The organism is Thiorhodovibrio winogradskyi, assembly GCF_036208045.1.
Classification (GTDB): Bacteria; Pseudomonadota; Gammaproteobacteria; order Chromatiales; family Chromatiaceae; genus Thiorhodovibrio; species Thiorhodovibrio winogradskyi.
The window spans coordinates 3,668,617-3,780,563 of the sequence record NZ_CP121472.1 but is presented as its reverse complement, the minus strand read 5'-3'; the positions used below and the strand labels follow the sequence as shown (position 1 = coordinate 3,780,563).

109 protein-coding genes and 5 pseudogenes (2 of these 114 only partly in view) are annotated in these 111,947 nt (G+C 63.1%); 45 read left to right on the top strand and 69 right to left on the bottom strand.

Features of this window, described 5'->3' with window-relative positions; all coding sequences use genetic code 11:
* Positions 1–693 carry the 5' portion of a sodium:calcium antiporter gene (locus Thiowin_RS17330; protein ID WP_328984222.1) on the bottom strand. Its footprint begins 336 nt before the window's first position, so 693 of the gene's 1,029 nt are visible here — the first part of the coding sequence; it begins with the start codon at positions 691–693; its stop codon lies off the left edge, out of view.
* Between the two features lie 317 nt (positions 694–1,010).
* Between Thiowin_RS17330 and Thiowin_RS17325 the strand changes: the two genes are divergently transcribed.
* Positions 1,011–3,029 carry a hybrid sensor histidine kinase/response regulator gene (locus Thiowin_RS17325; RefSeq protein ID WP_328984221.1) on the top strand — a complete coding sequence of 673 codons (2,019 nt, stop codon included), beginning with the start codon at positions 1,011–1,013 and terminating at the stop codon, positions 3,027–3,029.
* Between the two features lie 47 nt (positions 3,030–3,076).
* Here Thiowin_RS17325 and Thiowin_RS17320 read toward each other — a convergent pair whose 3' ends face one another.
* From Thiowin_RS17320 to Thiowin_RS17310, 3 genes are all read right to left on the bottom strand, one after another.
* Positions 3,077–3,511, bottom strand: a complete 435-nt coding sequence (locus Thiowin_RS17320) for a type I restriction-modification system subunit M N-terminal domain-containing protein (protein ID WP_328984220.1) — start codon at positions 3,509–3,511, stop codon at positions 3,077–3,079.
* A 489-nt stretch (positions 3,512–4,000) separates the two neighbouring features.
* Positions 4,001–4,405, bottom strand: coding sequence for a PIN domain-containing protein (locus Thiowin_RS17315; RefSeq protein WP_328984219.1), 405 nt, complete (start codon positions 4,403–4,405; stop codon positions 4,001–4,003).
* Positions 4,406–4,417: 12 nt separating this feature from the next.
* Positions 4,418–4,648 carry a type II toxin-antitoxin system Phd/YefM family antitoxin gene (locus Thiowin_RS17310; protein WP_328984218.1) on the bottom strand — a complete coding sequence of 77 codons (231 nt, stop codon included), beginning with the start codon at positions 4,646–4,648 and terminating at the stop codon, positions 4,418–4,420.
* A 472-nt stretch (positions 4,649–5,120) separates the two neighbouring features.
* On the opposite strand from Thiowin_RS17310, the pseudogene Thiowin_RS17305 reads away from it, so the two are divergent.
* Positions 5,121–6,898: pseudogene (locus Thiowin_RS17305) on the top strand (UPF0182 family protein).
* 33 nt (positions 6,899–6,931) lie between these two features.
* Here Thiowin_RS17305 and Thiowin_RS17300 read toward each other — a convergent pair.
* The 4 genes from Thiowin_RS17300 to Thiowin_RS17285 are packed head-to-tail and all read right to left on the bottom strand — an operon-like array spanning position 6,932 to position 8,948.
* Positions 6,932–7,126, bottom strand: coding sequence for a hypothetical protein (locus Thiowin_RS17300; RefSeq protein WP_328984217.1), 195 nt, complete (start codon positions 7,124–7,126; stop codon positions 6,932–6,934).
* The gene (locus Thiowin_RS17295; protein ID WP_328984216.1) at positions 7,123–7,710 is read right to left on the bottom strand and encodes an AAA family ATPase; all 588 of its coding nucleotides are present in this window, start codon (positions 7,708–7,710) and stop codon (positions 7,123–7,125) included. Before Thiowin_RS17295 ends, Thiowin_RS17300 begins: the two co-directional genes overlap by 4 nt.
* The gene (locus tag Thiowin_RS17290; protein ID WP_328984215.1) at positions 7,707–7,877 is read right to left on the bottom strand and encodes a hypothetical protein; all 171 of its coding nucleotides are present in this window, start codon (positions 7,875–7,877) and stop codon (positions 7,707–7,709) included. The genes Thiowin_RS17295 and Thiowin_RS17290 overlap by 4 nt, the downstream gene beginning before the upstream one ends.
* A gap of 60 nt (positions 7,878–7,937) precedes the next feature.
* A complete protein-coding gene (locus Thiowin_RS17285; protein WP_328984214.1) occupies positions 7,938–8,948 on the bottom strand; it encodes a Fic family protein in 1,011 nt (336 codons plus the stop codon).
* Between the two features lie 741 nt (positions 8,949–9,689).
* Between Thiowin_RS17285 and Thiowin_RS17280 the strand changes: the two genes are divergently transcribed.
* Together Thiowin_RS17280 and gndA are read left to right on the top strand one after the other, a co-directional pair.
* On the top strand, positions 9,690–12,422 hold the full coding sequence (locus Thiowin_RS17280; protein WP_328984213.1) for a UPF0182 family protein: 2,733 nt from the start codon (positions 9,690–9,692) through the stop codon (positions 12,420–12,422).
* 70 nt (positions 12,423–12,492) lie between these two features.
* The gene (gndA, locus tag Thiowin_RS17275; protein WP_328984212.1) at positions 12,493–14,019 is read left to right on the top strand and encodes an NADP-dependent phosphogluconate dehydrogenase; all 1,527 of its coding nucleotides are present in this window, start codon (positions 12,493–12,495) and stop codon (positions 14,017–14,019) included.
* A 150-nt stretch (positions 14,020–14,169) separates the two neighbouring features.
* On the opposite strand, the gene Thiowin_RS17270 is transcribed toward gndA, so the two are convergent.
* Positions 14,170–14,787, bottom strand: coding sequence for a hypothetical protein (locus Thiowin_RS17270; RefSeq protein WP_328984211.1), 618 nt, complete (start codon positions 14,785–14,787; stop codon positions 14,170–14,172).
* 288 nt (positions 14,788–15,075) lie between these two features.
* Here Thiowin_RS17270 and Thiowin_RS17265 point away from each other — a divergent pair, with 288 nt between their 5' ends.
* The 4 genes from Thiowin_RS17265 (at position 15,076) to Thiowin_RS17250 (ending at position 19,437) form a co-directional block, all read left to right on the top strand.
* Entirely contained in the window at positions 15,076–15,213 is a 138-nt protein-coding gene (locus tag Thiowin_RS17265) for a hypothetical protein (RefSeq protein WP_328984210.1), read from the top strand.
* A gap of 96 nt (positions 15,214–15,309) precedes the next feature.
* A complete protein-coding gene (locus Thiowin_RS17260) occupies positions 15,310–16,464 on the top strand; it encodes an APC family permease (RefSeq protein ID WP_408034100.1) in 1,155 nt (384 codons plus the stop codon).
* Between the two features lie 317 nt (positions 16,465–16,781).
* Positions 16,782–18,122 carry a hemolysin family protein gene (locus Thiowin_RS17255; protein ID WP_328984208.1) on the top strand — a complete coding sequence of 447 codons (1,341 nt, stop codon included), beginning with the start codon at positions 16,782–16,784 and terminating at the stop codon, positions 18,120–18,122.
* A complete protein-coding gene (locus Thiowin_RS17250) occupies positions 18,115–19,437 on the top strand; it encodes a hemolysin family protein (RefSeq protein WP_328984207.1) in 1,323 nt (440 codons plus the stop codon). Before Thiowin_RS17255 ends, Thiowin_RS17250 begins: the two co-directional genes overlap by 8 nt.
* A gap of 41 nt (positions 19,438–19,478) precedes the next feature.
* Here Thiowin_RS17250 and Thiowin_RS17245 read toward each other — a convergent pair whose 3' ends face one another.
* The 3 genes from Thiowin_RS17245 to Thiowin_RS17235 all read right to left on the bottom strand — a co-directional run bounded on the left by Thiowin_RS17245 (position 19,479) and on the right by Thiowin_RS17235 (position 23,400).
* Positions 19,479–19,748: a hypothetical protein gene (locus tag Thiowin_RS17245; protein ID WP_328984206.1), complete on the bottom strand. Its 270-nt coding sequence runs from the start codon at positions 19,746–19,748 to the stop codon at positions 19,479–19,481.
* 181 nt (positions 19,749–19,929) lie between these two features.
* A complete protein-coding gene (locus tag Thiowin_RS17240) occupies positions 19,930–20,124 on the bottom strand; it encodes a CsbD family protein (RefSeq protein ID WP_328984205.1) in 195 nt (64 codons plus the stop codon).
* A 459-nt stretch (positions 20,125–20,583) separates the two neighbouring features.
* Complete coding sequence (locus tag Thiowin_RS17235; protein ID WP_328984204.1) at positions 20,584–23,400, bottom strand: cation-translocating P-type ATPase; 2,817 nt, start codon at positions 23,398–23,400, stop codon at positions 20,584–20,586.
* A gap of 530 nt (positions 23,401–23,930) precedes the next feature.
* Here Thiowin_RS17235 and Thiowin_RS17230 point away from each other — a divergent pair.
* A complete protein-coding gene (locus Thiowin_RS17230; protein WP_328984203.1) occupies positions 23,931–25,691 on the top strand; it encodes a SulP family inorganic anion transporter in 1,761 nt (586 codons plus the stop codon).
* A 464-nt stretch (positions 25,692–26,155) separates the two neighbouring features.
* Here Thiowin_RS17230 and Thiowin_RS17225 read toward each other — a convergent pair whose 3' ends face one another.
* From Thiowin_RS17225 to Thiowin_RS17205, 5 genes are all read right to left on the bottom strand, one after another.
* On the bottom strand, positions 26,156–26,383 hold the full coding sequence (locus Thiowin_RS17225; RefSeq protein WP_328984202.1) for a heavy-metal-associated domain-containing protein: 228 nt from the start codon (positions 26,381–26,383) through the stop codon (positions 26,156–26,158).
* A gap of 53 nt (positions 26,384–26,436) precedes the next feature.
* On the bottom strand, positions 26,437–26,823 hold the full coding sequence (locus tag Thiowin_RS17220; protein ID WP_328984201.1) for a cupin domain-containing protein: 387 nt from the start codon (positions 26,821–26,823) through the stop codon (positions 26,437–26,439).
* 360 nt (positions 26,824–27,183) lie between these two features.
* On the bottom strand, positions 27,184–27,996 hold the full coding sequence (locus Thiowin_RS17215; RefSeq protein ID WP_328984200.1) for a slipin family protein: 813 nt from the start codon (positions 27,994–27,996) through the stop codon (positions 27,184–27,186).
* 12 nt (positions 27,997–28,008) lie between these two features.
* Positions 28,009–29,460, bottom strand: a complete 1,452-nt coding sequence (locus tag Thiowin_RS17210) for an NfeD family protein (protein ID WP_328984199.1) — start codon at positions 29,458–29,460, stop codon at positions 28,009–28,011.
* Positions 29,461–29,854: 394 nt separating this feature from the next.
* Complete coding sequence (locus Thiowin_RS17205) at positions 29,855–30,109, bottom strand: TrkA C-terminal domain-containing protein (protein ID WP_328984198.1); 255 nt, start codon at positions 30,107–30,109, stop codon at positions 29,855–29,857.
* Between the two features lie 357 nt (positions 30,110–30,466).
* On the opposite strand from Thiowin_RS17205, the gene Thiowin_RS17200 reads away from it, so the two are divergent.
* Positions 30,467–30,724 (top strand): hypothetical protein, encoded by a 258-nt coding sequence (locus tag Thiowin_RS17200; protein ID WP_328984197.1) that lies wholly within the window; start codon positions 30,467–30,469, stop codon positions 30,722–30,724.
* Here the strand turns inward: Thiowin_RS17200 and Thiowin_RS17195 are convergent.
* The 9 genes and pseudogenes from Thiowin_RS17195 to Thiowin_RS17160 form a co-directional block, all read right to left on the bottom strand.
* A complete protein-coding gene (locus tag Thiowin_RS17195; protein ID WP_328984196.1) occupies positions 30,699–30,983 on the bottom strand; it encodes a hypothetical protein in 285 nt (94 codons plus the stop codon). The genes Thiowin_RS17200 and Thiowin_RS17195 overlap by 26 nt on opposite strands.
* Before the next feature lie 79 nt (positions 30,984–31,062).
* Positions 31,063–32,412: an alpha-amylase family glycosyl hydrolase gene (locus Thiowin_RS17190; protein ID WP_328984195.1), complete on the bottom strand. Its 1,350-nt coding sequence runs from the start codon at positions 32,410–32,412 to the stop codon at positions 31,063–31,065.
* 69 nt (positions 32,413–32,481) lie between these two features.
* Positions 32,482–32,613, bottom strand: a complete 132-nt coding sequence (locus Thiowin_RS25415; RefSeq protein WP_408034099.1) for a hypothetical protein — start codon at positions 32,611–32,613, stop codon at positions 32,482–32,484.
* A 178-nt stretch (positions 32,614–32,791) separates the two neighbouring features.
* Positions 32,792–33,457, bottom strand: coding sequence for an FAD-binding oxidoreductase (locus Thiowin_RS17180; RefSeq protein ID WP_328984193.1), 666 nt, complete (start codon positions 33,455–33,457; stop codon positions 32,792–32,794).
* A gap of 431 nt (positions 33,458–33,888) precedes the next feature.
* A complete protein-coding gene (locus tag Thiowin_RS17175; RefSeq protein WP_328984192.1) occupies positions 33,889–34,200 on the bottom strand; it encodes a sodium:solute symporter family transporter in 312 nt (103 codons plus the stop codon).
* Positions 34,201–34,279: 79 nt separating this feature from the next.
* A pseudogene (locus Thiowin_RS25410) lies at positions 34,280–34,420 on the bottom strand (sodium:solute symporter family transporter); the annotation flags it as partial.
* A 33-nt stretch (positions 34,421–34,453) separates the two neighbouring features.
* Positions 34,454–34,600, bottom strand: a complete 147-nt coding sequence (locus Thiowin_RS17170) for a hypothetical protein (RefSeq protein ID WP_328984191.1) — start codon at positions 34,598–34,600, stop codon at positions 34,454–34,456.
* Positions 34,601–34,857: 257 nt separating this feature from the next.
* Complete coding sequence (locus Thiowin_RS17165) at positions 34,858–37,389, bottom strand: TIM-barrel domain-containing protein (protein WP_328984190.1); 2,532 nt, start codon at positions 37,387–37,389, stop codon at positions 34,858–34,860.
* A gap of 79 nt (positions 37,390–37,468) precedes the next feature.
* A complete protein-coding gene (locus Thiowin_RS17160) occupies positions 37,469–37,801 on the bottom strand; it encodes a hypothetical protein (protein WP_328984189.1) in 333 nt (110 codons plus the stop codon).
* Here Thiowin_RS17160 and otsB point away from each other — a divergent pair.
* Together otsB and Thiowin_RS17150 are read left to right on the top strand one after the other, a co-directional pair.
* Entirely contained in the window at positions 37,751–38,659 is a 909-nt protein-coding gene (gene otsB / locus Thiowin_RS17155) for a trehalose-phosphatase (protein ID WP_328988111.1), read from the top strand. The two genes, Thiowin_RS17160 and otsB, sit on opposite strands and share 51 nt — an antisense overlap.
* Positions 38,578–39,222, top strand: a pseudogene (locus Thiowin_RS17150) (glycosyl hydrolase family 65 protein); the annotation flags it as partial. The gene otsB and the pseudogene Thiowin_RS17150, both read left to right, overlap by 82 nt.
* Before the next feature lie 125 nt (positions 39,223–39,347).
* Here Thiowin_RS17150 and ppsA read toward each other — a convergent pair.
* The 4 genes from ppsA to Thiowin_RS17130 form a co-directional block, all read right to left on the bottom strand.
* A complete protein-coding gene (ppsA, locus tag Thiowin_RS17145) occupies positions 39,348–41,753 on the bottom strand; it encodes a phosphoenolpyruvate synthase (RefSeq protein ID WP_328984188.1) in 2,406 nt (801 codons plus the stop codon).
* Between the two features lie 165 nt (positions 41,754–41,918).
* The gene (locus Thiowin_RS17140) at positions 41,919–42,995 is read right to left on the bottom strand and encodes a phospholipase A (protein ID WP_328984187.1); all 1,077 of its coding nucleotides are present in this window, start codon (positions 42,993–42,995) and stop codon (positions 41,919–41,921) included.
* A 151-nt stretch (positions 42,996–43,146) separates the two neighbouring features.
* Positions 43,147–43,488, bottom strand: coding sequence for a BON domain-containing protein (locus Thiowin_RS17135; protein WP_328984186.1), 342 nt, complete (start codon positions 43,486–43,488; stop codon positions 43,147–43,149).
* Between the two features lie 105 nt (positions 43,489–43,593).
* On the bottom strand, positions 43,594–43,887 hold the full coding sequence (locus Thiowin_RS17130) for a hypothetical protein (RefSeq protein WP_328984185.1): 294 nt from the start codon (positions 43,885–43,887) through the stop codon (positions 43,594–43,596).
* Positions 43,888–43,906: 19 nt separating this feature from the next.
* Here Thiowin_RS17130 and Thiowin_RS17125 point away from each other — a divergent pair, with 19 nt between their 5' ends.
* Together Thiowin_RS17125 and Thiowin_RS17120 are read left to right on the top strand one after the other, a co-directional pair.
* Positions 43,907–44,857, top strand: a complete 951-nt coding sequence (locus tag Thiowin_RS17125; RefSeq protein ID WP_328984184.1) for a GTPase family protein — start codon at positions 43,907–43,909, stop codon at positions 44,855–44,857.
* Positions 44,858–44,894: 37 nt separating this feature from the next.
* The gene (locus Thiowin_RS17120) at positions 44,895–45,455 is read left to right on the top strand and encodes a hypothetical protein (protein ID WP_328984183.1); all 561 of its coding nucleotides are present in this window, start codon (positions 44,895–44,897) and stop codon (positions 45,453–45,455) included.
* Positions 45,456–45,677: 222 nt separating this feature from the next.
* On the opposite strand, the gene Thiowin_RS17115 is transcribed toward Thiowin_RS17120, so the two are convergent.
* On the bottom strand, positions 45,678–46,217 hold the full coding sequence (locus tag Thiowin_RS17115; protein WP_408034098.1) for an RloB family protein: 540 nt from the start codon (positions 46,215–46,217) through the stop codon (positions 45,678–45,680).
* 85 nt (positions 46,218–46,302) lie between these two features.
* On the bottom strand, positions 46,303–47,595 hold the full coding sequence (locus Thiowin_RS17110; RefSeq protein WP_328984181.1) for an AAA family ATPase: 1,293 nt from the start codon (positions 47,593–47,595) through the stop codon (positions 46,303–46,305).
* A 269-nt stretch (positions 47,596–47,864) separates the two neighbouring features.
* Between Thiowin_RS17110 and Thiowin_RS17105 the strand changes: the two are divergent.
* Together Thiowin_RS17105 and Thiowin_RS17095 are read left to right on the top strand one after the other, a co-directional pair.
* Positions 47,865–49,270 (top strand): annotated as a pseudogene (locus tag Thiowin_RS17105) (GH1 family beta-glucosidase).
* A gap of 75 nt (positions 49,271–49,345) precedes the next feature.
* Entirely contained in the window at positions 49,346–50,248 is a 903-nt protein-coding gene (locus tag Thiowin_RS17095; RefSeq protein WP_328984178.1) for a glycosyltransferase, read from the top strand.
* 39 nt (positions 50,249–50,287) lie between these two features.
* Here the strand turns inward: Thiowin_RS17095 and Thiowin_RS17090 are convergent, their stop codons facing one another.
* Genes Thiowin_RS17090 through Thiowin_RS17075 form a run of 4 tightly spaced genes read right to left on the bottom strand, consistent with a single transcriptional unit; the run spans position 50,288 to position 54,093 of the window.
* Positions 50,288–52,240, bottom strand: coding sequence for a UPF0182 family protein (locus Thiowin_RS17090; RefSeq protein WP_328984177.1), 1,953 nt, complete (start codon positions 52,238–52,240; stop codon positions 50,288–50,290).
* Complete coding sequence (locus Thiowin_RS17085) at positions 52,176–52,919, bottom strand: UPF0182 family protein (protein WP_328984176.1); 744 nt, start codon at positions 52,917–52,919, stop codon at positions 52,176–52,178. The genes Thiowin_RS17090 and Thiowin_RS17085 overlap by 65 nt, the downstream gene beginning before the upstream one ends.
* Positions 52,844–53,224, bottom strand: coding sequence for a hypothetical protein (locus tag Thiowin_RS17080; protein WP_328984175.1), 381 nt, complete (start codon positions 53,222–53,224; stop codon positions 52,844–52,846). The genes Thiowin_RS17085 and Thiowin_RS17080 overlap by 76 nt, the downstream gene beginning before the upstream one ends.
* A 14-nt stretch (positions 53,225–53,238) precedes the next feature.
* Entirely contained in the window at positions 53,239–54,093 is an 855-nt protein-coding gene (locus tag Thiowin_RS17075) for an SDR family NAD(P)-dependent oxidoreductase (protein WP_328984174.1), read from the bottom strand.
* Between the two features lie 731 nt (positions 54,094–54,824).
* On the opposite strand from Thiowin_RS17075, the gene Thiowin_RS17070 reads away from it, so the two are divergent.
* Together Thiowin_RS17070 and Thiowin_RS17065 are read left to right on the top strand one after the other, a co-directional pair.
* Positions 54,825–55,562, top strand: a complete 738-nt coding sequence (locus tag Thiowin_RS17070; protein ID WP_328984173.1) for a lipid-binding SYLF domain-containing protein — start codon at positions 54,825–54,827, stop codon at positions 55,560–55,562.
* Positions 55,563–55,718: 156 nt separating this feature from the next.
* Positions 55,719–56,207, top strand: a complete 489-nt coding sequence (locus Thiowin_RS17065) for a hypothetical protein (protein WP_328984172.1) — start codon at positions 55,719–55,721, stop codon at positions 56,205–56,207.
* 294 nt (positions 56,208–56,501) lie between these two features.
* Here the strand turns inward: Thiowin_RS17065 and Thiowin_RS17060 are convergent, their stop codons facing one another.
* The 3 genes from Thiowin_RS17060 to treZ form a co-directional block, all read right to left on the bottom strand.
* Positions 56,502–57,113 (bottom strand): alkaline phosphatase family protein, encoded by a 612-nt coding sequence (locus Thiowin_RS17060; RefSeq protein ID WP_408034228.1) that lies wholly within the window; start codon positions 57,111–57,113, stop codon positions 56,502–56,504.
* 73 nt (positions 57,114–57,186) lie between these two features.
* On the bottom strand, positions 57,187–62,811 hold the full coding sequence (treY, locus tag Thiowin_RS17055; protein WP_328984171.1) for a malto-oligosyltrehalose synthase: 5,625 nt from the start codon (positions 62,809–62,811) through the stop codon (positions 57,187–57,189).
* Complete coding sequence (treZ, locus tag Thiowin_RS17050; protein ID WP_328984170.1) at positions 62,808–64,763, bottom strand: malto-oligosyltrehalose trehalohydrolase; 1,956 nt, start codon at positions 64,761–64,763, stop codon at positions 62,808–62,810. The genes treY and treZ overlap by 4 nt, the downstream gene beginning before the upstream one ends.
* Before the next feature lie 454 nt (positions 64,764–65,217).
* On the opposite strand from treZ, the gene treS reads away from it, so the two are divergent.
* From treS to Thiowin_RS17035, 3 genes are all read left to right on the top strand, one after another.
* Positions 65,218–68,733 (top strand): maltose alpha-D-glucosyltransferase, encoded by a 3,516-nt coding sequence (gene treS, locus Thiowin_RS17045; RefSeq protein WP_328984169.1) that lies wholly within the window; start codon positions 65,218–65,220, stop codon positions 68,731–68,733.
* 216 nt (positions 68,734–68,949) lie between these two features.
* On the top strand, positions 68,950–69,225 hold the full coding sequence (locus Thiowin_RS17040) for a ribbon-helix-helix domain-containing protein (RefSeq protein WP_328984168.1): 276 nt from the start codon (positions 68,950–68,952) through the stop codon (positions 69,223–69,225).
* 643 nt (positions 69,226–69,868) lie between these two features.
* On the top strand, positions 69,869–70,264 hold the full coding sequence (locus tag Thiowin_RS17035) for a ZIP family metal transporter (protein WP_328984167.1): 396 nt from the start codon (positions 69,869–69,871) through the stop codon (positions 70,262–70,264).
* Here Thiowin_RS17035 and Thiowin_RS17030 read toward each other — a convergent pair.
* Positions 70,245–70,430 carry a hypothetical protein gene (locus Thiowin_RS17030; protein ID WP_328984166.1) on the bottom strand — a complete coding sequence of 62 codons (186 nt, stop codon included), beginning with the start codon at positions 70,428–70,430 and terminating at the stop codon, positions 70,245–70,247. The genes Thiowin_RS17035 and Thiowin_RS17030 overlap by 20 nt on opposite strands.
* Before the next feature lie 234 nt (positions 70,431–70,664).
* On the opposite strand from Thiowin_RS17030, the gene Thiowin_RS17025 reads away from it, so the two are divergent.
* Entirely contained in the window at positions 70,665–70,865 is a 201-nt protein-coding gene (locus Thiowin_RS17025; protein WP_328984165.1) for a TusE/DsrC/DsvC family sulfur relay protein, read from the top strand.
* Positions 70,866–71,048: 183 nt separating this feature from the next.
* On the opposite strand, the gene Thiowin_RS17020 is transcribed toward Thiowin_RS17025, so the two are convergent.
* On the bottom strand, positions 71,049–71,522 hold the full coding sequence (locus Thiowin_RS17020) for an EF-hand domain-containing protein (protein ID WP_328984164.1): 474 nt from the start codon (positions 71,520–71,522) through the stop codon (positions 71,049–71,051).
* A 679-nt stretch (positions 71,523–72,201) separates the two neighbouring features.
* On the opposite strand from Thiowin_RS17020, the gene Thiowin_RS17015 reads away from it, so the two are divergent.
* Positions 72,202–72,852, top strand: coding sequence for a hypothetical protein (locus Thiowin_RS17015; RefSeq protein WP_328984163.1), 651 nt, complete (start codon positions 72,202–72,204; stop codon positions 72,850–72,852).
* A 167-nt stretch (positions 72,853–73,019) separates the two neighbouring features.
* Positions 73,020–73,487 carry a host attachment protein gene (locus Thiowin_RS17010; protein ID WP_328984162.1) on the top strand — a complete coding sequence of 156 codons (468 nt, stop codon included), beginning with the start codon at positions 73,020–73,022 and terminating at the stop codon, positions 73,485–73,487.
* 285 nt (positions 73,488–73,772) lie between these two features.
* On the opposite strand, the gene Thiowin_RS17005 is transcribed toward Thiowin_RS17010, so the two are convergent.
* A complete protein-coding gene (locus Thiowin_RS17005) occupies positions 73,773–73,916 on the bottom strand; it encodes a DUF3096 domain-containing protein (RefSeq protein ID WP_328984161.1) in 144 nt (47 codons plus the stop codon).
* 393 nt (positions 73,917–74,309) lie between these two features.
* On the opposite strand from Thiowin_RS17005, the gene Thiowin_RS17000 reads away from it, so the two are divergent.
* The 3 genes from Thiowin_RS17000 to Thiowin_RS16990 all read left to right on the top strand — a co-directional run bounded on the left by Thiowin_RS17000 (position 74,310) and on the right by Thiowin_RS16990 (position 78,705).
* Complete coding sequence (locus Thiowin_RS17000) at positions 74,310–77,348, top strand: transketolase (RefSeq protein ID WP_328984160.1); 3,039 nt, start codon at positions 74,310–74,312, stop codon at positions 77,346–77,348.
* Between the two features lie 81 nt (positions 77,349–77,429).
* Positions 77,430–78,401, top strand: coding sequence for a CHAD domain-containing protein (locus Thiowin_RS16995; RefSeq protein ID WP_328984159.1), 972 nt, complete (start codon positions 77,430–77,432; stop codon positions 78,399–78,401).
* Between the two features lie 61 nt (positions 78,402–78,462).
* Positions 78,463–78,705 carry an acetyltransferase gene (locus tag Thiowin_RS16990; RefSeq protein WP_328984158.1) on the top strand — a complete coding sequence of 81 codons (243 nt, stop codon included), beginning with the start codon at positions 78,463–78,465 and terminating at the stop codon, positions 78,703–78,705.
* Between the two features lie 237 nt (positions 78,706–78,942).
* On the opposite strand, the gene Thiowin_RS16985 is transcribed toward Thiowin_RS16990, so the two are convergent.
* The 3 genes from Thiowin_RS16985 to Thiowin_RS16975 all read right to left on the bottom strand — a co-directional run bounded on the left by Thiowin_RS16985 (position 78,943) and on the right by Thiowin_RS16975 (position 80,760).
* Positions 78,943–79,362 carry a type II toxin-antitoxin system VapC family toxin gene (locus Thiowin_RS16985; RefSeq protein WP_328984157.1) on the bottom strand — a complete coding sequence of 140 codons (420 nt, stop codon included), beginning with the start codon at positions 79,360–79,362 and terminating at the stop codon, positions 78,943–78,945.
* Positions 79,363–79,365: 3 nt separating this feature from the next.
* Complete coding sequence (locus tag Thiowin_RS16980) at positions 79,366–79,608, bottom strand: FitA-like ribbon-helix-helix domain-containing protein (protein WP_328984156.1); 243 nt, start codon at positions 79,606–79,608, stop codon at positions 79,366–79,368.
* Between the two features lie 297 nt (positions 79,609–79,905).
* Complete coding sequence (locus tag Thiowin_RS16975; RefSeq protein ID WP_328984155.1) at positions 79,906–80,760, bottom strand: BON domain-containing protein; 855 nt, start codon at positions 80,758–80,760, stop codon at positions 79,906–79,908.
* Between the two features lie 773 nt (positions 80,761–81,533).
* Here Thiowin_RS16975 and Thiowin_RS16970 point away from each other — a divergent pair.
* The 3 genes from Thiowin_RS16970 (at position 81,534) to Thiowin_RS16960 (ending at position 84,294) form a co-directional block, all read left to right on the top strand.
* Positions 81,534–81,806 carry a DUF3330 domain-containing protein gene (locus Thiowin_RS16970; RefSeq protein WP_328984154.1) on the top strand — a complete coding sequence of 91 codons (273 nt, stop codon included), beginning with the start codon at positions 81,534–81,536 and terminating at the stop codon, positions 81,804–81,806.
* Positions 81,807–81,818: 12 nt separating this feature from the next.
* On the top strand, positions 81,819–82,565 hold the full coding sequence (locus Thiowin_RS16965; protein WP_328984153.1) for a hypothetical protein: 747 nt from the start codon (positions 81,819–81,821) through the stop codon (positions 82,563–82,565).
* Between the two features lie 151 nt (positions 82,566–82,716).
* Positions 82,717–84,294, top strand: a complete 1,578-nt coding sequence (locus Thiowin_RS16960; protein WP_328984152.1) for an ATP-binding protein — start codon at positions 82,717–82,719, stop codon at positions 84,292–84,294.
* A 167-nt stretch (positions 84,295–84,461) separates the two neighbouring features.
* On the opposite strand, the gene Thiowin_RS16955 is transcribed toward Thiowin_RS16960, so the two are convergent.
* Entirely contained in the window at positions 84,462–85,268 is an 807-nt protein-coding gene (locus Thiowin_RS16955) for a family 1 encapsulin nanocompartment shell protein (RefSeq protein ID WP_328984151.1), read from the bottom strand.
* 2 nt (positions 85,269–85,270) lie between these two features.
* Positions 85,271–85,684, bottom strand: a complete 414-nt coding sequence (locus Thiowin_RS16950) for an encapsulin-associated ferritin-like protein (protein WP_328984150.1) — start codon at positions 85,682–85,684, stop codon at positions 85,271–85,273.
* Positions 85,685–85,698: 14 nt separating this feature from the next.
* On the opposite strand from Thiowin_RS16950, the gene Thiowin_RS16945 reads away from it, so the two are divergent.
* From Thiowin_RS16945 to Thiowin_RS16935, 3 genes are all read left to right on the top strand, one after another.
* Positions 85,699–85,947: a hypothetical protein gene (locus Thiowin_RS16945; RefSeq protein ID WP_328984149.1), complete on the top strand. Its 249-nt coding sequence runs from the start codon at positions 85,699–85,701 to the stop codon at positions 85,945–85,947.
* Between the two features lie 206 nt (positions 85,948–86,153).
* Complete coding sequence (locus Thiowin_RS16940) at positions 86,154–86,699, top strand: superoxide dismutase family protein (RefSeq protein ID WP_328984148.1); 546 nt, start codon at positions 86,154–86,156, stop codon at positions 86,697–86,699.
* 68 nt (positions 86,700–86,767) lie between these two features.
* Complete coding sequence (locus Thiowin_RS16935; RefSeq protein WP_328984147.1) at positions 86,768–87,121, top strand: 4a-hydroxytetrahydrobiopterin dehydratase; 354 nt, start codon at positions 86,768–86,770, stop codon at positions 87,119–87,121.
* 29 nt (positions 87,122–87,150) lie between these two features.
* Here the strand turns inward: Thiowin_RS16935 and Thiowin_RS16930 are convergent.
* The 19 genes and pseudogenes from Thiowin_RS16930 to Thiowin_RS16840 all read right to left on the bottom strand — a co-directional run.
* Positions 87,151–87,522, bottom strand: a pseudogene (locus Thiowin_RS16930) (AAA family ATPase); the annotation flags it as partial.
* A 44-nt stretch (positions 87,523–87,566) separates the two neighbouring features.
* Positions 87,567–87,890, bottom strand: coding sequence for a M48 metallopeptidase family protein (locus tag Thiowin_RS16925; protein ID WP_328984146.1), 324 nt, complete (start codon positions 87,888–87,890; stop codon positions 87,567–87,569).
* Positions 87,891–87,894: 4 nt separating this feature from the next.
* The gene (locus tag Thiowin_RS16920; RefSeq protein ID WP_328984145.1) at positions 87,895–90,816 is read right to left on the bottom strand and encodes a type I restriction endonuclease subunit R; all 2,922 of its coding nucleotides are present in this window, start codon (positions 90,814–90,816) and stop codon (positions 87,895–87,897) included.
* A 5-nt stretch (positions 90,817–90,821) separates the two neighbouring features.
* Positions 90,822–91,340 (bottom strand): DNA-binding protein, encoded by a 519-nt coding sequence (locus tag Thiowin_RS16915; RefSeq protein ID WP_328984144.1) that lies wholly within the window; start codon positions 91,338–91,340, stop codon positions 90,822–90,824.
* Positions 91,327–91,527 (bottom strand): CopG family transcriptional regulator, encoded by a 201-nt coding sequence (locus tag Thiowin_RS16910; protein WP_328984143.1) that lies wholly within the window; start codon positions 91,525–91,527, stop codon positions 91,327–91,329. The genes Thiowin_RS16915 and Thiowin_RS16910 overlap by 14 nt, the downstream gene beginning before the upstream one ends.
* Positions 91,502–91,834: a hypothetical protein gene (locus Thiowin_RS16905; RefSeq protein ID WP_328984142.1), complete on the bottom strand. Its 333-nt coding sequence runs from the start codon at positions 91,832–91,834 to the stop codon at positions 91,502–91,504. Before Thiowin_RS16905 ends, Thiowin_RS16910 begins: the two co-directional genes overlap by 26 nt.
* Before the next feature lie 78 nt (positions 91,835–91,912).
* Positions 91,913–94,165 (bottom strand): AAA family ATPase, encoded by a 2,253-nt coding sequence (locus Thiowin_RS16900; protein ID WP_328984141.1) that lies wholly within the window; start codon positions 94,163–94,165, stop codon positions 91,913–91,915.
* Positions 94,158–95,561 carry a restriction endonuclease subunit S gene (locus Thiowin_RS16895; RefSeq protein ID WP_328984140.1) on the bottom strand — a complete coding sequence of 468 codons (1,404 nt, stop codon included), beginning with the start codon at positions 95,559–95,561 and terminating at the stop codon, positions 94,158–94,160. The genes Thiowin_RS16900 and Thiowin_RS16895 overlap by 8 nt, the downstream gene beginning before the upstream one ends.
* A 100-nt stretch (positions 95,562–95,661) precedes the next feature.
* On the bottom strand, positions 95,662–95,937 hold the full coding sequence (locus Thiowin_RS16890) for a KilA-N domain-containing protein (protein ID WP_328984139.1): 276 nt from the start codon (positions 95,935–95,937) through the stop codon (positions 95,662–95,664).
* 24 nt (positions 95,938–95,961) lie between these two features.
* Positions 95,962–96,264: a DUF1016 N-terminal domain-containing protein gene (locus tag Thiowin_RS16885; RefSeq protein WP_328984138.1), complete on the bottom strand. Its 303-nt coding sequence runs from the start codon at positions 96,262–96,264 to the stop codon at positions 95,962–95,964.
* Positions 96,261–97,814, bottom strand: a complete 1,554-nt coding sequence (locus Thiowin_RS16880) for a type I restriction-modification system subunit M (RefSeq protein ID WP_328984137.1) — start codon at positions 97,812–97,814, stop codon at positions 96,261–96,263. Before Thiowin_RS16880 ends, Thiowin_RS16885 begins: the two co-directional genes overlap by 4 nt.
* Positions 97,801–98,088 (bottom strand): hypothetical protein, encoded by a 288-nt coding sequence (locus Thiowin_RS16875; RefSeq protein WP_328984136.1) that lies wholly within the window; start codon positions 98,086–98,088, stop codon positions 97,801–97,803. The genes Thiowin_RS16880 and Thiowin_RS16875 overlap by 14 nt, the downstream gene beginning before the upstream one ends.
* A gap of 135 nt (positions 98,089–98,223) precedes the next feature.
* Positions 98,224–98,724 (bottom strand): Fic family protein, encoded by a 501-nt coding sequence (locus tag Thiowin_RS16870; RefSeq protein WP_328984135.1) that lies wholly within the window; start codon positions 98,722–98,724, stop codon positions 98,224–98,226.
* A 236-nt stretch (positions 98,725–98,960) separates the two neighbouring features.
* Positions 98,961–99,824: an ATP-binding protein gene (locus Thiowin_RS16865; protein ID WP_328984134.1), complete on the bottom strand. Its 864-nt coding sequence runs from the start codon at positions 99,822–99,824 to the stop codon at positions 98,961–98,963.
* 64 nt (positions 99,825–99,888) lie between these two features.
* On the bottom strand, positions 99,889–100,893 hold the full coding sequence (locus Thiowin_RS16860) for an aldo/keto reductase (protein WP_328984133.1): 1,005 nt from the start codon (positions 100,891–100,893) through the stop codon (positions 99,889–99,891).
* Between the two features lie 132 nt (positions 100,894–101,025).
* Positions 101,026–101,232 (bottom strand): ChaB family protein, encoded by a 207-nt coding sequence (locus tag Thiowin_RS16855; RefSeq protein WP_328984132.1) that lies wholly within the window; start codon positions 101,230–101,232, stop codon positions 101,026–101,028.
* Between the two features lie 59 nt (positions 101,233–101,291).
* Positions 101,292–101,447: a hypothetical protein gene (locus Thiowin_RS16850; protein WP_328984131.1), complete on the bottom strand. Its 156-nt coding sequence runs from the start codon at positions 101,445–101,447 to the stop codon at positions 101,292–101,294.
* Positions 101,448–101,484: 37 nt separating this feature from the next.
* Positions 101,485–101,742 carry a hypothetical protein gene (locus Thiowin_RS16845; RefSeq protein ID WP_328984130.1) on the bottom strand — a complete coding sequence of 86 codons (258 nt, stop codon included), beginning with the start codon at positions 101,740–101,742 and terminating at the stop codon, positions 101,485–101,487.
* Between the two features lie 44 nt (positions 101,743–101,786).
* Positions 101,787–102,635 (bottom strand): PRC-barrel domain-containing protein, encoded by an 849-nt coding sequence (locus tag Thiowin_RS16840; RefSeq protein ID WP_328984129.1) that lies wholly within the window; start codon positions 102,633–102,635, stop codon positions 101,787–101,789.
* 476 nt (positions 102,636–103,111) lie between these two features.
* Here Thiowin_RS16840 and Thiowin_RS16835 point away from each other — a divergent pair, with 476 nt between their 5' ends.
* The 5 genes from Thiowin_RS16835 to Thiowin_RS16820 all read left to right on the top strand — a co-directional run bounded on the left by Thiowin_RS16835 (position 103,112) and on the right by Thiowin_RS16820 (position 104,819).
* A complete protein-coding gene (locus Thiowin_RS16835; RefSeq protein ID WP_328984128.1) occupies positions 103,112–103,693 on the top strand; it encodes a hypothetical protein in 582 nt (193 codons plus the stop codon).
* Entirely contained in the window at positions 103,680–103,781 is a 102-nt protein-coding gene (locus tag Thiowin_RS25580) for a DUF7680 family protein (RefSeq protein WP_456243439.1), read from the top strand. Before Thiowin_RS16835 ends, Thiowin_RS25580 begins: the two co-directional genes overlap by 14 nt.
* Before the next feature lie 130 nt (positions 103,782–103,911).
* On the top strand, positions 103,912–104,097 hold the full coding sequence (locus tag Thiowin_RS16830; protein ID WP_328984127.1) for a hypothetical protein: 186 nt from the start codon (positions 103,912–103,914) through the stop codon (positions 104,095–104,097).
* Positions 104,024–104,449: a nucleotidyltransferase family protein gene (locus tag Thiowin_RS16825; protein WP_328984126.1), complete on the top strand. Its 426-nt coding sequence runs from the start codon at positions 104,024–104,026 to the stop codon at positions 104,447–104,449. Before Thiowin_RS16830 ends, Thiowin_RS16825 begins: the two co-directional genes overlap by 74 nt.
* Positions 104,424–104,819, top strand: a complete 396-nt coding sequence (locus Thiowin_RS16820; protein WP_328984125.1) for a HepT-like ribonuclease domain-containing protein — start codon at positions 104,424–104,426, stop codon at positions 104,817–104,819. The genes Thiowin_RS16825 and Thiowin_RS16820 overlap by 26 nt, the downstream gene beginning before the upstream one ends.
* A gap of 191 nt (positions 104,820–105,010) precedes the next feature.
* Here Thiowin_RS16820 and Thiowin_RS16815 read toward each other — a convergent pair whose 3' ends face one another.
* From Thiowin_RS16815 to Thiowin_RS16805, 3 genes are read right to left on the bottom strand one after another with little or no spacing between them, the layout of a single operon-like run.
* Positions 105,011–105,655, bottom strand: coding sequence for an Eco29kI family restriction endonuclease (locus tag Thiowin_RS16815; RefSeq protein ID WP_328984124.1), 645 nt, complete (start codon positions 105,653–105,655; stop codon positions 105,011–105,013).
* Complete coding sequence (locus Thiowin_RS16810) at positions 105,652–106,869, bottom strand: DNA cytosine methyltransferase (RefSeq protein WP_328984123.1); 1,218 nt, start codon at positions 106,867–106,869, stop codon at positions 105,652–105,654. Before Thiowin_RS16810 ends, Thiowin_RS16815 begins: the two co-directional genes overlap by 4 nt.
* Positions 106,856–107,314: a very short patch repair endonuclease gene (locus Thiowin_RS16805; RefSeq protein ID WP_328984122.1), complete on the bottom strand. Its 459-nt coding sequence runs from the start codon at positions 107,312–107,314 to the stop codon at positions 106,856–106,858. Before Thiowin_RS16805 ends, Thiowin_RS16810 begins: the two co-directional genes overlap by 14 nt.
* Positions 107,315–107,458: 144 nt before the next feature.
* On the opposite strand from Thiowin_RS16805, the gene Thiowin_RS16800 reads away from it, so the two are divergent.
* The 7 genes from Thiowin_RS16800 to Thiowin_RS16775 form a co-directional block, all read left to right on the top strand.
* A complete protein-coding gene (locus Thiowin_RS16800) occupies positions 107,459–108,235 on the top strand; it encodes a hypothetical protein (RefSeq protein ID WP_328984121.1) in 777 nt (258 codons plus the stop codon).
* 74 nt (positions 108,236–108,309) lie between these two features.
* Complete coding sequence (locus Thiowin_RS16795; protein WP_328984120.1) at positions 108,310–108,585, top strand: UPF0175 family protein; 276 nt, start codon at positions 108,310–108,312, stop codon at positions 108,583–108,585.
* 66 nt (positions 108,586–108,651) lie between these two features.
* Positions 108,652–108,846 carry a DUF3368 domain-containing protein gene (locus Thiowin_RS25405; protein ID WP_408034097.1) on the top strand — a complete coding sequence of 65 codons (195 nt, stop codon included), beginning with the start codon at positions 108,652–108,654 and terminating at the stop codon, positions 108,844–108,846.
* A gap of 158 nt (positions 108,847–109,004) precedes the next feature.
* Complete coding sequence (locus tag Thiowin_RS16790) at positions 109,005–109,409, top strand: UPF0175 family protein (protein WP_328984119.1); 405 nt, start codon at positions 109,005–109,007, stop codon at positions 109,407–109,409.
* Positions 109,402–109,887, top strand: coding sequence for a DUF3368 domain-containing protein (locus tag Thiowin_RS16785; RefSeq protein ID WP_328984118.1), 486 nt, complete (start codon positions 109,402–109,404; stop codon positions 109,885–109,887). Before Thiowin_RS16790 ends, Thiowin_RS16785 begins: the two co-directional genes overlap by 8 nt.
* Positions 109,888–109,956: 69 nt before the next feature.
* Entirely contained in the window at positions 109,957–110,535 is a 579-nt protein-coding gene (locus Thiowin_RS16780) for a Uma2 family endonuclease (protein WP_328984117.1), read from the top strand.
* Positions 110,536–110,549: 14 nt separating this feature from the next.
* Positions 110,550–111,947 carry the 5' portion of a helicase-related protein gene (locus Thiowin_RS16775; protein ID WP_328984116.1) on the top strand. 2,424 nt of this gene lie beyond the right edge of the window, so 1,398 of the gene's 3,822 nt are visible here — the first part of the coding sequence; the start codon lies at positions 110,550–110,552; its stop codon lies off the right edge, out of view.

Genomic DNA, 111,947 nt, shown 5'->3' with positions numbered 1-111,947 from the left:
ACTGCCGACCAGGGTCTCGGACAGGCCGGTCAGGCGCACCAGCGCGATGCCGGCTTCACCCACCATCCAGCCGGCGATCGCCACCACGGCGGCGGTGAGCGCAAAGCCGAGCCACAGACGACCAACCCCGCCGCGATCGGCGCCTTTCCGCGCGGGCACATCCTCGCGCGTCTCGCCGGTGCGCACCGGTTGCCAGGCTGGCGCATCACGGGCTTGCGTGGCCAGGCGCAGGCCGACCAGATACATCGCCAGCATCACGCCCGAGGCGGGATGCACACCCCAGAGCGCCATCTCCGGGGCCAAAGCCGCCATCAAGGGCAGGGCGAGCAGGGCGCACAGCAGAGCGCCATTGGACAGATTGGGCACCGAGGCGGCCGCGTGCTCCAGATTGGCGCGGCGATAGACCAGATCCGCCACCACCAGAAAAACGGTTTGGGCGGCAATGCCGCCCACGGCATTGCTAACCGCCAGCTCCGGATGGCCGGCCAGGGCGGCGGTGAGTGAGGCGACACTGCCCGGAAGGGAGGTGGTGGCGCCGAGCAGCACGGCGCCAAACACTGCCTCGCCCAGACCGGTCTCATCGGCCAGGCGGTCGGCCAGCCGCGTCAGCTTGGCGCCGAGAAGCGCGATGGCGAGGGCGCCAAAGCCAAACCACAGCAGGGCGTCGGGGAGGGATTGGGGAGGGATCGTCATCGGAGACTGATCACCGGAACCGGCGTCGCGGCCGATGCGCGGTGGAGAGAACATAGGTGCTCATAAGACGCCTCCCGATCTTTGGGATGTTACTGAATCTGTTTCTGACCTGGAGCGAAGTCCCCGCAAAGGCCGCGCCAACAAGCACGCGATGGCGCTGCGCCGCTTGCGCGGCAGCGGATGCCCGCCGATAATTTCCACCGGGCTGGTGCAAAGGCCCCGCGACCGGTGGAAAAACACCCTTGCTGGTTCTGTTCTTCAAATGGGCCGCCACTAGGCGCACCGGGCATGGGTAGACACAAGCAGGAACAAGTGCCATGACGACGCAAGCAGATCCCGGGTCTCGGTCCTTGGCGGCGGATCACCAAGGCCTGAATCAACCAAATCAGACGCTGGAGGCCAGAGTCCGCGCACTCGAGGCCGAGAACAACGACCTCAACCACCTGCTATTGAGCAGCGAGGTCGCCAGCCTGTTGCTTGATGCTGAACTGCGCCTGCGCCGCTTCACCCCCGCGAGCGAGGCGCTGCTAGTGCTTGGCCCCGAGGCCATCGGCCAGCCCGTCGCGGCCCTGGAGACCCGCTTCGATGCCCGCGGCTTTGCCGAGGACGCCCAATCCGTGCTGGCCGGCGCGCAACCCCCGGCGCGCGAACTGGCCGCCGATCACGGGCGCTGGTTCCTCCAGCACATGCGCCCCTACCGAACATCCAACGCCCCCAGCGCCGCCATCGCCGGCGTGGCGGTCACCTTCACTGACTGCACCGCCGCGCGTGAAGCCGAGCAGCGCTATCGCGCCACCCTGGGGCGGCTCAAGCGCCATCTCGACAGCAGCCCGGTGGCCTCCATGGAGTGGGATGTCAAAGGGCGCCTGCTCGGCTGGTCGCCCGCCGCCGCGCGCATCTTTGGTTGGACTGAACAAGTCGTGCTTGGGCGCACCTTCGATGACATCGGCCTGATTGACCCAGCCGACCGTGAGCACATGCGCCAGGTCAGCGCTGCGCTCTTTCGCGGAGAGTTCGAGCACCATCGCACGCCGGTGCGCAATCGCCGCGCCGACGGCAGTCTGGTCTGGTGCGAGTGGTACAACTCCGCCCTGCACGACCCCGACGGCCATCTGGTCTCGGTGCTCTCCCTGGTGGTCGATGTCAGCGAGCGCCAGGCCTTGGAAGAGAACCTGCGCCAAACCACCGCGCGGCTGGCCGAGGCGGATCGGCGCAAGAACGCCTTTCTCGCTCTGCTCGGGCACGAACTGCGCAACCCCCTGGTGCCGGTGCGCAGCACCCTGGAGTGCCTGGCACTCGACCCCCCCGACACCGCCACCTATGCGCGCGCCTGCCAGCGCATTGACCGCCAAATCGGGCATCTCGAGCGCATCATCCACGACCTGCTCGACATCGCCCGCATCAGTCGCGGCGCCATCGTGCTGCGCCCGGCCGCTCAAGATGCCGTCGCCCTGGTGCATGAAGCCCTAGAGACCGTCGCCGCGCCCCTAGCCGAGCGCCAGCATGAACTGGACACCGCGCTGCCGGCCGCGCCGGTTCCGCTGTGGGGCGATGCCACCCGCCTGGTGCAGGTGTTCACCAACCTGCTCGATAACGCCATCAAATACACCGAGCCCGGCGGGCAGATTCGCCTGGCCCTGACCGTCGGCGGCCAGGAACTCTGTCTGAGTGTCGCCGACAACGGCCAGGGCATCGCCCCCGAGGATCAGCCCTGGCTGTTCGACGCTTTCAGTCGCGGCGCCGAGTCGCGCGTCGGACGCGACAACGGCCTGGGCATCGGCCTGGCGCTGGTGCGACAACTGGTGGAACTGCATCAGGGCCGCATCGAGGCCGAGAGCGCCGGGGTGGGGCAGGGCGCCACCTTTCGCCTCTGGTTGCCGTTGGCGGATGGCGTCAATCTGGCCAATCCGGCCGAGGCACCCGACGTACCCGCTGTGCCCACCACGCCAGCGCCCCACCATTGCCCGCCGGCACCCCCCGCCCGGCGCGTGCTACTGGTCGATGATGATGCCGAAATCCTCGACGCCACCTCGGCCTTGCTGCGCGCGCTCGGCCATCAGGTCGAGACGGTCGCGACCGGCGCCGCGGCACTGGAGCGCATTCGCACCAGCTGCCCCGAGTGCGTCCTGCTCGATTTGGGACTGCCCGACATGGATGGACTGGACCTGGCCCGCGAACTGGCCGACTGGCCTCGGCGCCCGGAACTCACCCTGGTGGCGCTGTCGGGCTACAGCCTGGCTGAACAGCCCGACGCTGCCGCGCTCTTCGATCATCTGCTGCTCAAGCCCGCCCGGCGCGCGGATTTCGAGCGCGTGCTGGCGGGGATGGGCGGCTAGCTCGCTGAGAGGCTTTCACGCGACATCGCCGCGCTTGACTGGATAGCCTAATGTGGCGTGTGCGGAAAACGCCTTGGTGCGGGGGGCAATTCGTGTTTACGGGGCAAACTTCGCGAGAAGTTAATGTGGTGCGTCCCCATTTTGCTTAGCAGGGTGTGGTCTTCCTCATGGATCTTGCGCAGCGTCCAGGTGGTGGAATTGGAGAAGCCGGGGGACTGCTTGGGGTTCAGTTCCAGGGCCTTGACCAGTTTGTCCAGCTCCACATCGGAGCTGGTCTCCCGCTTCGAGCGGATTTCTTCCGCCTTCTGCTCGCGCCACTTGATTAGCACGCATTCGAGGCGCCGGATGGTGATGATGGGCAGAATAACGACTTGATATTCGTGTGCCTTGAATTTGCCGCGCAAGCGCTCCGCCGATTTCCAGATCTCCTCGGCGAGATTGGACAGACGGACTTTGTCGAGATGGGAACTGGGCTGGGTCATTTGTGGATGATGGAAAGGGTTTGTTTTTCGTAAGTGACGAGTTCCCGAGTGGCGGGACTGTCGACTGTGGCGCCAGTCAAACATGGCGCCTGAGTCGAATTGTTTATAAGCTGATCGAGCCGCACGGGGGGATTAACGTGTCGCGCCAGGATTTATGCGGCCTTATATGGTCGGATTGTTTCTGTCATGTTGGCAAAACAATTGGAGCCAGGCGCCTTTAATTGCCTTCAATTACTCGAGCACGATCACCAACCCGCAGTAGCCAGTCTCGACATTGACCAGCAGCGATTGCTGCTTGCTGGCGATGGCCAGTGAACACAGGTACCAGGAAAACTAAGGCGCTGCTGGTAGGGCATGGGCGTCTGATCGAGGGCGAACTGGCCGAGGATGTCCGGGTGGAGGATGAACTGGTGTTTGAGCATTGGTGAGCGGATTGGGTCCTGGTCATTCGGCGGTATTGATGCGTCTTGCACCATCGTCGGCTCGTCGCTACGAGCGACTTAACCAGTTTTCCGTGCGCAACCCGGGGACGCGGTTGAACTCGCCCTGATTGTCCGTCACGACAATCACATCGAGCGCCGAGCCTTGCGCGGCAATCCAAAGATCATTCGCGCCAATCGGTGTTCCACAGCGCTCGAGATGCGCGCGGATCTCACCATAGCGCCGGCTGACGCGCGCATCAATGGGCGCCAACGCCAAGGTCTTTACCAACGCAGCAAGACGTGCCGCGTTCTGTTCGCGGTAAGCGCTCTTCTCGACGCCGAACTCAAGCTCGCCCAAGACCACGGGTGAGAGCAGGATATCGGCCAACAGTCTTTGCTCCAGTTGGCGTTTGACCGAGGCGACCTCCTTCATCGCTGCGATCATGATGTTGGTATCAAGTAGGTAGCGCACCAGCGGTGTCCTCTAAAGCGCCGCGACTGGCTCAGGTGTCTCCGCATCCGGTGCAACCAGATCGATCTCCTCAAGGTTGTCCCAGAACGGGCGAAAGGCCTCTGCCGCGCTGGTTGCCGCATCGGGCACCAGTCGGGCGATCACACGCCCCCGGCGCGTGATGGCGACAGACTCACCTGCTTCCACGGCGGCCAGCAACCCGGAAAACGCGGCCTTTGCTTCAGTCACCTGCACTTGTCGCATGATAAGGATCTCCAGAAATGACCATGTGGTCAGAATATCCCCTGCCCCGGTTGGATACAAGTCGCAGTCAGGCATCGCCCCTCGTTCACTCCGCCCACGGCCGCCCATTCAGTAGCGCGCGATGGCGGTGACCGCGAGCTGGGCAGGGTCGATACGGGCGACCTGAACCTCGTCATCGGGGCATATCCACCAATATCGGTTCAATGCACCCGCAAGCATCAAGCAGCCGTCAAGAAAACGCGGCTACTGGACCGGCCGGCGTCGTCCGCTAGGCCCGCCGAGATTGCTGGGTCCGCTGAGATGAAAGGGTTGCAACAGCTCGGCCAATCACTGCGCTTGGCCGGTGGCCAGCCTGGTCATTCGACCTTGGCACGATGACTGCAGCGACTGAGTGAAACCTCAGGGCGTCCCGCCGCTTGGCTGCTTTCTCCCGCTTTGGCCTTTTTCAGGGCCTGCTGCCCGAGTTCCGGCGATGGGACCTGGCAACCCACATCTCCCCGCATCCCCGCATCCCCCCCCAAATCTCCAAGGTGTCTGTATGCGATTCCGAACAAGCATTTCCCGACCCGCCATTGGTCGCCTGGTGGCCGTCCTACTGGGCCTCATCATCGCGTTGCTGGTGCTCGGCGTGGTGGTCAGGGACTTCCTGATCGAGCTTTGGTGGTTTAAGTCGCTCGGGTATGAATTTTATTTCTGGCAGCGTCTGCTCTATGGTTATTTTGTTTTCACGGCGGCGACGGCTTTTTTTTCACCCTGTTCTTTGCCAACTTTTGGATTGGCAGCAAGTACCTCGGCGCGCCGCGTCCACGCGCGGCGGCGCCTAAATCGCCAGAATCGCCCGAGTCGCCTGAATCGCCCGAGTCGCCTGAATCCCCGAAATCTCCTCAATCCACACAGGCCAAGCAAACAACGCCCGCGCGTCCCTCGGCCCGGCTGTATCAGCGCTTCCAGGCCCGCTCCCTGTTCCTGTATCTGCCGCTGTCACTGATCCTGGCGGTGGTCGTCGCGCTGCCGCTGTTGTTCAATTGGCAACAGGCGTTGTTTTTCTTGCTCGCCCCCGAGGCTGGCATCAGCGACCCGGTGTTCGATCACGATCTGCGCTTCTACCTGTTCTCGCTGCCGTTTTACCGGTTGCTCTATGCCGAGGTGATGGTCGCGCTGGCGGTGGTGCTGCTCGGGCTCGGCCTGCTGTATTGGCTCGAGCACCGGGCGATGCCGCGCGCGCGGGGCGGCTTGCGGCGTGGCGCGCGGCTGCATCTGAGCCTGATTTTGTCGCTGCTCGTGCTGATGGGCTGCCTCTATTTCCTCGATGATGCCTACCGGCTGCTCTACACCGACAGCCATCTGCCCCTGTTCCATGGCCCAGGCTTTGAGGAGATGCGGGTGACCCTGCCGCTGATTGCCACCGCAGCGGTGTTGGCGCTCATCGCCGGCGCCTTGCTGTTGCGGCTGGTCAATACCGGCAAGGGGACGCGCTGGCTCGCCGCGACCCTGGTGCTGTTGTTCGCGGTGATCGGATTACGGCAGACGCCCGCCCTGACCGAGCGGGTTGGGGAATTCATCGTCAAGCCCGCCGAGATGACCCGCGAGGCGCCCTTCATCGCCAACAATATCGAAGCGACACTGGCCGGCTACGGATTACAAGAGGTCGAGGTGCGCGACTATCCCCTCCGTGAGCAGGGCTGGGAGGCGATCACCCCCGAGGTTCAGGCGAACCTGCGCAACATTCCCATCTGGGATGCCGATAATCTCCTGTCGGTCTATCGCGCCTTGCAGGAGATCGGCTCCTATTACGCCTTTGATGATGTCAGCGTCGGGCGCTATGAGATCGAGGACGCCTATCGCCAGGTATTCCTCGCCGCGCGTCATCTCGATGTCGACAAGCTTGATGCGTCGCGGCAGACCTGGGTCAACCTCTGGCTAAGATACACCCATGGCCACGGCGTGGCCATGACCCCGGCGGCGCAGGCGGCGGATGAGCCGATACAATGGCTGATCCACGGCATCCCGGCGGAGTCGGTCGCTGGACTGTCCCTGGATGAGCCGGCCATCTACTACGGGGCGAGTGATCTGCAGCCGGTCATCGTGCCCAACGCCAGCCACGAGTTGGATTACACCTCGGCCGATGAAACCAAACTCACGGTTTATGGGGCCAGGGTCGGATTGTTTCTGTCATGTTGGCAAAACAACTTGAGCCAGGAAAACAACTCGAGCCAGGCACATTTAATTTCGGCCAGCAATCCGGCATAGTCAGGGGGAGCATGGTCGATTGTTCGCTCATGGTTATCCTGCGCAGTGCCCGTTCTCATTGGCATTGGGCGCATCCTCGCCCGTCATAACCGGTTTGCCGTCTTTCCAAATGACGGCATATTGACCCAGCCGCCGTTTCTTTTCCAGCGTTTTACTGACAGCCTGACGGAGTGCTTCCAACTGCCGCTGTCCTTCCGGGGATGGGGTGGTGATTGACTTGGTGTTCATCCTTTTGCTTCCTCAAGTAGAAGCTGGTAGTCGTCGTCACGCGCGATATCGCGTTCACCGCCGCGCTGTTCAAAGACCAGGACCGGGCTTTCTCCGTCGTTCATAAAACAGACGCAGCGATCGACGCGGTGGCTGAAATCATTCAATAGATGGCGCAAGCTGCGCGGAAAGCGCCGCTCGATGTCTGAAAGCGGGATCTTGTGCCCGCCGTGGGCGACCCGTTCGGCCACGCGCAGTTTCGACATCTCGATGCTCGGCAGGGCCAGATAGATCAGCTCCACGCGCCAGCCATCTTGCCGCAGTCGCTCGACCAGGCGCAGGTAGGCGCGGCCCGCCAGGGTGGTTTCAAAGGCGAAAGTTTCACCTTCCGCGATACGCTCCTCAATCGCTCGCAAAAAGAGGCGGCTGGAAGCGATAAGCTCCCGCTCCGGGGCCAGCGGCGAAAGCCCGGCGGCGATCAGATCGGCATTGATGAAATGGGTGCAGCCCGCTACCTGGGGCAGGTATTCGAGGGCGAAAGTGGTTTTGCCCGCGCCGTTAGGCCCGGCAATGATGTATAGCGTTTTCTCGCTGCCGTCGCTCATCCGCGCACCGCATCCTTGATAAGTAGCTCGATGCTGGATTTGGCTTGGTTGGAGAGTCGGGCGGACTCGCGCTGTTTCGTCAGGCTTTCGCGAACCAGGTAGCCGATCTCTTGTTGTTTGTCCTGTGACAGCAACGGAACCACAAGCTTATAGAATAAAGGTTCCAAGTTCGAATTCTTTTCGCGGTGGCGCGGGCATTTCTGACAACCTGAGCGATGTTCCTTGGTTCATTTCCAGCTTTCCGCGACGGATCGTCCCAGCTCGGTGAGCCTGTACTGCTGATTTCTCGCCCTCGGTGTGTCTGGTCGGGTCATTTCCACCAGTCCCTGTTGCAGCGCCGGTTGCAGGTAGTGATAGAAAAAGTTCGGGCGGTGCTTTAAGTCGAGGGCCTGCATCAAGGCTCTGGCAGGGCGGGATTTCCCACGCAATTCCGACAGCAGCCGTTTTACTTGTTCGGTTACTTGTCCGCTTTCTTGTTCGGTGCTGGAAGCCGACTGCAAGGCGCGAAAAATAATTTCCAACATGAACTCGACGAAGCGCGTGGATTCGCCAACCTGATTGCAGGCATTGAGCGCGGCATAGTAATCCTGGCGAGCGTCGCGGATCAGGCTTTCCACCGGCATGTTCGCGAACACTGAACGCCAGCGGCTGAGGATCAAGGATTGCCAAAGTCGCCCCATGCGACCATTACCATCCTGAAACGGATGGATAAACTCGAATTCGTAGTGGAACACGGTGCTGACGATGAGCGGGTGCTCGTCGGTCTCGGCCAGCCATTGGAGCAGTTGGCCCATCAATCCTGGCACCCGTGACGCTTGGGGCGCCACATGAATCACACCCTGCGCGCCATGCACGCCCACCGATCCGCTACGGTAGCAGCCCAACTCGTCCACCAGTCCCGCCATCAGCAGGCCATGGGCGGTCAGCAGATCGCGTTCATCATCAGGCGACCACTGGGACATGGCTTCGTAGGCGGCAAAGGCGTTGCGCACTTCTTGTAACTCACGGGGCTGCGCCAGCACCCTTTTTCCATCGAGCACAGCCGTGACTTGATCTAGGTTTAGGGTGTTTCCCTCAATCTCCAGAGACGCCTGGATTGTTTTGATGCGGTTAATGCGATGCAGTCGCAGTCGAGAATCTGCCAATTCAACGGCCTGCATCCGCCCCAAGGCTTCACCGATCTCTTCAACCAATGACAGGATTGTGGCTGTGATTTTGAATGGCGGCTGGTAAGTCATGTTGACTCCGGAGCACTAGGGGGCCAATCCAGTCTGGATCCTAACAAGTCGTCAGGCTTGAACAGGAAGGATTCAAACTCGGCAAGGGAGATTTTTGCTTGTTGCATGGAGGTGGTCTCGTTCATCGCTGACTGCCGTGGTCGACCGCTTCCACGGCGGCCAGCAACCCGAACAACGCAGCCTTTGCTTCAGTCACCCCCACCTGTCGCATGAAACGATCGCCAGGAACTGACCATGTGGTGAGAATATTCCCTGCCCCGGTTGGCTACAAATCGCGCTCAGGCATCGCCCCTGGTTCACAGCGCCCACGACCGCCCATGCAGCAGCGCGCGATGGCGGTGACCGCGAGTTGGGCAGGGTCGATGCGGGCCACCTGATCCTCGTCATCGGGGCATATCAACCGTCATCGGTTCAATGCACCCGCAAGCATCAAGCAGCCGTCAAGAAAACGCGGCTACTGGACCGGCAGGCGTCGTCCGCTAGGCCCGCCGAGCTTGCTGGGTTCGCTGAGATGAAAGGGTTGCAACAGCTCGGCCAATCACTGCGCTTGGCCGGTGGCCAGCCTGGTCATTCGACCTTGGCACGATCACTGCTGCGACTGACGGAAATCTCAGGGCGTCTCGCCACTTGGCTGCTTTCTCCTGCTTTGGCCTTTTTCAGGGCCTGCTGCCCGAGTTCCGGCGACGGGACCTGGCAACCCACATCTCCCCGCATCCCCCCCCAAATCTCCAAGGTGTCTGTATGCGATTCCGAACAAGCATTTCCCGACCCGCCATTGGTCCCCTGGTGGCCGTCCTACTGGGCCTCACCGTCGCGCTGCTGGTGCTCGGCGTGGTGGTCAGGGATTTCCTGATCGAGCTTTGGTGGTTTAAGTCGCTCGGGTATGAATTTTATTTCTGGCAGCGTCTGCTCTATGGTTATTTTGTTTTCACGGTGGCGACAGCTTTATTTTTCACCCTGTTCTTTGCCAACTTCTGGATTGGCAGCAAGTACCTCGGCGCGCCGCGTCCACGCGCGGCGGCGCCTGAATCGCCTGAATCGCCTAAATCGCCAGAATCGCCTGAATCCCCGAAATCTCCTCAATCCACAGACGCCAAGCAAGCCACGCCCGCGCGTCCCTCGGCCCGGCTGTATCAGCGCTTCCAGACCCGCTCCCTGTTGCTGTATCTGCCGCTGTCGCTGATCCTGGCGGTGGTCGTCGCGCTGCCACTATTGTTCAATTGGCAACAGGCGTTGTTCTTCTTGCTCGCGCCCGAGGCCGGCATCAGCGACCCGGTGTTCGAGCATGATCTGCGCTTCTACCTGTTCTCGCTGCCGTTTTACCGGTTGCTCTATGCCGAGGTGATGGTCGCGCTGGCGGTGGTGCTGCTCGGGCTCGGCCTGCTGTATTGGCTCGAGCACCGGGCGATGCCGCGCGCGCAGGGCGGCTTGCGGCGTGGTGCGCGCCTGCATCTGAGCCTGATTTTGTCGCTGCTCGTGCTGATGGGCTGCCTCTATTTTTTCGATGATGCCTACCGGCTGCTCTACACCGACAGCCATCTGCCCCTGTTCCACGGCCCAGGCTTTCAGGAGATGCGGGTGACCCTGCCGCTGATTGCCACCGCAGCGGTGTTGGCGCTCATCGCCGGCGCCTTGCTGTTGCGGCTGGTCAATACCGGCAAGGGGACGCGCTGGCTCGCCGCGACCCTGGTGCTGTTGTTCGCGGTGATCGGATTGCGGCAGACGCCTGCCCTGACCGAGCGGGTTGGGGAATTCATCGTCAAGCCCGCCGAGATGACCCGCGAGGCGCCCTTCATCGCCAACAATATCGAGGCGACACTGGCCGGCTACGGATTACAAGAGGTCGAGGTGCGCGACTATCCCCTCCGTGAGCAGGGCTGGGAGGCGATCACCCCCGAGGTTCAGGCGAACCTGCGCAACATTCCCATCTGGGACGCCGATAATCTCCTCTCGGTCTATCGCGCCTTGCAGGAGATCGGCTCCTATTACGCCTTTGATGATGTCAGCGTCGGGCGCTATGAGATCGAGGACGCCTATCGCCAGGTATTCCTCGCCGCGCGTCATCTCGATGTCGACAAGCTTGATGCGTCGCGGCAGACCTGGGTCAACCTCTGGCTAAGATACACCCATGGCCACGGCGTGGCCATGACGCCGGCGGCGCAGGCGGCGGATGAGCCGATACAATGGCTGATCCACGGCATCCCGGCGGAGTCGGTCGCTGGACTGTCCCTGGATGAGCCGGCCATCTACTACGGGGCGAGTGATCTGCAGCCGGTCATCGTGCCCAACGCCAGCCACGAGTTGGATTACACCTCGGCCGATGAAACCAAACTCACCGATTACCACGGGAGCGGTGGCGTGCCGATCAGCAGTCTGTTTCACCGGCTGGTGTTCTCGCTCTATTTCGGCGAGCCAAATATCTTGTACACAACACAAATCACCGATGACAGCCGCCTGCTGTTCCGGCGCGACATCCGCGCGCGTATCAAGGCGCTGACCCCGGAGCTGATTCTCGGCCCCAACCCCTATCTGGCGCTTGCCGAAGGGCGGCTGTACTGGATTCAGGACGCTTTCACCAGCTCGCCCTGGTACCCCTACTCGACACGTTATAACGGGGATATCGAGCACTTCGAGCGGCCATTCAATTACATCCGCAATTCCATCAAAGTGGTGGTGGATGCCTATGACGGCAGCGTCGACTACTATCTGACCGATCCCTCGGATCCCATTGCCGGCGCGCGCGCCCGCATCTATCCCGGACTCTACAAGTCGTTCGATGAGATGCCGCCAGCGCTCAAACGGCATGTGCGCTATCCGAAAAGCCTGTTCGATGTGCAAATGGACATCTACACCCGCTATCACCAGCGCGATCCGAAAACCTTCTACAACCAGGAAGATGCCTGGCAGCTGCCGCCCAATCAATGGAGCGAGGGCGATCAGCGCATGCGCTCGCACTACCTCACGCTCGATCTGATCGAACCGGAGCAATTTGAGTTCAGCCTGATGGCGCCCATGACCCCGCTGGGCCAGCCGAACCTAAGGGCGCTGGCCGTCGCCGGCAATGACGGCGACAACTATGGCCGGATCCTGGTCTACAACTTCCCGGAGACCGCGTTGGTGCATGGCCCCGAGCAGGTCAACGCCTTTATCAAACAGCAACCGCGCATCTCCCAGGAGTTGGCCCTGTGGAACCAGCAAGGCTCGCGAGCCATCCACGGGCGTTTGATTGTGGTGCCGATCGAGGGCGTGATGACCTCCATCCAAAGCCTCTTCCTGCAAACCAACGCGGAACCACCGCTGCCGCAACTCGCGCGCATCATCCTCAGCCAGGGACCCTTCGTGGTCATGGCCGAGTCGCTGGAAGCGGGCATTGAAGACTTGCATGACCTCATTGAGGAGACCCGGAAGAAAGACCCGGTGCGCCAGGTGGCGCCGCGTGATGCGTCGCCGGAGGTTTCGCCCGAGAGCCTGTAGCGGCAGACTGTCACGCTTTTCCAGACGCCCCTTGTCAAACAACCCAGACCGAACAGAAGGTGATCGCACCATGACAACCAACCACCAAGACGCGGAGATCGGCCTCATCGGCCTGGCGGTGATGGGCCAGAATCTGGCGCTCAACATCGCCGACCACGGCTTTCGCATCGCCGTCTACAACCGCACCACCGAAAAAATGCAGGCCTTCGTCGACAGTCATCCCGACACGCCCGGCGGTCTGGTTGGCTGCGCGACGCTGGATGCGCTGGTGCAATCGCTCAGGCGACCGCGCAAGATCATCATCCTGGTCAAGGCCGGCGGTGGCACCGATGCGGTGATCGATCAGCTCGCGCCCTTGCTGGAGGCCGATGACATTCTCATCGACGGCGGCAATGCCAAGTGGACCGAGACCATCGCCCGCGAGCAGCGGCTCGCCGCGCGTGGACTGCGCTTCATCGGCAGCGGTGTCTCGGGCGGGGAGGAGGGGGCGCGCTTCGGCCCCTCGCTGATGCCCGGCGGCCGCGAGGATGCCTGGCAGGCGCTGGAGCCCATCTGGAACGCCATCGCCGCCAAGGTTGATCCCGACACCGGCAAGCCGCTGCTCGGCGCCAAGCCGGGCCAGCCGATCGAAGGCGGCGAGCCCTGCACCGCCTACATCGGCCCCGACGGCGCCGGCCACTACGTCAAGATGGTGCACAACGGCATTGAATACGGCGACATGCAGATGATCTGCGAGGCCTATGATCTGATGCGGCGCCTCGTCGGCCTGAGTCCGGCCGAGATCGGCCAGACCTTCGCGCGCTGGAATGAGGGCGTGCTTGACTCCTACCTGATCGAAATCACTGCCGAGGTGCTCGCGCAGGTCGATCCGGTCACCGGCCAGCCCTTCGTCGACGTCGTGCTCGACACCGCCGGGCAGAAGGGCACCGGCAAATGGACCAGCATCAACGCCCTCGACATGGGCGTGCCAGCACCGACCATCGCCGAGGCGGTCTTTGCCCGCTGCGTCAGTGCCATCAAGGAGGAGCGCGTCGCGGCCGCCAAGCGGCTTGCCGGTCCCAGGTCTGATCCGGCAAGCGCGCCAGTCCCCGAGGAAGAGCGGGAGGCGATGCTGGAGGCCATCCACGACGCCCTCTATTGCGCCAAGATTTGCTCCTACGCGCAGGGCTTTCAGCTGATGCGCGCCGCCCAAAGTGAATACGGCTGGACGCTCGACTTCGCCGAGATCGCGCGGATTTGGCGCGGCGGCTGTATTATTCGCGCGGCCTTCCTGCAGAAGATCACCGAGGCCTATCGGCGTGAGCCCGAGCTGGCCAATCTGCTACTCGACCCCTATTTCACAGAGGCGATTGATCGCGCCCAGACGAATTGGCGCCAGGTCGTCGCCCTGGCCGCAGTGCGTGGCGTGCCGGCGCCAAGCTTCGCCGCGTCACTGGCCTATTACGACAGCTACCGCTGCGCGCGCCTGCCGCAGAACCTGCTCCAAGCCCAACGCGATTACTTCGGCGCTCACAGCTATGAGCGGGTCGATCAGCCGCGCGGGCGCTTTTTCCACATCGACTGGCCCGATCCCGAGCGTCCGCAACAGGAGGCCTGATGGTTGCGTTCGCACAATCGCCACCGGCGGCCCCGAATGAGAGTCGCCACAAACGTAACACCCTGCGTGGGGGAGAAGTCAATCTGGCGGCAGATGCCAAAGGCCAGCCGCGCAACATCGCGGCTCGAGCAGCCGGGCAGGGCTGTGGCACTAGCGTGCCTGTTTTCTACTCGGCTCGGCGCTGACGGGCAAGGCCGCTGTGTTCCACAGGCGACCGACCGAGGTTGCATGGGTGGCTTGGAGCCAATCATCGGTTGATTTCCGCGGGGCGAGAGCCGCTTTGCGACCTGTACCAGCCGCGCCGGCGTGGCCGTTGTCAGTGACAGTCAGACGTATCGAATGGGGAGCGAAAAACCGCTCGCAGGGGTAGCAACAGCCGTATTTTGGGGTAGTGAAGGCGCACATGCCTTTCGGGGTGATTTCTGCCATTGCGGGTGTTTTGAACCATGTCGGGTTCATTTGCCGTTCGCGCCGAGCGGGCTGGGGAGATGCGCGCGCCAGCAACAGCGAAGGCAAGGGGCGGACTGCAAGTTGCTTCGTCTGCATTGATGCGGATACGAAGCGCCCTGGGCGGCGAATCGATCCGATGCTCGCGGCGTCAATGCGACGAGACCCACCGCATCGGCCGCGCGTATCGCCAGTGACGGCCTGCCGACGGGCGCGCTCTAGCGCCAAGCCCGAGCCGAAGCGCAAACGCAGACTGACATCATCCGGCTCGGGCGTGATCGCGCGGAGCGGTTCGACGACGCCGTCTTGGTGGTTTGCCATCGTCTCGGCCATCCGCGACGCGAGCGCATTCGCACGGAGTTGAGTGCGGGGCGCTTGCCGCGGGAGCTGGGAAATGGCATCAATCCTGCAACCAATCCCGCACCAGCCTCGGTCGGTGAAGTTCGTCAGTTCGATTACCCGAGATCGATACCCCCGGGATCAATATCAGAGAACAATGGAGGTAGGCATGCGACTAATGCCCGTTCTGATGCCTGTCCTGATAACGGGTTCCCTAGCCTTGCTCAGCCTGTCGGGCCTGCTGGCCGGAGCGGCCCACAGGCGGCGGCCATGGGGCCGGTGGCCGAAGTCGTGCACAAGTGTCTGTCCTATCTGACGCGCGAGGACCTGCGCGCAATCCGCGCGGCTCGCGGCTCTTCAAACCAAGCCTTGCCCGAGGGCTGTGTCAACGCAATCGGCGCGGATTAAAGGCCGCGTAACAGGAGCTTGACGGTGACTCATTCATCACACCAACTTCGACGCCGGGTACGCTTCCCGTTTCTGGTCTTCTATGGCGTGGGGACCATGGTTGGCGGCGGCTTCTACGCGCTGTCCGGAGAGATCGCCGGGCGCGTTGGACTGCATGCGCCGCTGGCCTTCGCGCTGGCCGGTCTGCTCGCGCTGCTGTCGGCACTGAGCTTTGCCGAGCTCTCGGGGCGGCTGCCGCATAGTGGCGGCTCGGCGCGCTATGTCGAGGAGGCCTTTGGGCGGCCTCGGCTCGCGGCCCTGGTGGGCTGGCTGGTGATCGGCACCGGTGTGGTCTCGGCGGCGACGCTGGCCGTCGCCACCACCGGCTTCCTGCGTGATCTGGCGCCGCTGCCGAGCGTGTCGACGACGTTGCTGTTGGTGCTGGCGATGGGTCTGGTCGCGGCCTGGGGCATTGCCGAGGCGGTCGCGGTGGTGGTGGTGATCACGCTGCTGCAGATCGCCTCGCTGCTGTACATCGTGCTGAGCATGGGCGGGGTGCTCGGCTCCCTGCCGGCGCAGGCGTCAGCTATCCTGGTTCCGGCCGATCTCGGCGCGGTGGCCGGTCTCCTGGGCGCCGCTTTCCTCGCCTTTTACGCCTTCATCGGCTTCGAGGACATGGTGACCGTGGCCGAGGAGGTGCAGGATGTGCGGCGGGCGCTGCCGGCGGCCGTGATCACGAGCCTGCTGGTGACGACGGCACTCTATGTCGGCGTGGCAACGGTCGCGGTGCTGGCCGTGCCGCCCGCCGAGCTGGCCGCCGCCGACACACCGCTCGCCCGGGTGGTCGCCGAGCAGGGACCGCTCGCGGTCAACGCCATCGTGCTCGTGAGCATGCTCGCCGGCGTCAACAGCGCCCTGGTGCAGATGGTCATGGCCGCGCGTGTCGCCTATGGGATGGCCGAGCGTCGAGTCGCGCCGGCTTGGCTGGCGCTGGTCAATGCGCGCACGCAGACGCCCGTGCGTGCCACCGCGCTCGCCACGCTGCTGGTCCTGGTGCTCGCGCTGTCGTTCGAGCTTGAGGCCCTGGCCGAGGCAACCAGCGCGATCATTCTGGTCGTCTTTACCCTGGTGAACCTGGGCCTGCTGCGCATCAAGCGGCGCCAGCCGGAGACGCCGGCCGCGGTCCTTAGGCTGCCGATCTGGGTGCCGGGCGCCGGCGCGCTGGTCTCGGCTGGCCTGCTGCTGTTTCAGATCGGCCGCTGGTTGAGTTGATGGCGGCCTGAATCCATGTGACCTGACCGAACAGCCGTGCGGCGCTTGATGCCGCCGCCAGAGGTCGCCGTCAGAGGCTGCCGTCAGAGGCTGCCGCCGGCAACAGCAGCACAATGTCGTTAGTCCATGGCTTCTCTGGCATAATTGCCGCCGATGAACGCACATCCGCAGCCGCAAGGCGCTCCCCATCCGTTGTCCGAGGACGCCGACGAGCCTCACAGTTGCCGCCCGCGCGTGGCAGGTTTGGCTAGGCTTGTCTGTCCAGGATTCGCCCATCCAGGCGCTCGCGGATGGGAACCTGGGCGGAGGGCGAAGCGATGAGCCTCTCGACGCTGTTCATCGTCTTCCTGCTCATCCTCATCAATGCGCTCTATGTCGCGGCCGAATTCGCCGCGATCAGCGTGCGTATCACGCGCGTCGAGCAGTTGGCCGCGCAAGGTCGACGCCTGGCCGCCGGGTTGCTGGCGATCCTGCGCGATGCGGGGCAACTGGATCGTTACATCGCCGGCTGCCAAATCGGCATTACCCTCTCCAGTCTGGTGCTGGGCGCCTTCGGCCAGGCGACGATCGGCCTCGCCCTGGGCAGTTTGTTGGCCGAGCATGGGATACTGGAACCCGTTACCGCCCATGCTCTGTCGGCGACGGTGATTTTGGTCCTGCTCACCTCGATCCAGGTCATCTTCGGCGAGCTCATTCCCAAGAGCCTGGCGCTGCAGTATCCCGTGGGTACCGCGTTGCTCACCTATCCGCCGATGCGCTGGTCGCAGCTGCTGTTCGCCCCCTTTATTCGGTTGCTCAATGGCAGCGGTACGCTGATTCTGCGCCGGCTCGGTGTCTCCGCCGAGTCGAGCCACCGACATGTGCATGCGCCCGAGGAGATCGAATTCCTGATTCGCGAGAGTCGTCAAGGCGGCCTGCTGCAGGACAAAGAGAGCGAGCGTTTGCGCGAGGCGATTCAGCTCGCCCAGCATCGGGTGCGTCAAATCATGGTGCCCCGCGGTCAGATCGCCAAACTCGATCTCGACGCGCCGCTGCCGGAACTGCTGGCGGTCATCGACGCCTCTCCCTATACCCGACTGGTTGTCCACCGGGGTGGCTTGGAGGAGGTGCTCGGCTATCTGCATGTGAAGGATCTGGTGGTCGCGATTGCAAGCGGAGACAAGCTCGACAGCCTCCATGCATTGGTCCGTCCGTTGCTGTTCCTGCCGAGCAGCCAGAGCATCGATCGCGCCTTGAGTCAGCTGCGCGATGAGCATGCGCGCATCGCCCTGGTGGTCGATGAGTATGGCGATGTCGAGGGGCTGATCAGTTTGGAGGACATCATCCGCGAGCTGCTCGGAGAGCTCTCCGACGAATTCAAATCCGTGACCGGGCAGACACCAACGCCCCTTGCGGACGGGCGCTGGCGGTTGCCGGGCCGGCTCACGCTGGAAGCGGCGAGCGAATGGGCCCACTCCCTGGGTGCCGCGGGCTTTCAATCGACCCATGCCGAGACGCTGGCCGGCTGGATTCTCGAGCACCTGGAGACCGTCCCAGCGGGCGCGCTCTGTCTGCGCAGCGACGAGATGGCCCTGGAGATCGAGCGGATGACCGGTGCCGCCATCGAATCGGTGATCGTCTGGATACCCGAGACCCTCGGCGGAGGCGGGGATGATTGAGCTGCTGATGATCCTGTTGATCGTGCTGGCGCTGGTCGCCCTCAATGGGCTCTTTGTCGCCGCCGAATTTGCCATCATCAGCAGCCCACGCACGGCCATGGTCGCGCGTGCCGAGGCGGGCGACCGGCGTGCCAAGGCAGTGGCGCTCACGCTCGAAGACCCGAACCGGCTCGACCGCTATGTGGCCACGGCACAGCTGGGTATCACCTTCGCCAGCCTGGGGCTTGGGATGTATGGCGAGCACCAGCTCGCGCACCTCTTCGAGGGCTGGCTGGCCGCGCTCGGGCTGAGCGAAACAGGCGCGAGCCTGACCTCGCATGGCCTGGCGTCGGTGCTGGCCATCGGCCTCATCACCTATCTGCATATCGTCCTCGGCGAGATGATCCCCAAGGCGCTGGCGCTGAGTCAGGCGCAACAGGTCGCCCTCTGGGTCAACGCGCCCATGCGCGTCATCGGCCTGCTACTCTTTCCGCTGGTGCATGGGCTCAATCGGGCCGGCATCCTGCTGTTGCGTCTGGTTGGCGTCGAGCGCGCTCACAGCGCCCAGCATTACCTCAATCCCGATGAGCTGGAATTGGTCGCGCGTGAAAGTCAGCTCGGCGGACTGCTCAGCGAGGAGACTGGGCGGGTCTTCCGCGAGCTCGCCGACTTCAGCGAGGTGACCGCCGAGCAGGCGATGGTGCCGCGGGTCTTCACCCAGGGTCTGCCGATCGATGCCAGCGATGCCCAGTTGCGCGAGATCCTCAAGCAACACCGCCATACACGCTATCCCGTCTACCGCGGCGATCTGGATCATATCCTCGGCACCGTGCATATCAAGGATCTGCTCGGTCTGCTGCGCGAGGGTCGTGGCCTGGACCCGGCCGTAGTGCGCGAGACGGCCTATTTGCCCGAGACCGCCACCCTTGACGACGTCTTGGCAGGCATGGCCAAGACCCGAAATCAGATGATCGTGGTGATGGACGAGCACGGTGGAACCGCCGGTATCCTGACCATCGAGGATATCTGTGTCGAAGCCATTGGTGAGATCGAAGAGGGGGCTGACGATGTCCCCGATGTGCGGCCCGTCGGTCCCGATCGCTACCAAGTCGAGGGGACGCTGCGACTCGATCGGCTCGGCGACGTCATCGAGCGGGAGCTTGAGCATCCCGAGGTCGAAACCGTGTCGGGATTGATTCTCAGCGAGCTAGGGCGACCGCCGCGCAAGGGCGATCGCATTCAATGGAACGACCTCTTGTTCGAGGTCGTCCGTGTGCATGGTCATGGCGTGAAACAGGCGCTCTTGACGCTGCGGGCGACTCCGCCAACAGCCTAGGCGCCTGTGTCGCCTGAGGTTAACGCGTGGCGATCAGAGGGTCAATCGGTGGCGGACTCAATGCGATCACCACCCTCCTCGATCGCGCGATCTGTCCGCTCGGCGGCCTTTCTGGCGGCTTTCTGGGCTGCCTCTGCCGCCTGAGCGGCGGCTTCCTGGGTCTCTTCCACCGACTCCTCGACGGCCTCTCCGGCTTGCTCGCTGAGTTCGGGGTCCGGCTCAACCGGCTCTGACTGATTATCGCAGCTCCAGAGCAGGAACGCCGACAGGGTCATGGCAATCAACGTCAGTGGGGCGATGTTGGTCTTCATTCGATCATCTCCGTTGGTCTTTATCAATGTGGTGATCAGGGACATGGGCCGTTGCGTCCTGCCGATGGCTGTGCGAATAGCCGCCCGAGAGCAGCGCGGGTCTTCTTGAGAGGCGTTCAATACAGGGACGCCGCGCGGCCTCAGCCGTCTTCAGTGGGGAACGGCCGATGGGTCAGGTGGGCTATGACCACTTGTGCTCATCAACCTGACGCTCAGCCTCCTCCTTGGTGATGCCGTAACGTTCCTGGACCTTGCCGACCAGCTTATCCTTGTGGCCTTCGACGGCCAGCAGATCATCGTCGGTGAGTTTGGCCCAGCGGGTCTTCGCCTGGCCTTGCAGTTGATTCCACTTGCCTTTGATTTCATCCCAGTTCATCGGATTCACCTCGTTGTTTAAGTCATTGGTTAAGCTTAGCGAGGCTCAGCGCGCTCGGCGCGGAAGGGATTCCCCTCTCGCCCGTTCAGGCTGGCCTCAATACGGATTAAGCATTTCCCGTGCCATTGATTGGCATTTCCCGCGCCAGGGATCAGCGTGTTCCGCACCAGGGATAGCGCAATCCGCTGTTTGTGGCGCTCAATATCCGCCGGGTCGCATTTTCGCGAGAGGCGCTGGCCATGGCCTCGATGAAGAGGCTTCACCGGCCCGCGCGACCGCGGCGGCCTGATCAGGCCCGGCGTCCGGCGTGGCTGAGGTGGCTGTTGGTGATCAATCTGGATGCTCGGGGCGCGCCAGTCGGCGGCAAATCCCCCGACACTGGTTCAAATGCACCACACCAAGACGACATAAACCACTTCTGAGCGGGTTACACGGAGGAAAGTGGGCCGACCAATCTGATCATCGGGTTGGTCCTGGCCGAGCCCTTGATGGGCCCCGCATCAGGTGATGCACCACCAGCTTGCCTATCTGCACTAGGATCAACGGCAGCAGCGAGAATGACAGGATCAGTAGCCATTCACCGGCGGTCGGGATCTGGATCGAGAGGATCGACGCCAGCGGCGCGATATAGGTCGCGGCGATCAGCAGCGCGACGCCGATGGCGATCGCGAGCCACACATAGCGGTTGCGCGTGACCTCATTGAGCAGTAGGTTCGACTCGGTGTCGCGCATGTTCAGTACGTGCCAGAGCCGGGCGAAGCCGAAGGTTAAGAAGCCGATGGTCACCGCGTGGGCGGTGTCGAGCCGCATCGGCCCGAGCGCGATGGCGAAGGCAATCAGGACGATCGCCGCGATCAGCGCACCGTAGCCCCCCACGGCGGCCCAATGGCGGCGCGTCAGGATGGGCTCGTCGGGATCGCGCGGCGGATGCCGCATGGCGCCGGGCACGCCCGGGCTGAGCCCAAGCGCGAGCGCGGGCATGACGTCGGAGACGAAGTTAATGTAGAGGATCTGCAGCGGCAGCAGCGGCAGGGGGGCGGCCACCAGCGCCGCCGCCGCTACCGCCAGGATCTCGGCCAGATTGCCGGAGAGCAGGTAGATGATGAAGCGGCGGATGTTGGAAAAGATCGTGCGGCCGTGCTCGATCGCCGCGACCAAGGTGGCAAAGGCGTCGTCCTTGAGCACCATGTCCGAGGCCTCGCGCGCCACCTCGGTGCCGCGCTGACCCATGGCGATGCCGATGTCGGCCTTCTTGAGCGCGGGCGCATCGTTGACGCCATCGCCGGTCATGCCGACGATCCAGCCGGCGTCCTGATACAGGCCGATGAGTTGCAGCTTCTCCTCGGGGCTGATGCGCGCGAATACCGAGCGTTTGAGTAGCTCGCCGCGCTCGCGCTCATCGAGCTGCTCGAGGTCGTCGAGCCGCGCGCCTTCGATGGCGGGCTCGTCGCTGCCGGCAATGCCGATCTCGGCGGCGATGGCTTGCGCCGTCACGGCATGGTCGCCGGTGCCCATCACCACGCGAATACCGGCTTGCTGACAGGCGGCGATCACCTCCTGGATGCCGCGACGGGGTGGGTCGTGGAGGCCGGCCAGGCCGATCAGGGTCAGCTGCCGATAGGGGTCTTCGTCGGCTTGCTCCGCTTGGCGTTGTGCCAGCGCCAGCACCCGCAGTCCATCGGCGGCGAGCGCCTCGCCGCGCTGGTGCCAGGCCTGGCGCGCGGCATCCTCGAGCGCGGTCTCGCCGTCCGCCCTTAGCACCCGGTCGCAGACCGCGAGTACTGACTCCGGCGCGCCTTTCACGGCGATTCGGAAACCGCCGTCGCTCTGATGCACCGTCGCCATCATCTTCAAGTCCGGGTCGAAGCTGATCTCGCGCTGTTCCGGCCAGCGTTCGAGCAGCTCGCGGCGATGCATGCCGGCGCGCGCCGCGGCCGCCAGCAGCGAGACCTCGGTCGGGTCGCCAGCGGCGTCCTCAGCGGCATCGCCTGGCCGGGCCTGGTCGCCAAGCTCGGCGTTGTTGCAGAGTGCGCCGATCTCGAGCGCGGCACGCGCGACCGGCGTTTTGGCCAAGTCCACCGGCGCGCCGTCGAGAAGGATCCGCGCGTCGGCGCTGGCCTCGCCGTCGTCTCGACCGCGGTCCTCGGTGGCTTGCGCCGCCTGACCTGGACGCTCGAAGCGCAGAATGCCTTGGTCGAGTGCGAGTTGAGCCAGCACCATCCGATTCTCGGTCAGGGTGCCGGTCTTATCGGTGAAGATCAGGCTCGCGGCGCCCAGTGTCTCGACCGCCGAGAGCCGTTTCACCACCGCGTTGCGCCGCGCCATCTGGCGCATGCCCTGGGCCAAGGCCAGGGTCGCGACCACCGGAAGACCCTCGGGGACCGCGGCGATGGCCAGCGCAATGGCCGTCTCCAGCATCACCAATAGCTCCTTGCCGGCGATCAGGCCGGCGCCGGCGACCACCACCGCAATCGCCAGCGTCAGCCAGACCAGGCGCCGGCCAAGGCGATCGAGCCGCTTCTCCAGCGGGGTCGCTGACTTCTCGGCCTGCGCGACCAGATCCGAGATGTGGCCGAGTTCGGTCTCCATGCCGGTGGCGACGACAACGCCGCTGCCGGAGCCCTGGGTCACCGCCGTGCCCTTGTAAGCCATGTTGTGGCGCTCGCCCAGTGGTGGCGCTTTACCGTCCCCGTGGCGCGTGCCGTCCGCGCCCGCCGCTTCGTCAGCGCTCGCGTCGAGGGCCTCGGTGCGCTTATCCACCGCCACCGACTCGCCGGTCAGCGCGGCCTCATCGCATTGCAGCCGATTCGCCTCAAGCAGGCGCAGATCGGCTGGCACCAAGTCGCCGGCATCGAGCAGCACGATGTCGCCGGGCACCAGTTCATCAGCCGGGATCTCACGGCTGCGGCCCTCGCGCAGCACCCGCGTCTGGGTCTTGCCCATGCGCTGCAGGGCCTCCATCGCGCGCGTCGCGCGCAGCTCCATGGTGAAGCCGATGAGGGTATTGACCAGGATCGCGGCGCCGATCGCGATCGCCTCGATAACCTGGCCAAATAGCAGGGCGGCGCCAGAGGCCGCCAGCAACAGCAGCACGACGATGCTGGTGAGCTGGTCCACCAGGATGCGCCAGGCCGGGCGCGAGCGGGTCTGGCGCAGCTGATTGAGGCCATATCGCTGGCGTCGCTCCCGCACCGCGCTCTCGGAGAGGCCGCGTTCGGCATTGGTTTCTAGCTGCTGGAGTGCCGCGGCGGGCGGTTTTCGGTAGAGATCAGTCATCTGTGTCGAGGCGCTCTCTTGGTTTTTGCTCGGTGGTTTTTGCTTGGGCGGTTCTCGCTTGGGCGGTTTGGATCGAGGGCGCGATAGCGCACCCTCCGCGCGTCGGCTTCAACCATGGGCCGGGGCCAGGCCGAGGAAAGAGGTGGCCGCGCCCGCATCGGCTTGCTCGCGCTCGGATCTAGCAGTTTGTATGCCATCGGGAGGTTTTCGCCAGTCCAGGCTGGTCTTGATGGACGCGCTGCAGTAGGCTCTGCAGTCTGCCGCAGTCCTCTTGGCGATTAACTTGGATACTCAGGACGCGCCTGCCAGCAGCAAATCCCCCGGCGTTGGTTTAAATGCACCACATCAAGCCATCACCAGGGTTCTAATGAACCGAACCGAGCGCCGCTGAGCGCCGCTGAGCGCCGATAAAACTGGCGCTATCGAAGCAGACCCTATCGAAGCAGGCCTTTTCCTGACATCCTAGCCATGCCTTGGCCTCCTGCCGCGGGTCGCTCCACAACAACGCTGACAAGGATCAAAGGCTCCCCATGGCCCCTGCACGACTCCGTGACCGACTAACCTGGCTGTTTCCCTTCCTGGTCTGGCTGCCCAAGGTGCGCCCGGAGGATCTGCGCGCCGACCTCGTCGCCGCGCTGACCGGTGCCGTGATCGTGCTGCCACAAGGCGTAGCTTTCGCCACCATCGCCGGCATGCCGCCGGAATATGGCCTCTATGCCGGCATGATACCGGCGATCATTGCCGCCTTGTTCGGCTCCTCGCGCCATCTGGTTTCAGGCCCGACGACGGCGGCCTCGGTGGTGCTCTTCTCCTCGCTCTCGCTGCTCGCGGTGCCAGGGACGCCGGACTATGTGAGCCTCGCCTTGACCCTGACCTTCATGGTCGGCGTGCTCGAATTGGCGCTTGGATTTGCGCGTCTCGGGGCGCTGGTCAATTTCATCTCACACTCGGTCGTGGTTGGTTTCACCGCCGGCGCGGCCTTTCTGATCGCCGCCAAGCAACTGAAGCACTTCTTCGGCTTGGAGATGGACAGCAGTGGCCATTTCCACGACATCCTGATGGCGTTCGGTCAGCATGTGATCGAGATCAACCCCAGCGCCACCGCGGTGGCGGCCTCCACCTTGCTGATCGGCATCGCGGTGAAACGCTGGCTGCCCCAGGTGCCTTACATGATCGCGGCGATGCTCGGTGGCAGCCTGGTTGCCCTGGGGCTCGATGCCTGGCTGGGTGCCGCCAACACTGGCATCGCCACGGTCGGCGCCTTGCCGGCGAGCCTGCCCCCGCTCTCGGCGCCGATCTCGACCTTCGATCAGATCAAGCAGTTGGCGCCAACCGCGCTGGCGGTCACGCTCTTCGCGCTGACCGAGGCGGTGTCGATTGGGCGCGCGCTCGCGGCGCGCGGCGGTTATCGCATCGATGGCAACCAGGAGTTCATCGGTCAGGGGCTGTCGAACATTGCCGGTTCGTTCTTCTCCGGCTATGTCGCCACCGGCTCGTTCAACCGCAGCGGTGTCAACTTCGAGGCCGGTGCGCGCACGCCCCTGGCGGCGGTCTTTGCCGCGCTGCTGCTAATGGTCATCGTGCTCTTGGTCGCCCCGCTGGCGAGCTACCTGCCGACCGCGGCGATGGCCGGGGTGCTGTTCCTGGTCGCCTGGGGGCTGATTGATCGCAAAGAAATCCGCCATATCCTCACCGCCTCCAAGCGCGAGACCGCGGTGCTGGCGGTGACCTTCTTTGCCGCGCTGTTTTTGGAACTGGAGTTTGCGATCTTCGCCGGCGTGCTGCTGTCCTTGGTGCTCTATCTGGAGCGGACATCGAAGCCGCGCATTGTGACCCTGGCGCCGGACCCGCGCTTGCCCAAGCATGCCTTCTCCAGCGATCCGGAGGTGACCCAGTGCCCGCAGCTGCGCTTCATCCGCATCGACGGCTCGCTGTTCTTCGGCTCGGTGGCCCATGTCGAGCGCGGCTTCGATCTGCTGCGCGCGCGCCATCCGAACCAGAAGCATCTGGCGATCCTGGCCGATGGCATCAACTTCGTTGATCTGCAAGGCGGGCAGGCCCTGGCGGATGAGGCCAAGCGCCGCCAACGCGAGGGCGGCGATCTGTACCTGGTCAACGTCAAGCAGGGGCTGTGGGAGACGCTCGAGGCCTGTGGTTGTATCGAAGCCAGGGGCGCGCGAAATGTGTTCGGTGGCAAGGAGGCGGCGATCCATGCGATCTACCAGAAGCTCGACCAGACCGTCTGTGCGACCTGCGAGAAGCAGACCTTCCATGAATGCTCGGGGCGTTGAAGGGCATGACCTCAGGCATGGGGCCCGGTGGGGAGTTATCGGGCGCATGACCGCAAGCTCGGGTTTCACCTGGAGGTTTGATGATGAAAAGGATGCCACTCAATCCGCTGATCACTGCACTGACGAGGACTGCTCTGCTGAGCGCCACGCCTTATCCGGAATCGGCTCGCTCGGATCCAGCAGTTTGTATGCCATCAGGAGGCTCACGCCAGTCCAGGCTGGCGTCAACCGACTCTCTGCAGTACGCTCCAGTCCTCTTGGCACGTCCGACGCCGGCGACAGAGCCGTCCGCCGTTTGCGGCGCTCCGTATCCGCCGCAGGGGATCGGGCCGCGGGGAGTATGGTCGCAAAATTCGCTCGAAGCGGGTGCGCCTGGGCGTGAAGATCCATCGAGGGTCATGGCGGGCTAGAGCGGCCCGCCAGGATCGGCGCCGCTCCAAGCCCTTACCGGAATGCTAGGATCGCTAGAGGCCAACTAACTCGGCGCCCAGCCCACGTTTTCGCACAGTCTCCAGAATCGCACTCGGCTTGGTCGCCTTGGCGTCAAAGTCGACCATCATCAGATGTCGCGCCTTCTCGTTGATGCGGACATCAATCACACCAGGGGCTTGGCTGGTGTCGTGCAGTAGTTTGTTGATCGCCTCGTCGTCGAGCGTCGCGTCGATGTGGATTATGACGTCACCGTTGTACATGAGTCGCCTCGCTGTTAGTTTGTCCCTTGCCGATACGGTTGCTATTACAATAACTAGCGATTGATCTTGTCCCGGATGTGATCGATCACTGCGCCGTGTTCCTGCTGAGGACTAAACATCACAATGTCGGTGTCTTCTTCCGCTCTGACGCTGTGCCCTGGAGGCCAGTAGAAAAGGTCTCCAGCCCGTGATGTCTCTTCGCTGCCGTCCGTATACAGGGCAGTGATTATCCCCGTTACAACATAGCCCCAATGGGGGCTTTGACAGCGATCATCCTCAAGCCCGTGCAATAATTGTGTGATATCGGTTCCGGCGCCAAAGGTGAAGTATTCGGCGCCCATCCTTCCGTATCCTGTCACATCACCAAAATCGCTTTGTTGTCGGGCAATGGCGCCTGGCACATCGATTTGAACTGGAATGTCTTCTTTTGCAATGCGCATGAGAGATGACCTCGGTTTCGCTGGCTGTTCTGACTCACTTAGGTTGCTCCGAGCGGCAGACCGCTTGTGGGTCTTAAAGCAGGCTTTGTGCCAATGACGGTTCCAAGGCTTGCTTTCAGATTTGGCGGCATCTCAGTGTCAAGTCGTGGAGGCCAAGTCTGAATGCTTGCATCCTTGTCTTGTCGATCCCAATCGCGATCCCCGCGTGGCGATCACGGCTTACTGCCTTTTGAACGGAGGCAATGGTCGAAATCCACCGATGCCCGGGTGTAATCCACCAAAGTAAGGCAAGCATTTCCCATCTCGCCGCGATTCACTTAACCTCCGTAAGCGATTGCCTGCTGTTGTCCTTGGGAGCCCTCAAGCCGAGCGGGCCGCAGCTTCAGAACCGGGAGACTGGGTTGACGCATCGCCCGTGCCAGGCACGCCAGCGAGGGCGCTGAGCCACTCCATCGGCAGTGGGAAGACGACCGTGGTGGCGCGATCACTGGACATATCGGCGAGGGTCTGCAGATATCTGAGCTGCAACGCCTGCGGCTGCGTGGAGATGACCTCCGCCGCGCCCCGCAGTCGCTCCGCGGCCTGCATCTCGCCCTCGGCATTGATCACCTTGGCGCGCCGGTTGCGCTCGGCCTCGGCCTGGCGGGCGATGGCGCGGATCATGTTCTCGTTCAGATCCACATGCTTGATCTCGACATTAACCACCTTGATGCCCCAGGCATCGGTCTGGTCGTCGAGAATGGCCTGGATGTCGCGATTCAGCCGTTCGCGCTCGGAGAGCAGCTCGTCGAGGTCATGCTGGCCCAGCACCGAGCGCAGCGTTGTCTGCGCCAATTGGCTGGTGGCCATCTGGAAATCCTCGACCTGGATGACGGCCTTGTCGGACTCGACCACCTTGAAATAGAGCACCGCGTTGACGCGCACGGTGACGTTGTCCTTGGTGATCAGGTCCTGCTCGGGCACGTCCATGGTGATCACCCGCAGATCCATGCGCACCAGCTGCTGGATACCGGGGACGATGAGAATCAGCCCGGGCCCCTTGACCGCCTGGAAGCGACCGAGGAAAAACACCACGCCGCGCTGATATTCCGGCAGGATGCGGATCGCGGAACCCAGAAACAGGATGATCAGGCCCAGAGGGAGGAGATAGGTGAGCAATGCGCTATAGACCATGGGGTGACTCCATCAAGTGGTTGGTAAAGGGTTAGCGGAAGGCGACTGCTTGGGGGCAGCGGCGGGCGCGACCTCGAGCTTAAGGCCGCTGATGGCGAGCACCCGCACCGACTCGCCGTGTTGAACCGGTGAGCGGCTGCTGGCCTGCCACAGCTCGCCCTCGATATGCACCTGACCTGTCTTGTCCGAGGCGCCGCCGAAGTTCGTGCGTGCCTCGCCGATCACGCCCACCAGGTGGTCCGCACCCACCGTCGAGGCCTTGCCGTGCAGGCCGATGAAGCGCCCGATTACCCAGAACGACAGCGCCGCGCTTAGGCCCGTGGTGATTGCGATCACCGGCCAGGAGACGGCAATGCCGGCTTCATCCATCAGGATCACGGAGCCGAACACAAAGGCGGCCAGACCGCCGATGCCGAGCGCCCCGAAGCTCGGCGCCAGCGCCTCGCCGACCATCAGCAGCACGCCGAGCAGGATCAGGCCGATGCCGGCGTCATTGACCGGCAGCACCTGGAGCGCATAGAACGCCAGCAACAGGCAGATCGCGCCGAGCGTGCCCGGGAACAGGGCGCCGGGATTGGAGAGTTCAAAGAGGATTCCGTAGATGCCGATCAGCAGCAAGATGTAGGCGACGTTGGGGTTGGCGATCACGGACAGCAGCTTGATCCGCCAGTCGGGCGCGATCTCGCGCACCGCGATGCCAGCGGTGTCGAGCGCGCGCTCGCCCGCGGCCGTTTGCACGCGGCGCCCGTCGATACGCTCCAACAGCGTCGGAATGTCAGCGGCGACCAGATCGATCACGTCGCGCGCGGCGGCGTCTTTCGCGTTCAGGCTAACGGAGGCGCGCACCGCTTCCTCGGCCCAATCGGCATTGCGCCCGCGCAGCTCGGCGAGACCGCGAATGTAGGCGACGGCATCATTGACCAGTTTGCGCTCGGATGCGCTCGCGCTGTCCTGGGAGTCCGCTCGCGGGCCATTGGCGTTTTCGCTCTTGTTTCCATCGCCATCACCATCACTGCCGCCGGTGTCGACGTCCTCGCGACTGGGGGAAGGGCTGGGAGCAGAATGGGGGGAGCGCTCGCCGAGCCCCGGCAGACCGCCGCCGACCTGCACCGGCGTGGCGGCGCCGAGATTGGTTGCCGGCGCCATGGCCGCGATCTGGCTGGCGTAGAGGAGATAGGTGCCGGCGCTCGCGGCCCGCGCGCCGGGCGGAGCGACGAAACTCGCCACCGGCACCGGCGAGGCGAGGATCGCCTTGATGATGCGACGCATCGTCTGATCCAGGCCGCCTGGGGTGTCCATGCGCAGGATCACAAGCTCGGCGTCGGTTTGCGCGGCCTGTTCGAGTCCGCTGACCACGAACTCCCCAGTGGCGGCGCCAATGGCGCCGTCGATCGGGATGACCAGCGCCTCGCGCCCATCGACCGTCGGTTTCGCTGACGGCCCAGCGGCGATCAGCAGGAGCATCAGACTGGGAATCAGAAAGCGAATGGGTCTTCTCCGATTGGTTCGGTTGGTCGAGTTGGTTGGGTTGGTCCAGTTGGTCCAGTTGGTCTTGTTGGGGTCATGGCGTATTCCCCGTCTTGACCAAATTGCCTGGCTGAACCAAAGAGACCTTAACCCTTTAACCAAAGCGACTTTCGTGCCAGGCGCAAGCGACTTTCGTGCCAGGCGCACCGGAGGCGGACCGGAGCCGTCAATGAGCCGGCGGTATTCGGCAAGCACGGATTCGCAGGGTCAGAACCCCCATTGCTTAGGGCAATGCACCCAGTCCCGGTTCAAAACAACACCGCAACGGATCGCGTGACCAACGGCCCGGGTCGGCTGTCTCCGTCGCCGCGCATGCGGATTAGCACCTCGCTCAATCGGCCTTCAGCGGCTCCTCGCCCTCACTGCGCGCGAAGCGTTGCTCGAGCTTGGCAAGCTGCCGTTGGCTGGTGATCAGAATCACCTCGTCGCCCGGCTTGAGTGTCTTGACCTCGTGCGGCAGATGGAACTGCTCATCGCGGTAGAGGCAGACGACGCGGGTGCGCGCTGGCAGATCGAGTTCATCGATGGGCCCCTTCTCGGATGCCTCGACGCCAAGACTGAAGATGGCTGCGTCGCTGCGGATCACCGCGGACAGCTCCAGGGATTGGCCGCCCGAGAGCAGTTGTTTGAGGTGCGTGGCGACCGCGCGGTCGGGGTTGCAAACGGGGTTGGCCGCGCGGGTCGCTTTTCCTGCGGGGTTGTCGACTGCTCGGCCTGCTCGAGCAGCAAGATGTCGCCGGGCGCCAGCTCATCGGCCCGGATTGCGCGGCTGCGGCCCTTCCGCAGCACCCGCGCCTGGGTTTTGCCCATGCGCCGCAGGTCGACGACGCGGGTCAGGCCCAGGTCGATGATCGAGAGGTGTAGGCATGCCGATAGACCGCGAGCACATCAGTCCTGAGTCTGGGCAGGGCACGAGCAACGTTGCTAGCTGGAGTCCGGCAGGTTGCATGCCAGCGATGGCACTTCCGAGCCGCTCATCGACGCCAACACCAGCGGGCTTGCTGGCCGTGCTCAGGCCTTGACAACAGCGGCGCCGATGGCCGATGCGCTGCGAGAAGCGGGGCCTACTGAGGCCAGTGGCTTGGTTCTTTTCACCCCACAGATGGGCAAAAAAACCAATCTGTCACCAGGCGCGACCAGGCGCGACCAGGCGCGACCAGGCGTGAGCCAGCGTCTCAAGAACATCGAGGAGCCTGGGTGAAGAAGCAAAAGGTGGTGGTCAACGACGGCAGGAATGATCCGCGAAGACGAGCGCAAGACTGCGAAATTCCAGAGACCGCGCTCGCCTCATCAAAGGATTTGGCGGCTTGGATCAGGATAAACCAGCGTACGCCAGCAAGTTTCTGGCGAAGAGTAGGGTGAGCGCGCAGGTCGTCGAGGTCCTCGGCGTTGCGGTTCAGCGGACAGGTCTTGAGCCCCCAGTCAGGGAGCCGCTCGAGCAATTCATGCTTAAAGTCCATCCGCGCCTCCAGTCTCTCGTTGCGCTAGCCGCCGAATTTCTTCCTGCGACCGGCATGGGCCAGCGTAAGGCCGACCACCTCAGTGGTTGGCGATGAAGATGCGCAGACTCCGAGGCGGCAGATGGATCGCGGAGGTCGGGTTGTCTCCAGCGGCTGCGTCCGCGCTCGTACCCTCAGCCGCGTCGCTGAAGGCGGGCGTGATCTCCTGCAGCTGATCCGCATCGCAGTCGAGGATCTCGATGAGGTGATCGCGGCTGTACTCTTGCCCCTCCTTGAAGCTCGGATTGATCAGCACGGCGCTGTGCTGGGCCTGCCGTGGCGAACGTCGCAAGAGTCCGACCACCGGCTCGTCGACCGCGGTGAAACGCTCCTGCGCACCCTCTTCGTTCAGTATCGGGGTCTCGGCCTTCATGGCGTTGACGCGGCCGATGAAATCCCGGATGTCGAAGCTCGGCTCTTCCCAATGCTCGGGCCGGGTCTCGACCACATGCAGGCGCCGTCGGAAGCCGAGCTCATAGCCGATCGGCATCATCACGCCGGTCGAGAAGACGGCGGCGAAGAGGTACCAGAAGCGCGACTCGCGGCTGTCGCCATCGGACTCATCAGCCAGTCGCGCGGTGTCGTGGCTCTCGGGAAAGGCGATGGATGGCGCCAGATCGCGGAAGGACTGGTACTGATCGAGCAGCCAGTCGGCGCGGAAGTCCCACCATTTGGCGCTGTTGAACAGAGCATCGAAGCCGGCCGGGCGCAACTGCTCGATGTCATCGGGCGGCGCGCCGAGGGTCTCGGCGAAGAATTGGGTCTCAGGCGCCGCCTCGCGGGCGCGCTCGATCAGCACCTGCCAGACCTTGCCGGGCAGCTGGTAGGCGGCATCGCAGCGAAAGCCGCGGAAGCCGAGATCGATGTAATGGCGGATGACCTCGGAGAAGAAATCGATCACCGCCTCGCGCTCGGGCCGTTCGCTGTAGTCGAGCTCGGCGAGGTCCTCCCAGACGGTCACGATCTCGGGATCATCCAGATCGGTGGCCGAGGGCGAGTGCACCGAGCCGTCGTCGTGGACGTACCAGTCTGGATGCTCGGTGACCAGGTCGGAGTCGATCGCGGTATGGTTGACGACCAGATCCATCATCACTGAGATCCCAGCGTCGCTGGCGGCGGCGGTGAAGGCCCTGAGTCGCTCGTCGTCGTTGCTGTCGTCGTCGCCGTTGCTGTCGCCACGCAGCGTCGGGTGCAGGCGATCATAGTCCTTGACCGCATAGAGGCTTCCGGACTCACCCGGCAGATGAAAGGGGTTGACGAAGATCCAGTCGAAGCCCATCCGGGCGATCTCCGGCAGCCGCTCCGTCCAGCGCTCGACTGGACCGAGCAGGGTGGGGAACAGGTTGTAAATGCGCGGGCCTTGAGGGAAAGAGGGTTGCTTCGATGGCATCTTGGCTTGTCCTGTATGGCTTGGGCGATCTCGCCGAAGACCTGCTCTTCGTCCGCGGCGGCATTTCGGTTAAGCATCGATGTGATCGCGGGTAATCGGCACGAAACGGACCGGAAGCAGTTCGCGTTGCGCGAGCGTTGCGTTTGGCTGTTTGCTGAGCACCACCAGGCTCTGGTCGCCACCGCTCGAACCGAGTGGCATGACCATCCGGCCCCCGACCTTGAGCTTGATCGACCAGCGGCCGCGGAACCTCGGGGCCGGCGGCGGTGATGAACGCGCGGATCGAGCGGCTCCGCTCCCAGGTAGACACGGGTCTCGGCCAGCTCGCGCTTGATATCCTCGATCAGCAACGCGCGCGCCTGTGCAAAGTTCTCTTCTTTCATTGCTCGTAGACCAGTTGCCCCGGTTGCACGCCGAGTTCCTTAAGCTGGCCATTGATCGATTCGACAAAGGCATCCGGTCCGCAGACATAGAACTTTCCATTGAACGTCGAAAGATGGGATCTCAAGAAGTCGAGGTCGATGCGCTGGCCCTGTTCTCCAGGCTCGTGCTCACGGGTGAAGGTCAGTACGCAGTCATCGCCCAGATAATGCTTCAGCTCCTTCTCGCGGATCACGTCGCGCTTGCCCTTGTTGGTCAGCAGCAGCCTGTGACCGTCCAAGGCATCATCAGCGGCGAGCCGGCGCAAGATCCCGAGGAAGGGCGACACGCCGGTTCCGGCGGCGATGAAGGCGCCTGGGCCCTGATAGGTAATGCTGCCGAAGGCGTCGCTGAGCTTGAGCTGGGCGCCTGGCTGCAGCGCATGCAGTGCCATGGTCATCCCATCGCCCTTGGGATAGCGCTTGGTGGTGCATTCCAAGAGCTGGTCATTGGGCAGGGAGGTTGGGGTAAAGGGGCGGCCCTCGTCGCGCCATTCATCGGTGTCGATATGGATCTCGACACCCTGTCCTGGCTGCCAATCGAGCCCCTCCGGTCGCGTCAGCAGCAGACGCTGGACATCGTGGGTGACAAACTCGGTCATTAATAGGGTTGCGTCGTGGGACATCGGCAGCTCCTTCGACAGATAGATAGGCAGATCGATAGATTGATAGCTGAGCCGGATAGATCACCGGGTGGCCCGCGATGATGTGGACGACGGCGCTGATCGGACAGAAGAGCCGCAGGCCAGGCATCTCGCGGGTCGATGACAGAATCAGCAAGTCTGATGCCATAAAGCTGACGCATTCGTTGCTCTGCTCAGCCTGCCGCGAGTCACTCTCTTCAAGCTCGAAGAGCGCGAATTCAGAGCGGGTGATCCGGTCGGCCAGTGCTGGGGAATTCACCGATCTACAGCCTTGCCGGCCGGTTTGTTTCGACCGGCTCTAGCGGCGCTGTCGGGGCAAAGCCCCCACTATTGGTTTCTTTGGCCCGATGCGGTCTCGATCTGTCTGCTCAGCGCGCCTCCATGCGCGTCCTATCGACGATCGTCGAGGCTGCTCACCACCACCAGACCACGACCGCTGCTGCCAGCAACGTCACCCCGACGACTGCAGATACTGCCACAGGGTTGGAAACCCAGCATGGCACCGCTTGCCAGGCCAGCACCAGCACCAGGATGCCGCCGATCATGATCATGGCGGCCTGCAGCGCATCGTTGATGACCACGGCACTGAGACCGCCAAAGAAGATATAGACCCCGGCGATCAGCGCGCCAGCCGCGAGCAGCGGACACATCGGCACCGACGGGAACAGGGCCTGGCCGACCATGGCGCCCGCATAGAGCGATGCCGGGGCCTCGATCAGCGTCAACGGCAACCAGCAAGAAGCCGGAGAACGCCAGCCGCGGTTGGCGCCCAAAGCGCACCTCAAGAAACTGTGGGGCCGTGTAGATGCGCGCGCGCAGATACAGCGGCAGCAGGAACAGCACGAACAGCACCAGGATCACTGCCGGCAGCCATTCGTAGTGATAGACAGCAATACCGTCGTTGTAGCCGCTGCCGGGCAGGCCAACGAAGCTGCCGCCGCTCATGTTGGCGACATAGAAGGACAGCCCGATGATCGGTCAGCGTAGCGCCCGACCGCCGAGGAAGTAGCCTTCGGCGCCCTTGCGCGCGGTGCGCGCTGCCCACCAGCCGAACAGCAGCCGTGTGCCGATCACATAGACGGCAACAACCGCCAGGTCCCAGGGACTGATCTGCATGTTTGGCATGGCGCTCTCCACTCAGAGATGGCTTCTTGACAGCGATGGCTACTCGGAGATGGCCCTTGTCTTCGAGCTCGGCACGCATGCGGTCCAAGGCGTGCAGCCTCCAGCCTTGCGGTGGAGAAGTAACGGGCGATTTCCCGCGGCAGGCGTGCTTCAGTCGAAGCAAAGGACGTGCCCACTATCCGATGCGCAACCCGCGACAACAGAGGAGCAAACCGAGATCGTCGATCAGCAGGAGGCGTGTTTGTGCCCGTCGCGGTTCATTCCGCGCTCAGCTGGTGCGCCTCCCCATCGTCGATGAGCGAAACCACTGCCGCGTGATCTGCTTGATCCCAGTGCCAGTCGGCTTTCGGGGCGCCGTCGAGCAGCAGGTGGTCGGGCTGTTGGACGAGATGCAGTCGCAGCACGAGCTGGCGCGGCCGCGGCTGCCAGCCGCCCCGGCGGCGGCCAACCATGAGCCTTGGCCCTGCGCGCTCGTGGTCAACGCCTAACGCGGTCTCTACGAGCTCGCCGTCACAATAGCCCCAGCCATCGCCGACGTCCTCGATGAGGGTCCAAGAGCCAGATTGTCCGTCGTCTGGATAGGCATCGAGGATCAGCTCGGTCAGCGGTTCGCGCGTCGATTGCCACGGAGCACCCAGGGTCAGGCAGCTGCCGCCGCGCACCAGGATCGGCATGCGACCCGGCGGTGCCGGCAGCAGACAGCGTCGATTAATGGCACTGGCACTGATGCGGGCTTTGGCGCCGACACTGGCAACTGCAGCGCGGGCATGGGCTTCGGCAGCAGTATCAGAGTTGGCATCAGCGCCAGTATCCGCGGCGCGTGCCGCGGGCGCGCCATCGTCGATCCGCCTGCCGCTGTGGAAGTCGTACCAGACGCCAGGCGGCAGATGCACCTCGCGCTCGCTGACGCCCGGCTCGCAGACCGGCGCGATCATCAGCCGCGGACCAACCATCAACTGATCTTCGATCCCATGCAGCTCGGTCGCCCGCGGGAAGTCGTAGAGCAGCGGCCGTAGGATCGGCTCGCCGGTGCGGTGGGCGCGGTGCGCCAGCGTATAGAGATAGGGCAGGAACTGGTAACGGCGCTCGATCGTGGTTCGCGCAATGGCCTCGACCTTGTCGCCGAATGCCCAGGGCTCCCGCGGCGGGCTGCCGTGGTAGGCATGGGCGCGCATGAAAGGGTAGAAGGCGCCCAACTCGATCCAGCGGGCGAAGAGCTCGCCGTCGCAGGCGCCGTGGAAGCCGCCGATGTCGACGCCGACGTGCGGCGAGCCGCCGAGGCCCATGCTCGCGAGCTGCGGCAGGCTGGTGCGCAGATCCTCCAAGCTGGAGGCATTGTCGCCCATCCAGCTGACCGCCCAGCGTTGGGCGCCGATGCTGGCGGATCGCGTCAGAACCTCGCCCCACCAGCGGCGTGTCGGCGTGCGGCAGAAGTCTGAAAACAGCGATGCGCCAGACCACACATAACCGGTGAACAGCTTGCCATCCGGACGGCGGATGAAATGATCGCCACGCAGACCGCTCTCTAAAACCGGGTCGCTGGAGCGGTTGGCGCCATCGATCTCAGGTTCCTGTATGACCCCCGGGTCGATGATGGTGACCGCATGGATGTCCTGTCGATGCAGGGCCTCGATGGTGGCGCGCGGACTCGGAAAGCGCTCGCGGTCCCAGCTGAAGACGCGGAAGCCGTCCATGTAGTCGATGTCGAGATGGATCGCGTCGATTGGGATGCGACGGCGGCGGAATGCGTTGGCAATCGCGCGGATCTCAGCATCGCTGCGATAGCCCCAGCGCGACTGGTGGTAGCCGAGCGCCCAGAGCGGGGGCAAGGCTGGCCGACCGGTCAGCCTTGTGATCTGCTCGACCACGGCGGCCGGGGTGGGGCCGGCGAAGAGGGTGTAGTCGAGCTCGCCGCCCAGGTTGAACAGGCCCAGCGCGTCGGGCTGCTCGGCACCGAGATCGAAGTGGCTGTAACCGCTCGAGCCGAGCATCAGGCCCCAGGCGAGACCGGGCCGCAGCGCGAGCAACAGCGGGTGCGCTTGGTACAGACAGCCGTCGACCACGCCCAATCCTGGCGAGTGGATATCTGTGGTCCAGTGCGCGAGCCGCTGGCCGCGACGATTGAGCGCGCCGAAGCGTTGGCCGCACCCGAACAGGCCCTCCCGCGGGTGCAGTGCCTTCCGCAGCCAGAGGCCGGTGGTGGCAGGGCCGGGCGACCAGCCGTTGTTGGTTTGCGAGCTGATGGTCGGTGCGGCGGCTGGCGTGGCAGTCGGGGCGACGGCTGCGGCGAGCGCCGGCGCCAGGGTCGGGATCTCGTGCTGCTCAACCTGACGCCAGCGTACCGGGGTGAGATCACTCGCATAGACGGCACCGTCGGCGTTGCCAAGCGAGACGGCGCCCGTGTCGAGATTGAGCTTGGTCCGCATCGCGCGGGTCACGAGATGCAGGACGCGCGCTCGCTTCTCAACCAAGAGACGACCGCCGCTGAGCGATCGAGGCTCGTCCTGCCAGCTGTGGCTTGGCGCAAGCCGACCAGCGGGCGCGACCCGGATGCGCAGGATGTCATCCGCGACAGCATCGATGCGGGTTAGCGCCTGCGCATGTTCGGCGATGATCGAGTCCGACCCCGCCTCCCAGTGCTGAACGAAGCCGGGTGTCGACTCGGCATGATCCGCCATCTTAAGCTGCATCGTCCGCTGCTGTTGCATCTGGGCGCTCTGGAACTCCTGCTTGTCGATCTGACCATCCCCGTTCTGGTCGATGTCGCTAAACGCGGGCGCATTGGCCATGCCGCGCATCGGCGCGCCCGTGTCGGAACGGGCCGCGCGGCGCGGCGCTCTGAGCGCGCCTGGTTGAATTCCTTCTCGGTCACGACACTTTCATTGTTGCGGTCAAATTCGGCGAAGCAAATTTGAAGCCATTGTCGCCGTTTGAGTTTTTCGCACACAACATTGCGCGCAGGAACAGCACGGCTGTGTTGGCCTGATCGAGACCGCGCAGCCGCGTCAGTCCAGTCGTGGTCACTCCGCAAACGGGTGCAAAACAACCAGCTAGGTTGGCAAATACCCCGCCAAACGAACATCCTGCGCAATTCGGTAAGCTCTTTTCCGGCAATCGCCTAACCGCAAGAATGCCAGCTTCCGAGCGCTCATCGAACAGCGCGGTGTCGTCGTCTACGAGTGCGCCGTCGAGCTGCTGCAACGCCTGCGCCGCGCCGGTTTTCGCACCGCGGTGGTCACGGCCAGCAAGAACTGCGACCTGATCTTAGAGAAGGCCGGGCTCGACGGACTGTTCGACCTGCGTCTCGATGGGGTCGAGGCTGAGAATCTCGAGCTGTCCGGCAAGCCAGACTCGGACACCTTTGTCGAGGCCGCCCATCAGCTTGGCTGCGAGCCCGAGCGCGCGGCCGTCCTCGAGGACGCCACCGCCGGCGTCATGGCCGCGAGCCGCGGCCATTTTGGGCTCGTCATTGGCATCGACCGCACCGGTCGCCAACGCGACGCGCTGCTGGAGAAAGGCGCTGACCAGGTCTTCGACAACCTGTGCCGGATCGGTATCCAATCCGCGCAGACCGAGCCGCCCCCGCTGCTCGAAGATCCCACGCCACTCACGGATCGGCTTGGTGATCGGCGCCCGGCCTTGTTTCTCGACTACGACGGCACCCTGACGCCGATCGTCGAGCAGCCGGACGATGCCCGTCTCAGCACCAGCATGCGCCGCGCCCTGCGGGAAGCCGCACAGCGGATGCCGCTGGCGCTGATCAGCGGCCGCGATCTAGACGACGTCAGCAGCTTGGTCGGGCTCGAGGCGGTCGTCTACGCCGGTAGCCACGGCTTCGACATCCGCGGACCCCAGCTGCGGTTGGAGCTATCGGAAGGTATCGATGCGCTCGATGACCTAGACCGCGCGGCCAATGCCCTTGACGAACGTCTGGAGAACGTCGAAGGCGTGCGTATCGAGCGCAAGCTCGGCGACGAATCCAACGCCTGGATCGCATCCTCGAGGCCGAGGGCGACTCACCGAATCACTACAAGGCCACCAAGCAGGCCGACGTGCTGATGCTCTTCTATCTGTTCTCGACCGAGGAGCTGGAGCGTCTGTTCGCCCGTCTCGACTACGCATTCGACCCCGAGATGATCCCGCGTAACGTCGCATACTACAGCGAGCGCACCAGCCATGGCTCGACCCTGAGCCGTGTCGTGGACGCCTGGGTCCTGGCCCGCCGGGATCGACCCCGGTCCTGGTCCTTGTTCACCCAGGCTCTGGAGAGCGACGTCGCCGACATCCAGGGTGGCACCACCTCGGAAGGCATTCACCTGGGCGCTATGGCCGGCACCGTCGACCTCATCCAGCGCTGCTACGCGGGTATTGAGGTGCGCGATCAGCGACTCTGGCTCAATCCCGTGCTCCCCGAGGAGCTGAAGCGGCTCCGTTTCCGCTTGCGCTTTCGCGGCCAGACCCTCGAGGTCGAGATCAACGAGGATCGGGTGCGGCTGCGCGAGATCTCGCCGGAGGCTGACGTGATTCGGCTCACGGCGGGGTCCGAGACGGTCTCACTCAGCGCCGGCGAAACCCATGAGATCAAACGCGGTGCCGGACCTTTGTTCGTGGAGTCACCCTGATGATCAACAGGTACTCAAATCGCTGTCGCAGGTCCGCGACCGAATCGATGCCGGCGACGATCTAGACGACCCGGCCTGGGAGCAGATCGACAAAGTCACTGCGGCTCGCTGTCTCGAACGGCGTCTCAGCCGGAGGCTGTGCGTTCGATCTCGGCGACCGCCTGCTTGACCGACAGAAAGCTATCCGGATTGACCGAGATCGAATCGATTCCGGCACGCACCAGGAAGGCGGCGAAATCCGGATGGTCGCTCGGCGCCTGCCCGCAGAACCCGACCTTGCGCTCGCGCTGGTGCGCTTCGTCGATCACCGAGCTGATCATCTGGCGCACGGCATCGTTGCGCTCATCGAACAGATGCGCCAGGCGGTCGGAGTCGCGATCGACGCCGAGCACGAGCTGGGTCAGGTCATTGCTGCCGATCGAGAAACCATCAAAGCGCGCGGCGAAGTCTCGGGCCAGGATCACGTTCGCCGGGATCTCGCACATCACATAGACCTCGAGCCCACGCTCGCCCCGCTTCAAGCCCTGCTCGGCCATGACCTCGAGCACCCGGTCGGCCTCCCAGGGCGTGCGACAGAAGGGGATCATCACCAGGATGTTGTCGAAGCCGATCTCCTCGCGCGCCTTGCGGATCGCCCGGCATTCCAGGGCGAAGCCTTCCTTGTACTCCTCACTGTAATAGCGACTGGCGCCGCGCCAGCCGAGCATCGGATTGGCCTCGACCGGCTCGAAGGCGCGGCCGCCGATCAGGTCCGCATACTCGTTGGTCTTGAAGTCGCTCATGCGCACGATGACTGGATGCGGATGGCTGCCAGCCGCGATCCGGGCAATGCCGCGCGCCAGCTGGTCGACGAAATACTCAGTTGGGTCCTCCCAGCCGGCGGTCAGCGTGGCGATCTGCGTGCTCGCATCCTCATCATCCACCGCCTCTGGGCGGATCAGCGCCATCGGGTGGATCTTGATGTGCTGATTGACGATGAACTCCATCCGCGCCAGACCAACCCCATCGCTCGGCAGCGGCCACCAGCGCAGCGCCGCCGCTGGGTTGGCCATGTTCAGCATGATCTTGGTCTGCGTCTTCGGGATGTCCTCGAGGCTGATCTCCTCGGCCTCGAACGGAATCCGCCCGGCGTAGACACGCCCGGTCTCGCCGCTGGCGCAGGACACCGTGATCTCATCGCCGTCGGTGAGGCGTTCGGTGCCATGGCCGGCGCCGACGATCGCCGGCAGACCGAGCTCGCGGCTGACGATAGCGGCGTGCGAGGTGCGCCCGCCGTGGTCGGTGACGATGGCGGCGGCGCGGCGCATGATCGGCACCCAGTCCGGATCGGTCATCTCGGTGACCAGCACGCCGCCGTCCTCGAAGCGGTCGTTCTCGCCGGGGTCATCGAGCCGGAACACCTTGCCGGCGGCGATGGCATCGCCGATCGCGTAGCCGCTGACCAGCGGCTCGCCGGCCTCCTCAGGACTGGCCTCGAGCCGATAGGTCTTGAGCAGGCCCTCGGCCCGCTGCGAGTGCACGGTCTCGGGTCGCGCCTGGACGATGAACAGCTCGCCGGTCTCGCCATCCTTGGCCCATTCCATGTCCATGGGTTTGCCATAGTGGTCCTCGATGGTCACCGCCCAGCGCGCCAGCGACAGGACCTCTGCATCACTCAGCACCAGCGCCCGCTGCTCGTCCTCGCTGGTCTCGGTGAGTACCGTTGGCTCTTCGCCGCCGGCCTCTGCATAGACCATCTTCCGCGCCTTGCCACCAGGCTGGCGCGCGATGATCGGTGTCAGCGATGGATCCTCCAACAGCGGCTTGAAGATCAGGTATTCGTCGGGATCGACGAGGCCCTGCACCACCGTCTCGCCCAGCCCCCAGGCGCCGTTGATCAGCACCGCGCGCGGGAAGCCGGTGTCGGTGTCGATGCTGAACATCACCCCGGAGCTGCCGCTGTCGGAGCGCACCATTTGCTGAACCCCGACCGACAGGGCGACCTGCAGTTGGTCGAAGCCGTTGTCCTGCCGATAGGCGATGGCGCGGTCGGTGTAGAGCGACGCGAAGCAGCGCCGGATGGCGTCGAGCAGGGTCTCGGCGCCGCGGATGTTGAGAAAGGTCTCCTGCTGGCCGGCAAAGCTGGCCTCGGGCAGATCCTCGGCGGTGGCGCTCGAGCGCACCGCGACATCGGGCTCATCGCGCCCAGTCTGCTCGGCCAGCGCCTGGTAGGCGTCGCGCACCGCATCGGCCAAGGCTTCGGGGATCTCGGCGTCGAGGAAGAGGGCGCGGATCTGCTCGCCGATCTCGCTGAGCGGGCGCTCATCGCGCTCAAAGGCTTGGGCGAGCTCGCGGATGCGCGGCTCGAGATCGTTCTCGGCCAGGAATTGCCGATAGGCCTGCGCGGTGGTCGCGAAGCCGCCCGGCACGCGCACGCCTTCGGCGCCGAGATGGTGGATCATCTCGCCGAGCGAGGCGTTCTTACCGCCCACTTGGGCGACATCCTTGCTGCCGAGATCATCGAGCCAGGCAATCAATGTCCCATCGTTCATCAGGGGGCCTCCAGTGGAAGGTGCCAGTGGTTGGGTGTTTACACCGGCTTATAAAAGCACCAATTGTGCCAACTGTTTTGCAGGCATTGGGCTGTTCTCCTTGGTGGTAAACGGGTAGTGCTTGCCGGGCTGCTCAGTCTTCAATTGTGCCGTCCAGGAACGGACTTATCCGCCATCTTCCAACATGAAACCCACGCCGATGCGGTTAACGCTGTGGTTGTAGTCCGCCAGGCTCTCGCCATAGCCGTTGAAGTATTGCGCATAGACGCGCACCCGCTGATTGAGGGGATAGCTCCAATCCAGCTGCACAGTGGGGCGACTGGGATTGCGTACCATCAGCCCGAAACGGTGCCGGTCGCCGTCGTATTGGCCCCGTAGCTCGCCGTAGCCGAGATAATCGGTGATATCCGGGTTGTTCGCTGGACGATTGCCGAGGAGCGTCCAAAGTCTGAGTCCCAACGACAGGTTCTCGCGCTCGACGCTGGCCTCACCAGTGATGCGGTTCCAGCTGCGCGACAACGGCTCCGAACGACCATTGGACTGGTGGTTCGCCGCCGCTCGGACCGAGGTCAGCCGCCAGCGTGAGCCGGCCAGGCCAAGCCGCAGATCCGGGCGCCAATGCAGACCGAACTCGGGCTCGTAGTTGGTCTCGCGGAACGGGGACGAATACTCCTGGTTGTACGCCTGGAAGAACGCGAGCTGAGTGTAGCCAAAGTAGAGATCAAGCGGACGATTCAGTAACCTCGTCCACAATGGAACCTCGAAGCTTAACTGGAACTTCATTTCCACGTTGTCGAAGACGCCTTCACCGAACAGCGGCAGGTCCAAGGTTGGCTCCCTCGGCAAGTTCTCGTTGACATTGGCGTTGTAACTCACCGGCAGAATGTAGTTCTTCCGGTAGGGAAGCAGGCTCAGGGAAGGACGCGGCTGTGGTGCCAGCGGCTCGGCAACCCTTGCGTCGGTTGCCGAGGCCAGATCCAGGGCCTGCGTGCTGTCGGCGTCCCTGGCGACAGGAGGGCTCGACTGTCGTGTCGGCTCCAAGGGGCCATCGCCAACCCGGTTGCCGCGGGCCGCGAGAGCGTCAAAACACTGGAGTCGCACATCGGCATTGGCGATGCGCGCACAGTTGGCAAGGCCGGTTGTGGCCCTGGCTTCATCCGCCCGCGAGGGGAGCACGACAGATAAAAGACTCAGAAGCGACGACGCCAAAATCGTCTTCCTCAGCCTGATCGATCCGCTCATTGGCCTGCTCCTTGTGGGTTGCAATTCATCTCGCTCCGGGTTCCGCGCTTATGAACCAGACAGATGCTGTGGGCCTGATTCCGGTCACCGATCAAGCAGGGATCCTTGATCAATTGAATGCGGCGGTCGTGCGCCAGCGGACAACAGGATTTCAGCGCAGGCCCGGCCCCACTGGGCTATCTGGACCGGTATCAACGTCGGCATCGAGGTCAGCGGCAGGCTCAACGACCAGGGGCGCAGGCGTCTCAATGCGGCGTCTGAGCTGGTTGTCGACGGCGCGTACCCCATTGACGCGCTTGGCGACGGTGTCGGCGACGGCTTGCTCGTAGAGGCTATCGACATAGCCTGAAAGCGCGAGGATGCCGTTGTGGACGACCACGGTGATGCGCTCATCGCCCAAGGCCGGATGATTCGCGAGTTCTTGGCGGACGTTGCTGGCGATTGCTGCATCAGTTGGCGTTTCAGCCTGGACCCTGGCGCTGGGTTGAAGCATCAGCGCCAGCGCCAGGGGTATCCAGACGAGCCTTTTCGTGGATTGATGGACTGGTTTGCGCCAAGGTGTTGGAAGTTGAGTGATCATCATGTCCTCACGGGTTTGCTAGCGATTCAACCGGGCCAAAGCCCGGACTTTTTTTTTGCGCTCATTGGCGCGCTCGACCTTGGAGCTAAGATAAAGCAAGTTTTTTGCCAAGAGTTTAGGGATCAGGCGGTGCGCCTGGAACCGGCCGCGATTGAGCGAGCGGTCCATGGCGGTGACTGATGCCATGGTCGCCGCCACGCCATTGGCGCCACCACGCAGAACCGTGATTGAAGAGAGCCGTGGCTGAGCGAAGCGCGCGAGCGGCTCGGCAGCGCAACAGGGACAGCCGTTGCGGCGGGATTTCGGGGGCATTGCCCCCGCGGTTGGGCAAATGCACCACCGCGGGTCGGCAAATACACCAGGAGTCGAAGTTCGCGAGCCGAGCCGCGAGCCCTTCGGCCATCCGACAATTCAGAAGATTGAGTATCATCCTGACATGAAGCACCAAGCACTCCGGCAAATGCTTCAGGCCCTGCGCGACGAGCTGCTCGCCCTGGATGGTGATGCGGGCCGGCGCCGCGACGCGCCCTGGCTCCCACTTTGGGAGCGTCTCCCGCGCCGTATCGATGGCCTGATGGGCCACCTTGAGCGGGAGGACGAACCCCTGCTAGTGGTCGTCGCCGGGGGCACGGGCGCCGGCAAATCGACCCTGGCCAATACCTTGGCCGGCAGCGCCGTGCTCGACCCCTTGGAGACGCTCGAAGCCCTGGGCGCCGGACAGCTGCCGTCGGCGCTGATCGACGAGATGACAGCACTGCGCGAGCGCGCGCGGCAGCGTCTGGCCCACTCGCGCGACCATGTCGTGGTCGCCGTCGCGGGCGGCACCGGCAAGTCCTCCCTGGTCAACGCACTCGTCGGGCAGACACCGTACACGAAAGGGGTGCGCCGGCCCGCCACCGAGCGAGCGCAGGCAGTGCCGATCGGCGATGCCACCGGCGCCGAGCCACTGCTCGACTGGCTGCGGGTCGAGGAGCGCCATCCGCTGCCCGCCGACGGAATGCTGGCGCCGCTGCGGGGCGCGGTGCTGCTGGATCTGCCGGACGTGGATTCCACGGTCCGGGAGCATGCGCGGGTGGCGGAGCGACTGATCGAGCGCTGCGATCTGCTGCTCTGGGTGATGGACCCGCTCAAGTACGGCCAGGCCTTGGCGCACGAACACTATTTCGCCCGCCTGGCCCATCACGCAGAGGTGCTGCTGGTGGTGCTGAACCATATCGACCGGCTCGCCACTGCGGAGGTTGCTCGGCCGTGCCGTTGCCCGCCGATTTTGGCGTCCGACTGAGGAGCCTCGGCAAGGCCAGGAGCCGCCGCGGCCCTCGGTGGCCGAGCCGCGGGTTCGCCAGGGTCTGCTTGAAGCGGTCTCCGTGGCGGCGGACCAGCTGCCCGAGCCGGCGGCCAGCCGAGTGCGCCAACAGGCGGCCTCGGCGGCGGCAGCGCTGACCGAGGATCTGCGGCAGCGGCTGGCGGAGCTGCCGCTCGAGCCGTCGCCGCGGCGCTGGTGGAGCGGGGTGCGGCGGTTGCGCCTGGCGTCGGAGATGGTTGCAGCGTTTGGCTTCGTCTGGCTCGCCGGCCGCGGCCTGCCGGAGTGGCTCGGGCTGCCGCCGGTGCCGACGCCGGCGCTGCTTGGCGAGATCACTTGGCCGTTCGCGCTAATCGCCGGTGGCGTCCTTGCCAGCGTGGCGCTCGCGGCCGCCGCGCGACCGCTGATCAGCGTTGGGGCAAGGCGTCACGTCCATGCCTTGCGGCAGGCGGTGCGCCAGGATGCCGTGGCCACCGACGTGGCGCCGCTGGCCGAGCTGCGACAAGCGTTGGCAGACTGTCGGCAGCTCAGCGAGCACGCCCATCAGGGCGCGGCCGCCGCCGGCGATCCCCCTCAATAGAGACAGCCGATTCAAGTGCTCGGCTTCGAGGGAAAACCGGCACAGGGCGCCCCCGATCCCGGATGATCCCAACCGCGTCTATGTATCCATGGGTAACTATGTGTTCAGCGCAGTTTACCCTGGTACCCCGTTTCAGTGAATTTTGCGACATGCAGGTTCTTGCCGCTACCACCAAGACAACGAAACAGACCGCAAATTATCGTGAAACGCGGTACTTAGGACTCAACCGCAACGCTTGCGAGTGATCGATTCGGTTAGACGGTACACGCCGGTGGTTGGATTGCGGTGGGGCTCGCCTTCTTCGTCGGCTTGCGTTTGAAGCGCCCTTGCTCGACGTTCTGCGTCTTCCACGCCGCTGGCCAGATCGTCGAATCGAAGATGCTTGTGATACCCGGGGAGCTTCTCGGCGACGAGTCCAAGCAAGTCGTAACGGTGGCGCGCCCCCGGACTCTCTCGGACATGGAGCAGAATCCAGAGCTCGAAGCAGGGATTCGAGACGGCGAGATCGATGTCGTAGGCTTGGGCCAGCTGACGCGCATCGTTCACCGCCGGGTGCTCGTCGATATCGAAGACGCACCAGACTTCGTCATAAGCCAGGAATCCGTCTTTTTCTCTCCTTGCCTGCCTGTCGGCCGATTCCTTCAGCTCGACCGCCTGCTTGACCAACGTGAGTGGCACCCCGTGCTTATCCGAGATTTTGATCTCGATGGTGTTGTTCCTGACCCAGCGCTCGAGTCCCCGGAGGTACTGGGGCTCCGTCACCTCGCCTTCGCAAACAACCAAGAGCCGACGTTTCGGCTACCGTGTTGCTGTCCGCCGCGCCGGTCGGCGCTCGCGCTCGCGTCGCTTAGTCGTCATTGGCTGCCGGATCGGGAGAAATTAGCTCGCCGAGGTAGGGGATGGCGCCGTAGCGTCCCTGCAGATAACCGCGCTCCAGGTTCTCCGACGGTCTCGGCTTGTAATCGGTCAGGGCATAGACAGAAGTAGCCCCATTGCCAGCCTTTTCGGTCAACCACACCTGATCGCGACGCAGTGGCGGGTCCCCGAGCATGCCCCCGAGCAGATGCGTATCGTGGGTTGTAAAGAGGATCTGGGCATGCCGAGGGTTAGTGCGCGGATCGTTGAACTGCTGAATGATCTGCCGCCCCAGCGCGGGGTGGAGACTGGCCTCCAGTTCGTCGACCAGGAGCAGTCCGCCACTGCGCAGAAGCTCGAGCACGATTGGACCGACCCGATAGAGTGTGCGAGTGCCTTGGGATTCGGCTTCCAGGGGGAGCCATGCGTCTTCGCACTCGGTGTCGTGCCGGAGGAGGACGCGCCTGCGCTCCGGTCTTCCCGAGCGGGTCCCATTGGCAGCGATTCCTTCGTCCGTGGATGCGAGCCTGATATCAGTAATACCCGTATCTGCCGCCTGCAGCATCCCGATGATATCGCCAAGATTCGAATGCTCGGGCTTGTTCTCCTTCTCCTTCTCCTTCTCCTCGATTAGTTTGCGCACAATCGGATCGAAAGGCGCGCCGAACAACGGGAACGTCTTGCGGCGCTCGATATTGATCGTTTGCAAGCCGCGGAACCAGCGATAAATCGGTTGGAGCTGGTGATGGCGCAGCTGCACCGCCGATGACACGAACAGGGCATTGGGTCGGGTGACTTCCGTGACCAGCTGGTTCTCGCCTTTCAGGTTGTCGCCGAACGCATAAGCGTCGCCGTCGCGCTCGAACCAGGTCTGCTTGCGACCCTGAGGCCAAGCGTAGAGCCACTCTTCGAGGAATCGCTCGTCGTTAGCAACAAAGCCGTACTGGTATCGAATGCCTTCGGCCAGGAAGGACACCTCGAAGAATGATGGCTCCGCAGCCTTGGGTCCCCAGCCGAAGGGATCTCGTGGAACCTCCTCCTCTGGCGACCATGCACGGTGCGAGTGGATGACAGCGTCGCGCATGAAGCCAAGTGCCGAAAGGACATTGCTCTTGCCACTCGCATTGGCCCCATAGATGGCGGCGGCGGGCAACAGGGGCTTGCGGATGCCCTCGATCTTGCGGGGACGCTGATCCTGGTTGTTGGCCTCGGAGCCTGCCTGCATGGTCAGGACCTGCTCATCTCGCAGGGAGCGATGATTCTCGACCCGAAATTCGATCAGCATGAGTGTCTGAAAATGCTTCTCTTCGCGACTTTAGCGTCGATTATCGCAGGGTTTCTGCGTCAGTGATATTGAAATCGGTACATGGGAGAGATCTGGGCCAGAACGCAACATCGCGATATCATTTGCCTTGATGATGTCGATTGCGCATGTGCTCGGATCCAAAATGCAGTTGACCTCGGCGCCAGGATCGCATCCGAACTGACCCTCTTGCCAGGGGCTGCCATAGCGCCAATAAGCATACTTTCGAGAAACCGACAGTCAGGAGTCCGATGATGCATGTGCAATTCCCCAACCAGTTGCTGTGGGGGGCAGCGACCTCTGCCTACCAGATCGAAGGGTCGCCGACGGCGGATGGCAAGGTCGACTCGATCTGGGATCGCTTCACCGCACGGCCGGACCGGATCTCCGATGGTACCGACGGCGCTGTGGCCTGCGAGCACTATCGCCGCTATGGCGAGGACATGGACCTGATGGCGAATCTCGCGCTGCAGTCGTATCGTTTCTCGATCGCCTGGCCGCGCGTGATGACCGATCCAGCAGGGCAGGTTAATGACCGCGGCCTCGATTTCTACGAGCGCCTGGTCGACGGCCTGCTCGCCCGCGGGATTCGCCCCTTCGCGACGCTCTACCATTGGGACCTGCCGTGGTTCGAGGAGCAGCGCGGCGGTTGGGAGCGTCGGGAGACGGCCTGGCGCTTTGCTGATTACGCCGAGGTAGTCGCTCGCCGCCTGGGCGACCGCGTACAGGACTGGGTGACGATTAACGAACCGCTGACGGTCACGGCCGCCGGCTATCTGGTTGGCCAGCATGCACCCGGGCGACGTAACCTGGTGCGCGCGATGCAGGCAGCGCATCACCTGCTGCTCGCCCATGGCGCCGCCCTCGAGCCGCTGCGCGCCCAGGTGCCCGGGGCGCGGGTCGACCCGGCACTAAACCTCTTTCCGGTGCTCCCGCAGCGCCGGCGAGATGTGTGGATCGCCGAGCGCCTCGATCGCTTGGCCAATCGGTTCTTCGCCAACCCGATCCTGCGCGGTCGCTACCCGCGCTCGATACGGCGCCTGATGGGTCTTCTCAATCGCAGCATGAGGCCAGAGGACTTGGCGCTGATCTCACGGCCGGTGGACTTCATCGGCGTCAACCACTACTCGCGCATCGTCGTAAGCGCGGTTGGCCGCCGGTCCTTGGCTTCCGTGTCGGCGCCCGCGAAGACCCGAAGGTCCGCTACACCGACATGGACTGGGAGATCTATCCGCAGAGCTTTCTCGCCACCCTGACCTGGTTGCGCGAACGCTACCGCAATCCACCGGTCTATGTGACCGAAAACGGCGCCGCCTTCGATGATCGGATCGACCTTGATGGCGAGGTCCGGGACCCGGCGCGGCGCCGCTATCTGGCGGCCTACCTGGTCATGTTGCGCAAGGCCCTGGACGCGGGGAGCGATATTCGCGGTTATTTTGTCTGGAGCCTGCTCGACAATTTCGAGTGGGCTTTCGGGTTATCAAAGCGCTTCGGACTCGTCCACGTCGACTATGCGACCCAGCGCCGTACTCCGAAGGCCAGTGCCCGCTGGTATGCCGGGATCTGCCGCACCGGCGGCTTCGACGTCGACGAGCGCTGGCTGCAAGAGGTGTTGGACGGGACCGAAGACGCCGTCCATGACCTGATCGAACCCTGATCGAACCCTGATCGAGTCTTGATCGAGTCCTGATCGAGTCCTGATCAAACCAGGCGATCTGCAGGAGAATGCCGAATGAAGGCCAGTATTGTCATCCCAACCCTCAACGAGGCCGAGCTGCTGCCGCGGCTGCTTGATCGGTTGGCTGCCCAGACCTTCCGCGACTTCGAGGTGATTGTCGCCGATGCGGACTCCAACGACGGCACCCGCGAGCTGGTGCGCGAACGCGGCCTAATCCTCACTGACGGGGGGCTGCCCGGCGTCGGGCGCAATCGTGGCGCGGCAATCGCCCGCGGCGACTGGTTCTTTTTCTTCGACGCCGATGTCCTGCCACCGCCAGATTTTCTTGCCAAGGCGATCGCGGAGATGGAGGAAGAGGGGATACGTCTGGCCACCTGCTGGTTTGAGCCAGACTCGGATCACCCGCTGGACGCGCTCCTGTTCGATTTGGCCAATCTCTACGTCAAGCTGAGCCTGCGCACCGACCCCCATGCCGGCGGCTTCGCGATCTTCATTGAGCGTGCCCTCTTCGAGCGGATCGGCGGCTTCGACGAAAGCCTCAAGCTGGCCGAGGATCACGAACTCGTGAAGCGCGCCGCGACCCAGGCGCCGCTCCACTTCCTGCACTCGACGCGCATCCGCGTGAACGTCCGCCGCCTCGTCAAGGATGGCCGCGTCAACTATGCCGGTAAATGTCTGCGTGTCGAGCTGCACCGTCTCTTCCACGGCGAAGCTACCGAGGCGGTCGTCGATTATCAGTTCGGGTACGACTCGGAGCACCAGCGCGGCCCGCAGAACCCGGTCCTGACCCGGCTACGCCAGGGTCTCGCCGATTGGAATCAGGACTATACCGACACCCTCGAGCGCCTGTCGCAGGAGGTGAGGCAGACCACCGGCCTCCAGGAGGAGCAACTGCGCAAGCTCCGCGAGCGTTTCGACGCGCTGAAGGAGAAGGTGCGCAGCCAGCTCTTTCGCTAGCATGCATTCGCATAGAATGAGGGACAGGAGCCGTTCCACTCAGCCGCCGTCCGCACCCCGTATTGCATCTCGTTCGGCGTTGTCACTGCTCGGCTGCCCAACTGCTGGCTCGGTTGCCTGCTTTGATGGCAGCCCCGACGCTCGCCCGGCAGGCGGCTCGGACCAGGCCGCAAGCTGTTCGAGCAGCCTCTGCAACTTGCTCATCGCCTCGGCGCCGGCCTGTTGCAGCAAAAGTTGTCCGGCGGCGCCGGCGGCAGCCGACGGCTCGGCACCGAACAGGCCCTCAAGCGCCTCATCCAGGGTCTCGGCGTAGCTGAGATCATCGTCCTGCATCACCGCGACCAGGCGCAGCTCCGGATAGGCCGCGGTCTCGGCCTCCAGGTAGATCGGCTCGACGTAGAGCAGGGTGTCATCGAGCGGGATCGCCAGCACGTTGCCGCGGATGACATTGGAGCCGCGCTGGTCCCAAAGCGAGAGCTGCCCGGAGAGATAGCTGTCCTGGTCGATCTTGGTCTCGACCTGCTTCGGCCCGAGCACGCGGCGCTCCTTCGGGAACTGATAGGCGAGGAAGCGCCCGAAGTTGTCGCCGTCCGAAAGACCCGCGATCCAGCCGATCAGCACCTGGCGGTTCTTCGGCGTGAACGGCAGCATCAGCACGAACTCGGCCTGGTCCGAGCCCGGTAGCTCCCACATCACATAATAGGGCTCGACCGGCTGTACCCGACCATAGTGCTTCTCGGTGGCGCGCACCCAGAGGTCCTCCTGGTTGTAGAACACCTCCGGGTCGTCCATGTGATACTTGGCGTAGACCAGCCCTTGGGTCAGTAGCAGGCCCTCCGGGTAGCGGATGTGCGCTTTTAGCTGTTCCGGCATCGCGCTGCGCGGTTTGAACATCCCCGGCAGCGCATTGTGCCAGGCGGCCAGGATCGGGTCGGCGGCGTCGAAGCTGTAGAAATCGACCGCGCCGTCGTAGGCGTCGACCACGACCTTGACCGCGTTGCGCAGGTAGTTGACGCCGTCGAGATCCTTGACCGCGCTTGCGGCCGGGTCGCTTGGGGCGTCGACGAGCAGCGCACCGCGCTCGATCGGGGCCTCGAACGGCTGACTGTAGGGGAAGCGGGTCGAGGTCGTATAGGCGTCGATGATCCACTTCAGCCGGCCATCGACCAGCACCAGATAGGGATCCTGATCAAAGGTCAGGAAGGGCGCCAGTGTCTGCACGCGCTCTTGGATCTGGCGATGGATCATGAACCGGCTCTCGGGACGTGGATAGCCCGAGAGCAGCAGCCGGGTGCCGTCGAGCTTCCAGCCGAACACGAACTTGCGCCACAGATTGCGCATCTCGACCCCGCCCGTGCCCTGATAATGGCTGTAGGCGTTCTGCTCGCCACGCGGGAAGTCGAACTCGCGCTCCGCGCTGTTGACCACCACCGGCTCCCAGGTGAGCTCGCCGTAGTAGATCTCCGGGCGCTTGACCTGCAGCGATGCATACTCGGCCTGCGGCGGGATGTCCTTGACCAGCAGCTTTGGCAGTCCTTGAGGCGTGAAGTCGCTCACGGTTGCCACCGTCAGCCCGTAGCCGTGGCTGTACTTGAAGCGGTGGTTTACGAAGTTCTTGCTCTGCTCGGGCAGGTTCTCCTGTGACATCTCGCGCGCCGAGACCATCACCTGCCGGTAACGGTCGCCAATCTGATAGCGATCCATGTCGACGTCGACGAACTCGTAGTAGAGCCGGATCTCCTGGAACTGCTTGTAGACCGCGTCGAGCGCGCGCCAGTCCCAGAGCCGGATCTCGGAGATCAGTTGCTGATTCTGCTCGACTGTCTCGCGGGTGAAGGACTTGTCGGCCGGGTACTGACGCTGTTCGACCCGATCGAGACCGAAGGCATGCCGAGTCAGCTCGATGTTGTGCGCGATGTACGGCTCCTCATAGGTGATCTCGTTCGGCTCGACGGCCAGCGCCTGGAAGCCCGATGGAAGGATGCCGGCCAACAAACAGCGCCCAGAGCGCGATCACAAGGCCCCAAGCGGTGGTGGCGGTCACCGCGACGGGCTCCAAGCTGGTCGGCGGAAGCGGTTGGACGCCAGCGCTGGACAGGCGTTTCCAGAGTCCGCCGAGCCATGCACTGGCCCAGGTGCGCAGTCTCGGTATCAGCGGTGCCAGTCCGAGTGCGAGACTCAGGAGCGCAAGCAGCAGATAGGCCGGCAGGCGGACGTTGACATCGGTCCAGCCCGGTCCAGCCGTAACACCCTCTTGCGAGTAGAGCAGATCGAAGGTCTTGAGCAGCGCATGGGTGCCGATCAGTAGCCCGAGGACCGCGCTTGGCACGCCGGCCGCGAGCGCCATTCGCTGCTGGGTCCGGTCGCCGACTGCATCGCCGTCTGGGTCGTCAGCTGGCGCGTCGGCTGGCGCTTGAGCGGATGCAGATGCGCGCTCGCGCAATCGCAGCCCGAGCGCCACGAGGGTGGCCACCACCAGCACGAGCAGTACCCACAGCAGCAACCCGTGCAGCGCCTTGAGGAACGGCAGCGTGAACAGGTAGAAGCCGGCATCGAGACCCAGGATCGGCTCGCTGATTCCCGCCTCGGCGCGATTCAGGAACAGCAGTGCCGGCTCCCAGGCGCCAAGACCCCAAGCAGTCCTCCAGCGGCAGCGACGCCTTCGGTCCAAGGCGAGATCGCCGGCGTCAATCGCCGCGCTGGTGTCGCCAGCAGCGTGATCACGCCGACGGCGAGCAACGCACCGAAGCCGGCGGTATAGGCGCGCGCGCCGACGAAGGTCCAGAACCGTTCCGCGAAGCCGACCGCATCGAACCACAGCACCTCACCCCAAACATCGAGGACCAGGAACAGCGCGGTGGTCAGAACCACGAGGGCGCCGCCAACCCAGCTCAGCCACGGTTGCTTGCGAACGACGCCGAAGCGCGCCAGCGCGAGGCCGGCAGCAACGAGGCCGAAGAACAGGATCAGGTACATGGCAGGGGTCCTCGTCAGACTGCTTCAGCGAGTTGGTCGATCAGCGCCATCAGCCGCCGGCGCGCCTCGCCGTCGCCGGCCTGGACTTCGGGCTCGGCCTGATCCATGCGGTCGAAATAGGCGCCGGTGATATCGGCGAGCATCGGCGCCGTTGCCAGGTGCTCTTCGGCCTCGGCGCCTGCGTCGGCCGGTCCCAGCGCGCTGCCGAAGCCCTGCCGGACCATCTTGGTGTTGAGCAGGGTGCCGGGATGGAGCGCGTTGACGGTGACGCCTTGTGACTTCAGCTCCTCGGCCAGCTCCATCGTGGCCATGATCAGGGCCAGCTTGCTCTGAGCGTAGGCGCGCTTGCCGTCATAACCACGGGTCAGCATCAGGTTGTCGAAATCGATCTCGGCCTGGGCGGCGGACGCGACCATCACCACCCGCGCGCCGCCCTTATCCTGGGAGGTATCCTGGTAAGTATCCGGGGCCCTTTCCGCGAGCCGACCGGCCAGGAGCCGGGTCAGCACCACCGGCGCCAGAGTGTTCACCGCGAAGTGCAGCTCGTAGCCGTCGTCGCTCTCGCGGCGTGGCCCGCCCGGATCGCCGACACCGGCATTGTTGATCAGGATATCGAGCTGGGGCGTTGCCTCGAGCACCTCGCCGGCCAGCGCGCGCACCCGTCCGGCCGCAGCCAGATCGGCGACCAAGCCCCGCGCCTTGCCGCCTTTGCCTTCGATCTCGGCGACCACGGCATCCACCTTATCGCGGCTGCGCCCGTGCACCAGCACGGTCGCGCGCCGCGCGCTCAGGCGCGAGGCCGTTAGCCGGCCGATGCCGTCGGTCGCTCCAGTGATTAGGGCCACATGGCCTCGAAGATCGTCCGTCATCGGCTTACCTCCTCATGGCGTCTGGACTCTGCGGCGCGATGCTCTCTGTCAGCGCCCACAGCGGAATCGGGTGTCTCAAGCATCCGCTGCATGTTTCCGCTGCATGTTTCGGGCCTACCCCATGGTCCGTTGTTGTCCGGCGCCTCTCGCTGCGGTGTCATCGCTCGCGGCGCCGCGAATTCGTGGCAGAAACGGAGCCGGCTGAGGCAATGGTCAATGGGCGAACGCGCATGCCTGACCAACGAGAGATCAGAGATGTTGCCGGGGTATTTGCTCCTGAGCACTGGGGTATTTGCCCCTAAGTCGGCGGATTAGCCCAGGTGAGCAAGTGCAGCGGTTTGGGGATTGCGTCGGGCATCTCAGGGCTTGCCGTTTCGCTGGCCGGTCAGGGGCACGAAATTGGCATCACTCTGGGGGTTTTTAACCGATCATGGCGGCTATGCACCAGGGCAGCGATAGGGGTTAAGTCCCATCCCCGCGGCTGTGCCATTCCCGCGACTGTGATGGTCCGTCGGCGGTCAATGATTCGGATGCAACGGCTGCCGGGGGTCGGCAGTCCGGGTTGCAAGCGGGATTGCACGGGGGTCCGAGAGGCAGGTGGCACGTTCGATGCATCTGCGTTGAGCGATGAGTCGGGACTCGCGTGCATCACAGCGAGCATTGCTGGCGCGGAACTCCCGATCATCATGCCGCTTCACGGCTTCACACTCGATCACCAGAGGAGTTCATCCATGAGCCACTACATCACTCCATTGATTGGCATGACCCTGTCACTGATTTTGAGCGGATCATTGCTCACTGCTGAAGCGCTCGCCGCCGAAGACGGGCAATCAGATGATCAATCCGCCAGCGCCCGGGCTACCGAAGCATCGACCTCGGACGAGCTGAAGAACGCCAAGGAAAGGGTTCGGAAGGCAGCGGACCTCGTCCAGAAGATCAAGTCCGACCCCCAGGCTGGCGACCTGCTCGGTCAGGCCAAGGCGATCTTGCTGATTCCCGATTATGCTCGGGCCGCGCTGATTGTGGGCGGCGCCGGCGGTCAGGGCGTGCTCATCGCCAAGCATGACGGCGAATGGTCCGCGCCGGCCTTCTACAATGTCGGCACTATTGAGATTGGCGCTGCATTGGGCGTCGAGGTTGGCCCGGTGGCCTTCATGATCATGTCGGGTGATCTTCTGCAAAGCTTTGGCGATATGCACAATTTTGCGCTCAACTCGGACGCCGGCTACACGGTCGCCGAGGATTCCGAGCGCCAGCAGACCTCAATTGGCAAAGGTGCCGACGTGGTCGTCTGGTCCGCTACCGAGGGACTCTACGGCGACTTCGCCGCCAGCGTCTCGGATGTCTTCTGGGACGCGGATGCAAACAGCGCCTACTATGACGGTGAGGTGACGGCGACCGAGATCATCAGCGGCAAGGTCGAGGATCCGATGTCGCCAAGCCTGCTGAGCAGCGCGGAGACGCCCTGATCCAAGCCTCAGCGCGGATCCTGCCCCGGTCTTCCCCGGTTTCTCCAGTGATCACGGTTGCTTGCAGGCTGCCTAAGGAGACGGGAGAACAGAAGACGGGATGACAGGATTAGCTGCGCGCGCCGCAGCCTTTCACACCATGAGTCTCGGAGGATAATGATGGCGATCCGCATCTATATTCGCGCCCGCGATCCACAAAACGGTCGGCGTTTAGTTGAAGAGCTGATCGCTGACGGGGTCTCTCCCGGTGCTTTCACTTTGATCGGCAAACAGATCCCAGGCGGACTGCCGGTCGACGCCAGGCGCTGGCAAACGGATTCAAGCGCGGGACTGCGCGGTGCACTCGTCGGCGCGGCGCTGATGTTGGCGGTCTCGCTGTTGCCGCCGCGGGTCCTGGAGCCATCCGCGGTGCTGGCGCTGGTCGCCATCGCCGCCGCCATCGGCGGCGGCTGGTGGCTGCGACGCAACCGTGGCGCCAATCTTCCGCTATCCGCCCAGCAGGAGGCCCTGCGTGGTGGCGAACTCCTGGTCGTCGCGGATCTGCCGGAGGCCGAGGCGCCGCGGATCGAGGAGCGGATCAACCGACGCCACCCCGAACTCATGGTGCTTGGGCCGGATGCGCGCGGATCACCGCCGTTTCCCTGAAAAGCGCTGCGTTTCAAGCGATGCATGAATTTCAAGCGATTCAAATGCACGCCATCCTCACATCGAGCGAGAACGGATAGACGTGATGCAGCGGCAGTGGCAGCACCAGCCGATCAGTGTCGTCGAATGGGCCAGGTCGCGCTCGCCGATCTGGCTGTCGATCGGCACCGGGATGGCGCCGATGCGCAGGATGGATTGATGCGACGTTCGGCGAGGCGATTCATCGCCGCGCCTCCGGCCCCAGGCTTGACAGCAATTCCATCGGCGCCCGCGGTTGATCGCTAGGCCCCGAACTTACGCTGGTCGACCGCTTCGATCACCGCCACCGGTCACATCGCCATCCTCGCCCGCCGAGTCGGTGCCTTTGACATGGAGGAAGTAGAAATCGTGCGCCTCATCGAACTGCTGTTCGAAGCGCTCGAGGAGACCGTCCAGGTCAGTCGGCGGCTCGGCGACGTCCATTCCAAGCAGGCGCGAGAGTCCGCGGTACATCGGATACTCGGCGATGCAGAGTCCCTTCAGACCAAAGCGCTCCCGCAACCCGGGGATGGCATGGTGACGCTGAAAGCCGCGCAGCAGCAGCGCGTTGGCGGGCTGCTCATCGGCGATCGCCGCCCGCGCCTGCTCGATGAACTGCGCGACCACCTGGGATGCGGTCGTAGCTTGTTTGGACTGCGGTTCCATGGGGATCGGCGCGCGCCCGGTGACTTGAGGGTCGGTGTCAGGCAGGTCGTCATAGAGTGCCAGTGCAGCCGGATTGCCGCGCAGCACCAGCACGGCGCGGTGCTGGGATTCGGTCTCAAGGAAGACCTCGCCGTCGAAGTCCAAATCGAGCGCATTCAGGATTTTGGCGCAGAGGCGCTGGTTGAGGTCGGTGGGGATGCGTCCAGCGCGGCGATCCGTGATCTCGCCCGAGCTGTTGCTGCTGGCAAAGTTGACCCGCGCCGCGAGATCTCCGCCTGGCTGGTGTTTCAGTTGGTCATGGCGCGCTGGTCGTCAGCAGCCCGACCGGGAAGCGGCGCAAGACCCTGCTGGCGCGAAGGGCCTGACGCCCCTTGTGCTGCTCGGTCTCAAGCGGCTGGCCCAGCGACTGGTTCAGCGACTGGCCCAGTCCCGCGTCCGTGCTGCGCTTCCTACTGTCCTCTGAGTCGCTTTCCGGATCGCGCTCGGTGCCGCCCTCTGATCCGCTTAGGGCATCATCGAGCCGCGCGGCTGGGATCGAGATCCAGGTCTCGTCCCAACCGGGGTTCTGCAATGGATCGAGGTCGCCGGTGCTTGAGCCGGCATCGCCGTGATCGGTCACGGCCAGCTCGCTCAATCCGGCGAGCAGGCGCGGGGCAATCACCACCACCGACTGGCCCTGATGGCTGCGACTGAAGGCGCAAAGGCGGTGCGCATGCGGACCCTCGACGGTGAGGGGCGAGTACTCACCCTCGGTGAAGAGTTCGGGCATCTGCTCGCGCAGCAGCAGCGCGCGGCGGATCAGAGACAGCTTGGCGCGGCCGTCGCTGAGTTCGCCGATGCGATCGGACCCATCAATCTCGCTGAGCCAATGGCGACGGCGCTCGAAATCGACCGCGCGGCGATTGTCAGGATCGACCAGGCTGAAGTCCCACAGCTCGCAGCCCTGATAAAGGTCTGGCAGCCCTGGTGAGGTCAGTCGCAGCAGGGTCTGTGAGAGGCTGTTGAACAGCCCGAGTTGGGCGACGCGCTGCTGAAACGAGATAAAATCCTCGAAGAAGGCGCTGCTGCGCTCGCGCTCGAGCATGGCGTCGATGAAGGCCTCCAGCGCCGCCTCGTAATCGGGATTGGCATTGGTCCAGGCGGTGTGGACCTTGGCCTCCTTGACCGCCTTGCTCATGTAGTCCTGGATGCGCGTTTTGAGCTGTTGCCAGCCTGCGTTGTCCTCAGGCGTCCGCAACGGCCAGACGCCGAGCAGGGTCTGATAGAGCAGGTATTCGGTGTTGGCATCGGGCCAGCTCAGGGCATCCGCCGCCAGCGGGTCTTGGCCTTCGCCGCCGCGCCGAAAGCGGCGATTCAACCGCGTCCAGCGCTCGACATGCTCGCGCCAGGCGAGCGGCAGCTCGGAGAGGACATGCAGTCGTGCCCGTACATCCTCGGAGCGCTTGCTGTCATGGGTCGAGCCGGCCAGCATCGCGTGCGGCCACTGCGCTTGGCGCCGTGCGTTGGCGCGGTGGAAGCTGTCGAGCGCGAGGCCGAAGCGCTCGGGATCACCGCCGACCTCGTTCAATGAGCTGAGGCGGTGCCAGCGGTAGAAGGCCGTGTCTTCGACGCTCTTGGCGGTGACCGGGCTGCTGTACTGCTGGAACTTCATCGCCAGGCGCAGCACACGCTCGCGGTACGACTCCGGCTTGCCGGCGGCGATGTCTGTCAACAGTAGGTCGCGGACGAACTCGAACACCGACTGATCCGGCATCCGGCTGCGCCGTCGGGCCTCTGAGACCGCCTTGAGCACCTGATTGCGATCGGCGGTGGAGACGCCCTGATCGGTGATGTAGGTGCGATAGACCGGGAAGCAGGCGACGACCTCCATCAGCGCGCTCCGTAATGCATCGAGGGTGTAGTCGCGCGTATGCGGGTCCATCTCGGCGATGCGGGCCGCTTCGCTCGCGAGCACATGCAGCTCGCTGGAGAGCAGGTTCTTCATCACCAACCGCTTAGCCGCATGGACCTCGTCGCCATAGTGTCTTGCTAAATCCTGTCTTGCTAAATCCTGTCTTGCTGGGTCCTGTCTTGCTGGCCGGGCGGTTGAACCGGAGTCCGCGCCCGATCCGACGAAGTCCTGGTAGCAGCGATCAAGCTCGGCTTCGCCGTCGCTATCCACAAAAAGCGCGTCGCTCAGGGTCGCGAAGTCGTAACCGGTGGTCCCGTGCACGGGCCAGTCCTCGCGGAGCGGCTCGTCACCGACCAGGATCTTCTCGGCCGCCAGATACAAAGGCTGATCGGCCTCCAGCGGCGTGCGCTGCGGGTGCAGGACCGACGCGGCGCGCTGTTGGAGATTGCGGAAGTAGGCGGCGGGATCAAAGAGGCCGTCGGGATGGTCGATGCGCAGCCCCTGCACGCGGCCTTCGGCGATCAGGTGCAGCACCAAAGCATGGGTTGCCTCGAAGGCCTTTGGGTTCTCCATGCGCAGCGCGGCAAGATCGTTGATGTCGAAGAAGCGCCGATAGTTGATCTCGTCGGCGGCGACGCGCCAATGCGCAAGACGGTAGGCCTGTGCCTCCAACAGCGTATGCAGCCGCTCGCTGTCCGCCGGGTAATCGTCGGTGCCGTTATAGGCTTGCAGGCAGTCCTGGATATAGCGCCGCAGGTCGGCATTGGACTGGCACAGCTCCGCCAGGCGCTGCTTGTGCAATTCCTTGTCCCGCTTGCGCTCGGTCAGCGAGGCCTGGTCGAGCGCGCTGCGCGGTGGCAGCTTGCCAAAGGCGGTGATGAGGCTCTCGAAGCTGGCCAGTATGGAATCGGGTGCGGGGTCAGGCGCCGAATCAGGCGCTGGGTCAGGCGCCGAATCAGGCGCCGGATCGTCGAGCTGGAGGCGCTCGCGCAGCGATGCCAGACCCGGCGCCAGGATGCGCGGATATTCACGCGGGTCGATCGGAAAACGATGCTCGTAGTAATCGACCCGAAAGGCGCCATCGGCGAACACCAGCCTCAGCTCGCCACCGTCGAGCAGGACGCCGTAGTGGTCTCCAAGCACTGGCACCAAGACCTTGCCATGCAGCTCCTGCTTGAGCGGTTGCCAGTCGATGTCGAAGAAATCGGCATGCTCCGAGGCCGGTCCGTTCTCGAGCACGTCGAGCCACCAGGGGTTCTCGCCGCCCATGATGCCGACATGATTCGGCACCAGGTCGAGGATCTGACCCATGCCGTGCGCCGCCAAGGTCTCACACAAGCACTCATAGTCCGCCTGGCTGCCGAGCTCGGGGTTGAGTTGGCTGTGGTCGACCACGTCATAGCCGTGAGTGCTGCCGGGCCGGGCCTTGAGGTAGGGCGAGAAATAGCAGTGGCTGATGCCGAGGTCAGCGAGGTAGGGCACCAGCTCGGTGGCGGCGGCAAAGCCAAAGTCCTTGTGCAGCTGGAGACGATAGGTGGCGCGTGGGATCCTTGCTTGCAGCGGTGTTCCGCTGTTCGGCTTGGCGCTGGCTTGCTCGCCGGGGGGGCGTTCAGCGTGACTCCGCCCCACCTTGGTCTGAGTGGTATCGGTCTGCCCAGAACTGACCTGCCCAGAGTTGGCCTGTCCAGAGTTAGCCTGTCCAGAGCGGCTCTGCCCGATGTCGGTCCGAGCGGAGCCGGACGCCGCGCCGGCCTGATGTCCGAATTCCGGCTCCTCGGCGCCGGTGAAGCAGCTCGCCGAGGCGCCGCGCTCGGCGCGGACCGCCGCGAACAGGCTCCGGATCTCGGGTCGCTCCAGCCAGTGCTCGAGTTGCAAGGGTTGGCGGCGCCGCCAGTTCGGATAGCGATCGCCGCTGCCCGGCAGGTTGACCTGCTCGGTCTCGGCGAGCAGATCCGCGGTTTGGATCAGCAGCAGCCTTGAGGCCGTGCGCGCCAGATAGACATGGATCGCTCTGAGGTGCTCGGCGCCGAGGCGCGGCACGTCCACCGGGTCCGCGCCCTCATGGTCGCTCAACAGGCCCTCGCGCTTTAGCGCCAGAAACAGTCGGGTGCGATCCTGGGTGCGCTGGAGCAGGCGCTGGTCATAGTCCTGCTGGCTTGGGAATAGCTCCAGCTCGCGTCGCTGCTCGAGATCAACGCCTTGCCAGAAGCCGGCCAGTGGCGGCAGATCATGGGTGCCGGCGGTGACCATGGCATTGGGCTCAAACGCCGACGGCTCGAGAAAGCCACCGTCGTCGGCGCGCTCGAAGTAGAGGACACGGGTCGAGAGGATGCCCCAGTCCGGGATCACCTTGCGGATCAGCTCCGGCACCGTGCCCAGATCCTCGCCGATAATCATGCAGCGGTTGCGCACACTCTCCAGCGCGAGCACGCCGAGGAGCTCGTCGAGCGGGTAGGCGAGATAGGTGCCGGCGGTCGGCGGCTCGCCGTCCGGGATCAGGAACAGCCGCATCAGGCCCATCACATGGTCGATGCGCAAGCCGCCGGCCGCCCGCATGTTGGCGCGCAGCTCGGCGGCAAACGGCTCATAGCCGGCCTCGCGCAGTGCGCTCGGATGCCAGGCCAGGACGTCCCAGTTCTGCCCCTTGGGGCTGAAATCGTCCGGCGGCGCACCGACGTGCGCGCCCTGGATATAGAAACCGGGCAGCACCCAATGATCGGCGCCATCCGGCGCGGCGCCGACCGCAAGATCCAGTAGCAGCCCCTGCGCCATGCCGAGTTCTTGGCAGTGGTTGCCGGCGGACTCGAACTGCAGTCGGGCCAGCCACTGCAGCCAGGCGAAGAAGTCGACGCGCTCGGCGTGCTCGCGCGCGAACGCCGCGACTTCGTCCGAGTGCGGGTTCTTATAGGCCGCAGGCCAGTGTTCATGGCCTAGCGGGCCTGGCTCGGCGGCCGCGAAGTGTTCGCTCAACGCCTGGTGGATCGCGAAGCGCTGGAGTGGCTCGCCCTGCTCATCGCGGAAGGCCTGGAAGGCCGTTTCGCGTGGTCCCTTGGCATCGCGCCGATGCGGATCGGGGCCGCGAAACAGGAGCGACAACACCCTCAGCTTGGCCTCGGTGACCGCGGCGTGATCCACCATGGGCGCGCCGCGCAGCGCGCGCAGCAACGCATTGAACTCGTCGCCGTCGATCAGCTCGCGCGCTGCTGGACAGTCGTCCAGCTCGGCAACCGCCTCGACGTCGAGATGCAGTGGATTGAGAAACCGCCGGCTCGACGGACGATAGGGGTCACAACGCTCGGGTTGGGCGGGGAAGAGGGCATGCAGCGGGCTGAGCCCAACGGCGCCTGCGCCGGCCCGCGCCGCGGTCTCGACCAGTCGGGTCAGGTCGGTGAAGTCACCGATACCCCAGTTGCGCGCGGAGCGCAGCGCGTGCAGCTGGGTGACGAGCCCCCAGTCGCGTTCTCCGTCATGCCCCTGGCCTTGTCCCCGGTCGCCCCGATCCTGGTCGTCGGGCTGCCAGCAGCGCCGGGGAGCGACGATCACGCGCGAGCGCGCCAGAATCTCGCCGACTGATGAATGGATCGCCAACTGGTGATAACCGATCTCGGTTGGTGCTGGCACCGCGATGGTCCGACGCTGCCAGTGTTGGCCGTCGATCTCGCGCTGTTCCTCCGCCGGCAGTCTGCCCAAGTCAAGCTCGGCTTCAGTGGCGCTGCCGGATTCCTCGGTCAGGACCAGACGCACCTTCATGAGTTCCGGCTGATCGGGCAGGCTTAGCGCCAGCATCGGCGCCTCGTCGCCCTGCCGATGCACAATGACCGGCGCGAGGACGCCTTGCCATTCCTGGTCGATCACCTGGGCGAGGCTCTGTTCCTCGGTGGCGGGGTCGCCCGCGGTGACTCCGAGCGCCCGCAGCAATGCGCGCCGGGTGCTGTCCCCGGCTTGATGGCGACGGCCCTCGACATCCTCATAGGCGGCGGCGATTCCGTAGTGCGCGCAGAGACGATCAAGCTCGGGGGTTGCGCTCATGGCTCGGTCACCTCGTGAGTCTGGCTGTCTTTGCCGACCGGTTGGGGATGGCCCAAATCTGGACTCAGTGCTGGGGAGGCGAGATGCCAGGCAACCGCCCAGGGTGGCAGATGCCGCTCAGCGAGCGCGTCGGCGAGACCCGTCGGCTCCAGATACAGCGCTCCGCCCTCGCCATTCAACGGCATGGGTATCGGCAGTGCATCACAGCGCCGATCACTGTCGCCGAGGTTGGCGGTCAGGGTCAGAACGGCGCCGTCGCCGAGCCGCCATTGCACCTGGATGACAGGGGGCGCGACGACCTCGAAGCGGCTCTGGCCCGGTTCGACCCCGGCCAGGCGCGGGACGATCTCGCGCTGGCGCAGTTGCAGCAGCTCCTGATGGAAGTGGTGCCATTCGCGGTGGCGGGGATCACCCTCGAGCGCCTCCCAGTCGAGCCGGCAGCGCTCGAAGGTGGCCGGATCGTTCGGATCCGGGATGGCCTCGCGCGCCTGGGGATCAGCGAAGCGCTCGAAGCGCTGGAATTCGCGCCGCCGTCCCTCGGTGACCGAGTCGGCAAGGTCGTCGCCGAAGTCGCAGAAGAACAGGAACGGGGTCTCGGTCATGAATTCCTGCCCCATGAACAACAACGGCGGTGAGGGCGCCAGCAGCATCACCGCGCTCAGCGCGCGCAGCGCCTCGGGAACGGCGAGTGTGGCGATGCGCTCGCCGAAGGCGCGATTGCCGATCTGATCGTGATTCTGCAGCAGGTTGATGAAGGCGCTCGGCGGCAAGCCCGCGCTGGGTTCGCCGCGCCGGGCGCCATCGCGAAACGGCGAGGGATCGCCCTGATAGGCGAAGCCCTCGGCCAGACAGCGGGCGAGGTGACGCGCCGGCGCCTCGCTGTAATCGGCGTAATAGCCGTCGTCCTCGCCGGTCATCAGCACGTGGGCGGCGTGGTGGAAGTCGTCGTTCCATTGCGCCCGGTACCAATACGCCATGCCGTTCGGGCGCCGAGCCAGATAACGGGATTCATTGCCATCGTTCTCGAGGACCAGGTGCACCAGCCGGCGCGGTCCGAACTGGTTCTGAACGGCGTCGGCCAGCTCGGTCAGGATGTCCGGCTCGGAGCCGTCGGCGATCGCATGCACGGCATCCAGGCGTAGGCCATCGAAACGATATTCCTCAAGCCAGTACAGCGCGTTGTGGATGAAAAAGTCACGCACTGTGCGGCTGTCGGGGCCGTCGAAGTTGATCGCCGCCCCCCAGGGGGTTTGGTGTTCCGCGTTGAAGAACCGCGGGGCATAGAGGTGGAGATAGTTACCCTCGGGGCCGAAATGGTTATAGACCACGTCGAGCAGGATCATCAGGCCGCGATCATGGGCGGCTTGCACCAGGGCCTTGAGCGCTTCGGGGCGGCCGTAGCTGGCGTCCGGCGCGAACGGCAGCACGCCGTCGTAGCCCCAGTTGCGCTGACCGGGAAATGCCGCCACCGGCATCAGCTCGACGACCGTGACGCCGAGATCAGCGAGCTGATCCAGTCGCTTGGCCGCGCCAGCAAAGGTGCCCTCGGGCGAGAAGGTGCCGAGATGCAGTTCGTAGCAGACCGCTTCTTCCCATGGGCGTCCACGCCAGGGTTCGCCGTCCGGCCAGCGGAAGTCGTTCGGCTCGATGATCTCGCTCGGGCCGTGAACGTCGGCTGGCTGGAAGCGGGAGGCGGGGTCGGGCAGGGTCTGCTGGCCTTCGACGTGCTCGCCGGCGATGCGGAAGGCATAGCGCATCCCCGGCCGGGCGCTCGCCGTGGCCAGCTCAAACCAGCCGTCGCCAGCGCTGTTCATGCCCAGGTCCTGCTCGTCATCGCCGTTGAAGAGCCGCAGCACGACCTGATCGGCCGCCGGTGCCCAAAGGCGAAAGCGAAGGCTGCCGTCGGACAAAGATTCCGCGCCGAAGGGCATCCGGTGTTTCGAGCTCGACATGCCAGGCTCCTCTATCGAATCATTTTGCTCTGAGACCACGCCGTTCTGGCTTGCCTTGTGATCGGGCGGCGTGCGCTCGCTGCGATTTAGAGCCTGTCAGAGCATGGGCTGTGCCAACTTGAGTGCTGACCCGGTGGCTCGGTGCTGTCCCGGTCTGCAGGCCGATCCGCGCCGAATGGCCTTGATGAACCAGGTCGATTTGAACCGCATTCGGGTTGCTATGAACCATTTCGAGACGGCGCCCCGAGGATCTGGCTGCCCTGGTTGCCAGATGCGGAATGCTGTTTGATGTTCCGGGGTAAGCGTGGGATTGGCGCGACAATTGCAAAAATCTGAAGTATGACCCTGAACCTAACCCTACTGAACCTAACCCTATTCAGTTCTCGAGTCCGAGTCCCAGGTCGACGCCTGCGCTCTTGCCGCATCATCACCGACAGAGCCGACTCTTGCCGCTATGCCTGATCTCTCCAACCTCGATCTTTCCGACCTTGATTTCACCGATGCCGAGATCCCGACCGCCGATCCGCTCTGGTACAAGGACGCGATCATCTATCAGGCCCATGTGAAGGCCTTTTTCGATACCGACGGCGATGGCACGGGCGATTTTCGCGGCTTGACCCAGAAGCTCGACTACGTGCAAGCACTTGGCGTCAACGCGATCTGGCTGCTGCCGTTCTATCCGTCGCCGATGCGCGACGATGGCTACGACATCAGCGACTATCGCAATGTCCATCCGACCTACGGCAGCAGGCGTGACTTTCGTCGCTTCATCAGTGCCGCGCACCGCCGTGGCATTCGAGTCATCATCGAGCTGATCATCAACCACACCTCCGATCAGCACCCCTGGTTCCAGGCCGCGCGCCGGGCGCCGAAGGGCTCGAGCAAGCGCAACTTCTACGTCTGGAGCGACGACGACAGCCGCTTCTCCGAGACCCGCATCATCTTCACCGACAGCGAGGCCTCGAACTGGACCTGGGACCCGGTTGCCGAGCAGTACTACTGGCACCGGTTCTTCGCGCATCAGCCGGATCTGAACCACAACAACCCGCAGGTGGTGAAGGCCATAATCCGGGTGATGCGCGCCTGGCTCGATCTCGGCGTCGACGGCCTGCGCCTCGATGCGATCCCCTACCTCTGCGTGCGCGACGGCACCAGCAACGAGAATCTTCCGGAGACCCATGCGGTCATCAAGCAGATGCGGGCGGTGGTCGACGCCCATTACGAGAATCGGATGTTCCTGGCCGAGGCCAATCAATGGCCCGAGGACGTGCGCGACTATTTTGGCGACAGCGACGAGTGCCATGTTGCCTACCACTTCCCGTTGATGCCGCGCATGTACATGGCACTGGCTCAGGAGGACCGGCATCCGATCGTCGAGATCATGGAGCAGACCCCCGACATCCCAGCCGATTGTCAGTGGGCGCTGTTCCTGCGCAATCACGACGAGCTGACCCTGGAGATGGTCAGCGACCGCGAGCGCGATTACATGTATCAGACCTATGCGACGGACCCGCGCATGCGCGTCAACGTCGGCATCCGTCGGCGGCTTGCACCCCTGCTCGACAACAATCCGACCAAGATCCAGCTGATGTTCAGCCTGCTGTTGTCGATGCCGGGCTCACCGATCCTCTACTACGGCGATGAGCTTGGGATGGGGGACAATATCTATCTGGGTGATCGCAATTCGGTGCGCACCCCCATGCAGTGGACGCCCGACCGCAACGCCGGCTTCTCCCGCGCTGATCCGGAGCAGCTCTATCTGCCGCCGATCATGGATGCGGTCTATGGCTATCAGTCGGTCAACGCCGAGGCCCAGTCCCGCTCAGCCTCATCGCTGCTGAATTGGATGCGGCGCATCATCGAGGTGCGCAAGGCGCATCGGGTGTTCGGGCGCGGCAGTATCGAGTTTCTCCATCCGGGCAACCGCAAGGTGTTGGCCTATGTGCGCGAGTCGACCGCTGCCGACCCGATTCCGGAGGGCGCCAAGGACAAGCACGAGATCCTGCTTTGTGTCGTCAATCTCGGCCGCGGCGCGCAACCGGTCGAACTCGACCTGGCGCGGTTTCAGGGACGCGTGCCGATCGAGCTGCTGGGCCGCACGCCCTTTCCGCCGATCGGCGAGCTGCCCTATCTGCTCACCCTTGCGGGCCATGGCTTCTATTGGTTCCTGCTCTCCGATCAAGATGACGCTCCCGCGTGGCACGACGAACGGCTCCCGGCGCCGCGTCTGGCGACGCTGGTCCTGCCGGAAGGGTGGCGGAGCCTGCGCCCGGACCGGGCCAAGCGGCCCGAGCCGGCGCGGCGCGCGTTGCGCCTGCTGGAGGAGCGAATTCTCCCCGGTTACCTCGGCCATCGTTTCCAAAGGACTCCGAGCGATGGCCGGCGCGCGGTGAGGCTCAGCGCCATCGAGGTCTGGCGCGACTGGCTCTTGACCCTGATCGACATCGATCTCGCCGATGGCCATCGCGCGCAAATGTTGCTGCCGCTTTGGCTGGTCTGGCAACAGGAGGGCGCCGAGCTGACCGCTGCGTCGCCCGCGGCGACCACGCTCTCGCGGGCGCGGCGCCATGCGACCCCCGGCCTGCTCTGTGATGCACTCGCCGACCCCGGATTCGTGCACGCGATGATCGCTTTGATCGGTGGCGGATCGGAGCTGGCGCTCGGCGACGGGGCGCTCTCAGGTGCGCCAACGAAAGCCTTCGAGCGGCTGACCTCCGCTTGCGCCGGAGCCCAGGTGCGTATTCCGCCCGAAGATGCCGGCCATAGTGCCGCGCTCGGCGATCAATTGGTTCTCAAGTTGTTGCCTTGTGCGTCCAGGACATCGGCCAGCGCATCATCGGTCGCATCAACGCACGAAGAAACACCCCTGATTGATCCCGCGCTTGATCCTGGCATCGAGATCCGGCAATACCTCCAAGAGGTCGCTGGCTTCGCCAACATCCCCGCGCTCGCAGGCTCGCTCAGCTACCGAACTGGCGAACAGGGGGGCTGCACCTTGGCGGTTCTTGAAGAGTACATCCACAACCAGGGCAATCTGCGGACCTTCACGCTCGAGCTGCTTTCCCGGCTCTGCGATGCCCACGGCGAGCACATCGAAGGCTGGGAGGCCGATGCGGCCCACCTGAGCTACGAGACGCTGATCGACAATGTCGGACGCCGCCTTGCCGAGCTTCACCAGGCGCTCGCTCGAGAGGATGCCGGTGCTGTCTTCGCCCCAGAGCGGACCGATGCAGAGGCGCTCGCGACCTGGGCCGCTTCGATCGCTGATGACTTGGAGTGCACACTGACGCGGCTCGAACGCTCTCACGAGACGCTACCCGATGAGGTGAGGCCACTGGCAACGGCACTGCTTGCGCAACGCGACGAGGTGCTGCGGCCAATGTCCGATGCCAATGCCAATGCTGATGTCAGTGTGAGCGCCGGTGCCGATCTTGATAGCGATGGCTGCACCGCGCTGCGCATCCGCGTCCATGGCGATCCGACGCTGAGCGGGATGCTCGTGGTCGAAAACGACATCTTCTTCATCGACTTTGGGGTTGGCTGGAAACGCACAGCGGAAGCGACACCTGAGAAGCAGAGCCCGCTGGCCGATGTGGCCCGGGTTCTGAGGTCGTTTCATGAGGTTGCCGACGAGGCGGTGCAGGCGGTCTGTATCGATCCTTTAAGCGCTGTCCAGCGCAGGCCCGTTGTCGATGCGATCATTGATTGGCGTGGCCGGATATGCCGTCGATTCCTGAGCGCGTATCGGGACGCACTCGCGGCCGCGGGCGGGGCACTGAGTTGGCCGGAATCGCCGACACAGGAGGCTGCACTCACTCGTCTGTTGGCGCTGCACGGAGCCTCGACGCGGCTGTGGAATGTGCTGGAGCGGGATCGGATGCTGGAGCCGCAAGGGGTATCCGGGGTCTCAGCCGAGCTAGGTGCGGCGATCCGCGTGCTTTCCAGCCTCACGGAGCAGGAGGAGTGCTAGCAGCCGACCTCATTTCTTTAAGACGTAATTTTGTTATTACATCCTTAGGTGGATTCTTGTGGTCAAGTCTGTTGAGTGGCTGTATCGGACTGCTCAGATCGAAGAAAAAACCTGCATCTTCGAGATGAGCTAACCAGCGAGGATCGTTAACATTGGTCCAGTTTTTCTATGCTAGACTTTTCTACGTTCCTGTAGAAAAAACTGAGCAAGCTTGATATGACCCAGATCTCGGCAACGATCTCCGCTGAAACACGGGACCGCCTGGAGCGCTATGTTCGGGCGCGTGGCTTGAAAAAGGGGTTCGTCATTGAGCAGGCGCTTCTGCACCATCTCCAAGCGGCCAGTGAAATTCCCGACGATGTCTTGATCCCCCCACGACTCGTCGTTGGTCCAGACGTCGGCGACCGGCTTCTGGAGCGGTTGGCGTCGAACGAGTCGCCGAATCAGGCCATGCAGGCGCTTTTTGACGACCCTGTTGCAGCCGCTCCCTGAGGTGCTGGAAGGGGCCTTGCTCGAACGCCCGCAGCCTATGCCAATGTTCCTGCCGCTGTCCGCGATCCCTCCGTCCTAGTGACGCACCGCCTAAGCGGTCTGGAATGGCGCCTCTCTGTGGCGTGCGAGATCTTGGACGCTTGATGCCGCCTCAGCTGGCGGTATCTTGCCACTCAAGGGGTACGTCGTCCCGAGCCTGGGTGTCCTCGGTCTCGCGTGCCATTGGGGTCGGTTGGTCGGGGCGGTCGTTTCGCGGTCTCCGCCCATGCGAGTCACGGTCCCTCGGCTTTGGCTCAGTCGTTGACCTCTCGGGCTGCCTTTCAACCTCAGTATCCGCGCCTGCATAAGCGGACGTATCGCTAATGCTCAGGAGCCAACCGCGATGTCGACCCTGATCGGCTGCGGCGCCGCGAAGTCAGATCGTCCTGGATCATGCTTGCCGGCCTCGGCACTGCGATTGGCAGCGCGATCGCCTTCTTTGCCCCTCGCGCCGACACCCGCTTCCTCGGGATCGCGCTCGGGTTCTCGGCGGGAGTGATGATCTAGGTCTCCGTTCGTTGAGCTGCTGCCATCCGGCATCGACGCGCTTGAGGAGATCAGCAGCGCGCCGCAAACCACTGCCGTTGTTGCTTTGTTCGTCGGCATGCTGCTGGTCGCCGTGATCGACCGCTCGGTTCCGCTTGGCTACAACCCGCATGAGATGCGCGCTCCTGGCACACTGGACTCTGAGGGCACGCAGGACTCTCCTGGCAGCGCGGCAAACGCGGAGGCTTCCGGCAGCCGCTGGCAGGCGTTCGGCTGGTCCGCGCTCTCAGGGCTGTCCGAGCCGCTCGGTGCGTTGCTCGGCCTGTTGATCTTGTCGGGCTTTTGGTCGCAGGCCTTGTTGGGTCTGTCGTTGCCGGCGGTCGCCGGGATCATGATCTTCATCTCGTTCGATGTGTTACTGCCCGCAGCCGAGGCCTATGGTGAGCACAATCCAACAGTGTACGCGCTGGTCGCTGGCATGGCGGTCATGGCGTTCAGCCTGCTGCTGCTCTGATCTCTGCGCCCAGGTAGAAGCTGATGGCGGTGTCGCTTGAGCTGAAGAGGGCGATCAGCTTCTCAATGGTGATGGGCTGATCGGCCTCGAGTCCACGAGCAAGAAGGTATTTGTGGCGACGCCGATTTTGGTTGGAATGCACCAACGGTCGGGGGATTTCGTCCATCGCACGGACACCGTTGCGACGTCGGACCCCCTTGGTCAACCTGGCACGGTGGATGCTGATATTCGGACGACCCAGTCGGCCTATCGGGTCTCGGGGGGATGCAGCGCTCCTGCCCGCGATGTGCCGAGTGCCAGACGATCTTAGGAGCGGCGCTGGTGAGTGCTGTTTTGGTTAATCCTGGCGCTGCTACCACAAGGCGCCACCTTTATTGAAGCAACCGCGTGGAGACCAACCATGACCGATATCAAGCAAGTCATCAACAATCCCGATACCTCAAGTCCGCTGCAGGCGGACCGCGAGTACGACCTTGCGGAATGGAGTCGTGAATGGGCGCAAGAGAAGGCTGACGAACTCGGGATGAGGCTAACCGATGATCATTGGAGCGTGATCGATGCGCTGCGCGCGCACTACCGCGAGCTTCCAGGAGCCGCGTAGCCAGAGACCGTTGGTGGCCGGGCCGAGCGGCCAGCTGTGAATTGGCGCAAGCCGACCCGTGGGGCGACCCGGATGCGCGGGATGCCATCGGCGATGATCGCGCCCGGCTCCGCTCGCCAATGGCAAAGGGGGCCGGGTGTCTGCGCGGCGTGGTTGCGCATCTGGGTTGCCCAGTCGCCTAGCCTAGGGTTGCATCATGCGCTGCTGCTCGCGCTGCTGTTGGCGCTGCGCGCTCTCGAACTCCTGCTTGTCGATCTGGCCGTCGTCGTTTTGATCGATGTCATCAAAGGACGGCGCTTTGGCAAGGTTGCGCATCTGAGCCCCCTGCCGCGAGCGTTCCTTGATGCGCTCGGCCCGGCCGCTGTCGAACTCGTCCTTGGTGATCAGGCCATCATTGTCGGCATCGAAGGACGAGAACCTCGGCATTTGACCGCCCATCCAGCCCATTCCCTGGTCCATTGCTCGGCCCATTGCCCGGCCCATGCCGGGTCCCATGCCGGGTCCCATGCCGGGTTCCGGCGGCGCGCTGTCCTGGGCGAGTAGCGGGCTGAGTGCTGGCGCGAAGGCGAGGGCGAGCACACCGAGGCTTAATGCTCTCGTTAATGTTGAACGCTTTGTGGTTGCGGTGACGAATCTTGTTGCGGTGGGGAATCTCATGGTTGTCTCCATTGCTGGGTTAAGGCTGGCCGGCCCGGCCGAGGTTGCGGCCCTTATCAGGACTGACTCAGGATCAGCCTGAATCATTGCCGGGTGAATCTTGCACAGCAAACTTCGCGCCGATTCCGCCGCGCGATCTTGTCGCGCGCGTGGGATCGGTCTCGCAACTGGCGGCGATGACCCGGGACGGAACAGGGCGTCAGACGACCAAGGCGCAAGCGCCAATCAGGGCAAAACAACCCTGATGGTTGAAATCACGCGTTGGATTGGGCGAGAACACCACTTTGAGGTTCCGGCCGGCGGGTCTCGGCCGCGGGCGCGTGCCTCGAAGCGCGGCGTTTTGTTCGACCCCAGGGATGCCACCCCAGGGATGCCACCCCAGGGATGCCTAGGTGCTCGTCGCCGCGCCGCCGCGCATTGGGATCGCTCAGGATCGCTCAGGATCATTTGGCATTGCTATTGCTGGTCCTGGTTGCTCATCGTTGTTGATCATCAGGCTTGCCCATGCCGAGGGAGGCGATCCAAATGCGCTCGCCCATGGCAATGGGCTCGCCCAATGATGAGCCTTCAATACTGGGTTGGGAGCGAGTCAGGGCGCCGAGTCCAATGTCTGCTGAATCTGGCGCCTGCTGGCTCGCCCTTGATCATTGATGTCAAATAGTAACAACCGGAGGTTTTCATGCGATTCGATGCCAAACAACTGACCACCCTTTCCGCGCTGGCCCTGGCCGTGACGGGTGCGACAGCGACCTGGGCGGCGGACCCAATGACCGCGCCCGATGACAGCTGGCTCAGTGTTAGCGGGACCGTCGAGAAGGTGACCGCCGACGCTTTCGTGCTGAATTACGGCGATGGCCTCATGACCGTCGAAATGGATGATGGTGATCGCGACGCGGATGCCTACAAATTGATCCACGGCGATAAGGTCACGGTTAACGGGCGCATCGACGATGATCTTTTCGAGGCGCGAACCCTGGAGGCAAGCAGTGTCTATGTCGAAAACATTGGCACCACCTTCTATGCTTCGGCCGTTGATGAGGAAGACATCCGGGATGTCATCGTGACCGTCTCGACGCCGGTGGTGATCTCGGCGATGACTGTTCAAGGCATCGTGACCGAGGTCAATTCCGAGGAGTTTATGGTCAATACCGGCCTGCGCCAGGTGCGCGTCGATGTCGGGGAGATGAGCTACAACCCACTCGATGATGAGGGCTATCAGAAAATCGAGGCCGGCGACCGCGTGAGCGTGACCGGTCATATCGATGATGGCCTCTTCAAGGGGCGTGAATTGGTCGCGGACTCGGTGGTGACCTTGTCGAGCAGCAGCTGATGGATCGGCTCGGATGATTGCCCGGCTCGGATCATGGACTCGTCGGATTCGGCGAGCCTGCCGGCCAAACATGCGCCCGCGCCCATGGTCGCCCAGTCGGCGTCCAGTCGACGCTCGGTCGGCGTCCAGCGCGGGCGCTCCTTTGACGATCTCATTCGGAGGTCCTGATGCCTAATCCTAATTCAAAACTCTGGTTAATCGTGGCCGATGCCGGTCGTGCCGCGCTCTACGCGGCCGAGAGTTCGCGCGGCCCGCTCACCGAAATCCAGGATTTCATCGAGCCCAACAGCCGCCTCCTGGACCAGGATTTGGTCACGGACCGCCCCGGTCGGGGGTTCGGCTCGGCTGGGCAAGGAGGCCACACGCTCGAGCCGAGCACGCAGCCGGGAGATGTCGAGGCCGAGCGCTTCGCCAAACGGCTCGCCGAGATCCTGGATCAGGCCAGAGCCGAGCAGCGCTTCGAGATGCTCGGGCTGGTGGCGCCGCCGGCCTTTCTCGGCCTGCTGCGCAAGCGCTTGCCGGATGAGACAGCCCGCCAGGTCGTGCTTGAGATCGATAAGGATTTGACCCGCCATGATGCCGATGGCGTGCGGGCGCGTTTGCCGGAGCGGCTGTTTAAGACCCCGCTGCGTTAAACCTCGGTTCGGGTGCGCAGCCGGGCGGTCCGCGCACGATCACCGGCGAGCATCCGCTCACGGGCTTGCGCATCGGGAGGGCGCGCAGCGGGAAATGGCAAGGGCGCCTTGCGCCTGGGGCGCGCTCCGGTCCAGGACCGGGGCGCGCCCGAGCGGAAGACCGCCGAAGACTGCCAGTGTCGGCGCGCCCCATGGTGCACAGAGTCGACGATGAGAGCCACTACCGCTTTGCCCCGCGACGGCCCTGGCACGGGAGCAGGCAGGACGAAAAAGGCGGATTCCCCTTCAGCCCCCAGCCATGCCAAGCAGCCCAAGCACGCCGACGGCGATCAGGTAGATCGCGACGATGTAACTGAGCAGCGCGGGCCGGACCAGGATCAGAATTCCGGCGATCAATGCAATCAGGGGTTGGAGGATTGGATGCAACATCGCGTTTTCTCCTGTTGTGGGATGAGACGAGTGAATGAAGTGCCCATCACACCAAGCCAGTTTCGTGCCAGGCGTGCCGGACCTGTCGGCGGGCCGCTCGGTTCGGCTGTATTGACGCGCCGGGGCTGCGGCAGGCGTGCGGCATCCCGTGGCTGGGGCGACACCCGCGCGGGCGGGTGTTTTGCGCCATTGGCGGGGCATTTCCCCCCGCCCATTGCCCGGTGTCGGGGAAAATGGCCGAGCCCGCGCCCGGCCATTCTGGACGCGGCTCCGCTCCCTTGGTGACCTGTCTGGTGGCCTGTCTGGTGGCCTGTTTGGTGATTTGGCCTCGCTCTTGCAGAGCATCTGTGACGCAGTCAATGACCCAACCAGCATCATCGGGAGGAAACCAGCATGCCGCATCACCAACTCGCCAAGCTCAACGACCACGGCCAGCGCTTCTGGCTCGACAGCCTGTCACGCGACATGCTCGATAATGGCCAACTGGCCTCGCGCATCCGCGAGCAGGGTCTGTCCGGGATCACCTCCAATCCTGCGATCTTCGCCAAGACCATGGCGGACTCGCCGGCCTATGATGCGCGCATCGCCGCCGCGCTCAACACCCTGGCGGAGGACGGCTCGGCCCCGGCCGAGGCCGTCTACGAACGCCTGGCGACCGATGACGTGCGCGATGCCTGTGATCTGCTGTTGCCGCTCCATGAGGCGAGCGACGGCCTGGACGGCTTCGTCAGTCTTGAAGTCTCGCCGCACCTGGCCTACGACGCGGTCGCGACCCGGCAACAGGCGCGCGAACTCTGGGACCGGGTCGGGCGTCCCAACCTGTTCATCAAGGTGCCGGGTACGCCGCAAGGTTTGGATGCGGTCGAGGCGTTGCTGGTGGATGGCATCAAGGTCAACATCACCCTGCTGTTCGGCCGCGATGCCTACGAGGAGACCCTGCAATGCTACCTGCGTGCCATGGAGCAGCGGCTGCGCGATGGCAAGGATCTGCATAGCGTCGCCTCGGTGGCCAGCTTCTTCCTGAGCCGGATCGACACCGCCGTGGATCGCGAACTGCGCCAGCGCATGGGTGCGCGGGTCAGCGCGGGCCTTGTCGCCGAGGCCGAGTCCCTGCTCGGGCGCACCGCGGTCGCCAACGCCCAGCTGGCCTATGCGCGTTATCGCGAGGTCGGCGAGAGCGAGCGCTGGCAGCGATTGGCCAAGGCCGGCGCGCGTCCGCAACGGCTGGTCTGGGCCAGTACCGGCACCAAGGACCCGAGCCTGTCGGACACCCACTACATCGACGCACTGATCCTGCCGGAGACCATCTCGACCATGCCCGAGGCGACCGCGGACGCCTTCAACGACCACGGCCGCATTGAGGTGCCGGCGCCCGAGCGCTTCACCGAGGCGGCGACCTTGCTCGAGCGCCTGGAGCGCAACCTCGCGATCGACCTTGATGCCATCACCCATCAGCTGGTCGCCGACGGGGTGCAGAAGTTCATCGACCCCTATGATCAGCTGCTACAGCGACTCGCCGAGCGCATGGAGCGCTTCCGGGATGCCCGGGCGGCGACGGGGCGTGCCTCGCCGCTGCTCGGCCAAGCCAAGCGTCTGCGCGCATCGGTGCTGCGCATGACCAGTCATGCCGGCTCGGGTCATGCGACATCATCACTGTCGTGCGCCGACCTGATCACCGCGCTGTTCTTCCACGAGATGCGCTGGGACCCGAGCGCGCCCGGCGCTCGCGACCAGGATCGCTTCCTGCTCTCCAAGGGCCATGCCGCGCCGATTCTGTGGGCGGCCTTGTTCGAGGCCGGGGCGATCAGCACCGATCCGCTCACCCTTCGACAGCACGACAGCGATCTGGAGGGCCATCCGACCCCGCGCAATCCCTGGATTCCGGTCGCCACCGGTTCCCTGGGGCAGGGCCTCTCCGCCGTCAATGGCATGGCCTTGGCGGATCGCCTCGACGGGATCGAGGCTCGGCTGTTCTGCCTGCTCGGCGATGGCGAGTGCTCGGAGGGGTCGGTCTGGGAGGCGGCGCAATTCGCCGCCGATCAAGGACTCGGGCAGGTCGTCGCCATCGTCGATGCCAATGGCCTCGCGCAAAGCGGACCGGCCCCCTACGGGCACGACACCTCGGTGCTGGCCGGGCGCTTCCGTGCCTTCGGCTGGCGCGCGCTGGAGATCGACGGCCACGACTTCGCCGCCATCCTGCCGGCGCTCAAGGCGACGCGAGCCTCCGATTCCGGGGCTCCCGGGGACCGTCCGACAGCGATCATCGCGCGAACCATCAAGGGCAAGGGGGTCTCCTTCCTCGAAGGCGCCGCGGGCTGGCACGGCAAGGCGCTCGACGAGGAGCAGTTGGCCCAAGCGCTCGCCGGGATCGCCGCGCCGGAGGTCCGCCTAGAGATGGAGCCGCGCCGCGTGCCGCGTGCCGAGCCGAGGCGCGCGACCATCGCTCGGAACACCAGGGAAGACGCGCAAGAGTACAGTCAACCGCCGCTGAAGGTCGCGTATGAACGCGGCGAGGAGGTCGCGACCCGCGCCGCCTTCGGCACGGCGCTGCGGAAGCTCGGCAGCCGTTTCGCCGATCTCGTCGTGGTCGATGGCGATGTGAAGAACTCCACCAAGACCGAGTTGTTCGCCGAGACCTATCCCGAACGCTTTGTCGAGGCGCGGATCGCCGAGCAGAACATGCTTGGGGTGGCGCTTGGCCTTGCCGCCAGCGGCAAGCGGCCTTGTGTCGCGACCTTCGCCGCCTTTCTGACCCGCGCCTTCGACAGCATCCGCATGGCGGCCCATTCGCAACATCCGCGCATGCTGATTTGCGGCAGCCATGCCGGGGTGTCGATCGGCGAGGACGGCCCCTCGCAGATGGGGCTTGAGGACATCGCGATGTTCCGTGCCCTCAATGGCACCACGGTGCTCTATCCCAGCGATGGCGTCAGCGCCGAGCGCTTGACCGAGGCCGGGCTTGAGCACGACGGCATGGTCTATCTGCGCACCACCCGCGGCAAGACGCCGGTGCTTTACCCGTCCGACGAGCGGTTCGAGATCGGCGGTAGCAAGACCCTGGTGGAATCGCTCGATGACCGCCTCACCCTGGTGGCCGCCGGCATCACGGTTCACACCGCCCTGGAGGCGAGCGCGCGCCTGCGCGAGCAGGGCGTGCACACGCGGGTGATCGATGCCTACTCGATTAAGCCGCTCGATGTGGCGACCCTGCAGCGGGCCGCCGAGGAGACCGGAACCCTGCTGGTGGTCGAGGACCATCATCGCGACGCTGGGCTTGGTGACGCGGTCGCGGCCCAGATCGGGCGGCTCGCTCGGGTGTTCCGGCTTGGGGTCAGCGGGGATCCGCGCTCTGGCGCGCCAGAACAACTGCTGGAGCGCCATCGGCTCTCGGGCCGGCAGATTGAGCGTGAGGCGCTGGCCATCGCCGCTTGATGGCGCCGACCTGTGCCGGCCGGCGGCCCGTCGCCGGCACCCGGGCAAGTGTGCGCAAGTCCCAGACCAACGGAGGATTCCATGCCCAACAGCAACGCCGAACCCAGCGGCGGTCGGAGGCCCATGGCCTACGAACTCGACCCAGCACAGCCGCTTGACGCCGAGGTCCGACGCATTGCCATCAACTTGATCGATCATGCGCTTGCCCAGATCGAAGCCGCCGAGGCCGCGCCCCATGAAGCCGTGCACGAGGTTCGCAAGGATTGCAAAAAGCTGCGCGGCCTGCTGCGGCTGATTCGACCGGCGGTGCCGAGTCTCTACAAGCAGGAAAACGCGGTCTTTCGCGATGCCGCCGCCGCGCTCTCGGGGCTGCGCGATGCCGAGGCGGCGATCGAGACCTTTGACGCCTTGATCGACCATTTCCGCGCGAATCTCGATCCTGAGTCGCTCGCGCCACTGCGGCAAGGGTTCGAGGATCACAAGGCCTCGGTCGCGGCCGGTGCTCAAGCACTCGACGAGCAGCTTGATCTGGCGCGCACCGCCCTGGTCGCGGCCCGCGAGCGCGTTCCGGAGTGGGTGCTTCCAACTGATCGTGCTCACGCCGATGCGCACGGGGAAGCCGGTTGGTCATTGATCGGGGCCGGCTTGCACAAGACCTACCAACGCGGCCGTCGGGCCATGCAGGATGCCTACGCGCAGCCGAGCGTCGCGGCTTTCCATGAATGGCGCAAGCGCGCCAAGTATTTGCGCTATCACCTGAGACTGGTACGCGCGGCCTGGCCACGCGTGCTCAAAGCGACCTACAAGGAGGCCAAGCACCTCGGCGACCTGCTTGGCGATGACCACGATCTTGCGGTGCTCGAGCAGCTCATCGACCAGGCCGATGCGTTCAGCCCAAACCGCGACCCCGAGCAGATCCTGCTCGCGCTGAGCGCGCAGCGCAGCGCGCAACTTCGCGAGGCCGCCCATGGACTCGGCTCTCGCCTGTACGCGGAGAAGCCGAAGCAGCTCGACCGACGCCTGCAATGCTACTGGCAAGCGGCGCGGGGCTGATACTTGTGAGTACCACGATGATGAAAGACGATCCCCATCACCCACTGACCCAGGAGGTCCCATGTTTCTCAAACACACTTCAACCGGAAAGCTGATGCAGGTCGTTGAGCTGCAAGACCTGATCAATCCACTGCACGAACAGGTCGCGATGCGCCTACACTACGGCGAGGAAGTGCAGGATGCTGAATCCGTCGCCAAACAGGCGCTGCAGTTTCCCTCCGGCGAGGCGCTGCCACGCGCCTGGACCGATCCGCACTACCGTGACGAGGAAGTCGAGGCCGCGCATCATGATCGCGGCGCTTGACGGCGATGTTGCGCGACGCCCAGCCGAGCGGTGGTTTAGGCCTAGCACCCTTGCGCGGCGAGGCGCGCTCGGGCATCGAGCAGCGGCAAACATGCTCCACGACCGCCAGCTTTCCCCCAAAAAAGCAAGCGACTCAAAATTATTTTCCAGACCGATAGTGTCGGTCTATATACAGGATGAATCTCGAGACTTAGACTTGGATGGCCTGCATAGTTTTTTTAATTCAACCCCCGCGAGCTAGCCTGCCCACGGATTGACCACAGAGTTTGGCAAGTCCTCGAAATGCTTAGTATTACGCGTTGCGAGCGTCGCGCCATGGGTGATGGCAATACCGGCAATGAAGGTGTCGCGGATATCAACGGGACGACCACGCATTTTGCGATCCGCGGCAAGTTGTGCTGCATGGTTGGCAGCGCGTACGTCAAAAACCGCGATGCGGTTGGCAAGATCTATTTGCACCACTTCATTGAAGCGCTGATGCAATAAGATCTTTCGTTGACCATCAGCAAGCACATTCAACCCGTAGTAAACCTCGAACTGGGTGATGCTGCTAATCCAGACGGTTTCCGCCGCTTGTCTATCTAGCCATCCAACCACAACGGCATCGGGCTGCTGCTGCATCAGTGCCGAGAGCACGTTGGTATCGAGGATAATCATCTGTCAAAGGCAGGGAGGATCGATCTGTTGACCCTGACCTTCCGGCAATGGCGCTTCTAAGCCGATGCCCGAGAAACGTGCAGCAATACGCGAACCCAGACGAGGTTCCGGTGCCGGTTCTTCGTTCATCGCGCGACGGAGAATCTGCCGGACCTCTTCCTCCATGCTCCAGCCGTGGCGCTGTGCACGTTTTTTGAGCAAGTTTTTCAGCGTATTGTCAAGATTTCGAACGATGACTTGAGCCATAGAGCACAGAATGTTTCTGGGTTTCTTGCCGGGAATGATATCATGATATCATCGGTAAAATCCATTGATGGCGCCAGTCGATCTCGGCGCGGATGGTCTCCGGCATTGCTGTTCGGTAAACTGTTACTGGAATTCACCATTTGTCGGTCCGCGCCTAGGAATTAAGTATGTCCCCGGAATTGGAATTGAATCTCTATGCATCGACGGCGAATAGCGAATAGTGCGGTTCATCGCCAGCGACGCCGATGACAGAGACTCAGTCACGGGTTGCCAGGTGAAGGGCCGCCCAAGGGTCCTTTAAGCCTGAGGTTCGACACGCAGGCGATTCTCAACTCGGGTCACGCCGACCAGACGGTTGGCGATGGCGCTCGCCTGTTCGCGCTGAGTCTCGGTTTGCACCTTCCCTGTCAGAATGGCCGCGCCGTCGCGGACCTTGGTGTCGATGTCGCGCGCCGGCACCCGGGTGTCGAAGCGCAAGCTCTCGCGCAGGCGCTCGGCAATGCCGGCATCCGTGTTATCCAGTGTTAGATTGGCGCTGGCCGCCGAGGGGTTCTGTTCGATCTTGATGTCATTATTGACCGAGCGCACTCCGTTGGTCTGCTTCGCCAGGCGTAGCGCCGCCTCGCTTGCGCGTTCGCTGCCCGCTGTGCCATGAAGCCGGACCCGCCCATCGGAGGTGCTGACCAGGATGGGCTGATCGCCAGTGGCCTGGTTCCATAGCAGACGCAATTGCACTCGAGTGGTGGTATTGGTGTCCGCCACCAGGCGATAGAGGTCGCTTGGTGTGGCGTCGCCGACGACCGCAGTGACTTCGAGCTGGTTGTCGATGGCGCCGCCAATACCCAGGTCACGCGCCAGGCGTTCGCTCAGCCAGCGCTGCACCTCGCTCGGCACCGATCCGCGCAAGGTCACCAGGCCTTTCTCGACGTCCACCTTCAGGTCGTAGGGATTCAGATACTCATTGAGGCTGTAAGCCGTGATTAAGCGCGCTTCCAACGCGACATCCGAGCCCGGAATGCGTTCCCCGGCATCCGGGAGTTTGGTCTGTGCTTGCAGTGGAGCGGCCAAGGGCGCCACAGCAAAGAGGACGGCGGCGAGGGCGGCGATGGGTTTCTGTTGCTGCGTTGTTTGCTGAAGTGGGTGCTTGGTCATGTTTGGACTCCCTGATTTGGAGAAGGGGTTTGGAGAAGGGGTTTGGAGAAGGGGTTTGGAAAAGGGGTTTGGAAAAGGGAGAGCGATCAGCGGGGTTGAAAACGGGAACAGGAGGCAAGGGGTAGCCGTTTCAGGTGACGCTGATCGCCGGCAATGAGGCAATGGATCAGCAGCGATCATGCCAAGTCAGGTCGCCATCACGCCAATCCCAGCGCTCTCGCGGCAGCGAAGGCGCGGGCGCCGAGCCTTCGGTCATGCGTATCGGCACACTGCGCCTGCGCGATTGGGCATTTGCCCCAGTCTCCGGTTGAATTGGTCCAGTCAGGTGAGTGTGCTCCACCCCAAGACAGGCTGGTTGAGGCCGCGGTTGGCGGTCTTGGCGCCCAGATTCTGTGCGTTCCAAGCTTGGCGCGGCCTTTGCAGCGCGGTTGGTCCTTGGACGGGTTCACCCGAGCCTGCCAACAGCCTTGCGGAGCGCACTGATGGTTTTCAAACAGTTCTATTTGCCCAGCCTTGGGCATGCTTCCTATCTCGTCGGTTCGGAGGACAGCGGCGAGGCACTGGTGCTCGATGTGCGCCGCGCTGTCGAGATCTAGTTTGCCGAAGCGCGCGACCTGGGTCGGCACAGTGGCTATCGCTCTTCGGTCGCGGCCAGCGTGCTCAAGGCACGCGGTCAGCGAGAGGTCTACAAGGTGTACTCCGCGGCATGACCGGCTGGGAGGCGGAGGGCTAGGCTGTCAGTCAAGGATGACAACTCAATCGGTGACAACCCAATGAATCACAATCCAACTGATCACAATCCAACTGATCACAGTCCCATTGACCAGAGTCCCATTGACCAGCATCCGGGCCAGGCAAGCCACTGGCCCCACACTTTGCACTGCGAGCAGTGCCAACGCGAGATTCCTCCCGACGAGGCGCTGCATCCCGAGGGGCAGGACTATACGCTGGCCTTTTGTTCGCCTGGCTGTCACGCGGTGTGGCGCGACAGGGAGGTCGAGCCTGTGGCTTCAAGTCACCGCAAGCACGGCGGGCGCGATGGGTAAACGGAGCAAGTAATGAATCAGAACTTTCTTTCAGTGAATACCCTCCTTGGCTGGCGCTTGCGCACCACCGACGGCCTGACCGCTGGTCTGCGCGATCTGCTGTTTGATCGCGATTCCTGGACGGCCCGCCTGCTTGTGGCCGAGGCGGAAGGCTGGGCGCCGGAGCGCGAGTTGCTGATCGCCCCGCGCATGGTCACCGGCTATGGCGCGGCGCGTGCCGAGCTTGAGCTGGACGTCGATGCGGAGATGCTCGCATCGAGTCCAGCCTTGGTCATGGAGGACGGACTCGCCGGTTTTGGCGACGAAGCGGCACTGCCAGCGTCCTGGGAGGCGCATTGGCGTGCCGAGATCGATCCGGAAGACGTGGTCGATCCGCCGCCGGCGCCAACCGATGAGTTGGAGAGCGAGGTCGCGGCGGATCTCGGCGCCGAGACTAATCTGTCGGCGGATGACCTGCTGCGCGCCGAAACCCTGCTCGGTTGGTCCGCCGAAACCGCCGACGGTGTGGCGATAAGGATCAACGACCTGGTGCTGGATGACCGTGATTGGGCCTTGATGTATCTTGAGGTGGCACTCGGCGAGGAGGGCGAACTGCCATGCCTGCTGCCGAGGCAGTCGATCAACTCGCTCAACCGTCAAGAGGAAACCTTGTACCTGGCGATCTCGGCGCGGGAGCTGCGCACGGCGCCGCCCATGCCAAGCCCGGTGGCCCTAGATGAGCGCGCACAGGTGCGCGTCTATCCTGATTCAGGCGACTGAGGGCTTGAAGCGCCCGAGCAGCTTGGCGTTTGCTGGCATGACCCTGGGTGAGCAAGATTCACCCGACGCCATCCTCGCTCGGAATCCAAGGTTAGCGCCAAGGGCTGCTATGCTTGGCTACTGACTCTTGTTTCGCCGGAGCACCGTCAAGATGCGCTTTTTTAACACCGAAGGGCCAGTCCACTGCACCCAGCATTACTGCCTGCCGCCGCTCACGCGCTGGGATCTGGACGAGATTCTCGGGCTGATCGGGCGCCAGAAGTATTTCCTACTCCACGCCCCGCGCCAGACCGGCAAGACCAGCTGCATGATCGCGCTGATGGAGCATCTTAATCGTGTCGGGCCGTATCAGGCGCTCTATGTCAACATCGAAACGGCGCAGACCGCGCGTGAGGATGTGCCCCGCGCCATGCGTGCCATCTGTGGCGCTATCGGCGCTTCGGCACGCGGCCTTCTTGGCGAGGAGCGCCTGTTTACCTGGATTAACGAGGCCCTGGCTGAACAGGGCGCCGACGGTGCGCTGAGCGGCATGCTCACCCGCTGGAGCGCGGCGGCCGAGCGCCCCATCGTGCTGCTGCTCGACGAGGTCGATGCCCTGATCGGCGATACCCTGGTGTCCCTGCTGCGGCAACTGCGCACCGGCTACACCCAGCGCCCGGGGCTGCCCTTTCCCCAAAGCGTGATGCTGTGCGGTGTGCGCGATCTGCGCGACTACCGCATCCACGCGCGCTCCGAGCCGGCGCCCATCACCGGCGGCAGTGCCCTCAACGTTAAGGCCAAATCGCTGCGGTTGGGCGACTTCTCGGCGGAGGAAACCCATCGGCTGCTGCAAGAGCACACCCAGGAGACCGGTCAGGCCTTCACCCCCCAGGCGCTCACGCGTGTGTGGGAGCTGACCCAAGGCCAGCCCTGGCTGGTCAATGCGCTCGCTGATCGCACCTGTTTTGAACAACCCGAGGGGCGGGATCGCCGCCGAGCCATCAGTGTCGCGATGATCGATGCGGCCAAGGAATCCATGATTGTCGAGCGCGTCACCCATCTCGATCAGCTTGCCGACAAGCTGCGCGAGGAGCGGGTGCGGCGCGTCATCGAGCCGATGCTGGCCGGTGAGACGCTGGACAGCGTGCCTCTGGATGATCGCGACGACCTGGTCGACCTTGGTCTGCTGCGCCGCGCCCAGGGCGGCGGGCTGGAGGTGGCCAATCCCATCTATCGCGAAGTGCTGCCGCGCATGCTGGCATCGGGGCCGCAAGATTCGCTGCCGCGGAGTGCTCCCATCTGGCTCGATGCCCAAGGCCGGCTCGACCCCGAGCGACTGCTAAAGGCCTTTCTCGACTTCTGGCGCCAGCACGGGGAGCCACTGCTGCGTAGCGCACCCTATGCTGAAATCGCCCCGCACCTGGTGCTCATGGCCTTTTTGCATCGGGTCGTGAATGGCGGCGGCAGCCTTGAGCGCGAGTATGACATCGGCGCGGGGCGCATGGATTTGTGCCTGCGCCATGGCGAGACGACCCTCGGCCTGGAGCTGAAAGTCTGGCGCGACGGTCGTCCCGATCCACTCACGCAGGGCTTAATCCAGCTTGACGGCTATCTGGCCGGCCTGGGACTGGACAACGGCTGGCTGGTGTTGTTCGACCGCCGCGCCGGACAGCCGCCCATCGCCGAGCGCACCAGCGTCGAGCAGGTGCGCAGCCCGGGCGGGCGCTGTGTGCAAGTGATTCGGGCTTGATGCAAGAAGATTCCGGCGGACTTCGCGCTGCATGCCGAATATACCCGCTGCATCCTGTTCGACGATGCCTATCGCAGCTTTTATCTGGATGGCTACGGCAAGAACCTAAGGCGCCATGCGATCAACGAACGAATAGCGGGCAACATCATGTCGAGGTCGCGCCCGATTCAGCCGTCGCCGTCCAGAGTACAGATCGCCGCTGGATCATCGAGTAGAAACACCAGGCTTTCGGAGATAAACAGCTTCAGATGGATGCCGTCGCTGGCGGCGAAGCCGACGCGCAGATCCTGGCCGATCTTGAGCTCGCCAACGCGCGGGTCGACCAGCACGGCGCCGTCGATGGGGGCCTTATGGACGCCGGCCTCGCACAGGCGGCGCAGATGGTCGACTTGTAGCATGTCGCCGCACTGGTAGCGGCGGAACAGGGCGTTGTAACGGGCCGGCGACAGCGCCAGGGCATAAGGGCCGCTGAAGCCATTGGCGTCGAGCTGGTTGACCGCGTTTAGCACATCATCGAGCGCCTGCTCGACCTGGGTCCAATCGCCAGCGGGCGAGGTGGCACGGCCGCTGGCGTTTAGCAAACCTTCCAGGCCAAGTTCCGGCACACCCTGGTAGATGACCTGCTCTTCGCGGCGGGCGACGGCTTCGGCGGCGTCCTCGGCGGCGCGCAGATCGAGCGGCAGCCCGAGGTCCATGTGTCCCTCAATGCGGCGGCGGCTCAGGCTGAATGAGCGTTGCAGCAGCGGCACCGGCAGCGCGCGACTGCCAATGGTCGCGGCCAGGTCGTCACTGGCATCCTCGGCCATGGTTTCCGGACCCGCCTCGAGACTGGTCAGCCCCAGGCCATAAGGGCCGTCGAGATCCAGGAAGCGGCGCCCGGTGAGCAGGTCGCTCGCCGCATCGAGCGCGCTCGCATCGATGCGTTCCCAGACGGATTCGGGCAGGCCAGCGGCCTCGCGATTCAGATTACTCATTCTTAAACCTCCTGGTTGGGTTGTTTCAGACTGCCAAGGGTGAGTCCTCGCGGCGGCGCCGGGCGGCGCTCGCGAGCGGGGTTTTCCGCGGCGGTCTGTGCATCGCCCTGGGTCGCGGCTTCCTCGGCTTCGGTGATCGGTACTTCGGTGAAGAGGTAGGTGTGCAGATGCTCATCGAAGGCGGCATCGCGGCGGCGCAGCCATTCCAGCACCATGGCGCCGTGCTCGATTTCTTCGCGCATGTTATGCAAGAGCACCGCGCGTAACTCGCCGTCGCGACAGGCCTCGGCGCGCTGGCGATACCAGTCGACCGCCTCGAGTTCTTCTTGCAGAGAGACAAGCGCGCGATGCACGTCCTGGGTCAGTGCGCTGAGTTCAGCCGGGTCTTCATGCAGACCCTTGGTCGAATCGGCCATCGGGGTTCGGCTCCTTGGTTGAGGGTTTGAAAGGGATTGCAACGCGCGCGGTCGCCGAAACGACCGGCACGCTGCAATGCGCTCCCCAACCGGGTTGCAAGAAGGGTGCCTTGGTCGGCAAACCGCGCGCTGCCGGGGGGCAACGCGAGTGCTCGGGCGGAGCCTTCACGCGCGGCGAGTGGTTTGCCGAGGAAAAAGTCTTGGGGCTAGGGAACGACTGGAGTGGGGCAATTCCACCGGAGGTGGTGGAAAGAACCCCGTGATGGGGTCGTGACCACCGGCCGTCGTGGCACGGAAAGCGCCTTCGGGCGCGCGATGCCTGGAGCGCGACGCAGGATCATCGGGATCGGCATCCTGGTTGCTTGCCCTGCGACTGGTGGGCGCGCAAGGGCTTCGCGGGCGCGACCCGCGGAGCTGTTTGTCAGAGATTCCTGAAAGTCCATCAACCCAGCATTAAGGAGACTTACTCATGCCTCACACAAATTCCACATCGTTTCGTCGCCATGCATGGCTTGTCTTGCCCGCGACCTGCCTTGGAATGCTGCTCAGCCTTCCGGCCGGCGCCACGGCGACCCTGGGCGAAAGCCAACTGCATGATCGCGACGGCAACAAGGTCGGAGAAATCACCATGGCCGAGACCCCGAATGGGGTGCTGCTTTACGCAAAGCTTGATGGTCTGCCGAGCGGCGTGCATGCCTTCCATCTGCATGAGACGGGCCTGTGTGAACCGCCGTTCAAGTCCGCTGGCGGTCATCTCACCGGCGAGACGCCACGTGCACACGGCTACATTCCCGAGGCAGGGCCGCACCTTGGCGACATGCCCAATATCCATGTGCCGGATAGCGGCCAGTTGAATCTCGAGGTGATGACGCGCGTCTCGGACATGGACGCGCAAATCTTTGATGACGACGGCGCTGCAGTGGTCATTCATCAAGGCCCGGATGATTACCAGTCTCAACCCGCTGGCGCGGCCGGGCCGCGCATTGCCTGCGGTGTGATCGAGAAGTTGAATTGACCGCTGTAAACTGCATCGAGCCAACAGACTCGCGTATCATCAAGGGTTAAAACACGAGGAGAAATTCTATGACAACACTCAGCCAAGAATCCTGCGATGCGTGCCGCGTCGATGCGTCGCAAATCTCCGCTCAGGAGATGAACGACCTGATGACCGAGATCCCGAACTGGCGGGTCGAAACCCGTGACGGGGTGCGTCAACTCGAGCGAGGTTTCGAGTTCCCCGACTTCGTCCAAGCGCTTGCCTTTACCAACCGTGTTGGCGAGATCGCCGAGCGCGAAGGCCATCATCCGAAGCTCACGACCGAGTGGGGCAGTGTCATCGTCACCTGGTGGTCCCACAAAATCGGCGGGCTGCACCGCAATGACTTCGTGATGGCGGCGAAAACGGATCAGCTTCTTAAGGATTTCAGCGCGGCTTAGACCAGCCCGGACTCACCGCCACACGCCGGCACGATCTTGTCGCGGGCGCGGGTGAACTCGGACATTCCGACCTCCTGGTTGCGCGCCCGCCCGGCGAGCAAGGCGGCCTCGTTGACCAGGTTCTCAAGATCGGCCCCGGAAAAACCGACCGTGCGCTCGGCCACCCGCGCCAGATCCAGATCCTCCGCCATGGCCACCCTGGCCGCGTGGATTTTGAGGATGGCGAGGCGCGCTTCGCGATCCGGCATTTCCAGATAGACCTTGCGGTCGAAGCGTCCGGGACGCAACAGTGCCTGGTCGAGCACATCCGGCCGATTGGTGGCGGCCAGCACCACGACATCCTCATGCGCGGAGAAAGAGTTGGACTCGGCGCCTGGGCGATTGGCGGTTGGCTCGACTTCTAAGGCAAACCGTCTGCATGAGATCCTCAAGGAGCGGCGGGCCGTCATGCCCGTGCCGAGCTGGCCATCTCGGCCAACCGTTGCTCCATTGCCGCGTAATCCCCCAGGTGCGCCTGCATCAGGCTCTTCCAGAGCTTGCCGTGATTGGGTACCGAGAAGTGCAGCAGCTCGTGGACGATGACGTAGTCCCATAGCTCGGTATCCAGCCCGAGCAGTGCGTCGTTGAAATTCAGCCGACCCTTGGTGGAGCAGGACGCCCACTTCCTGCGCATGGGACGGACGCTGAGCTGGACCACCCGCACCTCCAACCGATCCGCCCAATGGCGGACCCGGTGTTTGAATGCCTGTTTGCGCGCGGCATCGGCCATCCCGTTAGATCCGCTGCGCCTTGTCGAGCAGTGTGAATAGCTCATCCACCAATGTCGTGACCCGGTCCAGATCCTCCGTCTCGGCCAAGAGCGCGAAGGTCACCTGCTTGCGCAGCTCGCGCAAGGCGTTCTCGCTTCGCTTCCAGTTGGAGAATTCCCCAAAGGCCAGCCGGATCTTGCGGCTGACGGCCTCGGGGTTGCCGATGCCGGCATCCAACAGGGTCCGGTAGACGAAATAGGTCAGGCCATCGAAGGACTTCTCGGCCTGCTCCTGCTTTCGGGTCTCGTTCGACTCGACCTCCCGCAGCAGTGCCGCCAGGGCCTCCGCCGTGTCGAGCTGGCGGCTCTCGAAGGCATCCTGCACCGCCCGCGCGCGCTCGGCCATGGCGATCAGGTAGGGGTCCTCGCTCTCCTCCTCGGCCTTGCGCTCGATGCCCTTGATCAGGTTGATCACCTTGGTGGCGTCGCCGCCCTGGCGCTGCTTGATCAGCTCGATGGTCTCGGCATTGATCTCGACCAGCCCGTCGACGCGTTGCACCTCGTAGATGCTGACCTGGTCCTGCACCAGCTGGTTGGTCTTGCGCTGGAAATCTCGGTCCACCGACACGCGTTTGCTGTACGCCTTGCGGACCACCGCGTAGATGGCGGACAGGGTGGCATAGTCGTCCATGAAAGGCCGCAGAAAGGCATCGGGCGAGATGATCTCGTAGAGCATCTCGATTTCCTTGTACGCCTTGAAGAACGCCTTGCGCCGCTCGGGGTCGCGGAAGTGCTCGATGAGGGTGTCCACGTCCTTGTCGTTGAAGTGGCGCTCAATCAGGCCGAGGTAGGCCGGAGCCTCGGACGCCATCTTGTTCTTGAACAGCACCTTGAGCAGCTTCAGGTCCTTGACGATGGCGTTGATCTCGTCGCTATCGAAGGCCAGCGCCTTTTCCAGGTTGTCGAAAATGCCGACAAAATCCAACACGAAGCCGTGGGGCTTCACCATCTCCCGCGCCTCGTTCTCATAGGGGCGGTTCACCCGGGCGATGGCCTGCAGCAGGGTGTGATCCCGCATCGGCTTGTCGAGATACATGGCATGGAGCACCGGCGCGTCGAAGCCGGTCAGCAGTTTCTCGGTGACGATGAGAATCTTGGGTTGCTGGTCGAGCTTGCTGAAGCTCTTGCGGATCTGCCGCTCCCGCTTCGGTTCGAGATGGAATGCCTTCAGCCGCTTCGAGTCCTTGTTGCTGCCGGTATAGACGACCTCCGAATACTGGGGCGGGAGAAACTTGTCCAGCGCGTGCTTGTAGTGGGCGCAGGCCTCGCGGTCCACGCCGACGAGAAACGCCTTGTAGCCGAGCGGCTCGACGTTCTCGCGATAGTGGCGGGCGACGAACTCGGCCACCTTCCCGATCCGTTTCTTGCCCTTGAGAAAGTTCTTCAGATTCACCGCCCGCTCGAGGATCTTGTTCAGCTCCTCGATGTCCGCTACCCCCTCGGCCTCGGCCAGCGACAAGAACTCCTTGTCCAGCGTCTCGTGCGGGACCAGCATCTCGTTCGGCGCGAGCTGGTAGTAGAGCGGCAGTGTCGTGCCGTCCTCGATGCTGTCGGCAATGGAATACTTGTGCAGGTAGCCCTGGTCGTCCTCGCTGCCGAAGGTCTTGAAGGTGCCCTTGCCGTAAGCTGTCTTGTCCACCGGCGTGCCGGTGAAGCCGATGAAGGTCGCGTTCGGCAGACCAGCCATCAGAAAATTGCCGAGATCGCCGCCGGTGGTGCGGTGGGCCTCGTCGATCAGCACGTAGATATTCGCGCGCCTGTTGAGGTTCGCCGGCATGTCGCGGAACTTGTGGATCATGGTCAGGATGATGCCGCGATAGTCGTCGCGCAACAGCTGGTTGAGCCGGGCGATGCTGCCGGCGTGCTCCAGATTGCCCAGGCCCAGCGCCGCGAGGTTCTTCAGCATCTGATCTTCCAGCTCGTTGCGGTCGATCATCAGCAGCACGGTGGGCTTGTCCGCCTCGGGCGCGCGGAACAAGCGCTCCGCCGCCTTGATCATGGTGAAGGTCTTGCCGCTGCCCTGGGTATGCCATACCAGACCGCGGGTGCGCAGGGGATCAAGGGCGCGGCGGACCGCCGCCTCCACCGCGCCGGTCTGGTGCTGGCGCAGGATGTACTTGTTCAGCTCCTCGTCCTTCTCGGCAAAGACGATGTAATCCTTCAGGAAGCCGAGCATTTGCGGGATGGCGCAGAAGCCCTTCACCTTGGCCTCCAGCTTGCCGACCTCCGCGTCCTTCCAGTTGAAAATGTTCCGCCGCACCGTGTTCCAGCTAACCCCGTAGCAAAAACCGATGGCATCGGTGGCGGTGAACAGCTGCTGTGGTACGAACAGCTCGGGCGTCTCGCGGTGATAGCGCCGGATCTGGTCCACCCCCAGCGCAATCGCCTCGTCCTTGTTGGCGTTCTTGCACTCGATCACCAGCACCGGGATGCCGTTGATGAGAAAGACGACATCCTCGCGCGTGCCATGGTGGCCGTTGTGAAAGGCCCATTCCTCGGTAACCTCGTAGACGTTCCTTTCGGGATGCTCATAATCGATCAGGATCAGGTCGCGCTCGCGCTTCGCATCCACGTCGAAGAACTTGCCCCGGTTGCGCAGATACTCGACGAATTCCCGGTTGCCATGGATGTCGGCGCGCAGATGGCGGAACTGGCCGAGCAACGCGCCCCCGGCCTCGATGTAGCGCGAGTTGAATTCCCGCACCTTGGCGGCGAGCAGGTCGTCGAAGAAGAGGGAGCGGCTCCTGGCGCGGTCGGCGGCTGGCGCGTCGGGGTCAAACCCCCGCCGCTGCTCCGCTTGCTTGCGGGGCACAAAGGTCCAACCGACGGCCTGAGCGTATTCCAGAATTCGCGACTGAACGGTCTTGTGCTCGCCGGGGGTTGGCATTGGTATCAGGGGAGTCTTTCGGCTTCGCGGATCACATCGTCCAGAAGACTGCGCTTCAGGTGCAGGGTCGATTTTTTGGGCAGTTCTCGCAGCACCTCAATCAGCTCGTCCTTCGACCGCTGACCGCGACGGATCGCGCGCAGCAGAATGCCGAGTGTTCCATGCGCCCTGATCAAGAGATTGCGGGCTGCCAGGCGTGCCGCCGTGTCATCGGTCAACAACAGAGCGGGATCATGCTCCAGCGCAACCCGAAGCGCCTCCATTTCCCCTGCATGCAGGGAAAGGAGCCGGGCCATGGCGGCGAGTGCGGGCGGCACGGGTCGAGTGGATGTGAGCTGCCGCAGTGTCACAACAGATTGAACTAGCACACTCGGCCGGTGCCGCTGCGCTTCGCGCCAAACCTCACCCGGCACCAAGACAACTGGGAAGTCAGCCAACAGGTCCAGGCACCCGACTTCGTCCAGGTGAATGAGCGGTCCCGCATCACAGACTACCAGCGGCGGTCGCTGGTCAGTCTCTTCCATGGAGACCCCACTCTATATCGTCCTTGATAAAGGATTCGGTCACCGATGCTTCATGGGACTCAAGAAATCGCCGTAGCGCCTCCGCCAGCAGGTCATTGAAGTCCGTCGCCCAGCCTGCCGCGACAAATGCTTGGGCTTGAGCTGCAAGCTCCGTAGGAAGTTCAGCCTCGATCAGCGTGTTGTTCATGGGTTTTAGTCCGAAAAGCATCAGGTGTGCGGTTTGACCGCCGACAATGAACATCTGCGAGGTGGTCGAAGCATTTGCCCCGGTTGCGCAGGTGCTCGATGAATTCCCGGTTGGCGCAGATGTTGGTCCGGAGACGGCGTAACTGCCCGAGCAACGCGCCCTCGGTCTGGGCGGAAAGCGGGTTGAATTCCCGCACCTTGGCGTCGAGCAGGTCGTCGAAGAAGATCGAACGGTATTTTTTGGCGCGGTCGGCGGGCGGCGCGTCCAGATCAAACCCGCGCCGGCGCTCGGCTTTCTCGCGGAACACAATTGTCCAACCGATGGCCTCGGCGGAGGCGAGGATCCGGGTTTGGACGGCTTTGCGTTCTCCGGGTGTGGGCATGGTTCAGGTAAGCGGTGTCGCTGAATTCACAGCCTCGACTGCTGCGGGAGCCGCAGTTTCGCCCATCATCATGTTGTAGTGGGCGATGTGCCCAGTCTCGTCGAAGATGCGTTTGAAGACGCTCAAATAGCTTTCGACCATTGAGTCGTCGATCGAGACGTAAAGAGAATCGTGGGCAAAATGTGATCCATCGTTGACCCAAGAGAACAACGACCGGCAGATCAGCTTTTCTTTGCCCTCAAAATGGGCGCTGATGTCATCGGGGTCGACGTTCCCAAGGATCTTGAAGTAGTTCTCAAGTATCCGCCTCATCGTGTTCTGAATCGCGAGATTGTCTCGGTCAGGATTGCGCACTTCAGTCCAGAGAAGATCATAGGACGTCTTGATCGGGTTCGTCTCGTGATGCCGAAGCTTTGATTCCTGGTTTGATTTTCTTACCGTCCAGAACGTCTCGTCCTTCAAGCGCCCGTCCGCGCATCGCTTGGGGTGGAACGAGACCTCCTTGTGGAAATATACGTTGTGCGTCAGCACGAAAACCTGCCTTATCGTCCCGCCTCCATTCCGCACTTCATCGAACACGCCCTTTATAAGGTTGCTCACGATAAACAGAATGTCGCTGTCCAAGCTTGAGACTGGATCGTCAAAGACAACAACCCGGTCGGAAGTCATTCCCGTCTGGGTCTCGCTTCCCTTGAGGAGGTGGTAGAAGTAAAGGAACGTGATGAAGCTCGTCTCTCCCTCGCTGAGCGTCTCCTTGGCGTCCGAGCCATCTGGACGCTGAATTTTGTAAAACGGTTCCCTCTCCGATTTCGCCAAGGCAAAACCGGTGAAGCCGAAAGAGTGTAGCAAAGCATTGATACCGTCGATTGTCGGTTGAATGCTCGTCGTATCCTTCTCCAGAGATTTTATCTCCTGGTCTTTGGTTCGCAGTTCCTTGGTCTTGTCCGCGATTTGAGTTTCGAGGTTTTTAATGCCCTTCTCGATTCCCGACTTCTGGGCGGTATAGGTTGCCAAGTCAGCCTTGATTTCATGATCGAGCAAGTATCGCCACACTTGGCCGGTTAGCAGAGTGCGTTCGGCTGCAAGATTCGCAACCATTGTATTGTGCTTCTGAATCGCAGTGTTTGCCTCTTCAACAAGCTTTGTAACCGCACTCAGAACGTCTTGCAGGGAGTCAAGCTCGATGGATTTGCCCGACTCACGCCGTTTCTCTTCGATGCGCTGGATGTTTATCCGAACTTTTGAGGCGAGCAGCTCGCTTTCGGACTGAAGTTTTTCCGTATCCAGAAATTCTGATGGATCATCAAGGAGTGTCTGAACGTTTTGCTGGAGCCGCCCGGAATCTGTTTTGTAATCAGTGTAAAGTTTTTCGATGGAGGCAGAGTCCGCGAGAAATGTCTCGTCGAAATACTCGTTCAAACTGTCTTCCAAGGATGGCGGCGTGTCTTGCTGGCAAAATGGACAGACACGTTCATCGGGGTCGTAGTAGTCGCGGCCCTGCTTAACCCAATCACTATTACCGAGCTTTTGGATGAGCGCAGCAATGTTGACGTCCGTCTTTCCGATCAGCTTTTTCTTCAGGATCCCGTTGGTTTCGTGGGCGAGCAGTTCAGCCCCATTCGGAACTGCCAAGGTCAGGGCTGCCTGTGGAGCTTCCCCGAAAACGGTAGAGGCTTTGTTCTCGAGATCGGGGAGAGAAACAGCCGCCGACGAGTTTGATGCGGATTCCGCAAGGAGGCGTGCCTTGAAGGCGCTTTTCTTTCCTCGGACGCCAGCAAACGCTCCTTGCAACTTATCGTCGTGCTTCAATTTGAGATCCCAGCACTTGCCTTCAAATGTGTCCTCCAGATCTGCAAGTTCGGCACCTTTCCCGCCATTTCCATCCTCGCCATGGAGCACGCACTTTAGCTGGACGATCTTCTTCTTGATTTCATCAAGTTCGCCCTTCGCCGCGTCGATCTTGTCGAGCGTCGCCTTGTCTTTCTCGCCGAGTGTGAAGATGCCCTTCAGCTCGTCAGGCTGATTGAAATTCCGTTCCACGAAATCCCGGTTGTAAACGAGAAGCTCCATTGGTGAGCCTCCTCGCCAAATGAGCGAGCAATTCGTGTGCGATGCACAGTCCGCGATAACCCGGGAGATCGTTGTCTTGCCGGTTCCGTTGGAACCATAGACAAAGTTAATCTCCTTTAGATCACTCAGCGCTTTCGGACTGGTGCCGTAAGTCGCGACATTGCTGATTACGATCCTTTCAATCATGCGGTATGTCCTCCTGCGGAAAATCGTGTTTGTGAACGCGAGTCTTCGCTTTCATCATTTCGTGTAGGAGGGTTCGGAAGAGGTCGGAGAAAGCATTCTTCTTCGCGATGGCTTGACGGATCTTTTCGTCGAGGCGCCCTGAAACGTCTGCGAGTTCCCGCTGCTCGTCGATTTCCGGAAGAAGAACGGGAAGGCCGCGTTGCTTCGTGATACCGATGTAGGCTCTTGTTGATCCGTCGCCAGCGACGTTCTTCAACGGCTTTTGGAATGTCGGAGAATCGAAGTAGCAGCGCAGGTATTGATTCGACAATGCGTCGCGATCCAACACGCGATAGTAGGTGACCTGTGGCGTCAGCATGATGTAATGCTCAATCTCTGGAACGATAGCCGTTTCTCCGATAGTAGCCTTGTGGGAGATCAAAACATCTCCGGGCAAAGAGAAACCCTTGCGTAGGCGATCAGCCCTTTCCTTCGTGATGAAGTTACAGGTTTTGAGATTTACCGAGCCGCCTTTTAGGTCGGACGCCATGATGAACGGAATGCCCTCTGGAACGAAGTCCGAGACCTTCGGATGGATTTCGCCATGGTTTCCATCGATTGGCTTATCAAGAATGTTCCGGTCGACGAGGTCTTGAACGGTCAAAACTTCCCAGCTTTTGGGGACGAGGCCGATTTCGGTTTGTTTTTGGGGTTCGTTGCGGAGGCCTTCGGTGAAGAGCTTGTGCATGAGGGCCTTTTTCAGCTCGGTGGTGGTCTGAATGATCCGCTCCTGCGCTTCGATCGCCCGCTGCACCGTCGAAAGGATGTGCGCGATCTTCTTCTGCTCGGGCAGTGGGGGGAGCGAAAGGCGGAACTCCCGTAATGAAGGCCACGAAGTTCGCGGATGCTGAACCCCGGACGTCGTTGATTGGGCGTGGCCGATGAACTCGTCGCTATGGATGAGATACTTTAAGAAATCGGACTCGCAGATTTCCGCCGCACGGAACACCAGAATGTCAGTTGAGCTAATGCCTTCGAAATCTGCTTGTGTTCCTTTGCGTAAGTATGGACGAAGCTTTCCAAACAGAATGTCTCCAATTTTAAATGCCGTCTTTGAAGATTTGATGTCGCTTTCCGTTCCGCGACCGACAAACGCCGGAAAGCCTTGTGCTAGATGTTCCAGTCCGACGTAAGGCGTGGAACCTCCTTCAACCGGTTTATGTGAGTCCTTCACACGATCACACACGTCGGCGAACTGGTGATTTTCCCATCCAGTCGGCAACGGTTTGATCAGGAGATTGGCGTCGCTCATAGCCCGATCTTCGCCGGAATTTTCTTTAACGGAGCTTGGGTTTTCCAAACCGTGTTTGGATTTCGATTCGCGGACAGGAATGTCCGCGTTCCTTTTAGCGTTCACTCTTCGCCTCCTTTAAATTCCTTTGCGGTCCGTGCGGTGAGGGTTTGCCGTCGTAGCGACCTGCTTTGGCGATCAAGCCGATGGCGTCCGTGGTCTGCGTTCATTTTTTGGCGGAGAGGTAGAAGCTGTTCCGTCCGGCCTCGTTTCTAATTCCCTCGAATTCGGGGGTTTTGAAATTCGGGTTGTTGAGTTGCTCCCAAATGCCGAGAAAGAGAACGGTGTCCTTGTTTTTGAGCCATTGCTCGATCAGAGCGGGACCACCGTCGAAGTGTCGCACCATGTCGGTCAGGGAGATGAAGTCGGCATCCTGATGGTGTATGACGGTGATGTCTGTCCCCTGGACGCTGATTTTCGCGGTGGTCGCTTTTTTCGTCATGCCGAAAGTCCTTTCTTCTTTCTGTCACCTGCGGCAGTTATCCGAAAATCCTGGACAACTGAACCATGCGCCAGAGGTTTTTTCACTGAGGTCGCTTCCGAACTCGCCGGACAATTGTCGCCCCACCGCGGCGACAATCCGTTTGCCGTATTCAGCACGTTTCTCGCCGAGAATCTCGCGGTGCAGCCGGCTCCCCAGGTTCCAGTAGAGCATCGTGAGCCCGGCATTGGTGGTCTGGGCGAGCTGCTCCCTCGCATCCGTGATCATGCCCCGCAACTCACCCAGCAGGCGGTTGGAGGCTTCGGTGAGATCCTGGGGCTCGCTCATACTCCGATCTTCCGCAGGATTTCACGCAGCGCCGCATCGGCCTCCCGCGCCTCGGCCTCAACCGCGTCCAGGTCGGCGACGATTTCCGCCAGCGGCCGATAGGTTTCGGCGTCGCTGGTGTGGATGTAGCGGCTGGGGGAGATGTTGTAGTCGTTCTTCTTCAACTCGGCGAGATCGACGATGCGGCTGAGCTTGTCCGCTTCCTTCCAGCCAATGAGGGTGTCGGCGATGCGCGCGATGCCTGCCTCGGGGATGAAGTTCTTGGGGTCGCCCTTTTCGAAGACCTGGCTGGCGTTGACGAGGAAGACCTTGTCCTGGCGCGGCGCGGGCTTGGCCTTGTTCAGGAACAACACGATGCCGGGCGCGGTGGTGTTGTAGAAGAGGTTCTCGGGCAGGTAGAGGACGCTTTCGATCAGGTCGTGGTCGACGAACCACTGGCGGACGGTCTTTTCCTTGTTGGCGCCGGCATTGCCCGAGCCGCGCGAGGCGGCGCCGGTGTCGAGGACCACGGCTGCACGGCCTGTGTCGTTGAGGCTGGCGTGCATGTGCTGCACCCAGCCCCAGTCTGCGGAGGATTTGCCGGGAAAACCGGCGCCAGCGGGAAAGCGGTCGAGCTCGTCGTTGTCGTAGTCGGCCTCGGTGAACCAGTTCTGGTTCCACATCGGATTGGCGACGACGCGGTCGAAGGTGCGCAGCCGGCCGTGTCGGCGGAATTTGGGGTTCTTGAAGGTATCGCCGATCTCGATCTCGCCCTCGAAGTCGTGGATGATCAGGTTCATGTTGGCCATGGCCCAGGTGTCGGCGGTGTATTCCTGGCCATAGAGCTTGAGCGGGGCGGGTTGCTCGGTCTGCGCCGCCTCTTCCATCGCGATCTCGCATTTGATCAGCAGACCGCCGGAGCCGCAGCAGGGGTCGTATATTTCCATGCCCGGCTCGGGCTGGAGCACACGCGACATGATAGTCCCGACCTCGGGCGGGGTGTAGAACTCGCCGGCGCTCTGGCCGCCGCCCTCGGCGAACTTGCGGATGAGGTATTCGTAGCTCTTACCGATGATGTCGGCCTCGACATCGTCCAGGCCCAGACGCTTGGTGCTGATCGCTTCAATGAGATTGGACAGGCGGTCGTCGTCGAGGTCGCGCTGGCCGTGGGTGGTGGCGTTGAAGTCGACGCGGTCGATGATGCCCCGCAGCAGCGGGTTTTCGCGCGCGATGGCGCGCATCTGGGTGGTGACGCCTTCGCCGATTCTGTCCGCGAGCTTGCGGATGACCGACCAGACGGGTTGCTCGGGATCATCCGGCGCCAGCGGCAGGTAGAAGCGCACCAGCTTGTGGTCGGCCTTGGCGAGCGCGAAGGCTTTCTTGCGTGAGCCGACCTCGGCGGCGATGCGGTTTAGCTCATCGTCGAAGACGTCGCAGAGGCGCTTGGTGAAGATCAGCGGCAGGATGTAGTCCTTGTACTTGGGTGCGTCCTTGGCCCCGCGGATGGAGCAGGCGGCGTTCCAGATCCAGGATTCGAGGGATTTGGATTTTTCGGGCTTAGTCTTCGCCATGGACGTCTTCTTGGATGTTGATGATCTCGGCGCAGGCCGGGCATTGGAATGTCGTGGAAGAAACCTGGCGAAACCGCAAGCCGGTGTCGATGGCTGGAGTGGCGAGCTTGCGGGAGGTCATGAGCAGTCCGCCAGCCGTGACATCCTCGAAGAGCTTGCACTTGGGGCAATCGAGCAGCTCGCGGTCGTCGACAAAGAGTCCCAAGGCCGCCGCTTCGGACTGGGCACGCGCGAGTTGCTGGCAGAGCTGGCGGAGTGGGTTCAGGTCGCTCACGATTGGCACTTAGACGTTTCGTCTGATTGTATCCCGGTCGGGTCGCATTCCGAAATCGGGCGCGGACCACGGCTTTCTGATTACATGCGGAAAAAGGGTTTTGTGTGTTCCGGGTTTCGGGAGGCGCAAACGCCATCAATGCCAGCCTTGCCGCCAGGCCTCGTACTCAGAAGGCCGCAAGCGGTAGCGCGCGATGTTGCCTTCATGAAGGCTCATCAGCTCGGTTTCCGCGACCTCGACAAAGCGCCCTTGATCTTCCGCCGGGACTTGCTCGGCGGCGTGTTGCCGGATCAAAGCGGTTGCGGCCTTCTTGTCCAGCCCGTCGCGAACCACTGCCGCGACCACCTCGGCGATCAGCGCGCGGTAACGCAAACGGAATCGATCCGGCTCGCCGAGCGACTGGCGCACGGCGGAGTAGCGCGCGCAGGAGCGCTGGTAGGCCCAAATGAAAACATCGCGCAACAGTTCAACGCGATTCAATTCATAGATACCCAGCACGCCATCGATATAGGCTCGTTCCGGGACATCGACGAATGACAGCGGGCAGAGGTTCTGTCGAATCAGGGGGATATTCGCCGCAAGACGCGAAACCCGCTTGTTTGCGTCTTCGAAGGGTTGTAGATACGCGAGGTGCACGAGCGACCAACAAGGCCAGGCGCCGTTGCAGCATTCTCGGCGGAACCTCATCCGCCAAGGCGTCGCGAATGGTCCCGACCGGCACAGCGTTCGGATGATGGTTCGCCACGATGGCGCGGATGGCGTTGAGTTCTTGTTCTGGAATGCGCTTTGGCATGTGGCGGATTATATGTCGCGAAAAACGCTTAGGCGACATAAAAGCGGATTATCTGACGTGAAACCGCCGATACGTCGTATCAAGGGTCTTTTTCGTCGCTCAAGCACCCGTCATGCCGTTCCTTTGGTCGCCAATGGGTTCGAATAGGAAGAAGCTCACCGACGGACCGCCAGGGAAGTATCTTGATGTCTTCGCGCTCGTAGCCGTGCTCGCCGCCATGGATCAGCAGCGGTTGGGCGGCCTGATCGCCGGCGAGTTGCCGCCAGCGTTTCGGGGCCTTGAGCCAGTCGCGGGTGAAGGTCGCGCCGGATTTTATTTCCACGGTATGGAGTTGGCCGGCGTTCTTGAACAGCAGATCGACTGCGTTGCCCGTGTTGTCGCGCCAGAAAAACAACCCATGAGGTTGCCCCGCATTGCAGCGCTGTTTCATCACTTCCGAGACCACCCAGGTCTCGAACAGGGCGCCGCGCTGGGCATGGATGGACAGACCGTCGGCGTCACCGATGCCCAACAGGGCCGCGGCCAAGCCGGTGTCGAGAAAGTAGAGTTTTGGGCTCTTGACCAGTCGTTTACCGAAATTGACATGGTAGGGCGGCAGGCGGACCACCAGATAGCTTGCCTCCAGCACCGACAGCCATTCGCTCGCGGTGCTGTGCGAGATCACGCGGCGCTCATCCACGATGCCCTGTAGGTAGGACAGCAAGTCAGGCGCCCGCTGGACCTCGTCGATAACCGCGCCTGAACGAAATCGCGCCAGGAAACGCCGCGGATCAGTCGTTGCGAACTCGCGCTGTTCTGGATCCTCCAGGGTCACATAGTCCCGATCAGGGAAAAGGGCGCGTGCCAGGGTGGTTTTGCCAGATTGCCGCGGTCCGGTCACCACCAGAATGGGGAAACCGCGCGCGAGTCGCAGGGCTGTCTCTTGCGCGTGACGGGGAATCATGGCCGAATCTTACAATTTGCAGTTTCTATCTGCAATTTGCAAAGATAACGCCGGATCGAGAATTTTAACGTGATGGCTCGCGCGCCGGCGGGGCCATGAACTCCGGACCAACGGGGTCTTGAATCCGGCTGGCGAGAATCCGCTCGATCTCGGCCAGATCGGCCTCGCTGAGTGTCCAGTCGAAGACCTCGTCGATGGCGGACAGCTGTCCGGGATGACGCGCGCCCCAGAGTGCGATGTTGCCCTCGTATTGCTGCAGCAGCCAGCGCAGCGCGAGGCCAAGGACCGAATGGCCGCCGCGTTCGCTCGCAAGCGCCTTGAGGTCTTCGACGGCGGCGAGGTATTGCTCGAAACGCGGTGGCTGAAACTTGGGATCCGACAGGCGCAGGTCGTCGCCCTCGAACTGGGTGTCCGCCTGCATGCGCCCGGAGAGCAGACCGCGGCAGATGGCGCCGTAGCAGAGCGCGACCACCGCATGCTCGCGCGCCCAGGGCAGCAGATCGGCCTCAATCTGGCGCTCGAAGAGGTTGTAGGGCGGCTGCACGCTATGCAAGGGCGCCACGGCGCGAAATGCCTCGCATTGTGCCGGCGAGAAGTTACTCACGCCGATGGCGCGGATCTTACCCGCGTCGAGCAGCGCACGCATGGCCTCGGCGGTCTCGGCGATGGGCGTTTGCGGGTCCGGCCAGTGGACCTGGTAGAGATCGATATAGTCGGTCCCCAGTCGGCGCAGCGAGTCCTCGACCTCGCGCTCAATGCGTGCGCGACTGGCATTGCGCCAGACGCTGCCGTGGTCCTCGCTCCATTCCAGGGCGGTCTTGGTGGCGATGACCAATTCCTCGCGCCGGCCATGTTGGGCGATGGCTTTGCCAACCAGCTCCTCGCTGCGCCCGAAGCCATAAACCGGTGCTGTGTCGATCAGGTTGATGCCTTGTTCGGTGGCGCGCAGGACGGTCTGGATGGAGGCTTCTTCATCGGTTCCGCCCCACATCCAGCCGCCGATGGCCCAGGTGCCAAGTCCAATGCGGGAAACCTTGAGATCGGTATTGGGTAAGGTGATGCGTTCCATTGAGTCCTCGCAGAGTAGGTGTGTTGGTGGTGAATGCAAAAGGCTGATGATGGCGCCTGAGCACCGATTTCGGTTGGCTGTGGAGTCGGCTAACCCCTCGAAAACACCGCAACGAATGGCGGGCTTCCCGGATCAGCGCGAAACCCACTGGCCGTCGCGTTTTTCGTAGCGCTGTTTCACCGCGGACCAAGCGACCTTGTGGGCGGTGGTTTCCTGATCGCTTTGGTCCGCGTATTGATCCCAGGCGCTGTTGAAGGCCTTCAGATAGATATTCTGGGCGCCTTCGGGCAGGTTGTCGCGCACCGAGTCGGGAAGATCGGCGGTGGTCTGATAAGGCATACTGTTCTCCGATGATGGCGTTTCAGTGGTGACCCGCGTGATCAATTCAGCGCGCGGGATCAAGACGCGGGATCAAGAATGGCGTCGATCTGTTCGCGCCCCAGGGTTTCGGCCTCAAGCAGGTTTTTCGCCAGGCGTTCAAGCCGATCACGGTTTTCCTCGATCAACTGCCGGCTGTCGCGCTCGACGCCGGGCCAGCTTGGTCGCCTGCTCAACACACGCGTCAATAGGCCGGTATCGGTCGGCTCAGCGTCAATCTCGACCCCATGCTGCGAAGGTCACCTGTGCGATGCGATCCTCGCGCTCCGCCTGCTTTAGCTCGGTGTAGCTCAGTTCTTGTGGCGCGGGCGAGCGCAGCAGGGTCAGGGCGGCGGCGAGCGCAAAGATGGCGATCAGTGCGTGGATGTCATTGCGCCAGGGCGGGCCATCGGGCTCGCCGGGATGCCAGGCCTGGTGACGCAGCGCCTTGAGTTGTCCGCTGAGTTTGCGGTTGGAGTCGGAACGAGACATTGGATCTTCCGTGCGCCGCTTTTTAGGCTTGTCCTTTCGTGAACTCATTGCGCGCGATAAGGGCGACCGACGGCGTCATAGCGCACGACTTCCAGCCGCGCATTAATGGGTTCGTTCGGATCAAATGGGGGCGCCTTGTCGATGATATCGGGCGGAACATCCGCGTTCACCTGGCGCGAAACCCAATCGATGTCGATCACGGCATCGACTGGCAGCAGAATTTTCTTCGATAGCGGCAGGCGCGAGCTGTCCACAACCAGCGCGTGCAGCGCCCAGCTGCTATCCTCGACAATGAAATCGACAATCCGTCCGATCTTCTCGGAACCATTGCCGCCGTCGCTATCCCGCTCGGCGCCGACAGCGACCAGGTCATACCCGGTCACCTCGCGCACGGAGCGCAGGTGGACGTCTTCATTTTCCGCAATACCGCCTGGGCTGGTGTCAGAGTTGGCGCCCGACTCGGCATCCGCCTCCCCCAGCGCGGCCTCGTAGGCCAGCGGCTCCAGGCGCGCCGCCTGCGTGCCCGTCAGACCGGAGGGGAGCGGAAAGTCGCCCCACAGCCCGCTGCCAAGCCAATAGTCCGGGAGCGCATGGAAGCTGTTGTAGGCTTGTTCATAGCGGCGCGAGACCGGGGCATCGGTTTCCAGCGGCGGGCTTTGTTCGATCTGTTCCCGGGTCAGCTTGACCGCGATATGCTCAAGCTGCCAGTCCAGGTCCTCGATCTGTGCCGGTGAGATCAGCACCTTGCGCCCCGACAGCCAACCGCCGGTATCGGCCACCATGTAGCGCAGGGTCCAGCGCTCATCGTCGAACAGGAAATCTTTGCACCGCCCGATCTCGCCATCGCGTGCTTCGAGGCGGTAACCTTTGGGCTCTGACAAGCTTCTGAGCATCGAATCCTCCGTGGTTTTTTCAGTGCGCAACGCCGGCGAAGACCGCCATGGCGCCGCGCATGGGTGTATGCATAAAGCCATGCAGAAATCGAGCCAGTTGTTGAACAGCGCGCGCGCCTTGCAGGCACGGGCCGGTGCGGGTCAGGCAAGCAGGGGATATGCCCCGGAGCAGGGGGATTTGAACCAGATTGCGGCGTCTCAAGCGCGGCCTTTCATCTTGGCGCTGCGATGGATGCTTTGGCATGGATGCTCTCGTCGAGGAGATTCCCCGCGCCGGTTGGGCGCCGACGACATCGACATCCACCAGGTGCACTGGCCAGACTCGCAGTGGATAAAGGATGCCGCAGGGATTCGTGACCTTCGCATTGCGTGAATACGCGAGCCGTGATGTATCATGTTCTCCCCACGCGTTCAATGCCATCAGCATCCACCCCGATCAAGCTGACCCCGAAACAATTGCCCCGAGGGACACGGACATGCAAGAGGTGCGCTCAAGCTGCCAACCCCGGCCGGAGATCCTCGCCGGCACCTTCAACCCGGAAATTTTTACCGCGAGCCTCAGTCGGGTACTCGGCGACTATGCGCGCGGTGAGGCACGCGAAGGCGCCGCGTCCCTGTATTCCGATCCGGTCGCCTTTTTTCGCGATGCCACCTATCCCACCCAGGGGCTGCGCGACATTCTCGACAATGTGCTGGCGCGCCTGGTGCGGAACGATGCCGCGCGACCGGGAATGCAGCGTCTCGATGAAGCTTTCGGCGGCGGCAAGACCCACACCCTGATCGCCGTCACCCATGCCGCCAAGCAGGGACAGGATGTCGCTCCCTATCTCGACGGCATCGTCGGCAAGAACGCCGGCCCGACCGGCGGCGGCTCCGGTGGATTGCATCTGGAAAGCACCATCATCAAGCAGCTCTCGGACGAGGGCGAGCTGATCACCACCGAGCGCGCCACCACAGCGGAGACGCTGACGCTGGTCGGCAAGCTGTTTTTCGACACCGATGCGCAGGTCGCGCCTCGCGCTGTTTTTCCGCTTGCAAGCCAAGGTGCGCGATGTTGATCGCATCGAACTGGTTGGCCGGCGCGTGGCCATGCTCTCGCGCGAGGAAGCCGTTTACTGGTTGTCCAATGTCAGCAGCGCCGACTAGGCTCTGCGCAGTTGGGCGGTCAGCGGTCTGCGCCTGATGCTCTGTGGTGAGTCTGGCGACAAGCGCGCTGCAGCAGTGCTGGAGCGGCTAAGGGCGCGGGGATAGGCCGAAACGAAAGGCACAATAGCGGATGAAAACCTTGACATTAAAAATCGATGATCGTATCAGCGATCAATTTACCTGGCTGCTTGAACATTTTTCACCAAATAAAGTTCAGATTTTGGAGCAAAGTGAATACATTGATGATGACACCGATATTCGCGGCATTCCAGGGATTAAAAACAGCATTCTTGAAGCCAGAAATGAATCTGAGTGAAGGTATCACACACCACAGGAGCGCACAGCAACCCCGGTCGCGAATGAGCCGCGCCGAAACCCTCAGTCAACTAAGCGCTCATTTGCCGCACCTGGCCAACCGCTTCGGTATTGCATCGCTGGCGCTGTTCGGCTCCATGGCGCGCGATCAGGCACGGCCCGACAGCGATATTGATATTCTCGCCTGCTTCGATGGCCCGGCGACATCAGCGCGTTATTTTGGCGTCCTGTTTTATCTGGAAGATCTGCTCGGGTGCCCCATTGATCTGGTCACCGATAAAGCCCTGCGCGCGGAATTAAAACCCTTTATTGAAAAAGAAATGATCTATGTCAAAGCAAACGCCGCGGCGTGATTGGCGTCTCTATATTGATGACATCATTGACTTCTGTCATCGTGTTCTCAGATATACCGGTGGACTTAATCAAGAGCATTTTATTGACAGCGGAATCACCTATGACGCGACCTTGCGCAATCTCGAACTCATCGGCGAAGCAGCCAGTCAGTTACCGGACGCTGTGCGCAATGCTTATCCGGAGATTCCCTGGCGCATGATGATTGCCACACGCAACCGGATCATTCATGGCTATCTGGGTATCGATGATGACACCGTTTGGAGCATCATTCAGGACGATATTCCAGCGCTGCTCGATCAATTGAAAGGCTTGCCGGATCAAGAAGCCTTTGAGCTTGACCCTGATCACATAAACAAGGAACAGGATTGACACCCATGGATTCCAAGGACACCCGCCTGATCGAAGCCGGCTTTCCCTGTCATCAGGTGGGCGCCGAGACCCGGCGCGAGCGAAATACCGGCTTAGCGCCGCCGATGCACCGTCTGCACGCCTAGTGGGCGCGCCGCCCGCTGACGGCAAGCGGCGTCGGATGATGCAATCACTGGTCTATCCGGATGGCTCTAGGGCGTGATCAATTCGGCATCATCTGTTGGCGGGTTGTCTCGTAGGTATTGCTTTACGTCCGCCACGATTTGTTCAGCGCTTTCTTCTCGTGGTCGGCATTTTTGCGCCCACGCACGTCCTGGATGTAGCACATCCCATCTTGGTCGAACACCCGCATGCCGACCGGAGCCTGGGTCGTGGTTGCCGAACCCGTCGATGAGAAGATTCCACAACGGGTTGAATTTAGCGATCAACAAGGATTCGCCCAAAGGGATCCAGATATCGTCGACGACAAGAAAGCGACAGTGGAAATCGGCAAGGTTGAGATTCGTGGCCTCCTCGATACTACGCCGGTGTTGCGTGAGGCGATTGAAGAGCGCTTTCCCCGGATTTGCCTCTAGGTCGCCGCCTTTTCTCGCGCCCTTGGGCACGGCCTTGCCAACATAAATTGGGACGAGGCAACCCCGTTGGCGGTTCATGGATGCAATCGCTTCGTAGGCGGGAAATTCACCCTGGTAATAGATTGCGTAAACTCCCGCGCCCGAGAAGCTGGTGAGATCCGCCATCGCGGTCGGCGGTCGGCGCAGCAGCGCCTGACCGACACTTTCGCCCAGATGGCGCTTATGCAGCGGATTGAAGGGGATGACATTGTTGTCGTTCATGCCCGCTTCCTGGCGCGTTGATTCAGCAGCCCGCGCTCGTCGCACAGTGCCAGGTGCATGGCGACCGATGCCGCCACGCGACGCGCGAGCGCGACGGGCACAGCGTTTCCCAACTGGCGCATGGTTTCCGTCCAGGATCCATGGAAGACATACCCATCGGGAAAGGTCTGCAAGCGCGCGGATTCGCGCACAGTGAAATAGCGCACAGCGCCGTTTGAAAGGCGCATCATGTTTTCCCCGCCGGGGACGCCGTGATCTCCGGCCTTGAGCGTCTTCGCCGGTAAGTCCACCGGGCTTCCGGTATGACCTGGGTAGGCTTTGGCGCCGTCCTGAAAAACATGATTGTGGAATCCGTGCATTCCCAGCGGTTGCGTGGGGTCGGGCAGATCAACGAGCGCATCGCGGACGGTTCGCCAGGGCGCTTCATTGAAAAGCGCGAAGCCCCCGGACAGTTGGCGAATCCGTTTGGCGAATTTCGCGGGCAATGGCGGGCGGCGTTGCTTGGTGATGCGATGCCGTTCCCAGTACTCCCCGCTCACCCATTGGGAATAGAGCAAGGCGTCCAGACTGTGCGTGGCTCTTGGAAATGACCAGTCAACATCGAGATCGGAGCGAAAACCCACGATGAAGACCCGTTCACGGCATTGCGGCACGCCATGGTCGGCGGCATTCACCAAGGTCGGTAGCAGGTGATAGGTTAGGTCCGTGGTGCCCCGCGCGTTGGAAGTTTTCTTGGCTTGGAGCCGTTGCAGATGCTCAGTCCAGTTCTCCCGTGCCTTGCGCGCGACCTGGGGGAATTCCAGTTGCAGCAGGATATACTGAAAGTAGTTGGCGAAGCTCGAACGCGTGAGACCCTTGACGTTTTCGATGAGAAAGGAACGTGGGCGCAATACGCGGACGATATCCGCCGTGATGGGGAACATGTCGCGCGGATCATTATCCGCGCGATGTTTACCTCCCATGGAAAACGGCTGACAGGGTGGTCCGCCGGCCAGAAGATCGACTTGTTCGACCATGGACGACCAGTCGAAGTCCCGCACATCGCCCTCGAACAGGGGCCAATCCGCCACTGGGGCGTAGCCTCTTTGCTGGTTCTGCCTCACCGTCTTGCACGCCCAGGGATCCCGCTCGAAGACGCCGAGCGAGTCGAAGCCAGCAAAGCCGACCCCCATCGCCAGTCCACCGGCACCGGCAAAGAGTTCAACGGATTTCATCGCGATTTTCTCCGTCATTGCCGATCAGGAAGTGCTTGATCCGCTTGGCAAGTCCGGCCAAGTCTTTTTGCTGCATTTCACATTCCCAAATGACCATGACCTTCCATCCCATATCGACTAGCCGCTGTTGGTTCCTGTTGTCCCGTTCCTTGTTGGAATTGAGCTTCTCCTCCCAAAACGCGCGTTTCGATTTGGGCAGGCGCGCCAGGGCGCAGCCGTGGTGACGATGCCAGAAACAACCGTGCATGAAAATCACGGCCTTGCGAGAACGGAACACCAGATCCGGCGTGCCTGGCAAGTCCTTGACATGCAAACGGTACCTGTAACCCATGCCGTGGATCATGCGTCGCAGGCGCAGTTCCGCCGTGGAATCCTTGCCGCGGATTCTCGACATGCGTTCACTGCGTTCGGATGGGGTCAGCGTGTCCGTGAAATCCTCGTCCAAAACCGTGGTTTTCGGTCGGCGCGGTCGATGGATTGATCGCTGCCTGAGTCCCGACATGTTAAATTCGGCCGTCACGTGCAAGCGCCTAGGATAGCCTGTCGCATGTTCATGGTCGACATCCGCATTCAATAGAGAAGAACTGTCTTGAAGATCTCGCTGGCCTGTTACCCCACCGCGTGCGCCGAACGCGCCGAGCGCCAACCTTCAAGCTGGGCCTACGAGGTGCGCGCCCGGCTGGAAACCGCCGTGCGCGATGGGCTGGCCGAGTTCGCGCGCCTCAAGCTCAATCCGGTGGATCGCATGATCGCCTGCTGGGGTCGGGCGCCGCGGGTCTATTCCCAACACTGGCCGGTGCGGGATGGCGACGAGCTGGTGCCGCCCACCCGTGCGATGCGCGAGGCGGCCCGGGTGGTGGCGGAAGAGGAAGTCAGCCGCCTGTCCGGCGGCCTGGTTACCGTCGAGGATCTCGATGCCGAATCGCGCCTGGCGGTGATTGCGCTCGGCATCAACGGGCTGGGTGACTTTGCCTTCGACGACGCCTTGCAGATGAGCCGCTCGCTCAATTTTCACCTGCAACAGCGCAATGGCAACTATCGCGTCAGCGACGCCCTGGTTGCCTACGCCAGCGCCAGTGACAGCGAACGCGCCGCGCCCCTGGCCATTCGCGGCAATCGGCTGCGCTTGCTCAAACCCGAAGAACGCGCTCGCGTCCGTCTCGACAACCCCCAAACGCTTTGGGATCGGCTCTGCGGTCTGATTCTGCTCTATCGCGACGGCGGCATCGTCGCCGCGCGCAATTATCTCAGTGCCCACGGCCAGCTCGACAATCCCGCCCTGCGCGGCTTGCTCAAGGTCTGGGCCAACGAATGCGGCGATGAGACCCTGCAACGCGAGGCGCGGTTGATTGATTATGAGCTTTAGCCGAAACGTCATGATGATGTCATGAACCCTTAGACGAGCGACGGATTGCCTTTGTTTTAGAGAGGTTGTTTGCAATGAATCTGGCCTTTGAAATCGACCCCGGGGTATTTGCCAGTGTGCGCCATGATCCTGACGAGTTCGTGCGCGAACTGCGTTTGGCTGCCGCGGTGAAATGGTATGAACTCGAGCGGATCAGCCAAGGGCGAGCGGCGGAAATCGCTGGTCTCTCGCGGGCTGAATTTATCTCCGCACTGGGTGATTTTGGAGTGACGCCCTTTCAACAGACAGGCGATGAAATTCTGGCGGATATCAAAATGCTCGATCGCTGGCTTGGGTCTGGAGGTGGCTGACAGATTTGAGCCGCCTATCTTGACGCAGTACTGAGTCTGGCGTTGCAATCCGCGTCTTTAACAGTGATGGATGATCGCGAAGCCCGCCGAGCCGCTTGTGCGCTGAAGGTTCCTGTGGTGGGTACGCTTGGGATTGTCTTGCAATCCACACGAAAGGGGCTTGTTCAATCACCGCAATCTCTGGTGCAGTCGCTTCGCCACGCGGGTCTGCGACTCAATGATCGAGCGATTGAACAGGCCATGCGGAGTATTTTTCCTTAAAACAAGCGTTCCAAGCAGATAATCTCGCACTGAGATCGCGCATGACAGCCTTGGCCGACCAACTCACACGCTATGACCATCTTGCAGCCCAGCCTTAAGGGCTGACAGGGGAGAGTTTGAATGGGCAGCTTTATACTCAAGCAGATTGATTATGCGCTTTGATTGCGCAAAAAGTCCTGCAGCGGCTGGCGCATGTAACGCTTCAACAAGTGATTGCCAATTTTCATAAGGAAGACTCCATGCGCACTTATCCTTTGTCCGAATTAACACAGTTCAGAACCGACGTGCTCAATGATAGTCAGTCAGGTCAGCTCGCCGTGGTCACCGACGAGGGCCGCCCCATTTTTTTGGCGGTTCCCTTCGACGAAGCCATGGTAAAACGCGGCTTGAACCTTGACTTGGCGATTAAGCTTTTCGATGAGGATGTCCTCTCCTTGGGACGCGCCGCCGAGCTGGCAGGTATGAATCGCATCGACTTCATGAACCTTCTTGGTGAAATGGGGATCCCAGTGGTGCGCTATTCGCCGGAGGAATTGCAACAGGAGTTAGCGGAGTTTGCGTGAACTGCTCATCGCCGATGCTGGACCACTGATCGCGCTGGCGCGGATTGATCGACTCTGGCTGCTGCCTCGTCTCTTTGCGCAAACCATCACCACTGAGATTGTCTGGTCAGAGTGCTTTGCCAATCCATCTGATGTGGAACAAGCTCGGTTGAATCTGGCCCTTGCCGCGGGATGGGTTGAGCGGGTCGCCGTTCCCGCATTGCCCCATGATTGGCGTCTGGGACTGGGAGAAACCTCTGCCATCAGCTTGGCGCTGGCGCACCAGGCAGCGGTGCTGATTGACGAACGGGCAGCGCGGCGAACCGCCACAAGGCTTGGGCTACCGCTAATCGGCACGGTCGGCCTGCTAACGCTGGCCAAGCAACGGGAACTCATCCCCGCCATACGCGAGGATCTCTATCACTTAGCCGCCAGCGGCTATCGACTCTCTCCGGACTTGCTGTCCAATGCCTTGGCATTCGTCGGAGAAGCCCCATGACCGAATCACGGGTCGTTATATCAGGGACTGACGGCCCGGTGAGCCGACCTTCTAGCACTGAGATCGCACATGACAGCTCTTGCCTACCAACTCACACTTTATGACCATCTCGCAGCCCTGCCGGAGGGGCTGAGCGGGGAGATTTTGAACGGGCAGCTTTACACCCAGCCGCGCCCGAGTGGGCGACATGGGCATGTGCAAACCGGACTGGCCAGCGATCTGGTCACGCCTTTCGAGCGCGGGCGCGGCGGCCCGGGCGGCTGGTGGATCCTTATGGAGCCAGAAGTTCACTTCATTCGCGATACCGAAGTCGCCGTGCCTGATCTAGCCGGCTGGTGCCGCGAGCGCATGCCGCGGATTCCCGACGGCCATCGCTTCGAGGTGGCGCCGGACTGGGTGTGCGAAATTCTCTCGCCCGGGACCGAGAGCAAGGATCGCGAGATCAAACTGCCACTTTATGCTCACTATGGAGTATCCCATGCCTGGCTGTTGGATCCGAAAAAACGCCGGCTGGAAGTCTATGCGTTAGATGCTGGGGGCGGACAACAACCCAACTGGCGCCTAGTGCTGGAGGCGGGCGAGGCGCAGCAGGTGCGAGCACCGCCGTTCGGCGAACTGTTGCTCAATCTTGAGCTTCTTTGGGTGTAACTCGAAGCCAGAGCATGACCAGCTTGCGTTTGCGCGACTATCCCTGGCGGCCGAGCTATGCGACCTCGGATCTTCCGGCGACGGGCCAGCCGGTGGACATGCTGCGGGATTTTTACCTCCCGGCGCTTACGCGCGCGATTCGCTATGACCGGGTGGCGGGCTATTTCACCTCCAGCTCGCTGGCGGCGGCTTCCCAAGGCTTTTCCCATTTCGTCGGTCAAGGCGGGCAGGCGCGTTTTGTTGTCGGCTTGCAGCTTGACCCCGAAGATGCTCAGGCGATTCTCGACGGCGACCAGGCGCGCGCCGAAGCACGCTTGCTGGCGCAACTGGACGACGCGCCGCGATGGCCGGTGGCGGTTCGCAATGGCGTCGAGTTGCTCGGCTGGATGGTGGCGCGCGGGGTGCTCAGCATTCGTGTCGGCCTGCGTGTGCATGGCGGCGATGGCCACCCGCGTCCGCTCGATTACGCCGGCGACGGCTATCTGCACGAGAAATGGGCGATTTTCCGCGATGCGACCGACGCGCTGTTCGTCTCCGGTTCGCTGAACGAGTCGCGCACCGCGCTGGCGGTGAATGCGGAGAACATCACCGTGCAGCCGTCCTGGAACGACTGGAATCGCGACTTGTTCGCGGAAAAAGAACACAGCTTCGCTCGGCTCTGGGACGGCACTCATCCCCATATCCGTACTCTGAGCCTGCCCGAGGCGGTCGCGGCGCGCTTGATCGAAATCGCCCAGGGCAATCGGCGGCCAAGCGAGATCGACGGCACGGCGGCCCACGCGGACTTGATCTGCCGCCACGACTGGGCCGCCGATCCCAATGGCCAGCCGGTCAAGCCGAGTTTCAACGAACAACTGGCCTTTGCCCTGATCCGACTCGCGCCTCTGCTGCCGGGCGGTGAGCGGGCCGCCATGGACACCCTGCCAATTGAGCCCTGGCCGCATCAGCGCTTTGTCGCCCGGCGACTGCTTGCGACCTGGCCGCGCAACCATCTGCTGTGCGATGAGGTCGGTCTGGGCAAGACCATCGAAGCTGGGCTGGCGTTTCGCGCGCTGTGGCTCAGCGGGCGGGCGCGTAGCATTCGAGTGTTCGCGCCGGCGTCGCTGACCGCGCAATGGCTGCGCGAGATGGCGGAGAAGTTCCTGCTGCCCTTTGTGCGCCGCACCAACCGCGCGGGGGACTGGGAGCGCATCGATCTGCGCACCGGTGAAGTCATCGCCGGCAAGGGGCGGTTGTTCGATGCACCGCTGGAGATCATTTCCACGGGCTTGCTGATTAATCGCCAGGGTGGGCGGATCCTGGCGGAGATGCCGGAGACGGATCTGGTGCTGGTGGACGAGGCGCACAAGGCGCGTCGCGACGCCCCGGATCAGCGTGCGCGCTTGCCGCGTTTCAATCGACTCTATCAGGAG

Excerpts from the sequence above, each read along its gene's own strand:
- Thiowin_RS16845 (WP_328984130.1), bottom strand. The coding sequence starts at position 101,742 with ATGTCTCGTTCCGACTCCAACCGCAAACTCAGCGGACAACTCAAGGCG.
- Thiowin_RS17280 (WP_328984213.1), top strand. The coding sequence starts at position 9,690 with ATGCGATTCCGAACAAGCATTTCCCGACCCGCCATTGGTCCCCTGGTG.
- Thiowin_RS17325 (WP_328984221.1), top strand. The coding sequence starts at position 1,011 with ATGACGACGCAAGCAGATCCCGGGTCTCGGTCCTTGGCGGCGGATCAC.
- Thiowin_RS17065 (WP_328984172.1), top strand. The coding sequence starts at position 55,719 with ATGATGGCGATCCGCATCTATATTCGCGCCCGCGATCCACAAAACGGT.
- Thiowin_RS16780 (WP_328984117.1), top strand. The coding sequence starts at position 109,957 with ATGACAGCTCTTGCCTACCAACTCACACTTTATGACCATCTCGCAGCC.
- Thiowin_RS16940 (WP_328984148.1), top strand. The coding sequence starts at position 86,154 with ATGCCTCACACAAATTCCACATCGTTTCGTCGCCATGCATGGCTTGTC.
- Thiowin_RS17245 (WP_328984206.1), bottom strand. The coding sequence starts at position 19,748 with ATGAAGACCAACATCGCCCCACTGACGTTGATTGCCATGACCCTGTCG.
- Thiowin_RS17020 (WP_328984164.1), bottom strand. The coding sequence starts at position 71,522 with ATGAGATTCCCCACCGCAACAAGATTCGTCACCGCAACCACAAAGCGT.
- Thiowin_RS16995 (WP_328984159.1), top strand. The coding sequence starts at position 77,430 with ATGCCCAACAGCAACGCCGAACCCAGCGGCGGTCGGAGGCCCATGGCC.
- Thiowin_RS16970 (WP_328984154.1), top strand. The coding sequence starts at position 81,534 with ATGAATCACAATCCAACTGATCACAATCCAACTGATCACAGTCCCATT.
- Thiowin_RS17195 (WP_328984196.1), bottom strand. The coding sequence starts at position 30,983 with ATGGACTTTAAGCATGAATTGCTCGAGCGGCTCCCTGACTGGGGGCTC.
- Thiowin_RS17165 (WP_328984190.1), bottom strand. The coding sequence starts at position 37,389 with ATGGCCAATGCGCCCGCGTTTAGCGACATCGACCAGAACGGGGATGGT.
- Thiowin_RS16815 (WP_328984124.1), bottom strand. The coding sequence starts at position 105,655 with ATGAACGACAACAATGTCATCCCCTTCAATCCGCTGCATAAGCGCCAT.
- Thiowin_RS17140 (WP_328984187.1), bottom strand. The coding sequence starts at position 42,995 with ATGAGCGGATCGATCAGGCTGAGGAAGACGATTTTGGCGTCGTCGCTT.
- Thiowin_RS17135 (WP_328984186.1), bottom strand. The coding sequence starts at position 43,488 with ATGCTTCAACCCAGCGCCAGGGTCCAGGCTGAAACGCCAACTGATGCA.
- Thiowin_RS16855 (WP_328984132.1), bottom strand. The coding sequence starts at position 101,232 with ATGCCTTATCAGACCACCGCCGATCTTCCCGACTCGGTGCGCGACAAC.
- Thiowin_RS16865 (WP_328984134.1), bottom strand. The coding sequence starts at position 99,824 with ATGATTCCCCGTCACGCGCAAGAGACAGCCCTGCGACTCGCGCGCGGT.
- Thiowin_RS17130 (WP_328984185.1), bottom strand. The coding sequence starts at position 43,887 with ATGCCCCCGAAATCCCGCCGCAACGGCTGTCCCTGTTGCGCTGCCGAG.
- Thiowin_RS17125 (WP_328984184.1), top strand. The coding sequence starts at position 43,907 with ATGCACCACCGCGGGTCGGCAAATACACCAGGAGTCGAAGTTCGCGAG.
- Thiowin_RS17010 (WP_328984162.1), top strand. The coding sequence starts at position 73,020 with ATGCCTAATCCTAATTCAAAACTCTGGTTAATCGTGGCCGATGCCGGT.
- Thiowin_RS17250 (WP_328984207.1), top strand. The coding sequence starts at position 18,115 with ATGATTGAGCTGCTGATGATCCTGTTGATCGTGCTGGCGCTGGTCGCC.
- Thiowin_RS17265 (WP_328984210.1), top strand. The coding sequence starts at position 15,076 with ATGGGGCCGGTGGCCGAAGTCGTGCACAAGTGTCTGTCCTATCTGACG.
- Thiowin_RS17005 (WP_328984161.1), bottom strand. The coding sequence starts at position 73,916 with ATGTTGCATCCAATCCTCCAACCCCTGATTGCATTGATCGCCGGAATT.
- Thiowin_RS17230 (WP_328984203.1), top strand. The coding sequence starts at position 23,931 with ATGGCCCCTGCACGACTCCGTGACCGACTAACCTGGCTGTTTCCCTTC.
- Thiowin_RS17095 (WP_328984178.1), top strand. The coding sequence starts at position 49,346 with ATGAAGGCCAGTATTGTCATCCCAACCCTCAACGAGGCCGAGCTGCTG.
- Thiowin_RS17180 (WP_328984193.1), bottom strand. The coding sequence starts at position 33,457 with ATGTCCCACGACGCAACCCTATTAATGACCGAGTTTGTCACCCACGAT.
- Thiowin_RS16900 (WP_328984141.1), bottom strand. The coding sequence starts at position 94,165 with ATGATTGAAAGGATCGTAATCAGCAATGTCGCGACTTACGGCACCAGT.
- Thiowin_RS17215 (WP_328984200.1), bottom strand. The coding sequence starts at position 27,996 with ATGGTCTATAGCGCATTGCTCACCTATCTCCTCCCTCTGGGCCTGATC.
- Thiowin_RS17270 (WP_328984211.1), bottom strand. The coding sequence starts at position 14,787 with ATGGCAAACCACCAAGACGGCGTCGTCGAACCGCTCCGCGCGATCACG.
- Thiowin_RS17220 (WP_328984201.1), bottom strand. The coding sequence starts at position 26,823 with ATGCGCATTGCAAAAGAAGACATTCCAGTTCAAATCGATGTGCCAGGC.
- Thiowin_RS17190 (WP_328984195.1), bottom strand. The coding sequence starts at position 32,412 with ATGCCATCGAAGCAACCCTCTTTCCCTCAAGGCCCGCGCATTTACAAC.
- treS (WP_328984169.1), top strand. The coding sequence starts at position 65,218 with ATGCCTGATCTCTCCAACCTCGATCTTTCCGACCTTGATTTCACCGAT.
- Thiowin_RS17235 (WP_328984204.1), bottom strand. The coding sequence starts at position 23,400 with ATGACTGATCTCTACCGAAAACCGCCCGCCGCGGCACTCCAGCAGCTA.
- Thiowin_RS17035 (WP_328984167.1), top strand. The coding sequence starts at position 69,869 with ATGCTGCTGGTCGCCGTGATCGACCGCTCGGTTCCGCTTGGCTACAAC.
- Thiowin_RS17260 (WP_408034100.1), top strand. The coding sequence starts at position 15,310 with ATGGTTGGCGGCGGCTTCTACGCGCTGTCCGGAGAGATCGCCGGGCGC.
- Thiowin_RS17225 (WP_328984202.1), bottom strand. The coding sequence starts at position 26,383 with ATGTACAACGGTGACGTCATAATCCACATCGACGCGACGCTCGACGAC.
- Thiowin_RS17080 (WP_328984175.1), bottom strand. The coding sequence starts at position 53,224 with ATGTACCTGATCCTGTTCTTCGGCCTCGTTGCTGCCGGCCTCGCGCTG.
- Thiowin_RS17300 (WP_328984217.1), bottom strand. The coding sequence starts at position 7,126 with ATGAACACCAAGTCAATCACCACCCCATCCCCGGAAGGACAGCGGCAG.
- treZ (WP_328984170.1), bottom strand. The coding sequence starts at position 64,763 with ATGTCGAGCTCGAAACACCGGATGCCCTTCGGCGCGGAATCTTTGTCC.
- Thiowin_RS17030 (WP_328984166.1), bottom strand. The coding sequence starts at position 70,430 with ATGGACGAAATCCCCCGACCGTTGGTGCATTCCAACCAAAATCGGCGT.
- Thiowin_RS16880 (WP_328984137.1), bottom strand. The coding sequence starts at position 97,814 with ATGGCGAAGACTAAGCCCGAAAAATCCAAATCCCTCGAATCCTGGATC.
- Thiowin_RS16835 (WP_328984128.1), top strand. The coding sequence starts at position 103,112 with ATGCAAGAGGTGCGCTCAAGCTGCCAACCCCGGCCGGAGATCCTCGCC.
- Thiowin_RS16860 (WP_328984133.1), bottom strand. The coding sequence starts at position 100,893 with ATGGAACGCATCACCTTACCCAATACCGATCTCAAGGTTTCCCGCATT.
- Thiowin_RS17110 (WP_328984181.1), bottom strand. The coding sequence starts at position 47,595 with ATGCTGATCGAATTTCGGGTCGAGAATCATCGCTCCCTGCGAGATGAG.
- Thiowin_RS17075 (WP_328984174.1), bottom strand. The coding sequence starts at position 54,093 with ATGACGGACGATCTTCGAGGCCATGTGGCCCTAATCACTGGAGCGACC.
- Thiowin_RS17025 (WP_328984165.1), top strand. The coding sequence starts at position 70,665 with ATGACCGATATCAAGCAAGTCATCAACAATCCCGATACCTCAAGTCCG.
- Thiowin_RS16915 (WP_328984144.1), bottom strand. The coding sequence starts at position 91,340 with ATGGAAGAGACTGACCAGCGACCGCCGCTGGTAGTCTGTGATGCGGGA.
- Thiowin_RS16830 (WP_328984127.1), top strand. The coding sequence starts at position 103,912 with ATGAAAACCTTGACATTAAAAATCGATGATCGTATCAGCGATCAATTT.
- Thiowin_RS16810 (WP_328984123.1), bottom strand. The coding sequence starts at position 106,869 with ATGAAATCCGTTGAACTCTTTGCCGGTGCCGGTGGACTGGCGATGGGG.
- Thiowin_RS16965 (WP_328984153.1), top strand. The coding sequence starts at position 81,819 with ATGAATCAGAACTTTCTTTCAGTGAATACCCTCCTTGGCTGGCGCTTG.
- Thiowin_RS16840 (WP_328984129.1), bottom strand. The coding sequence starts at position 102,635 with ATGCTCAGAAGCTTGTCAGAGCCCAAAGGTTACCGCCTCGAAGCACGC.
- Thiowin_RS17310 (WP_328984218.1), bottom strand. The coding sequence starts at position 4,648 with ATGCGACAAGTGCAGGTGACTGAAGCAAAGGCCGCGTTTTCCGGGTTG.
- Thiowin_RS17320 (WP_328984220.1), bottom strand. The coding sequence starts at position 3,511 with ATGACCCAGCCCAGTTCCCATCTCGACAAAGTCCGTCTGTCCAATCTC.
- Thiowin_RS16925 (WP_328984146.1), bottom strand. The coding sequence starts at position 87,890 with ATGGCCGATGCCGCGCGCAAACAGGCATTCAAACACCGGGTCCGCCAT.
- Thiowin_RS17070 (WP_328984173.1), top strand. The coding sequence starts at position 54,825 with ATGAGCCACTACATCACTCCATTGATTGGCATGACCCTGTCACTGATT.
- treY (WP_328984171.1), bottom strand. The coding sequence starts at position 62,811 with ATGAGCGCAACCCCCGAGCTTGATCGTCTCTGCGCGCACTACGGAATC.
- Thiowin_RS25415 (WP_408034099.1), bottom strand. The coding sequence starts at position 32,613 with ATGCCACTCGGTTCGAGCGGTGGCGACCAGAGCCTGGTGGTGCTCAGC.
- Thiowin_RS17040 (WP_328984168.1), top strand. The coding sequence starts at position 68,950 with ATGACCCAGATCTCGGCAACGATCTCCGCTGAAACACGGGACCGCCTG.
- Thiowin_RS17210 (WP_328984199.1), bottom strand. The coding sequence starts at position 29,460 with ATGCTCCTGCTGATCGCCGCTGGGCCGTCAGCGAAACCGACGGTCGAT.
- Thiowin_RS16820 (WP_328984125.1), top strand. The coding sequence starts at position 104,424 with ATGTCAAAGCAAACGCCGCGGCGTGATTGGCGTCTCTATATTGATGAC.
- Thiowin_RS16885 (WP_328984138.1), bottom strand. The coding sequence starts at position 96,264 with ATGAGCGAGCCCCAGGATCTCACCGAAGCCTCCAACCGCCTGCTGGGT.
- Thiowin_RS16955 (WP_328984151.1), bottom strand. The coding sequence starts at position 85,268 with ATGAGTAATCTGAATCGCGAGGCCGCTGGCCTGCCCGAATCCGTCTGG.
- Thiowin_RS17000 (WP_328984160.1), top strand. The coding sequence starts at position 74,310 with ATGCCGCATCACCAACTCGCCAAGCTCAACGACCACGGCCAGCGCTTC.
- Thiowin_RS16990 (WP_328984158.1), top strand. The coding sequence starts at position 78,463 with ATGTTTCTCAAACACACTTCAACCGGAAAGCTGATGCAGGTCGTTGAG.
- Thiowin_RS16910 (WP_328984143.1), bottom strand. The coding sequence starts at position 91,527 with ATGAACAACACGCTGATCGAGGCTGAACTTCCTACGGAGCTTGCAGCT.
- Thiowin_RS16975 (WP_328984155.1), bottom strand. The coding sequence starts at position 80,760 with ATGACCAAGCACCCACTTCAGCAAACAACGCAGCAACAGAAACCCATC.
- Thiowin_RS16890 (WP_328984139.1), bottom strand. The coding sequence starts at position 95,937 with ATGACGAAAAAAGCGACCACCGCGAAAATCAGCGTCCAGGGGACAGAC.
- Thiowin_RS16950 (WP_328984150.1), bottom strand. The coding sequence starts at position 85,684 with ATGGCCGATTCGACCAAGGGTCTGCATGAAGACCCGGCTGAACTCAGC.
- Thiowin_RS17285 (WP_328984214.1), bottom strand. The coding sequence starts at position 8,948 with ATGACTTACCAGCCGCCATTCAAAATCACAGCCACAATCCTGTCATTG.
- Thiowin_RS17255 (WP_328984208.1), top strand. The coding sequence starts at position 16,782 with ATGAGCCTCTCGACGCTGTTCATCGTCTTCCTGCTCATCCTCATCAAT.
- Thiowin_RS16985 (WP_328984157.1), bottom strand. The coding sequence starts at position 79,362 with ATGATTATCCTCGATACCAACGTGCTCTCGGCACTGATGCAGCAGCAG.
- Thiowin_RS16935 (WP_328984147.1), top strand. The coding sequence starts at position 86,768 with ATGACAACACTCAGCCAAGAATCCTGCGATGCGTGCCGCGTCGATGCG.
- Thiowin_RS16980 (WP_328984156.1), bottom strand. The coding sequence starts at position 79,608 with ATGGCTCAAGTCATCGTTCGAAATCTTGACAATACGCTGAAAAACTTG.
- Thiowin_RS17015 (WP_328984163.1), top strand. The coding sequence starts at position 72,202 with ATGCGATTCGATGCCAAACAACTGACCACCCTTTCCGCGCTGGCCCTG.
- Thiowin_RS16795 (WP_328984120.1), top strand. The coding sequence starts at position 108,310 with ATGAATCTGGCCTTTGAAATCGACCCCGGGGTATTTGCCAGTGTGCGC.
- Thiowin_RS25405 (WP_408034097.1), top strand. The coding sequence starts at position 108,652 with ATGGATGATCGCGAAGCCCGCCGAGCCGCTTGTGCGCTGAAGGTTCCT.
- Thiowin_RS16920 (WP_328984145.1), bottom strand. The coding sequence starts at position 90,816 with ATGCCAACCCCCGGCGAGCACAAGACCGTTCAGTCGCGAATTCTGGAA.
- Thiowin_RS17240 (WP_328984205.1), bottom strand. The coding sequence starts at position 20,124 with ATGAACTGGGATGAAATCAAAGGCAAGTGGAATCAACTGCAAGGCCAG.
- Thiowin_RS16960 (WP_328984152.1), top strand. The coding sequence starts at position 82,717 with ATGCGCTTTTTTAACACCGAAGGGCCAGTCCACTGCACCCAGCATTAC.
- Thiowin_RS16825 (WP_328984126.1), top strand. The coding sequence starts at position 104,024 with ATGATGACACCGATATTCGCGGCATTCCAGGGATTAAAAACAGCATTC.
- Thiowin_RS17295 (WP_328984216.1), bottom strand. The coding sequence starts at position 7,710 with ATGAGCGACGGCAGCGAGAAAACGCTATACATCATTGCCGGGCCTAAC.
- gndA (WP_328984212.1), top strand. The coding sequence starts at position 12,493 with ATGACAACCAACCACCAAGACGCGGAGATCGGCCTCATCGGCCTGGCG.
- Thiowin_RS17170 (WP_328984191.1), bottom strand. The coding sequence starts at position 34,600 with ATGCCAAACATGCAGATCAGTCCCTGGGACCTGGCGGTTGTTGCCGTC.
- ppsA (WP_328984188.1), bottom strand. The coding sequence starts at position 41,753 with ATGAACGATGGGACATTGATTGCCTGGCTCGATGATCTCGGCAGCAAG.